Source organism: Paenibacillus sp. RRE4 (assembly GCF_031844205.1).
GTDB classification, from domain to species: Bacteria; Bacillota; Bacilli; order Paenibacillales; family Paenibacillaceae; genus Paenibacillus; species Paenibacillus xylanexedens_B.
Genome location: NZ_JAUZUT010000001.1, coordinates 3228713 through 3344055, shown reverse-complemented (window position 1 = coordinate 3344055; position 115343 = coordinate 3228713). Strand labels below are relative to the sequence as shown.

The window sequence follows — 115343 nt, the reverse complement described above, 5'->3', positions numbered from 1 at the left end:
GCTCCTGGGAATCGGGGTGACGTTAACCAGTGTGGATCGATAGTTGGATGATTGCTGTGTTAATCGTGATGACCCTATGCGGAGCAACGGGCGGGGCTGGGTTGAAATTTTACGCAACGAGTCGTAAACGACTACATGTGCTGATCGGACTTGGTTTTTATGGAACGGGTGCACTGCTTAACATTGTGTTACTCAAGTTTCTGCCTCTAACGGTAGTGTTGCCTGCGAACGCTTTAACCTACGTCTGGACCCTTATTATTGCAAGGTGGGTTTTTAAGGAGACGGTAGGGCCAATGCGGTGGATCGGCGTTGTCTGTATCGTGGGCGGACTATGCTTGCTTGTACTCTAGAACGGATTTTATATTTCTAATCTTTATCATTAAACATTGGATGTGAACGCATGAAATTTTTAGACTACATATTTTATGACCGTAGAATGACTTGGATTGCTTTTGTTTTGTTCGCCGGTTTTGCTCTTTTTTATGGTTTGATGAATGGTTCTTATATTCTATATATCAGTCAAAACGCAGAGATGCTGGGAAAATACACACCGTTTAATACAGCCATATTTCCCCTTAACCTGTTTAATTTTGATCCTTCGATGTATTACGGGGACAACAGCTCATCTGTTATTCATCCCTTAATTTCTTATTTGGCGGTAACGCTCGGAGCTATTTCCAAGCTGCTGGGGGGCAATTGGTTTTTTCTGATTTTACAATCCCTTGTGAATGCGGGCTCCGTTGCTCTGGTCTTTGTGTTTCTAAGCCAAAATGAAAAGAAATCCTCACATACACCTTTGTTGTTCGCGTTGCTGTTTGGGTTCAGCTCATATTTAATGTTTACGGCATTTATCCCGGACTCGTATCCGTATGTGCAGTTTGTTATTCTTCTGTCCGTTTTATACTTGCAGTATTCGCGTGTGCAGAAGGAGGTCCGTTATGTCCCGAATGCGCTACTTGCGACAATTAATTTTGGATTAACTTCAACCAATATTGTACCGTTTGCCGGAGCTGTCTTCTTTAATATGCAGGCATGGCGTAGTAAGGCAGGTTGGAAAAAATATATCGGCATCATGTCACTCGCCGTGCTGATGATTGTGGTGTTAACAGCCATTCAGTATGTTGCATTTGGCGGCCGAAGCTGGATAAGCAACTGGTTGTTAGGAATTCAAAATGGGGGCACGAGTTACGCGACACCGTTCCAGTGGGCGGCACATTTTAAAGCGTTAGTATTGCTGACCATCAATCCCATGTTATCCCCACAAGTGCACTTGCTTGATCCGGGTATGGTCGCATTTGTCACAGATCTTTCCCGCTCTAATCCGCTTTACGTTCAGATGACAGGTATATTTCTTTTGTTGCTTGCGCTGGCAGGGTTCATTCGTGGTGTACGCGAACGTAGTGTGTGGACGTTAATGCCGTACATTATATTTGCTATTCTGCTTCATCTCGTTGTAGGATTCGGGCTGGCTGTGTACCAATATGATATGTACCTGTATGCAGGACATTATTTGTTTGCTTTTTATCTGCTTGGTGGCATGTTTATCAGTAGCCTGCGCTCCGGTTTTGGTAAAAAAATACTGATTGGACTGCTCGTAGCATCCCTGTTCGTCACGGTGGGTAACAACATCTATCGTCATTTCGAAACCCTGTCGACGATTAAACAATCTTATGAACAGCTGGAACAGCAACGTTCTGCGCAGCGATGATTTCCCTTGAAAAAGAATCGAATGAGAAACTTGGCACAGCACTTGAGGATATCCTGCTTAGTACACAAAAAGGCTTCTTGAACTTACGTTCAAGAGGCCTTTTTTAGCGAAGCCCAGGTACTGCTAAATACATCAAATCAAGCAATGATTTTTGTCTTTTTCGCATTTTCAGCAGAACGTTTCGTCAAGCTGCTTAATGGGCGTTTTAACAAAAGAGCAACAATCAGACTAAGCGCAATGAACAGACATAACCACAGAATGTCTTTAATGGCTGTTGACCATAGAATACCGCCGACCGCTTCGCGTAGCAGACTGATAGCGTAAGTGAACGGCATGAATGGATTTAACGCCTGGAAAAAGGGCGAAGTCATGCTGATCGGGAAAGTACCGCCCGAACTGGAGAACTGAAACACCATGAAGATAATGGCAATGCCTTTGCCAGTATTGCCGAATACAGATAGGAGGGTATATGTGATCGTGACGAACACTGCACTCACCAGCATCGCGAATAAAATAAACCACCACTTATCTGCGACATACGTTCCCAGAATCCAAATGTCTCCTGCTGTAACACATATCGCTTGCAATGCACCCACAGTTAAGAAAGTAGCTAGACGGCCGAAATACAGTTCATATCCGCGGTATGTCCCTTCCGGGTTTTCTGCTTCCGCACGCAGCAGGGAAATTAACAATGTCGAACCTACCCATAGTGATAATACGGCATAGAACGGTGACATCGCTGAACCGTAATTCGGAATGGGATACAGGTGTCGCTCTTTAATCTGTACCGGACTAGCGAGGAATGCACTCTCCTCTTCGATATCCCCCCGCAGCAACTTGGCAAGCTCGGCAAACTGATTATTGCCTTCGACTTCTCTTAGTTTCTCTGCAGCCTTGCGGATTGCACTTTCCAGCTCGGGCAAATCCTCACGAACAAGAGCAGCTACGCGATGTACGCCTTGTTGCACATCGGGAAGCTGTTGCTGCACAAAGCTGGATGCCTTGCCAATTTGTTTCTCAGCCTGAGGTAGATCATTACGAACAAAATCGGCAGCTGCGTTTAATTTATTCTCCAGCTTTGGCAGATCGCGCTGAATAAGGGAGGACACTGCATTCAAAGCACGAATAAAGGATTCACTCTTGGTGTCAAGCGTTTGTGAGATCTCATGTACCTTAGCCTGAATGTTGGGGAGATCCCCCTGGATTTTTTCCAGCTCGGTCTGACCAAATTGAATACCTTCCTTCGCTGTAGCAAGAATGGCTGCAATGTCGGGAAGACGCTCTTTTGCTGCTTGCAGCGTATTTACTGACGTAGATAGAACCGGATTGAGCTGATCGGCAGCAGCCGTGAGTGCAGGAACAACCTGGCTGTCAAAGGTGCTTAGAAAACGATCTATCCCGGTGCTAATGTTGCTGCTCAGTTCATTTAAACGGGCAACAATATCTGCTGGAGGAACCGTATTTTCCCGCAAGGCTTTGCCGATGATTCCGGCCAGTTTTATTTGTTGCTGAAGCTGTCCGGATATCGTTTGCAATTGCTCTATCCTTGAAGCCAAGGGATGAGACGGCAGTATAGCATCAATTTTGCCAAACAGGCCGGACATACTGTCCACGATTTTTACCGCAGTGCCAAGACGAGATGTAAGACGGTCGATATCATCAGCGCTAGGCAACTTATTCCAATCGGTTCCTTTTAATTGCTCGAACACATCGGCAGATGCGTTTGTCATTTGCTGAACTAACAGCAGATTTTGCCGAAGGGTTGGCGTAATTGACTGGAAGGCTTCCTTAGTGGCACCTGCAAATTGACTCAATCCCTCAGCAAACTGCACTGCATTATCCGAAATTTCGGACACCTTATCAAGGTTCTGTTCAGCAGAAGATACGATATCAAGCGCTTTATTCGTCTTATCCAGAGCAGCTTGAATAACTCCGGAAACTTGTCCAAAATTGGCATCCACCTCTTGAATACGTGCGACAGCTTGCTGAATTTCAGGAATTCGATCCTGAAGGGCCACCACCTCTGAAGCAGCGGCTTTGATCTGAGGCCAATACTGCTGTACTTTCAGCACATATCCAGCAGCTTCGTTGATTTCAGGCAGTCGCTTTTCCAATTCCACAATTTTTTGTGCCTGCTTCACAATCTCCGGCATGGCTTCGTCAACTTCGAGCACTTTCTGACCTGCTGACTGGATTGTGGGAAGATTTTTCTCCAGCATAAAGATGCCACTTTCCATTTTGCGTAGCGTTGGCAACTGTGCATTAATCTCTACGCCAGCCTCCTTTAGCTTGGTAAGTACAGCTTCGCTGACGGCTTCGGTGAAATTTTCATTAATCTGCGTTGTAATGGCGGATACGCCCGAACCGGTTATTTTGGGGGCAATGGCATTAACCTTTTCATTGACAGTATATATGACCTCCGGCCGATCCAGTTTTCCATCGACTATGCCCGTGATCCGCGATGAAAAATCAGCAGGAATGAGCAGACTGGCGTAATACTCGCCGGTTTGAACACCGCGGCTAGCCTCGGCCTGATTCACAAATGTCCATCCCAGCTTGTGGTTTTGACTTAAACTATGCGTTAACTCATCGCCAATATTAATGGTAGTACCCGTAACCGTGGCACCCTTGTCTTCACTAGTGACGGCGATTTTGATGCCTTGTGTATTACTGTACGGATCCCAGACGGATTTGACATTCACCCAGTCGTATACTCCCGGCAGTAATATGATTGCAATGATTAGAAATATACCTGTGGGTACTTTGAAAATGTGTAGCCAGTCTGACTTGTAAATATGCCATATGTGACGCATGATGTCCTCCTTCAGAGTAATGAAGGGAGCTATAACATTGGAGGGGGAGGAATACCTTCCTTATGTTGTTTACTCCCTAAGCTATATGTATATCGGAAAAAAGGCAGATTTAATAAATGAGTGTGTGTATAAACTTTCCCCAATTGAAAGGAGACTGATTCGTTTTCTACATAGATTCAAGATAGGCATTTGAAAATAGTGACAGGTGGTGTTATTTGGATTAGAAACAGGTTGTAATTGTCTATGGATAAATATGCAGGTTTGTTGTATAATTATAAACGACGAATGACATGTGATGTGACATGGATGTTTTTTCGCCTAAATGCTGATTCTAATTAGACGAAGCAGAGGATTTGCACCTGCGATGGTGAGGTGTTGACAGAGGGTTGTCTTTCTGTCATAATTCATGAAGACAAACGGGCATAATGAGATAGAACTCTGTGAGGTTCCTCATATGCACGACATGAATAGCACCTTTAAATCAGTCCCGTGAGACTGGCAAGGTAACGTGAACGATTCATCGTTTATTTGCTGCGGCAGATATAATGATGCATCCCGAGAGTAAACTTTCTTCAGCGACGTCTGAAGTTCGGAGACTCCTTGCCAATAAACACGGCAAGGAGTCTTTTTTGTTCTCCTCGTCACGGGGCCATGGTTTCGAAGGAAAATCCTGAGGAGGCTGAACGCATGAGCACAGAGACACATGTCATTATGGATGAAACGGCGATCCGCCGCGCATTGACAAGGATTGCCCATGAAATATTGGAGAAGAACAAAGGCATCGACGATTGCGTGCTGGTTGGAATCCGCACCCGCGGAGTGTATCTGGCCGAACGAATCGCCGCCAAGATCGAAGAGATTGAAGGCGCCAAAGTTCCCTGGGGAGAACTTGATGTAACCCTGTATCGTGATGACCGACTGGAAGATAACCAGACGAATCGCAAGGAACTGTTGATTATGACACCTGAATCACTTTCCATTCATAACAAAAAAGTGATTTTGTTCGATGATGTGTTGTACACCGGACGCACAATACGAGCCGCGATGGATGCGCTGATGGACTGCGGAAGACCACAGAACATACAACTGGCGGTACTTGCAGACCGCGGACACCGGGAACTACCGATCAGACCTGATTTTATCGGCAAAAACGTGCCGACATCCAAATCAGAAGAGATCGAGGTTGCACTCATGGAGACGGACGGACAGGATGAGGTCAAAATCATACAGAACCGAGGGGAGCAGGCATGATGATTACACAGACAGCGTTGAGAGACCGGAGCTTGCTTGGATTAAAAGATACTAGCCGTGATGAGATCGAGTCGATTCTGAACCGCGCAGCCCACTGGGAAGCACAGAAGGAGAAACTCGTTCCGATTCTTGAGTCCCGCTTTGTAGCGAACATGTTCTTCGAGAATAGTACCCGCACCCGCTTCTCTTTTGAAATGGCAGAGAAACGTCTTGGCGCTCAGGTGCTGAACTTCACGGCAGCTGCATCCAGTGTGGAGAAGGGCGAGTCGATCTACGACACAGTTCGAACACTTGAATCCATGGGCATTGATGCAGGGGTCATTCGCTTAAAACCGGCAGGGGTCTTGCAGCAACTGGCTCAGAAGGTAAGTGTACCGCTAGTGAATGCGGGAGATGGCAATAACGAGCATCCGACGCAAGCGCTCCTTGATCTCTACACGATGAGGAAGGCATTTGGTGAACTGAAAGGTTTACGTGTCTCGATCATCGGAGATATCATGCATAGCCGGGTAGCACGCTCTAACTTGTGGGCACTGCAAAAGTTTGGTGCAGATGTACGTTTCTGCGCACCGCAAACGATGCAGGCGCCGGAGCTTGCACAGCACGCACCTTATGTAGGTCTTGAAGAAGCGCTGGATGCTGATGTAGTCATGATGCTCAGGGTTCAATTGGAACGTCATCAACATGGCCTGATCACTTCAGCTGAGGATTATCGCGAACACTACGGATTGACGGAAGAACGGGCGTCACGCCTGAAGCCAAGCACGATTATTATGCACCCTGCTCCTGTGAACCGTAACGTTGAAGTCGATGATGCGGTTGTCGAGAGTGAAGCATCACGGATTTTCCCACAGATGGCAAACGGAGTTCCGATCCGCATGGCGGTTATGGAACGTGCGATGAAGCTGTAACAGGGCCTAGCATAGAGTCATAGGCTGGCGAGACGATGTTCTTGCACACCAACGGAGAGAGTAGACGATAAAACATTCATCTAGCGGATCTACCCTGCTGGACAGAAACGAAGCGGAGGACAATTATGGTACAGGTGATAAAAAACGCAAACGTCTTGAATCAACAAGGGGAACTTGAACGGAAAACCATTCTTATAGAAGAAGGTAAAATTAAAACGATCGCTGGCCCGGAAGATGAAATCGTACGGAACGCCGAGAAGTCAGCGCAAGAGGTGACGGATGCATCAGGCAAGCTGGTGATCCCTGGATTAATCGATATGCACGTGCACTTGCGTGAGCCTGGATTCGAACACAAAGAGACGATCGAAACAGGAGCTCGTTCCGCTGCGCAAGGTGGTTTTACAACGATCGCCTGTATGCCTAACACAAGACCGGTAACGGATACGCCTGAGGTTGTGGAACTGGTACTGAATAAAGCGAAGGAAGCAGATCTGGTTAAAGTCTTGCCCTATGCGGCGATTACCAAAAACGAACTAGGCCGCGAATTGACTGACTTTGCCGCATTAAAGGCAGCGGGTGCGATTGGCTTCACGGATGACGGCGTTGGTGTACAGAACGCGCAAATGATGAAGGATGCGATGAGCCTTGCAGCAAGCATGGATATGCCCGTGATTGCACACTGTGAGGATGATTCTCTGGTAGTTGGCGGATATGTCACCGAAGGTGAATTCTCCAAGCGCCATGGCATCAAAGGTATTCCGAATGAATCTGAAGCGATTCACGTCGGACGTGATATCTTGCTCGCAGAAGCAACAGGTGTACACTATCATGTGTGCCATGTCAGTACAGAACAATCGGTTCGTCTGATTCGTCTGGCGAAATCGATCGGCATCAAGGTGACTGCTGAGGTATGCCCACACCACCTTGTTCTATCCGATGAAGATATTCCAGGCATGGATGCCAATTGGAAGATGAACCCGCCGCTACGCTCACCGCGTGATGTGCAGGCTTGTATCGAAGGTTTGCTGGATGGAACGCTCGACATGATTGTGACTGACCATGCACCGCATAGCGAAGAAGAGAAAGCCAAAGGCATGGAGCTCGCACCATTTGGCATTGTTGGATTCGAAACGGCCTTCCCGCTGCTGTACACCAAGTTTGTTAAAACGGGATTGTGGACGTTAGATTTCCTGGTCAAACGTATGACGGCCGATCCGGCTCGCGTATTCAGACTGGATACGGGCAAGCTGGAAGCAGGAGCACCTGCCGACCTGACGATGATTGATCTGAATCGGGAAAAAGCGGTTGACCCGGCAACGTTCGCAACAAAAGGTAGAAACACACCGTTCACAGGCTGGAAGCTGAAAGGCTGGCCGGTACAAACATGGGTGGATGGCAAAAGTGTATGGAATAACACGTTAGAGCAATAAAACAGCAACATGCTGACGTAATACATCGTTAAATATGCACATTAGTTCTCATAACATAAAATTTTCATTGAAATACCAGAGTAATCAGTAATTTCTTTTCTTTAAACAAACTCAAGGCAAAATGATGCCGAGAGCCCAACATACAAAACAAACATAGTTAAATGTACTTTTTTGAACTTTGAGCACGACCTTAGCTACGAAGTGGACAGAAAAGACCCGGAGAAGCGAAGCGCTCGCCTTTATCCCCGGATTACCCCATTTGAAAAATGGAACCAAAGTAATCCGGGGATAACAGCGATCGAAGGGTTTTCTGTCCACGGAGTCCCACGCTAACGTAACTCCACGTTCAACCCAAGAGCATTTAACTTTGATAAACACAGAGGGAGTGAAATGGGATGCAGGGACAGGCAAGATTATTGTTGGAAGACGGCACGCTGTTCACCGGAAAAGCATTTGGCGCGGAAGGTGAAACGACAGGAGAGGTCGTTTTTAATACGGGAATTACAGGCTATCAAGAGGTACTATCAGATCCTTCATACTGTGGCCAGATCGTAACGATGACGTATCCATTGATCGGTAACTACGGGATTACCCGGGATGACTTTGAGTCGATTCGTCCGTACGTACACGGTTTCGTAGTACGACGCCATGAGCCAACGCCGAGCAACTGGCGTGCAGAGTACAGCGTGGATAATCTGCTGAAAGAATACGGGATCGTAGGGATCAGCGAGATTGATACACGGATGTTGACTCGCCGGATTCGTCACCACGGTACAATGAAGGGAATTCTCACAACAGGATCGAAACCTGTCGAAGAACTGCTGGAGATGATGTCGGACACTACGATTGAGCAATTGCGTAATCAGGTGCCTATGACGTCTACAGAGCATGTGTACAACAGCCCGGGAACAGCAGAACGTATCGTTCTGGTCGACTACGGTGCGAAAACAGGGATTTTGCGTGAACTGAGCAAACGTAACTGTGACGTTGTTGTCGTACCGCACGACGTAACGGCTGACGAAATTCGAAGACTGAACCCGGATGGTATTCAGTTGTCCAACGGCCCTGGGGACCCGAAAGACGTTCCTCATGCCGTGAACATGATCAGCGAGTTGCTCGGTGAATATCCGATCTTCGGCATCTGCCTTGGTCACCAGTTGTTCGCCCTGGCAGCAGGCGCAGACACGGAAAAACTCAAGTTTGGACACCGCGGAGGCAATCACCCGGTTAAAGAACTGGAGAGCGGACGCTGCTTCATCACATCCCAAAACCACGGTTACACGGTAAACGAAGAGTCTGTGAAAAGCACTGATCTTGAAGTTACCCATATCAACAATAACGACAAGACCATCGAAGGTCTGAAACATAAAAAATATCCTGCCTTCTCCGTGCAGTATCACCCGGAAGCAGCGCCAGGACCTTATGATAACAGCTATTTGTTTGACCGTTTCATCGAGATGATTCGTGAGTACAAGATCACTAACCCGCAAAAGCCGCGTCAAGCCGTATTGGCAGCCGCAGTGAAAGGAGCGCAATAACATGCCAATTAACAAAGATCTCAAAAAAATCCTGGTGATTGGTTCCGGTCCAATCGTCATCGGTCAAGCGGCCGAGTTCGACTATGCCGGTACGCAAGCTTGCCAGGCTCTGAAAGAAGAAGGCGTGGAAGTTGTACTCATTAACAGCAACCCTGCAACAATCATGACGGATACCAATATGGCTGACAAAGTGTACATTGAGCCAATTACGCTTGATTTTGTAACCCAAATCATTCGTCAGGAACGTCCGGACGGTTTGTTGCCAACACTGGGCGGCCAAACAGGTCTGAACATGGCCGTAGAACTCGCACGAGCGGGAGTGCTTGAGCGTGAAAACGTGAAATTGCTCGGAACACAACTGACTTCCATCGAAAAAGCGGAAGACCGTGATCTGTTCCGTGATCTGATGCGTGAACTGGAACAGCCCGTACCAGAGAGTGTTATCGTTACAACGCTGGAAGAGTCCCTGCAATTCGCTGGTGAAATCGGTTATCCAATCATCGTTCGTCCGGCCTACACCCTTGGCGGAACAGGCGGCGGAATTTGTGCAAACGAAGAAGAGTTACGCGAAACCGTAGCAGCAGGACTTCGTTACAGTCCGATTGGTCAATGTCTGGTAGAGAAAAGCATCGCCGGCATGAAAGAAGTCGAGTACGAGGTTATGCGTGACAAGAACGATAACTGCATCGTAGTCTGCAACATGGAAAACTTTGACCCGGTAGGCGTTCATACAGGTGACAGTATCGTTGTGGCGCCAAGCCAAACGTTGTCTGACCGTGAATACCAAATGCTTCGTTCCGCTTCCCTGAAAATCATCCGTGCCCTGAACATCGAGGGAGGATGTAACGTACAGTTCGCACTTGATCCACATAGCTTCCAATATTATGTTATCGAGGTTAACCCGCGTGTAAGCCGTTCATCCGCACTAGCTTCCAAAGCTACAGGTTACCCGATTGCGAAAATGGCTGCCAAAATCGCGATGGGTTACACGCTGGATGAGATTGTTAACCCGGTTACAGGCCAAACCTACGCTTGTTTTGAGCCGACACTTGACTATATCGTAAGCAAAATTCCACGCTGGCCGTTCGACAAGTTTACATCCGCGAACCGCAAACTGGGTACACAGATGAAAGCAACAGGCGAAGTTATGGCGATTGGACGTACGTTCGAAGAGTCCATTCACAAAGCGGTTCGTTCCCTGGAGATTGGTGTACACCGTCTGTACCTGAAAGGTGCAGAAACACTGGATGAAACGACGCTGAACGAACGTCTGATGAAAGCGGACGATGAGCGTATGTTCCTGATCGCGGAAGCTTTCCGCAGAGGTTATACGTTGCAACAACTGCAGGATCTGACCAAGATCGACTGGTGGTTCCTGGATAAAATCGAAGGGCTCATTAAGTTCGAAGACCGCGTTCGCGCAGAATCCGAATTGACTTCCGAAACTCTCTATCAAGCGAAACGTTTTGGCTTTACGGACCGTGCTATCGCTGAGTTGCGTGCCGAAGGTCAGCCTGGAGGTACATTGACGACCGAAGCAGAAGTCAGAGCACGTCGTGAACAGGAGAACCTTCGTCCGGTTTACAAAATGGTAGATACCTGTGCGGCCGAATTCGAAGCAACAACGCCTTACTACTACTCGACGTATGAGACAGAAAATGAAGTATTGCCTTCGGACAAGAAAAAAGTGGTGGTGCTTGGTTCGGGTCCAATCCGCATCGGTCAAGGGATCGAGTTCGACTACTCGACAGTACATGCGGTATGGGCTTTGCAGAAAGCCGGATACGAGGCGGTTATTATCAATAACAACCCGGAGACGGTTTCCACAGACTTTAATACATCTGACCGCTTGTACTTCGAACCACTGTTCTTCGAGGATGTCATGAACGTTATCGAGCAAGAGCAACCGGTAGGGGTTATCGTGCAGTTTGGTGGTCAAACAGCGATCAACCTGGCAGCACCGCTACGCAATGCAGGAGTAACGATCCTCGGTACGGATCTGGAAAGCATCGATGAAGCAGAGGATCGCAAAAAGTTCGAGCGTCTGCTCTCCCGTCTGGAGATTGCACAGCCAAAAGGTAAAACAGTAACTTCTGTAGATGATGCTGTGGAAACAGCACAATCACTCGGATACCCTGTGCTTGTTCGTCCTTCGTATGTCCTGGGCGGTCGTGCGATGGAGATCGTATACTCCGATGCGGAACTGTTGACTTACATGGAGCAAGCGGTAAAAATCAATCCGGAGCATCCGGTTCTAATCGACCGTTACATGCTGGGTAAAGAGGTAGAAGTAGACGCCATCTGTGACGGTGAAACGGTATTGGTTCCGGGTATCATGGAGCATATCGAACGCGCAGGGGTACACTCCGGTGACTCCATCGCGGTATATCCGCCGCAGCATCTGTCTGCAGATCTGAAAGAGAAAATTGTAGAGATTACAATCAAAATTGCAAAAGAATTGAAAACAGTTGGTCTGGTAAACATCCAGTTTGTTATTCACGAGGGCCAGGTTTATGTTATCGAGGTTAACCCGCGTTCTTCCCGGACGGTTCCTTTCCTGAGTAAAGTAACCAACATTCCAATGGCGAACCTGGCAACACAAGCGATCTTGGGTGTGAAGCTGAAAGATCTGGGTTATGTCGATGGTCTGTGGCCTGAAACGGATCACGTGTCAGTAAAAGTGCCTGTGTTCTCCTTCGCGAAGCTGCGTCGTGTTGAGCCAACTCTGGGACCTGAGATGAAATCGACGGGTGAAGTTATGGGACGTGACCCGAACTATGCGAAAGCCCTGTTCAAAGGTCTGATCGGAGCAGGAATGAAAATTCCGGCTACGGGTGCAATCGTTGTTACTGTCGCAGACAAAGATAAAGACGAAGCAGTACCTCTGCTCGAAGGTTTCTACAGACTGGGTTATAAAATCATGGCAACTGGCGGAACGGCAGCTGCGCTTCAAGCGGCTAACATTCCGGTAACCGTTGTGAACAAATTGAGCGAAGGCTCACCTAACATTCTCGATATGATCCGTAGCGGTGAAGCGAACTTTGTGTTCAATACCCTGACTAAAGGTAAAACGCCACAACGTGACGGATTCCGTATCCGCCGTGAAGCGGTTGAGAACGGTGTGGTATGTATGACTTCGCTGGATACCATTCGTGCGCTATTGATCATGCTACAAACGATCAACTTCTCCTCGGAGGCTATGCCAGCCTTTGTATAATGAATAGTCACTTGATGAAGGACATCAGTCAGCCCGCGGGCTGGCGGGATGTCCTTTATATCGGGCAAAAACGGAAAAAAATGAGCATGCGGAAGGGGCGCTGGGATATGAATCACCCGAATTTCAATGAAATGGCTGGACGTCTGATGGTTGCACTCGATTACCCGGGAGCAAATGAGGCACAGAAACTGGTACAAGCTCTTGAGGGTATTCCCTGTTATCTCAAGGTCGGCATGCAGTTGTTCTATGCAGCGGGTCCGGGCTTTATTCGGGAGCTTAAAGCGAGAGGGTACTCCGTGTTTCTTGACGTGAAAATGCATGATATTCCGAACACCGTGCGTGGCGGAGCCGAAAGCATCACACGTCTTGGAGTGGACATGTTTAATGTACATGCGGCGGGTGGGGCCAGCATGATGCGTGCAGCACGTGAAGGTGCGGAAGCTGCCCTTGCTGCAGATCCTTCGCTGAGAAGACCTGAGATTATCGCTGTGACACAATTGACCAGCACCAGTCTGGAAACGATGAATAACGAGATCGGTATCCCTGGGAGTGTAGAGCAAGCGGTAGTTCGTTATGCCGGGCTGGCTCAGGAGGCCGGGCTGGATGGTGTGGTGGCTTCTCCGCTCGAAGTGCCAGCAATCCGGGCAGCGTGTGGCAGTGGATTTCGCACGGTAACCCCCGGCATTCGTCCAGCAGGCAGTGGTCTCGGTGACCAGACACGTGTCCTGACACCAGGTGAGGCCATTGGCAGAGGCAGTCATTACATCGTTGTGGGCAGACCCATTACCGGTGCACCAAACCCGCGTGAAGCGGCAGAGACCATTTTGAAGGAGATGTTGAACGTATGATCGAACTTAGCCAAATTCCAAACCATATTGCTTCTCAGTTGTTAAAAATCAAAGCGGTGGCACTGCGTCCGCAGCAACCATTCACCTGGACATCCGGCATCAAATCACCAATCTATTGTGATAATCGTTTGACGATGTCTTATCCTGAGATTCGTAACGATATTGCCGAAGCATTTGCCGCAATCATTCGTGATCAATATCCAGATGCTGAGGTGATTGCAGGTACAGCAACCGCGGGTATTCCACACGCTGCATGGGTAGCTCAGAAGCTGAATCTGCCGATGGCCTATATTCGAGATAAAGCGAAAGGTCATGGCAAGGAAAATCTGATTGAAGGTTTAATCAGCGAAGGGCAGAAAGTAGTCGTGATCGAGGATTTGATTTCGACCGGAGGAAGTTCGATTAAAGCGGCAGAAGCTGTACGCGTAGCAGGAGCGACACCACTCGCAGTTCTTGCCATTTTCAGCTATCAGCTGGATAAAGGCGTGAAAGCATTCGAGGAAGCTGGCATACCGCTACAAACGCTGTCCAATTATACAGCGCTGATGGATGTTGCGTTGGCTCAAGGAACCATTCAAGAGAGTGATTTTGCGCTGCTTCGATCATGGCGCGAAAATCCTTCTTCATTTATGGCGTGAAGATCCTTCTTCATTTGGTAAATAATATCATCCCATCTACAATAGACTGCTATGCAGCAAACGGTATCAAAATTGTAATGATTCCCGTAATGACAGCAAAACTATCGAATAATCAAGAGGCATCCCGTAACTTGGGGTGCTTTTTCGTTATGTTCATCAAAATATTAACTTTTTCACGCTGACGTTGTAAAAAGCTTGTAACTTTTAGTGGAGAGCAGTCGTTTATAATTCAGTGTAGCATGGAACAGATTTCTAGTTTTAGGGCGCATGAAGGAAATGCGCGGTATAACAAGAGAGGATGAGCGTGATTGCTGGCATGAAAAAGTTATTTTCAAGGAAAAGAACTGCCAAGAGCCAATCGGGTGATGAACGCGAGCAGGAACAACCTAAGCTGGGGGAAAGGGCTACATCGGAAGAACCTTCGTACATAACGGAGCACAGGTCTCTAAGCGCGGAAACGCTCACGTCAGATGAGGTGTCTGCTATGGAGGAGTCTGCAACGGCTATAGCCATAGAGGACAAACCGGAGAAGACCAAAGCGAAGCCAAGAAAGGAATTGTTGCCTCCGTATGATGGACCCGTGCTGGAGGTACGCAACGTTCATCGCAGCTTTCAGACAGGCAGTCGTATCATTCATGTGCTCAAAGGCATTGATATGGAAGTAAAGCCGCAGCAGCTTGTTATGCTGAAAGGACGGTCTGGCTCAGGTAAAACAACATTGCTGAACATGCTTGGCGGACTTGACCAGCCTTCCAGTGGAGAGATTCTATTCTCCGGACAGCCTCTTCAGGATTGGGGAGATCAACGGCGAACCGCTTTGCGGCGCAGAGAGATTGGGTTTATTTTTCAAGCGTATGCACTTATGCCGTTATTATCTGCTTGGGAAAATGTAGAGCTTTCGCTCCGTATGGCGGATGTACCGCGGTCGGAATGGAAGGACAGAGTAGGTCACTGTCTGGACTTGGTCGGACTGAGCAAACGGGTGAAGCACCGGCCTTTTGAAATGTCCGGGGGGGAGCAGCAACGGGTGGCCATCGCTAAAGCGATTGCACACAGGCCTCGGTTGCTGCTTGCGGATGAACCAACGGCGGAGCTGGATTCCAAAATGGGTGCACAGGTTATGGCTGTGTTCCGCAATATCATTGAAGTAGAACAAGTAACGATATGTATGACTACACACGATCCTACAATTTTGGAGGTTGCGGACCATGTTTATGAAATGGCGGACGGCAGATTTCTCACGTAAAGGTGCCGTTCCGAAGAGGGGGAAACGCACGGCGCTTATTGTACTTGGTGCAATACTCGCTGCAACGATGTCAGGCTGTTCATTGCTGCCATCTGAATCGGAGGAAGAGGTGCTTCCACCAATAACGCCGCCTACGATCTCCAAAAAACCGGAATATGAAGTCCGTACGGAGACGCTGGAGAAAAAGGTGAGCGGTAGTGGCAAAATGATGAGTCAGCGTGAAGAAAAAGTATATTTTACGCTGGATGGCATGCACATTCAGGAGTTGAATGTAAAAACGGGGGATAAAGTGAAGAAAGGACAGGTTCTTGCTGTCCTCGACGTAACCAGTGTGGAGAAGGAGATTCGCGGCAAGCGGCTTCAGATTCGCAAATCGGAAGTACAGATGAAGGAAACGCTACGTAAGAAGGATGAGATGGATCCCGTGGAGTTTGAAGAAGCAACCATTGCTTTTGAAGAACTTCGTCAGGAGCTTGCTGATCTGGAAGAAAAGCTGGGACAATCCACGCTGACGGCTCCATTCGGAGGTACCGTGATTGCGGTTCAAGTAGAGAAGGGCGCATCGGTCAAAGCGTATGATCCGGTTGCGACCATTGCGGATACGTCCAACCTGGTTGTGGCGGCTACATTTGCCAAGGAGGATCTGGAGAAATTTACTTCTGGCATGAAGGCTGAAGTTGACATTAACGGTGCTGGCAAAGTGGCTGGTAAGATCAAAGCAATGCCTACAGCCGATGCTTCCAGTAACAATAATGGAAATGGATCAGGCCAAGGCCAAGGAGGCACACCTCCAACGAAGGAAACGCTTGATCAATATGTTCTTGTTACCTTGGCAAAGATGCCGAAAAATGTAGAACGCGGTACGCCTTTAACGGTTTCGATCGTAACCCAGCGCACCGAGAACGCAATTGTCATTCCTGTATCTGCTCTGCGCTCCATCGGTTCAAGAACCTATGTACAGGTGATCGAGAATGATGGCAGCAAGCGTGAAGTGGACGTTGAGGTTGGACAGCAGACATCAACCGATGTCGAGATTCTGAAAGGTCTGACGGTTGGTCAGAAAGTTGTGGGACGCTAATGGGGCTGCCATTGCTTCGGCTGCTGTTCCGCAAAATGTGGAACACACGCTGGATGACTTTCAGCACATTAATCGGCTTGATTGTGGCGGTAGCGTTCACCGTCAGTATTCCAATGTATGCCGATGGTGCGTTGAAACGGGTTGTCGCGCAGACGCTGCAGGATAACAGTGAAGGTTTACCAGCAGGATCGCTGTTGATGAGTTACCAGGCACCCGGGGGTGCAAAGACTGATACCAGAGGACTGGATGAAGTGAATCGCTACATTCGCGAGGATGTTCCTCGCGACATTGGATTTCCATTTCATACGTATGTGAATTCGAGATCCATTCGCAGTACAGAGGTCAGTCCTGAAGATCCGACCAAAGTGGATGCAAGCCGTGTGCGGAGTATGACACTGGGGACGATGAGTGGACTGGATGATCAGGTGAATTACTCGGCGGGTGTCAAACCTGGGAATCAGGTCAAGGACGACATCATCGAAGCTGTGATGCTGGAAGAAGGGATGTACCGAAATGATCTTCATGTGGGAGATATTTTGGAATATCCGATCTACAGTGGTCTGAATATCACGTTGCGTGTGAAAATTACGGGTTCCTTCAAGGCCGACAATCCGAATAATCCTTATTGGGTTCAAGGCTTCGACGGCATGATGAATGGACTTTATGTGAATGAATCGGTTTTTAACGACGTATTGCTCAAAGAAAAGGGGATTCCACTACAGAATTCACGCTGGTACTATGCGTTTGATCTGAAAGATGTTCAAACGAGCCAGTTATCGGGCCTCAGCTCTGTGTTGGAACGGCTGGATATTGATCTCTATCAGCGGCTGAAAGATACCAAGGTTGATATTACCTTCGGTGATCTGCTCAAACAATTCCGTAGCCAGAGTCTGCAGCTGCAGACGATGTTGTTTACGCTGGCTGCACCGATGATTGCAATGGTCTTTTATTTTATCGCGATGAATGCCAGACAATCCTTGCAAAAGCAGGAAAGTGACATCGCTGTTCTTCGCAGCCGCGGAGCCTCGGCTCGGCAAATCTTTTCGCTCTATCTGCTTGAAGGCATTTTCCTGGGCGCGATTGCATTGGTGGTTGGGCCGCTACTCGGATGGTTCATGGCGAAGAGTATCGGCTCGGCAAGTGGATTCTTATCCTTTGTAGATCGGAAATCCATTCCGATTGGCGTCTCCAAAGAAGCGATTCTGCTTGGCGTGGCGGCGGTACTGGTTGCCATTATTGCATCACTGATTCCGGCAATTACGTATGCACGGGCAACGATTGTATCCGCTAAAAGGCGCCAGGCACGTACCGATCGTGCGCCGCTGTGGCAACGATGGTTCCTTGATGTGGGACTGCTCGGTCTGGCGGGATACGGATACTATCTGTTTTATGAACGTCAGATGCTGACGTTCCAGACGGGGATGACGACGGATCAGTTACAGGTGCAGCCGTTTCTGTTCTTTGTACCTGCGCTGGCGATCTTTGCGCTTGGACTGTTTTTCCTGCGTTTGTTCCCATGGATTTTGAAACTGATACAGTTGATCGGACGCAAGTTATTGCCAGTTCCAATGTATCTGACGTTGACACAGTTATCCCGTTCATCTTCATCCTATTATCCGCTCATGATTCTGTTAGTGCTGACGCTCGGCCTTGGAGTGTATAACTCGGCCGCAGCGCGAACCATTGATTTGAATTCAACAGAACGTACGCTTTACCGTTATGGCTCGGATGTTATTATGCAAACGGTATGGGAAGGAACCCCCGAGGTGAAACCGGGAGGTTCTGGACAGGGCGGCGGATCAGGCGGCGGGCAGCAAGGTGGAGGCAACGGAGGGGCCGGTGGTGGTGCTGGTGGAGGAAATGGCGGTGGTGGAGCTCCCGGAGGTGGCGGCGGCGGTTCATCGCAACCAACCAAAATCATATACTCCGAGCCCCCATTTGAGGTGTTCCGCCAATTAAACGGTGTGGAGCATGCTGCACGTGTACTGCAAACGAAAGGCAACATTATTGTCTCGGGTAAATCCGGCGGACAAGGGATGCTCGTCGGTATCGATAATGTAGACTTTGCCAAAGTAGCCTGGTTCCGTAACGATCTATTCCCTGCACATCCTTACAAATATCTTGATTTGCTTGGTAAATATGAAGGGGCTGTACTGATCTCTTCGAAATTTGCCGACAAGTTCAAGCTCAAAACGGGAGACATGGTCTCCATGGGGGTACAGGGTCAAGCGATAGAATTTGTTGTTTTTGGCATTATTCCATACTGGCCTTCGCAATACCCGGATCAGATGCCATTTTTCGTGGCTAATCTGGATTATATTTACGATCAGGTGCCACTAATCCCCTACGAAGTATGGTTAAAAATGAAACCGGATGCCAAGGTAGCTCCATTAATGGAGAAACTCGCTGCAGAAGGCATTGAGCTATCCTCTGTCCGCGATGTGCGAACCGAACTGGTCACCCAGGGCAAACATCCATCCAGGGGCGGGGTGTTTGGCATTCTGAGTTTGGGTTTCCTGGTATCGGTAATCATCTCGTTAATCGGATACGTGCTGTACTGGTTCTTTAACCTCTCGGGACGTGTGGTGCAGTTTGGTGTCCTGCGGGCAATGGGTCTATCCAGAGCACAGCTCAGCGGTATGTTATTGCTGGAGCAGGTATTCACGGCGGGGCTTTCAATCCTGCTGGGGATTAGCATTGGTCAGGTTTCAAGCAGGCTCTTCCTGCCATTCCTGCAAACGACGGATAACGTGTCTGCACAGGTTCCGCCATTCCGCATCGTCTTTGAACAGCAGGATATGCTTCAACTGTATGGCGTAACCGTAGTCATGCTGATCATCGGAGCATCGATGCTGCTCTGGCAGATTCGCAGGCTCAGAGTTCATCAGGCGGTCAAAATGGGAGAGGAGAGGTAAACGTGATCCAATGCGAAGGACTTGTCAAAATTTTTAAATCCAGCGATGTGGAAGTCGTTGCCCTTCAAGGTCTCAATCTGACCGTCAATCAAGGCGAAATGATGGCGATCATCGGCAACAGCGGTAGTGGTAAATCAACGCTGCTTAACATCCTTGGCGGCCTGGATCGCCCTACCGCTGGCACGGCGGTGGTTGGAGATTGGGATCTGCTTAAAATGACGGATGCTCAACTAGTGGAATACAAACGTCATACCGTCGGATTCATCTGGCAAAATAACGGTCGTAATTTGCTGCCTTATCTCACCGCACTGGAAAATGTGGAAACGCCCATGATTCTGGGTGGCAAACGTGATCGTAAATACGCCATGCAGCTACTGGAATGGGTCGGTCTGAAGGATCGTATGCATAACAAACTGCATCAGCTGTCGGGCGGGGAGCAGCAACGTGTAGCGATTGCGATCTCCTTGTCCAATCGGCCCAAGATTTTGCTGGCGGATGAACCTACAGGTTCCGTCGATTCCGAGACTTGTGATACGATCATGAACATTTTTCGCAAAATGAATAAGGAACTGGGTGTCACGATTGTCATCGTTACCCATGATTTGACGCTTGCTGGCAAGGTCGACCGAATCGTTGCGATTCGGGATGGTCTGACGAGCACTGAATTTGTGAAACGAAATCCGAATCTGGATGATGATCAGGGACTGTCTGAAGCAGGTGCTCCTGACGTTCATGAAGCTTTTGTCATTATTGATCGTGCCGGCCGCCTTCAGGTGCCGAAAGAGTATCTGGAAGCCTTGTCCATCGACAGTAGGGCTACCTTGGAATTCGACGGTGAACGAATTGTCATTACACCGCCAAGATAATTTAAGAGGGGGAAATGGGAGATGAAAAACAGGTTATGGGGAAAACGTGTGCTGGCCATCATGGCAACAGCAACGCTGGCATTGCCACTCATTGCAGGATGTACAGCTAGTGAGAATACAGATAATGAACAGCGCGTGCTGCGCGTAGCGACACTCTGGGGGGGACAGGATGACAGCTACTTCCGTCAGCAATTTACGGATGCTTTTGAGCTTACACACAAAAATGTGACGATTGAAATCGTGCCTGCGATTGAGCAGAGCATGTATGGCTTTGGAAATGCGGAAGAACAGCAGGAAGCGCCAGATACCATAGAGAGCTTGAAGAAAATTATGACGGGAGATAATCCGGTGGACGTGGTTGTAGCGGATACCTCTACGATCAAATCGTTAATTCAGGAGAACATGGTTAAACAGCTTGATCCATTGATTCAGGAAGACAAATTTGACACGAGCGATATCGTGCCAAGTGTGCTAGAAGGGATCAAGGATCTGGGGGATCAGAACATTTATGCGCTGACACCGACATTCTCTTCTTCTGCTTTGTTCTATAACAAAGGGTTGTTTGAAAAAGCGGGTGTTGAACCGCCAACGGATAACATGACATGGGACGATATATTTAATCTGGCCACTCGCCTTACGAAAGGCGAAGGTAAAGACCATGTCTTTGGAATGGCGTTCAGCACATATAACGGCGGCTCTCCGTATTACTCCATGCAGCAGTATTATAATTCGCTGCAGTTGAAAGTTTTTGACGACAAGGCAGAGAAAATGACCGTAGACTCTCCGCAGTGGGAGAAAGTGTGGAGTACTGTCAGCAAGCTGGCGATTGACAAAGTCATCCCGAAAGGTGACGAGCCGCAGGATCAGCAAACGGAAGGACGTTACAATCCGTTTCAAGGCGACTTGTTCATGAGTGGTAAAACAGCGATGGCGATCGGGGATTACAATTACATCAATCAATTAATCGAAGCGAATAAAAATGCAGATAAAATGAAAGATTTTACGAAAATAGAGTGGGATGTAGTTACCCCTCCGGTTCATCCGGAAGCTCCTGAAATCGGGGGTAACATCTACCTGAGCAGCTTGATGGCGATCAACAGTTCCGCTCAGAACCCGGATGATGCCTGGGAACTGATCAAGTATATGAATAGCGAGGATTGGGCAAAGATCAAGGCGCGCAGTAGCTATGAATTGGTATCCCGGAAAAGCTTTATTAAACCAAAAGACGGTCTGGACTACAATATTCAGGCGTTCTACACATTAAAGCCGGTACCGCCAACGAATACCAATCTTGATAAATTGTATCAGAAGATGCCTGGATTGTGGCAGGTAAGCGATAAAGGGATGGAATACTTTACTCAAGTGCTGGACAATAAAAAGACACCGAAGGAAGCGTTGGGTGAATGGGCAGCTAAAGGAAACGAGATGCTGGCGAAGTTGAAAAAAGACCCTAAAGCGACATTCCAATAAGTTATCTTTCCATGAAAGAAACACTTCAACACATTAGTCAATTCAGTCAACAACGGTAACATTCACTGACTTATTGTCTTTACCTTAAAATGGCCGCTGGAGATTTATGATCTCCCGCGGCTAATTTTACGAAATTGGGGTATTCTACAATTAACAGCAGTATATGAACCCTTTGGAAAGGACGAGCAGGATGAAATGGGTATATTTCAGCAAGCTGTATACAACGAAATTTCAAGCAGGCTGCCTGGCAAAAAGACTGGAGCAGGATGGCTGGATTTACGGACACAATGAGCCTGAAGAAGTTGAAGTGTATCGTTCACGTAAAGGTCGGTATGGTGTACGATTTATTCCCTGAGATTACCCCTTGACTTGTAATGGAGTAATAGTGTATATTAATTAAGTCGCTGTTTATTAATTTTAACGACGCGGGGTGGAGCAGCCCGGTAGCTCGTCGGGCTCATAACCCGAAGGCCGCAGGTTCAAATCCTGCCCCCGCAATATAGCTTTACTGGATGGTTTACAGCGATCATCTGCACTGTTATATATTATTTGTTCAGGGCCCTTAGCTCAGTTGGTTAGAGCGGTCGGCTCATAACCGATTGGTCACAGGTTCGAGTCCTGTAGGGCCCATATTTCAGAACCCTTGCGATGCAAGGGTTTTTTTCTGTTTTCATAGTGACGAAATTCATAGTTTATAGCGGATTAGTGTTGTGCGATACGTTGGATTGACGGAGTCCACTAGCTGCAATACTCTTCTAGTCATACAACTTTTTTTTGCCAAGGGTATGTATGTCCATGCCACATAACAATTCTCACATATACTATCGTATTCCCACACCTAGGAGGTAGATTTCATGAGTCAATTTATTGATGCAAGAACGTCGCAGAATGCGAGTTTGGCGAACTCTATTGCAATACCGATTCTTGTAATTAACACGCCACAACTATTTGGTCAAATCGGTCTTGTTGCAGAAAATATTGGTGCTAACCCGCGTGTTCAGATGAAAGGAACCGTTACGGTACAACTTCCTCTTGCACTTGTTGGGGTTACAATTACCATTGTTAGAGGTACGCTTTCAACTGACCCCGTTATATACTCTGCGACTTCAACATTTAGTTTGAGTGTGCTTGCACCGCAGGTCATCACATTCTCAGCAGATGATTTTAACCCACCAATCACCCCACAATTAACGTACACAGCATTTATTAGTTCTAACTTGCTTGGTACTGTTCGTGTTGGCCCTGAGAATTTTGACGGTGCTCTGTACTCTGACTAAATGGTTTGTTGGATGATAAAAATAAAGAAGTTAGATCAAGCTGTTTTTTTGATGTGAATTCTATGAATATTATTTTATTGACGTTGTGCCTGCTTCTCATGAAGCGGGTTTTTTTTGCTAAAGCAGGTTTGAATATCGCTCTTCATTCGGGGAAGAATGAACAGAGTATAGAAAGTAGAATCAGAAGGATATGATATAATAGTTTTTTTATAGAATCAGATGACTTGGTCCTAACAAATAGATAGAAAGCGAGTTTGATACAAGTGATGATGAAGAAAGAAGGCCGGTATGTCCGGTTTAGTGAAGCGCCAGTTTGGGATTGGCAGAGAGCTTATTATGAACAGATGGGACTGGAAGCGTGGGAGAATCACCAGGTACCACAATATATTACAAGCAATCCGTTTATTGCAACAGCCTATGCTGAAATGATATTTAGCTTTTTGCAGGATTTGGCGACCAAAGGTGAACAGCATGAGATGGTTACCATCGTTGAACTTGGTGCAGGAGCAGGCAGGCTGGCTCATCAGGTGCTCAACAAGCTGTGTGCGTTGAAGGAAATTGCGGGCATGGAGCTGCCGCCTTTTCGGTATGTGATGACAGACCTAGCTATGGAGAATGTGACGGCCTGGAAAGAGCATCCTTCGATGCAAACATACATAGAGCAGGGAGTACTGGATTTTGCTCGTTTTGATGCGGTGCGCGATACTGTACTGAATCTGGTTATGTCCGAAAAAACAATAAGGCAAGGGGATCTGCAACAACCGCTGCTTCTCATTGCCAATTACTTCTTCGATAGCATTCCGCAGGATTTGATCTACATCGGGGAGGGGCGAGTGTTTGAGTGTGATCTGCTTGTAGAACTTCCACAGCATGTAGCGGAGCAGAAACCTGACGAGATTCTGGAAAATATGACATTGAAATATAACTATCGTGCCGCACCCGAGTATATGGAAGAGACCTACCCATACGCCGAGCTGCTCTCGCTGTACCGTGCTGAGCTAGAAGATTCGCATATTCTGCTTCCCTCTACAGGACTAGGCTGTCTCGAACGATTAAGCAAGCTTTCCCGGTCGGGTTATGTGTTAATTACGGCGGATAAAGGGGATCATCGGCTGGATTATTGGAAATATGCAGAGCCGCCTGAATTTGCGTTTCATGGCAGTTTTTCGTTGTCGGCCAATTATCATGCAATCAAGGTTGTAATGGAACAGCAGGGTGCCTCAACGTTTTTTACGGCACATCATTATAAGGATCTGAACGTTGGCATGATTTTAATGCTGGAAGAGCCAAACCGTTACGTAAATACAAGGCTGGCTTATCATCGCTTTGTGGAACGATTTGGTCCAGACGATTTCTTTAGTTTAAAAGAATGGGCAGAACTTAAGGTAGAACAGATGGAGCTGAAACAGCTTCTGGCTTTTTGGCGATTGGGCGGGTATGATGCCGAGTTTCTGATGGTTGCGTTCCCTCGTTTCAAAGATCTTTTGGCGGATGCGAGCGATGAGGAGATGTTCGACCTTCAAGCAGGCATCAGACGGATGTGGTCCTCCTATTATGCCATGGAACACCGGGATCAGGTTGCACTCGTATCAGGTCAGTTATTGTTGGAGATGTTCATGTACGAAGAGGCCAAAATATTCCTGGAGGAATTACTGACTGCGGACACGGACGCGCTAATTGCTGAATCTGATGCACAACAGATAGCGGTATTGTATGACTTGGCTGTGTGTTGTTATGAGTTGGAACTGGAACAGGAAGCGCTTGTCTACGCTCGCCGTGTAATTCAAATAGATCCGGACCATGAGGAGGCTGCGGCACTTCTGGACGGTTTAGAATGAATTCCATTAAAATGAAACCCTTATCCATTTTTTTACGTATTACTAAAGGGAAGTAATTCCAAATTTAAGTAACGATTAGAGAGGGGAAGGAAGAGCAATGAAAAAAGGCCTATCCTTAGTGTTTTATCCTTTTTTATGGATTCTGGGGGCATTTAGTGTTCTTGGTGGAAATAGCACCAGTATGACCGATCTCGTATTACTTAAGAAAGATATAGAACGAGACTCTAGTTATGATGGACAAGCCATTTTTGATCAAATCGAAGGAATTAAAGGTTAGTTACATATGACGATGAATACATGAAGTTTAGTAAGCCGAGTCATACCTTAAGTGATGGGGGGGTGATCGGCTTTTGTTTTGATGTAGCTTTCAACACTAGCCCAGCAGGAAAGATCGTTATGGTTGGCAGTCAGGCTCTACGGAGGATTGGGCCATGAGACTTGGACATTCGCCCGGTCACTGGAGGAAAATACGCATATGTTATGGCATACCTTGAAATTCAAAGGAGGCCAATCAAATGAGTCATGTTGGATACGGTTGTGGCAATGTTGGTGGATTCGGCGGAGCGTGGACTTCGACTAGCGCAATCCTCGTTCTCTTCATTTTGCTCGTTATCATCACAAAATCTTTCTGGCTGTAATTAACGGTCAGGCGTGCGCGCATCAGCTCCACCAAGACTTTGGTGGGGCTTTGCTCTTGTTTTACAGCGAATAAGTCGTGAAGGAATTTGACAAGTGAAAACAATGTGCTTAAAATCACATAAGGAGACTACTAACAGAGATTGAAGGGATCGCAATGCCGTTTATACGATTTAAAGGATTTACGGGTTCTAAACTGGAGGAAGTTGTGCCTCAAATTACCGAACAAATGTCCTTAATTACTCATATTCCGCAGGAACGAATGAAAGCAGAACGCCATGATGTACAAGCTCTAACGCCATCCCCGGCGTCCATAGAGATTTTGATGTTTCAGCGTGATCAGGAGATACATGATCGAATTGCAGCGTCTATGCAGTCTATTCTAGAGAAGGCTGAACTTCCGGATGTGCATATTTTTTTCAATATATTATCCCCTAATTTGTATTACAAGAAAGGCAAACCGCTAACAGATTACCGATTGGATTAGACAGCGGGTGAGATGTGAGAAGTTCAGGATACATTTCGGAAAAAGAAAAACGAATAAGCTGCTTGAAGAGAAGCAGCCTGGTAACCTAAGACGAGCAGTTTTGACCATGCTCGTCTTTTTTTTATTTATGCAAAGGTCGTCTGGTATCCAGACTTATCGAAGTACTGGAGAGTTTATGAGTTAAGTGATGAACGGTCACGATCAGAGCGAGTGCAGCGAGTGAAAGGGCCACAGCCGCCCAAAGTACCTGCGCTCGCCCTAAATACAGGATCGCGATGATCGTCATGACGAGTCCAATACCAGCTACCGTATAATTTGAAAATGAGAGCAGGCTGCTCGCCTTAGCTATATCTTCGCCTCTCATCAGTCTTGACTGGAGTTTCTTCAGAACCAATGCTTCCCAGCAGTTGAATATAGCGAGAAGTGCAGCCCCCATAAACATAACTGCAATAAGTAATCTCAGGTAGGGAAGAGAGGACGCGATGCCGATGAGCAACAATGTTTTGGTCACAGGAATACCGATCAGGAGTCTCGAAAACATAAAGTGTTTCATCAACTTATGGAATGTGAATTTTGCTGCCGCATAAGCTATCAGGTAAACGCACAGGAGTAGCAGTGCATATCCAATCGATTCCGTTTGTCTGTAGATCAGGCAGGTCAAGGTTGTGATTGAGATCACTTGTATAAGCGTGAGCAGTGTTCTGGCAGCCCAGAATGGATAAAATGCGATGTTCATACCATTGTGTCCTTTCTGCAACGATACATCTATATATTTATTTTACGGTGCATGCTGCAGTAACACCACAAACAAAGTTATCATATTCCCGTCAGTGCAATACGAAAAACCAGCTACGCAGGAGGCAACTGGTCTTTTTACAAATTTATTGTTGTATTACGCCATAGCAAGAGTAAATGCAGCAAGCAACATAAACAGACTAGACATTCGCACCATAGTCATGTAAGATTTGCTGGGTTCCGTCTCACCTTGCACAATCCAGCCATAACGAAGATACCAGCCAAATTTGGGGAAGCATAGATTGATTATGCACAACACCATAAATATAAAAAAAAGAGTTTTCATCGTCGATCTTCCTTCCTCGTCGGGCCATTAACGGCCCCGCCTTTAAGGTGTGCGCCTGGAAAAAATGTAGACAATCGGCATACGGACGATGATGAATAAACTTTATCTGTATATTTTTGAGATTAGGCAGGTTATTGCGAATGGATAAAGATTGATATGATTAAGAACTATTACCCAAGAACTACATTGTTTGAATAACTGTGGTACAATAAAATAGATTGTTTAATATCAACACATACCATCTGGAGTTAAGGATGTGAGATGGGGGAGACACAGGCATGAGTTTATATAATCAACTTCCCATGCAATGGGAATTTATTATCTCGAAATTAAAATCCTCCGTTACGGTAGTTGACGCTACCTCGCCTGAGCTTCCGCTCATGTATGTTAACGAACATTTTACCTGGTTAACCGGCTATACGTACGAAGAGTCGATCGGACGGAATTGCCGATTTTTACAGGGGACAGATACAGATCCCGAAACCGTTTCACGCATTCGGGAAGCAATAAGTCGACAACAATCCATTAAGGTTGACATTTTAAACTATACAAAAAGCGGTCAGAAATTCTGGAATGAGCTGAATATCGATCCCATTTTTAATGAATCCGGTAAGTGTATTTATTTTGTCGGTATTCAATATGATATCTCTGAACGTAAATATGCAGAGCAGCAGCTGAAGACGGCAGCGTCTATGGCTGAGAAAACAAGCAGAGGCCAGCTGGAATTCATCGGCAAGTTGAATCATGAGCTTCGTACACCGTTAAACGGCATTATGGGCATGATCGAGCTTGCGGGAATGGGCGATGTTACCGAAGAGCAAAAAGAATACCTGGATCTGGCACGTCAATCCGGAGAGGCGCTCCTGAACATTGTAAATAATAGTCTGGATATGGCGAAGCTCGGCAGAGGCAAAATGGGAGTGGAGCATATTGAATTCCAGCCATTGAAGCTGATTCAGCAAATCGTGAAGACGCATGAGGTGGCAGCCAACAATAAACAAATTCGTTTCGTTTGCCATGCTGATTTGAATGTTCCTGATGTGCTCTGGGGCGATCCATTGAGGCTACGACAGGTGCTGGATAATTTGCTGAGCAATGCCATCAAGTTTACGGAGCAAGGAGAAGTGCAGCTTCTCGTGGATGTCAAGCAGCAATCGCATGAGATGACCATGTTGGCTTTCTCTGTACGGGACACAGGGATCGGCATTCCGGCTCATCAGATGGACCAACTGTTTGATGCCTTTACGCAATCTGATATTTCACATGCAAGAAGGTTCGGAGGCAGTGGACTTGGATTAACCATCTGCAAAGAACTATTGGAATTAATGAACGGTACTATTACTGTAGATAGTGCTGAAGGAAAAGGAACCGAGTTTCAAGTGACCGTGCCTTTTCTAAGTACACAGAGTATTTTTAACGCAGGATAAGATAGTGCAGAGAGCAGCCGGATGAATCCGGCTGTTTTTTATGTTGAATGATTATGTTGAATAGTTATGTGAAATGGATTGTTTTACGAACTGGCGTTCTGTTATAATGCTATGGATGTTAGTGTTACATGGGGGAGGCACATCATGAGTAAGAAACGCAGCAGAAGAAGCAAGAGAGGGAGCCGAGGATTCAAAAGCAAACTATTGACATTAGTAGGTGCCATCGTGATTGCTCTGTACGCCATGGCTGGAGGAGAGTGGCCGCTGGACATCCCGTCTCCGTTCAAAACAACCGATAAGAGTGTAGATCATACAATCACTTTTCCCGCTGAGCGGTATCCCGAAACAGCAAACCATATCCGAAAGGCGATTCAAGCGGGGCATTCCGATGTCTGTACGATTGACCGGAAAGGCGCTGAAGAGAACAGGGAACTGTCACTGAAAGGTGTGCCGGTCAAAAAAGGCAAGGATCGGGATGAGTGGCCTATGGCAATGTGTGCAGAAGGCGGTAAAAATGCGGATATCCAGTACATTACGCCAAAGGATAATCGCGGTGCAGGCTCATGGGTGGGCAATCAACTAAGTACATATCCGGATGGTACGCGCGTCAAATTTGTTGTGAAGTAATCCAATACATGTTGCAGCAATGGAAGGATTCAAAGTGTTTTTTGCCTAGGGGAGATATAAAAAGGCATCATAAGAAAAACCAGACGTTAGAGGCGTCTGGTTTTTAACTATAAGTTGACTGTAGTAGGACATAGAACATTAAAATTTCTCGTCTACAGTCTATCTTTATCTATTAGCGTGTGTCTAAGTTCTCTTGTAATGAGAGTAACTGGATTGAATATGCTTGCTGGAAAGTGTCTACACGAGTTGCATCGTACCCAGATGGTGAGAGCGAAGGGTTAACAGGCGAGTGACTTGTTCGACTTCATCAAACGGAATCCACACATTTCCCTGTACAGTTCGTAAGGAGAGAATAGAACTGTCTGCTGAGCGTTCTGGAAAACCGGTTACGGTCTGTCCGCTTGTATTCCGAACCATAATCTGTTGATTGCGCCGAATGGCAATTTCTACCTCTTTTTTCATAAGTCATTGCTCCTGATTTATAAGATGTTCATCCGTATGACTGTGTTTTCAATGGTTAATTTGTCTTCTTTATCTAGTCTATCAGAACTAGGTATAGATTTCCAGTAGAGAAATGATCAAGCTGTTCTAGGTGAATTGACTTAGCGGATGGAAATACGTTACTGATCATAAGCTACAGGGTTATATAAAGTATGAGGAAGAGGAGGGGAATGCATGACGAAGCTGTTTGTTGGGCTTGCTCGTTCGGAGCACGAAGCGATTATAATGTTAAATTCCTTAAAGAAGGAAGGCATCCAAGATCAATATATGGGGGCTGTGGCCAAAGAGCAATTGGATTTGGAGATGATCAGCGAGAAGACGGGGCTACCCAAACCGTTAAAAGGTGCCGGAACGGATGGCGCGTTTGGAGCGTTGAAAGGCATATTAGCCGGGTTAGGAAAACGAATGGATCAGACCGCATCGATCGGAAAAGCAGTACGAAGATTAGCTGGCAATGAGATCGGAAGTGAGACGGATGATCTGGTCTTAACGCTGACAGAAGCAGGCATTCCGCAAGAAGACGCACGTCAGTATGAGGACTGGCTACTGCAGGGTCACATTCTGGTTTTTGTAGAGTGTAATGAGGAGCAAATCGAGCTTGTGAAGCCTATTTTGCTTTTTTAGTTTAATTTAAGGCTGATTTTAGGTTCCTTTAATGTTGGGGAGGTATTCTTATCTCACACCTCCCTTAATATAGATGGTTTATCGGAAGTCCGGGACCGCAACTCGGACTTTCTAGGCACTGTGAGCTAGCGCTTGCAGTGCCTGTTTCATTTTTTTTAGGAAAAAGAGTTGCATTATTAATTTATTCATGGTAAGATATTTCTTGTCGCCAAGAAAATATTACATACGCCGGGGTGGCGGAATTGGCAGACGCACAGGACTTAAAATCCTGCGGTAGGTGACTACCGTACCGGTTCGATCCCGGTCCTCGGCATATTAAGAACAAGGGTTTCAGCTCGTTAGAGCTGGAACCCTTGTTTCTTTTTAGATGTTTTGCTAACGGTGTCTTTTTTAGAAATTCGAGGTCTCTAGTGTCCTCGAAATGAAGTACGCTTTCACTACGCGGTACTATTTTAACCTCTGCATTAAAGACTTGGAATATTTCTCTTGGATAAACAATAGCGGCATCGAGAGAGCCAGTGTGGATAACTTTTAAAGTTGCTATTGAGGAATCTGAAAGGAAATTTAAGGAATTATTTGTTTTTTGTTAGTTCAATAAAGTTCATAATTAGTTCTTAAGAATGTAGCTAGTAATTTGTCAACCATGTTCATATAGTTTATGCTCTTGCTTAAGTAGAAGGTATTTCAATTGTTAAAAAATTTATAGAGATTACACAAAGTTATATGTTTTTGATTATTTTGCATCTAGGGGAGGAGGCAAATATGGGATTACTATATTCTATTAGCTTTTTAGCAGGAAATTTTTTGGGGATTAGTCATATGGTTCATTTATTAATGGGAATCAATGATAGGAAGAATCGAGATAAGAAAATTGAATGGTTCGCGATTGTCTTATTAATATGGCTTCAGGTATCACCGGCGGTTGTTTTATTCTTCCTTTTCCAGTCTCAATATAATTGGATTCAACATGCACTGATAATAATTGTTTCATTTTCAGTTGGCTTTAAATGGACTGGTTCTTGGATTCAGACTACAAATGAGTTAGAAAAAGTGATTCTAGGGGAAAAGGAGATAAAATCAACTGAAAAAACAAGTGTAGAACAGTTTGAGAGAAATTACTTAGTCAGAATGGTAAAGTATCTTCAAAATATATATGAAAGAATGTTCCCTTATAAAGCGTGGCTCAAAAGATATATACATTTCCTTCCTGGAGAACAAGATGATAGGGCTGTGCAGATATTACAAGAACTAAGCCAAGAAATTGGTGTTTTAAATGTAATTCTTTGCGTGTATCCAAGTGATAATACAGGGGGATACGCCATATTAAAACCACGTTTTAGAAAAGGGGTTTCCTTTGTGCTTATCTCATCATTTGCGTCTGAAAATTTATCATATGATGAGCTTAGAGCATTAATAGCTCATGAGCTAATGCACATTCGTAATAAGGACTATCGTTCTAACGACATATTATTTTCTTTAGGAACAATCTATGTTTCTTTATTTGCTACCATACTCTACGCTTCGTTAATTGATCTAATTAGCAATCTGTTCCCATTCTTGGCAATAGTTTTACTAATTGTTCTCCCCCTGTTGCTGATAGTGTCTCTCATTATTCTCTTATATTTTCTTCATAGTAAACAGGGATATTGGTTTCAGATTGGAGAACTGCGTGCGGATAGAAAAAGTTGTATGTTATCAGGTGATATGCGAGAGGGAATGCTAAATCTATTAGAAAGGTTGAAATACGAAGAGGAGACTGAGAACTCAAACAAAATATGGTTTCAAAGATATTTTTCAAAATATAATAGTTGGCACTCCCACCCTAGCGTAGATTATCGAATAAAAATGATACAAAATTATAAACAATGGTCTTACAGAGATTATTTTATACATTTCTTACAAACAATTAAGTGGGCTATAACAGGTAAGGGATGGAGTGGTTCTTGAATTGCGAATAATATTCAAAAAGTACATGTGGGGGTTATGTAGCTAAGGATAGTAGGGGCGTTGTCAGTAGCAAAGATCGTTATAGATCATGATACCGACATGGTTTCTGCGTTCATATTCTAACATGGCTATATACAAATTTCCTGAACGGAGAAGTTAGAGTACGGCAAATATATCTTTGATTTGTATGATTAGAAGGGTTATGCTAGGGGTTTCCGAGGAGGACTAATTCAGGCTTTAAATCCGGCGGTAGGTGACTATCGTACCGGTTCGATCCCGGTCCTCGGCATCTTAAAGAAAAAATCACATGAGCCTTGTTAATCAAGAGCTTATGTGATTTTTTTCTGCACTTTTTGCTTCTAGAAATATGATTTCATCTCATGCAGGTTCTTTATAAGCCCGTAGCTCATAAACATAACCCCCACATAATACATATCAGAAAGTGGATTCGGCTGTCTTTTTATGAAGAGAGGTCACAATGGTGTATACTATCGATAGGCATATATTACCTTTCCCATCAACCAACACAACAATCTATGGACGGAGGACTCAAGTTTATGTTGAAACAGCTTAAGCCATACAAGGTATTACAGGAGCGTAGAATAGAAGAACTGAAATCCGATGCGTACCTGCTGGAACATCAAAAATCGGGTGCTCATATCGTACTGTTGTCCAATAGTGATGATAACAAGGTGTTCAACATCGGTTTTCGCACACCTCCTGAAGATGATACAGGGGTAGCTCATATTCTGGAACACTCCGTGCTATGTGGCTCGAAAAAGTTCCCGGCTAAAGATTCTTTTGTGGAGCTGCTCAAAGGTTCACTCAATACATTCCTCAATGCGATGACGTATCCTGATAAAACCGTCTACCCCGTTGCCAGTCGCAACGATCATGACTTCCATAACTTGATGGATGTGTATCTGGATGCGGTATTAAATACGAATATTTATGAGAATGAAAAAATATTTTTGCAGGAAGGTTGGAATTACAACCTGACTTCTGAAGATGACGAGCTGACATACAACGGCGTGGTGTATAACGAGATGAAGGGTGCCTTTTCTTCGCCGGAACGGCTGGTTCGACGCGAGGTGTTGAATTCTCTTTTCCCGGATACGACGTATTCCTGTGAGTCCGGGGGCTTCCCGGAGGCGATTCTGGATCTCACTTATGAAGGATTGCTTGATTTCCACAAACGATACTACCATCCGTCTAACAGTTACATCTATCTGTACGGGGATATGGATATGGAAGAGAAACTGCAATGGCTCGACGAACATTACCTGAGCAACTATGATCGGATCGAGATTGACTCCGAGATTAAACTGCAATCTGCTTTCCCGAAACGGGTGGATACGGTGAAGTCGTACGCTGCGGGAAGCACGGAATCCGAAGTAGACAACAGCTTTTTGACCTATAATGCGGTGATTGGCACAAGTCTGGATAAGGAACTGAACATTGCGTTTCAGATTTTGTTATATGCACTGCTGAATGCACCTGGAGCTGTGCTGAAGCAAGCCTTGCTGGATAAAGGCATCGCGAAGGATGTTTATGGATCTTATGATGATAGCTTGTATCAGCCCGTGTTCACGGTGGGACTCAAGAAAAGCAACTTGTCCAGCAAGGACGAATTTCTCGGCACGATCAAGGAAGTGCTGGAGCGCGTTGTAAAAGAAGGTTTTGACCCGAAAGCACTGCTTGCCGGCATCAATTCTTATGAGTTTAACCACCGGGAAGCGGACTTTGGCCGGATGCCGAAAGGACTGATCTACGGACTTTCCTCCCTCCAAAGCTGGCTGTACGATAAGGAATCGCCTTTCACGTATTTTGAGGCGAATGATGTATTTGCAGAACTTCGGTCCAAAATGAAAGACGGTTATTTCGAACAACTAGTTGAGAAGTATTTATTACAAAATACACATACATCATTTGTTGCGCTCACACCGGACAAAGGCTTGAACGCACGCAAGGAAGAGGCGCTAAAGGAGCGGTTGAAGTCGGTGCAGGCGGGACTTCGTCCAGAAGAGGTGCAGGATATGATTAAGCGCACCGAAGCGCTTGCCGAGTACCAGAATACCCCTTCCACCAAGGAACAGCAGCAGGTGATCCCGACGTTGTCCATTGAGGATATTGATACGAAGGCGTCTAAACTGTACCAAACGCTGAACAACGTGGATGGCACAACCATTTTGCATCATAACTTGTATACGAACGGTATTGGTTATCTGAGACTGTTGTTTGATATCAAGGAAGTACCGCGCCGCTTGTTGCCTTATGTGGGATTGCTTAAAAATGTACTTGGTTACGTGGACACACAAAACTACTTGTTTAACGAGTTATCGAATGAAATTCATATCCATTCCGGTGGCATCAACAGCGGGGTTGGTTCGTATGCGAATGCGCATCAGCTTCATGATTTCAGAGCAACGTATGAGTTCAATGCAAAGGTGCTTTATGACAAACTGGGATTTGCTTTTGATATGATCAAGGAGATCGTATTTACGTCCAGTTTTGACAACTCCAAGCGACTTTTCGAGATTATTTCGCAGGTGAAAGGTAATTTGCAGCGCAGTCTGATCAACAGTGGTCATTCCGCAGGAATTGCCAGATCGTCCTCTAAACATTCGGCCGTTGCTGATTTCCGGGAGACGGTTGGCGGGATTGCTTATTATCAATGGCTTGAGAATCTACAGGCAAACTTTGATGCCAAAAAAGAAGAGCTGTCCTCCAGCCTGCAAGAGCTGATGGGTTACATTTTCAGACCGGAGAACCTTCTTGTCAGCTACACGGCAGACGATAAAGGATACGAAGGTCTGGAAGAGCAGGTGTCTGCTCTAAAAGCCAAGCTGTTCACACATGAAGTGGCGAAGGAAGCTTTTACGTTTGCGCCTGCAACACATAACGAAGGTTTCCGTTCTCCATCCGAGGTTCAATATGTGGTGCAAACCGGGAATTATATCGACAAAGGGTACACTTATACAGGCTCACTGCGTGTATTACAAGGCATCTTGTCACTGGACTATCTGTGGAACAATATCCGTGCCAAAGGTGGCGCTTACGGATGTATGTCCGGGTTCAGACGGAATGGCGACAGTTTTCTGGCTTCCTACCGCGATCCGAATCTGGATAAAACCTACAAAGTATACGAGGAAATTCCGCAGTATCTGAACGATTTCCGTGCAGATGAACGGGAGATGACACGGTATATCATCGGTGCGATTCAGGATCTGGATACGCCAAGAACGCCTTACAGTGAAGGAGCATTCTCGCTGGAATGTTATCTGTCCAATGTGACGGAAGCTGATCTGCAACAAGAGCGCGATGAGGTGCTTGGCACAAAAGAGAGCGATATTATCGGGTTTGCCGAATTTGTTTCGGCCATTCTGGAGCAACAGCATCGGTGTGTGATTGGTAATGAACACAAGATTGAGGAGCAGAAGCAACAGTTTGATGAAACGTTGGATCTGATTAAACATTAAGGAGCGGTAACCCGGGGTGCGGCTGTGAAAAGAAGGCTTCAATAAACATCTGTAGAAAAAATATCTTTAGATAACAAGAAGAGACACTTGCTTGGGCTGGTAAGTAAAACAGCTTGGCAAGTGTCTTTTTTATTTTATTCGGGTCCCCGTTTAAGTTACCGCAAGCATGTTATAAATTTTAAGCGTGCGCAGATCTTCCTTGGAGATTTTCAGCTCGTTGTAAAGCTCTGGCGTTTCCGGCAACGGTATGCGGGAGAAAAGCATTTTCAGTGCTATAGGCATAAACGGCCTGAATGAAACACCAGCCATAAGTCCCCATTTTTTCTCCGATTCCTGGAAGGATGCCAAAATATTAATATACAAATTCTCCAGCGGCGTAGCCTGATTTTTCAAAATGAGTGTAGTCAGCGTATCATAATGCTCGGTATGACCCCAGTACATATTTTCACATTCCTGATAATTGTCAAAATCCTTCACATTCATATACATCACCGTACGGTAGCGGTTGGCATCCGACTGAGCCATCATGTCAATCACGCAACGAATGAGGCTGTTGTTCCTGCCGTCGTAGAAGTACGAATAGAAGCGGGTGGAGTTTTTGAAGAAGCTGGACTGGACCGTGTTCATCAGCGGAGACGCATGCCTCGGTTCTTGGTAGAGCAGCTGCTCGACCTGAATATTTAGCGCATCTGCAATCTGGTGTAGTGTGACGAGATCCAGCGTAATATCACCGCTCTCATATTTGGAAAGAGTACCTTTACTCTTGAAAATCTGGTCTGCCAGTTGTTGTACGGTGAGCCCGCGCCATTTGCGGAAGTTTCGTATTTTTTTGCCGACTTCCTGGTTGATGTTGTTCATTGGGGTGCTCCTTATCGAGTTGAATGATCAGAAGTGTTTCCTGAGAATAGACGAATAGGCTGAAAGTCTTTCTTAAAACCCAAGACCTATCAGAAATATATCATTTTTTCAGTAAAAAGCCTATTCTGAGGAAACATGAAAAGCAATTTGTTTCTTCTGAGTAGATTCTCTTGCATTTGATACAACTCTGGCGGCATGGAACAATAGGGTTAGAAGTAATGAACCGAAGAACGGATAGATTCAACATCCATAAATGATGAAACGAAAAGACAGAGGAGTTAACCCCATGAACAAGATGAACAAGGTGAACACATCCTATAATTTTGATGAGATCATTGACCGCACCGGAACCAACGCTATGAATACGGATGGTTTCCGCCAATATATTTTTAACGCAACGAGTGAGATGAAATTTCCGTTTAAGGATGAGGAGTTCATCCGCATGTGGATTGCTGATATGGAGTTCGCTACACCTCCCGAGATTTTGGATGCCGTGAAAGATCGTCTGGATCGCCGCATTATGGGGTATTCGCAAGTTTTTGACCCGGCTTACTACGAAGCGGTAGCGAGCTGGATGAAACGATATTACAACTGGTCCTTCCCGAAGGAACATCTAGAAACGTCCAATGGCATTATTCCTGCGCTGTATGAACTGGTGGAGTATATCTGCAAACCGGACGAAAAGGTACTGATTCTGACGCCGTCCTATGGATTTTTCAAATCGGCAGCAGATCATAACCAGCTTGAACTGGTGTGTTCGGACATGTTACATGAAGAAGGGCATTATACGATTGACTTTGACGATTTTGAAGCGAAAGCCAGAGACGAGAAAGTTCGGGTATGCATTTTCTGTAATCCGCATAATCCATCTGGACGCATCTGGAGCACGGAGGAACTGAAGCGGGTAGGCGAAATCTGTTTGAATAATGAGATATGGATCATATCGGATGAAATTCATTGTGATCTGCTGCGTACGGGAAAAACACATACCCCACTCGCCAAACTGTTCCCGGATACCGACCGGATTATAACTTGTATGTCTCCCAGCAAAACGTTCAACATGGCGGGTCTGATGTTCTCCAATGTCATTATTCCCAATAAAGCACTAAGGGAGATCTGGCAGACACGCCATTACGGCTTCAAAAATCCGCTAAGTATTGCGGCAACTCAAGCAGCTTATGAACATGGCGATGAATGGCTTAAACAGTTAAAGCTTTACCTGGATGATAACTTTGCGTACGTTGATGATTTTCTAAAAACAAATCTGCCGCAAGCCGTTTTTCACATTCCCGAGGCAACGTACTTGGCCTGGATTGATATTACGCCATATGCACCGAAAAATGTCAGCCTGCCTCTGTTCTTTGCAGAGCAAGCCGGCGTATTGCTGGAGGACGGGGGGATGTTTGTGGCAAACGGCGAAGGTTGCATTCGCTTGAATCTGGCCTGCCCTCGTTCTGTTCTGAAGGAAGGCTTAAGTAGAATTAGTCGGGTGCTGGTCGACCGGCAGGCGGAACAAAAACAGGTGAAACAGATGCCCGCACACGTATAACATCGGTAGGTTTTACGATGGATTGTCTGTATGAAGTGTAATGTTAAGCATCGGAGTATTGAATCTGCGATGTATCAAAATCATACCGGAATGCATCAAAGACACATTTAAGCTGATTTATACGGGACTACGGGGGTATAGATGAATATGAAAGGGACGAAGCGGAGCGTATTCTGTTTCGTTCCTTTTAGGTGTTTCGTTTATTAATCTGGACGGTTTCCTTTCCCTCCATCGTACACTTCTGGTCTGTCGACTGCGGTTATGTTAAAATGATGGATAGTCTATGAGTCGCTGGACATGTGACTCTTGCAGGGAAGAGCCCTTCCAAACGGGCTACACGGATATGTATTCATCAGGGGAAAGGAGCCTAAATATTATGTTTGGAAATGATTGGGACGAGGTGTTACAGCAAGAAACCGAAGCGGAGTATTTTAACAATATTCGTTATGCGCTCGCAGCGGAATACAAAACACAGACGGTCTACCCACCCAAGGAAGATTTGTTCTCAGCGTTGAAGCTAACCCCGTATCATCGGGTGAAAGCCGTTATAATTGGTCAAGATCCTTATCACGGGGCGGGCCAGGCGCATGGATTAAGTTTCTCGGTCAGACCGGGGGTGCGCGTACCGCCTTCACTGAAAAATATATATAAGGAACTTCAGGCCGATCTGGGTGTGCCTGTTCCAAAGCATGGTTCACTTATTCACTGGGCAGAGCAGGGTGTATTGTTGCTAAATGCGGTTCTGACGGTTCGGGAGAGTCAGCCTAATTCTCATCAGGCCTTGGGTTGGCAGACGTTCACGGATGCCGTCATTCGTGAGCTGAATGAGCGCAATGAGCCTATGGTGTACATGCTATGGGGAAGTCACGCTCAGAAGAAGGGTGCTTTTATTAACAGAGACAAACATCTGGTGCTGGAATCAACGCATCCTAGCCCTTTAGCTGCACATCGCGGCTTCCTTGGCAGCCGGCCTTTTTCCAAAGCTAATGAATTTCTCGTCTCCAAAGGTATTAAACCGATCGATTGGACAATACCTGAAAACTAGATATGTTGAACAAATCATTTACACAAGGAACGGAGAGGACAGAAAAAACCTGAAAAAGCGGAGCTAAAAGCTTTCTGAAAGAAAGCTAGCATCGGAAGCATACGCTTCGCCTTTATCACCGGATTTTCCCCTTTGGAAAAGGAAATCAAAAAATCTGGGGATAACCGCTACTCTCCAGGTTCTTCTGTCATTGGAGTGTCTGTGTAAATATCTTTGGTTCAACGGATATAGATAGATTGGAGGCGAGCACATTGCGACATTGGATTGGACGAAAAGTAGCAGTATACCGGGCAACAGGAATTCGCGAGCCTCTGAAGGGAACGCTGGTAGAGTGGGATGAAGAAACGGAATGTGTTCGAATCGGACCGAAACGGATCAAAGTATCGTTTGACAATATTGCAATGATCAAACCTCTTCCGGACGAAAGCCTGCCTCTGAAGAAAGCACGTTCCGAAGTGCACAAGATCGGATATGTGATGAAAAAGGCAGTACAGTTTGAAAATGCGATTTATTTCAAGTCACAGATTATGATCTGGCGGCGCGCCAAAATTGTGGCGTTATCCACCACGATTGTAAGACATGACGAGGATCAGGTGGAGCTTGAAGACGGCCGTCTGCTTCGCAAGGACAAGCACATGTTTGTGGTACGTTCGCGGCGTGGCATACGATAGCCTGGTTGAAAATTTAATATGGTTTTCATATTGCGATCATATGGAGTTAATGTTTCGACCTTATAGTAGGTAGTAACAACCCCTTCTAAATGATGTGTATGGATTTGGGAACCCGGCCGGCTGCAAACGGCCGGGTATTTTTTCTCTTTTTTTAAACTTCGTATAACGCTGTGCATGAGTTCTGTTAACGTGCTGTAACATAGCGCTGATACTTATATTGTATACTAAGGAGATAGATCTCAAAAAGGAGTGAAACCACTTGAAACGGATATGTGTTTTTGCAGGGTCTAACCCGGGGAATCATCCCGATTATATGAAGAACGCTACCCTTTTGGGGGAACAGATTGCGGGCAGCGGATATGCCTTGGTCTATGGCGGCTCTTGTATGGGTTTGATGGGGGCAGTTGCGGATGCGGCTCTTGCGGCAGGCGGAGAAGTGATTGGGGTTATGCCTACGGGGTTATTCCGGGGCGAGGTGGTTCACGGCGGGCTTACTCAACTGATTGAAGTGGGGACGATGCATGAACGGAAGGCAACCATGGCACAGTTATCCGATGGATTTATTGCACTTCCGGGCGGTATGGGCACGTTCGAAGAATTGTTCGAGGTACTGTGCTGGGCACAGATCGGCATTCATCGCAAACCTGTTGGCCTCTTGAATGTTAACGGTTATTATGAACCACTCATGAAAATGGTGGAGCACAGTGTGCATGAAGGCTTCTCCAACACCTCACATCTCAGTTTGTGGAGTCTTGAGTCTGATCCAGCCGAATTGCTTGCTCAGATGGCCGCCTACATCCCCAAGGAATTAACTCAGAAATGGTCTGAACTCAGCGGAAAGTAAAGGCTATAGAAATTGAAAGAAGTAACCTGCTGCTTCAAGAGAAAAACTTCCTCATCTGCCCAAGCAAATAACGCTTGCGGACATAGTCTATAGTGTACTTTGATGAAGAGGGGAGTGTCACTCATGAGCGATCTCAAAGGAGCAGGTTATGGCTACTGTGGAGGTTTCGGTGGTGGTGTATGGACATCAACAGGCGCAATCCTGGTGTTGTTTATCCTGCTGGTTATCATCTCCCGCACGTTCGTACTGTAATTCAGACCATTCTATAACAGGGTGCATGCTGACTCATGGCATCATTCGAGAAAATGGCCTTTCCAAAGAGACGCCGGCGGCTGCCGGCGTTTCAGGGGAACGGTTTTTTTGCTTGCGTTAAAAAAAAGACCTCCATCCCATAGCAATGAGATAGAGCCATCTACTTGGAAACTATACGACGATTTCCGTAGTATCGCTGGGCAGAAGTAGTGTTTTCCAGGCAATGTATAGTCCGATAGCGGAAGCAATCAGTGCAAGGATAGCCGCAACAAAGGCCAGTTGATCCAGTTTATTTTGTTTGGGTTCGATAACATTGGACTGATTACTTGTTCTGTCAGGTAAAGAGAGTCCTCGAACAGAAGCGCGCGGAATTGTTTGTCGTGATCCGGGAGGTCTTGACGTGCTGATTTTCGATCCGGGTTCTGATCTATTCTTCGCTAGATGTTGCGATGAGTACTTTTGGGCAGGGCAAGATCTGGAAGAGATTGAGTGCTTCCTTGTTCGTGATTTCAACGGTTTCAAAGGGCAACCTCCTTACAGCGGAGTGCAGTTGTCTACGACTGATATTATATTATGTTGGATTTTAGATTGAGTTCGCAAAAATGAGTGAACCCCCAGCCCTTTAAATGTTAGACCCGTGCTGAATGAACAAGCCAGTATACAATTAAACGCTCTCTTAATACGTGTATGACAAATGGTGTATATAGTGAAAATTCATAGAATCCACTTTGAACGCAGGAGGGTCTGAGTTGAACAACATTGAAATTATTGCCCACCGAGGTGCATCTGCGGCATGCCCGGAAAACACGATGATTGCGTTTGAGCGAGCGCTAGAGCTGGGTGCAACGGGAATCGAGACGGATGTGCAGATGTCAGCCGATGGCCGGTTGGTGTTAATTCATGATGAAACTTTACAACGAACGGCGAGAAGCCAATATTGGAATTAATAAGGATATGTAAGGCTATCGTATGTAAAGTTATGAAATGAGCGCCACACAGGAGTGATGAAGCTCTGGTGTGGCCTTTTTTATGCATATTCATGCGGGGAATATTCATATCTGCAAGAAAGTTGTCCTTTTTGTCCATTGCCAGACTGGAAGGATTCCCTTACAATGTTCTATGGGAATGAGAATCAATATCAATAGAAGCGGTATTTTTGGAGAGGTGATTGTTATGTACATAAGGGTAATATGCTTCACTCATAACACAGGTGGTCAAGTATGAACTTGAACAGTTCTTCCACGCAATCAAATGAGGAGTCACCTACAGCGAAAATCCACACACGTCCATGGGCAGCAACTCTCATTCTAACAGGCGGTATTCTTCTACTTGCTCTGGGCATGGCGTTGTCCATTTCATTTGGTGCTGCGGATATTCAGCTCGGCGTAGTCTGGCAGGCGGTATTTAACTTTAACCCTGACTTGACACCCCATCAGATCATATGGGAGATTCGGTTGCCGCGTATTCTGGGCGGAGCGATGGTTGGGGCTTGCTTCGCTGTTGCCGGTGCGATTATGCAAGGTATGACCCGGAATCCACTCGCCGATTCGGGACTGCTTGGCCTGAATGCGGGTGCCGGATTTGCACTGGCGATCTGTTTTGCCTTTTTCCCGGGTTTGCCGTACATGTACATTATTATGTATTCCTTCTTGGGAGCAGGACTTGGCGTGCTGCTTGTGTATGGTTTCGGTGCGGCATCCCGATCAGGTCTGACACCGCTTCGTCTTGTGCTAGCCGGGGCCGCAGTATCCGCTATGCTGTCTGCGCTGAGTGAGGGCATTGCGCTCTACTTCAGAATCGGACAAGACTTGGCGTTCTGGACTGCCGGAGGGGTAGCCGGAACGAAGTGGTCTCAGCTTGAAGTGATGTTTCCTTGGGTGCTCGCAGCACTCATAGTTGGCATGATCATCTCACGTTCAATTACGCTGCTCAGTCTTGGGGAGGACATCGCAGTTGGATTGGGACAGCGTACCGGCCTGATCAAGCTGGTCGGACTGATTGTAGTACTTATTCTGGCGGGTACGGCGGTATCTGTGGTGGGGGCGGTCGGATTTGTCGGTCTCATCATTCCCCATCTTACGCGGAAGCTGGTTGGAGTCGATTATCGCTGGATTATTCCTTGTTCTGCCGTGATGGGCAGCCTGTTGCTTGTATTTTCGGACCTGGCTGCACGTATGATTAACCCGCCTTACGAAACGCCGATTGGCGCATTGGTAGCCCTCATCGGGGTGCCGTTCTTCCTGTATCTGGCGCGGAAAGAAAGGAGGACGCTGTAAGATGGGTTCCTCAACTATGGTTGGCGCAGAGCGCAAAAAGAAAACGAAAGGTATCGTTGTTCTTGTTGTGCTCGGTCTCTTGATTATTACAGCTTTTATCATCAGTATGAATACCGGATTTACCAAGCTTTCACCGCTGGAGGTTTTACGGACACTGTTTGGCAGCGGCACACCGAAGCAGGAACTGATCCTGTTTGAATTCCGGCTGCCTCGCATAGTGATTGCTGTTCTGATTGGAGCGGGGCTGGCATTGTCGGGTTGTATCCTGCAAGGGATATCGCGCAACGCACTTGCTGATCCGGGAATTCTTGGTATTAATGCAGGAGCGGGTCTTATGGTCATGCTGTTTGTTTCTTTTTTCCCAACGACAACAGCCGCACCGATCTTTCTGCTCCCCATTCTTGCGCTGGTTGGGGCGAGCTTTGCAGCATTTCTGATCTATATCCTTTCCTACAAAAAAGGGGAGGGCATCTTGCCGACCCGTATGCTACTAACGGGAATTGGAGTTGCAGCCGGTATCAGTTCAGCTATGATCGTGTTAACGCTGCGGCTTAGTCCGGAGAAATACCAATTTGTAGCCACCTGGCTTGCGGGCAGCATTTGGGGCTCCAACTGGAAATTTGTTATTGCACTGCTACCTTTTATTCTTGTGCTTGTACCTCTGGTGCTGGCGAAGGCTCGTGTGTTGAATGTATTAAACCTGGGGGATCAGACAGCAAGCGGGCTTGGTGCTCCCGTAGAGCGTGAGCGAATGATTTTGCTTGCTGCGGCAGCCATTCTCGCAGGAGCCTGTGTATCTGTAAGTGGCGGTATCGGTTTTGTTGGTCTGATCGGGCCTCATCTGGCGCGCCGTCTGGTTGGGCCAAAACATCAATTTTTGCTACCTGCATCTGCACTGGTCGGGTCATTGCTCGTTCTGGTCGCGGATACGCTGGGACGTGTCATTTTGCAACCTTCAGAGATTCCAGCCGGGATTCTGGTTGCAATTCTGGGTGCACCATACTTCCTGTATCTTTTAAGCAGGACGAAATAGAAGGTAATCATCATATTGACGGAGGATTGCCGTAAGGGGGAACTAGGTTCATGCTTCGTCGTTTTTTTGCCTATTACAGGCCGTACAAAAAACTGTTCATTCTGGATTTTACCTGTGCAATTCTGGTCGCGTTGCTGGAGCTGGCTTTTCCGCTAGCTGTGAACCGGGTTGTGGACGATCTGCTACCAGGTGGACGGTGGGACTGGATTTTATGGGCGTGTCTAGGACTGTTGGGCATTTACTTGCTGAATTCATTCCTGAATTACGTTGTAACGTATTGGGGACACAAGCTAGGGATTAATATCGAGACGGATATGCGTAAAAGTCTGTTCAATCATGTGCAGAAGTTGTCCTTCCGATATTTTGACAATACGAAGACAGGACATCTGGTATCCCGTATGACAAATGATCTGATGGATATCGGTGAGATTGCCCACCACGGTCCCGAGGACGTATTTATCGCGGTGATGACACTTGTAGGTGCATTCAGCATCATGATGAGTATTAACGGTAATCTGGCCATTCTGACGTTTATCATTGTGCCACTTATTATCTATCTTTCTTTGTATTTCGGGAACAAAATGTCCAAGGCCTTCAGCCGAATGTTCGGGGATATTGCCGATTTTAACGCGCGTGTAGAAAACAATATTACGGGTATTCGCGTGGTTCAGGCTTTTGCCAATGAAGAGTATGAAAAAGCGCAATTCGCGGTAAACAACGGTCGTTTCCGTCAAACCAAGCTGGTCGCGTACAAAATTATGGCCTGGAACTCATCAATTAGTTATGTACTGATGAAGCTGGTATCGTTGTTTGTACTCGTATGCGGAACGTGGTTTGTGATTAACGGCAGTATGACCTATGGTGAGTTTATTGCCTTTATCATGTTATCGAATGTGTTCCTGACGCCGATCCAGAAGATTAATTCGGTTATCGAGACTTATCCTAAAGGCATTGCAGGTTTCAAACGTTATACGGACCTGCTCGATATGGAGCCAGAGGTCAAAGACCATGCTAATGCCGTTGCGGTATCCCATTTGCGCGGAGATATCCGTTACGAGCAAGTAACTTTTGGTTATTCGGATCAAGAGCCTGTACTTCAAGGTATTGATCTAAGTGTTCGTGCCGGTGAAACGGTCGCTCTGGTCGGTCCGTCGGGTGCGGGGAAAACAACACTTTGCAGTTTACTGCCACGATTCTATGATGTGCTGGAAGGGCGCATCACGATTGATGGTCAGGATATTCAGCACATGACACTGGATTCCTTACGCAGCCAGATCGGGATCGTGCAGCAGGATGTATTCCTCTTCGATGGTACGATTCGGGAAAATATTGCGTACGGCAAACTGGATGCCTCAGAAGAGGAAATCTGGATGGCGGCTCGTCGGGCCCAGATGGAATCCTTGATTCTGTCCATGCCGGAAGGGCTGGATACACTGATTGGTGAACGCGGCGTGAAGCTGTCCGGGGGACAGAAGCAACGGTTATCCATTGCTCGCATGTTCCTGAAGAATCCACCGATTCTCATTCTGGATGAAGCGACATCTGCGCTCGACACGGAAACGGAAGCAGCGATTCAGCAATCCCTCGCGGAGCTGTCCGAAGGACGTACGACACTGGTCATTGCCCACAGGCTGGCGACGATCAAAAACGCAGACCGCATCGTGGTCGTGGCCGAGCAAGGCATCACGGAACAGGGACGTCATGAGGAACTGCTGGCTTCGGGCGGCATCTACAGTCGACTGCACTATGCGCAGTTTGGTGCATAGTTCACGGAGCGAATTTAAGAATGTTTTCGTTAGTAATAAGTAATTACAGCAACAATTCAATTATCATACAAAAGGCTCGAGACGAAGTAATAACTTCAGTTTCGAGTTTTTTTTGTATATGTACATATTGATATTAAGGAGAAAAGTAGTATTATCATTTTGTCAGGAAATTGAATAAAAATACATTAATTAGATCAAAGAGAAATGCGAAGAACAAAGTGATATGGCGTAGCATCATCCTCTAGCATAGAAGTCAATGATGTTGCAGTGCCTAGTAGCGCTTTCAGTGCTCCTCTTACAGATCATGCATCTATTACTAGAAGTGGTGATAATATCGTTACAATAATAGCTGACGAAAATTTGTGAAGAAAGTGAGGGAAACATATGAAAAAGAAATTATTTGCGTTTGGTCTTATCCTTTTAATCATGTCTATATGTTCAACGAGTATTTTTGCAGCAGGAGAGGCACCTCGGGCGACTATCTACGTAAACGAAGAGAAGCTGGATTTTGATGCGATTGTTGCATACTCAGGAGTATCTATGGTTCCTTTTCGTGAAATATTCGAGAAATATGATATGAAGGTAAGTTGGGACAATATCAACAAAACAGTGACGGCAAGCAGTCAAGACGGTGCTACAGTTATAAAATTAAGCGAGAATAAAAAGACAGCATTTGTGAATGGGAAATCATTTGCCTTATCACAAACACCTTTTCTTGGAGGCAACACATTATATGTGAACCTCAGATTTATCAGTGAATCCATAGGTGCAACGGTGAATTTTGATAAACCATCACTTTCAATTCACATCGTTCTTCCTGAAACTTCGATAGAATAGTGAATCTACCCTGGTATGTATACCGGGGTATTTTTTTGTTATTAAAGGACCGAGAGGCCAGTAAAATGATACGAACAGTAAAAATAGGAGCATTAAACACAAAAAGAAACCTCCTTTGGGTAATGATAGGTATAGATTGGACTGAAATGTATAATATGTTTACGAGAAGCAGTGAAGTTTTATTGACAAACAGTCTATCTACTAGGAGGCAATTGACATGTCAGATCTGACTAAAATACTACTTACCTGTCTCGGTTTTATTTTAATTTTATCGTTGTTATTGCTGGGAATTCGTAAACTGATGGGGCATGACAAAGGTTACCCCCCTCGAAACTTGGTTGGCTGGTTTATTGGATTTTTTATCATCGGCGCCGTACCTCTTACGTTTGCATTGTATACCTACATCACCGATGAACGTTTGGATGCCAACATCGGGTTAGGGCTTGCCATGCTGTTTGCTTGGGCATACTGTGCGTTGCTGTTATGTGGTGTGGTGGGCGTGTGGGGAAGGTATTGGTGGCGTGGGAAAAGGAAGTGATGAATAGATTATTATTTCAAGTGTTAATCAACTTAAATGTGCAATGATTTATTGTTGGGAAGATAACAAGATGATGCATATATCATATGGGACTATATCAAAATTAGTTTTTTACATCTGAGATGGATGTAATTGTAACTCGTCTAATAACCGATCCTTTACCAGAAATTATCTGTGTAAAGGATATTTTTATTTTGAAACCATTGTCTAAAATAACTCGATTTTTATATATAGCACATATCATATGAATAATTATTATATGTGTTGCATTAAATTGTTGGAGTTATAAAAAACCAATCATAATTGGACAATTATACATATATAAGATTTTATATATCAAATCAGGATTTTGTTCGACAAAAAAAGACAATTAAATACAAAATAAGCCTATTTATTATTGCAGATGAATAAACGATAATGATAAAGCTATTTGACAACTAATAGATGAAAAGGAGCGAGGATGATCAGTGTGAAGAGAACATATCGCATTACAGAAAGTAAACGATAATACTATAGTAAGGGTGAACATTCTAAATAATGAAAATTAAAGTAGCAGTTAAATTATTAATATCTCTAAGTCTACTTTCTACTTTGGGTGTTACAAGTTTAGTTCAAGCAGAGAGCAAAAAAGTCGAAAAGCCAGTTAATCAGATAGCTATTGGGCAGAGACATTTTTTGGTATTAGGTAGAGACGGAACCATCTGGTCAGCAGGAGAGAATAGTGGTCAATTGGGACGAGAGTCTGATGCAGAATTCGATGACCTGAAAGCTATTCCTTCAGCAACAGATATGGTTGGCATCTCTGCAGGGACAAACAGTAGTTATGGGATTACAAAGCAAGGTAAAGTATTGAGCTGGCAGAAAACTAATTCCGGTTTGGAGTCTGGTTTTTCTTCATTGAATAATGTAAAAACGGTAGCAGAAGGGAAGAACTTTTATGCCGTTCTGACCGAGGAAGGAACCGTCTGGACTTGGGGCATAAATTCTGTAGGACAATTAGGCTTGGGAGAGCGTCTAAAAAAACGTGATATACCAACATTAGTACCCAATCTGGAGAAAGTTACAGAAATAGCTGCTGGCTATATGACAACATATGCACTTCAAGAGGATGGTACATTATGGGGTTGGGGAGCATTACAAAATGGAAATACTAACCTCAGTTTTGATCCTGTCCAAATTGAATTTCCAACAAAGATTAAGCATGTCTATTCTACTTTCTTTCGCAATTATAACAGTAGCTTTATAAATACCATTGCTGTAATTGATGTGAACAATAATGTATGGATGTGGGGAGATAATTTTTTCGGGCAACTAGGAGATGGAACTCATGAGAATAGAATCGTTCCCAAAATTATTGCTGGCTTGGGTCCAGTTAAACAAATGGCCTTAGGTAAAACACATGTGCTTGCTCTTAAAATGGATGGGACCGTTTGGGCTTGGGGGAGAAATATTTACGGACAGTTAGGAGACGGAACTAAGGAAGAACGCTTGTTCCCTACCCAAGTGCCTGGTTTGCTGGACATAGATTCTGTAGCAGCAGGGGATGGAAACATCAGTGGTGCGGTTAGTAAAACTTCTCAAATCTATATCTGGGGACAGGATTTAAGATACCCATCGGAGTATAATGACGGAAAAGCATTAACCTCTCCTCAGCTTATAACGATTAACGATCAACCCAAAGAAGAAATCATGATGTTAGATAAGCCTGAAAATCTTAAACTTAAAGTCGTAAACTCTTCTTCTGTTCAATTGTCATGGGATCAACCCAAAGCACAGAATGAGCTTGAAGATGGATACAACATCTACCAGAACAACGTGATAATCGGTAGTACCAAAGAAAAAAACTTTATTATCAACAATCTCGACGCAACGAAAGAATACAACTTTTATATCAAAGCAAAAGCCACGTCAGGTCAAGAGTCCGAAGCAAGTAATACGGTGAAAAAAAGAGGGATTGGAAAATATACTTACGTCTATAATTCTTCAGGCCAGCTTACGAGCATTATCTATGAATCCGGCAAGAGAATAAGTTATGAATACGACAAAAATGGGAATTTGAAAAAAACAACGGTGGTCAATCCATAGACGATCAGCACATTGTAGCTACTACTTATTGAACGGAGAGAAACTTAGTTGAAACATTCTAAAATGAAGAAGTTTATGAATATTATTCTTATCTTTTCAGTCCTGCTAGGTCTTTTTGGCAACTGGATACCGGCGACTACATACGCGGAGGAAGAACAGAGTCAGACTACGGATCTGGTTCAAGTGATGATCAGCGAATTCGGTACAACGGAAGGTTTTATTCAAGGTTACCTGGATCAGGGATATAACTTGAATCAAATCCTCTCAGCCTTTTTCAAAATGAGAGATAGTCAAATGGGATTTGAAGAAGCACTGAATACCCTTTATCCGAAAGAAATCAATGAATCTCAAAGCGTAACCAGTGATGTCTATGCAGAAGGTTCTCTTAACAACGAATTGTCGATTGTGAGTGTTGAGGCTGACCAGTCCAGTATCATGCAACGATATGATACGTTTGCTGTAACCGAAGAGGTTTATGGAGGCACCGATCCTGCTCAACCGCAGACAGAAGATGAGGAGGCCGACAAAGAGAAATCCGAAGCGGTCGAACAGCCTGTAACAGATTCAGAGAGTAGTGCTCCTGAAACAAGCCAGCCTGCCGGGGAGGAACCAACTCAAGAGAAGGGCCAACAGTCAGAATCAACGACAGCCCCGGATTCCGTTACGGGGAATCAAGAGAATAACACTGCACCAGCAGATGAAGCGAGCCATAGTACAGCTTCAGATGTTATCCAGCCTTTGGCTGCGTCAACCAGTGTGCCTGATCCGGGTAAACATATTTCCGAGAAAGCGCCGGTGTTCAACAAGAATTCATTTAACGAGGCGCCCTATTCCGTAGGTGAAAATGGAGAAGCCATCTCTAATTTAAGTGGTTCCTTAATCCTGGAGCATGTGGATGCAACGCTGCCAGGACGTGGTGGTATGGGATTCTCCTTACAACGGCAGTATAACTCGTCCGAAGCGCAGTTCTATGATAAGGAAGTAGGCTTTAACACATACGAGTATCCTGTCTACAAATATTTTGTGACGTATAGTGCCATTCGCAAAAAGAAAATCCCGAAATACCATGTGAAATATAGCGAAAACATGTGGTATCAGATGGACAACGACGGCGATGGTGTGATCGATCTCGAAACCGAAATTCAGGAAAGAAAAACGAAACTTCTAGGTACGTATGCTACCGAGGCGGAGGCCAAACAAGCAGCCAAGCAACCCATTGTATACCCCGTACCCGCGGAGTCGCGTACAGAGCAAACAACCCGATATTCAACAAATGTCAACAGTTTTGCTTCAAGTGTGAGTTACAACAATGGTGTTTTTAGCGGAACACTCAATAAACAGGGGAGCCCTTCTGTGGTTTCAGGAGAGTATAAACCTGCTCGAACGATTACGGCCCCTACTCAAACCTGCGTAAATTCCATTCCTGGTAAATATGATGCCAAAGGAAACTGGGTACAAACCGGGTCAGAGAGCCCTTGTCCGCAAACCAAGACAGCTACGGTTCAAGGCCAGACCATTACGCTGACGCGGTCATCTGTAACCAATACGAAAGCTTGTCCATCACCGAATAAATCGGTAGCCAATTTTGTATGTACCAAGTCATGGGAAGCGAAATATGACGGTTCTGTATCCATACCATCGTCAGACACACGCAATTACTCCCAACTTTATTCGGGTACAGTTATCAAGCCCGCGAGCACATCAGGCAGAAGGTTCGATTCTTGGGTGCTTCTGGGTGGCGGAGGCAAGCAACGCAAAGCCTACAATGTGAATGAGCTCCCGTGGGTAGAAACCGAGATTACGGAGGGAGCGGCAGAATCAACTACGCAGGCTACAGATGGTACAGACTACTGGTCCGATGCGAGCAGTATCAAGACCGAGATTAATAATCATGCCAATGTACAGTTCCAGAACGGAATCAATGATGGCTACAACTATTATATTGCTTCCCAGCCTAATGCCGAGATTCGGGCATATCAAGTGGGCAATAACACAGATGTCACCTACTATAACAAAACAATTCCTGCCGCTGCGGACAAACGAGCACCACTGGGTAAGGGGTGGTCATGGAAACTGCCTTACACCGAAACGGAGAATAACAAAACGTTTATGGTGCTGGCCGATGGCGGTCGCTACGAAATTGCAGGTAATACGCTAAAAGGGTACGACTGGGAAGGCATCACAGTTAGTCCGGATACGACGGTTAGTGTAAATGGAGAAACGTCTTCACTGGTGATGACTTCTGCGGATGGATTAATCAAGCAATATTTCTCTGCGGGTGGGCGTCTGCTTCAGATCTCCGACGGACAAAAAAATACGGTTCAATTTTTCTATGAAAACAATTCGGTGTATAACAGCAAACTGTTAACCCAAGTGAAGGATGCTATAGGCAATACGATTCGTATCAGTTATACATCGTCAGCTGTAACGATTGTGCAGGGGAACCGTACAGTCACATATAATAAACAGACAAAAAACGGTATGGAACTGCTTGATTCGGTCATTGATCCGCTAGGACGAAAAACGACGTATTCTTATAAACTGGCGGATGCCAAGTTTAACTTGCCTGGCTTTAGCCCGGAACGTGCGGCACTCAACCCGTATGCGCTTCTGACATCAGTTCAGCATAATACGGGTGCCAAAACGTTCTATGATTATGAAAACGGGCCGGTTAAGCGTTATCTTGGTGAAGAGTCCTTCAATGATGCCTACCGTGTCTTGTCTCGTAAAGATCAGATTACGTATGAAAATGGATCAACAGAAGATTTCAACCGTCAGACGTATAGCTATACGTCCGATTTGGGAGCTACATTCTCACAGGATACAACGTTTGCTGTCTCGGTAAGTAATGGATTAACTAATACGCAATACAACTACCGTAAAGATTTTATTACCAATGACACACCAGCCCAGTTTTATCTGGATCGGACCCTGGTTAGTGCAGAGGGAAAAACCCAGACAACAACCAATACCTACGGTAAAACGGTCAAAGGACGTAGTTATGCTGCATCAACACCGACGGTAACGACGGTAACCGATAACCAGGCCAAAGATGTCTTAACGACCACCGTACAGGTGGATGATTACGGCAATATTACGTCGGTAACGGATGCAACGGGACGCACCACGACCAGTACGTATGATGACACTAGACACTGGTTAACGAGTGTCACCGACATGGTGGATGCGACCAACAAGAAATATACAGTTCTTTCACGGGATAACCTCGGTAACATTAAGCAAATTGTGAATCGTAAAGATAGTGCCGGCGGTGAACTGTTGACACAGGCAGATTACACCTATGATGCCTATGGTAACCTGTTAACCCAGCGCATTTCGGACGGCAAACAAGAACGAAATGCGACACTTGAATATGATGGTCGTTATCAAAATGCGTTTCCAACGCGTCTGAGCATGATGGTGACCGATGTGGATGGTCAAACAACGCCGGTCAGCACATCGTCTGAATATGACATGACCACCGGTGACTTGATCTCTTCTACAGATGCAGAGCAGCGTACAACCAAGTATCGCATGGATGCTATAGGGCGTACCATTGAGGTAACGCAAACGGATGGAACAAAGCTCCGTGCGGATTACGATGATATCAACAATACGATCAAAGTGACGGACGAGTCAGGGCAGCAACGGTTACAGAAATGGAGTTCACTGGGTCAGGCGATTGAGAATGGTTACTTCTCAGGAAACGGCTATGTAGTCTCACAACGTAAAGGATATGATCCGTATAGCCGGGCTGCCTGGACAGACGATGCCCTGGGCAACCGTACTCGTAATACGTACGATAACTGGAACCGTGTGGTGATGACCACCGGAGCTGACGGTACATCCATATCCATGAAATACGATGATGTAGCTCGTACAGCAACAAGTACGGATGCTGAAGGCTATATGCAGATTGCGACCTATGATAAGTGGGGCAAAGGCATCAAAACGGAAGAGAAAACGCAGCTGGATCAGGTCCTCCGAGTATTGGAGAAAAACAAATACGATAACATCAGCGGTCAAACGCTGGAGCAAACCGATGGTAATGGCAATGTGACTGCATTCAGTTATGATGTCATGGGCCAGCTCCGCGAAGTGACCAGCGCCAATGGAGAACAGACACAATATAGCTACGACTTGGCAGCTAATCTAACTAAGACAATTGATCCGGCAGGTAACGTGAAAGAAAATACGTATGATCAGCTGAATCGTCGCCTTCAGACAAAAGACAAGTCAGGTAATATCACGAAAAGCTACTATACACCTGGCGGTAACTTGACGAAATATGTGGATCGCAATGGAAATACATTCACATATGAGTATGATCTGCGTGGTAACTTGCTCCGTAAAGTGAGCTCGGACGAAACGATCAGCTATACTGTTGATGCCTTAGGGAAACGTACGAGCATGACAGATCGCACGGGTACGACGGGGTATCAATATGACCCAGCAACCGAGCAATTGACAAAAATGACCTATCCGGATGGACTTACTGCAGAGTTCACCTATGATCTGAACGGCAACCAGACCGAGATGAAAGGACCATTTGGCAACACGGTTTACTACACGTATGACGCGATGGACCGAATGACATCGGTAGGAACAGCGAAGAACGCGCCAGACGCGCAGTACACGCATTATCTGAATGGTCTCTTTAAATCGTCCCAATCACTAAATGGAGTAAATGATCGCAAAACGTATAACGGTCTGGATCTGGTGGGACTTGAGCAAGTGCGAGATCAAGCTACACTTGGTGTGTACAACTACAGTTATGATAACAACAAAAACATAACGAAGCGTGTACAGCAAGGCGTACAGGACGACTTTACGTATGACCAACTCGATCGGATGGTCACGTCAAGTGGCAATAACGAGCAGTACACCTATGATAAACAAGGCAACCGCCTGACCATGCAGTCGGATAAGGAAGTCAACGCTGTAAATAGCGAGTATCAGTATGATGACCGTAATCGTCTGACTCAAGTGACCACAGGTACGGCAAAAGTGGGATACCAGTACAACGGTGATAACCTGCTTGTCGAGCGTACAGAGAATGGTGTCACTACGCGTTACTATTATGATGATGGCGCTCAGATTATTGCCGAAGCTGAAGTGCGCAACGGCACGCCAGAACTCAAAGCGAACTATATTCGCGGTGCCAAGCTGGAAGCGATTATCTATGCAGATGGTAGCAAAGCGTATGTTCAGAGCAATGGGCACGGAGATATTACCGAGCTGCGGGATGTCAATGGCGTATTACTGAACAAGTATCAGTATGACGTGTGGGGTAATCTGGAGTCGAAAGAGGAGAAGGTCCATAATCCGTTCTTGTACTCCGGAGAACTATGGGATGATACGACGCAGTTGCAATATTTGCGAGCAAGGTGGTACGATCCAAATACGGGCAGGTTTATTAATGAAGATACGTTTGATGGTGAGCTGGATGACCCGCTAAGTTTGAATTTGTATGCGTATGTGAAAAATAATCCGTTAAGATATGTTGATCCAAGTGGTCATATGGCAGAGCCTTCCTACGCTACAGAGCTGAGATATCTGCTGAAGGAAGCTAGAATCAATATTTCACTATTTAACCTGCATAAAAATACCATTCGAGATCGTTATGACTTCGATTCATACCTTAGCAGAAATCGATTTAATTACTTGTATGACATGGCATTGGGTAAAAGTTCTTATTCTAAATCTGCGGGTAATATTAGCTGGGCAACTGAACAGTTAGTAAATGAATTGATTAAAGGGAAAGCAGCGGAATATGCTGCGACACTTGCAATGGGTTTTGTTACGAGTAATGTTCCTAAAGGTAGTGGAAAAACTGCAGGTAAAACGAAAGCTCCTGCATCAGGTTGTAATTGCTTTGTTGCTGGGACTAAGGTTCAAACAGATGAAGGAGAGAAGAATATTGAAGACATTCAGGTCGGAGATAAGGTTCTTTCCAAGAATGAAGAGACTGGTGAGGTAGCTTATAAAGGGGTTACGGCTACTTTTAACCATGAAACGAATGAGATTTACAAAATCTATGTAGGCGACCAAGTGATTGAATCGACCTTTAATCATCCGTTCTATGTGAAAGGTAAAGGATGGACGTTTGTCAAAGATCTCAAGGTTGGAGAATTGCTTGTTCAGAGCGATGGGAATACACTCAAGATAGACAGCATCGAACTGGTCCAAAAGTACGTCACGGTTTACAATATGACGGTTTATGATTTCCATACGTACTTTGTTAGTGACCTTGCGATTTGGGTGCATAATACGAATTGTACTTGGGTACCGGGTTTTAAACCTTTAGGTAAAGGTTCAACTGGCAGAACTACTCCTGCGAGTGATACCGAGTTAAAAGCAATGCAAAAGGCCATGTCTGATCCTACGAAAGGTACAGTACTTAAAATGCCTTCGTTAATGCAGGATAGGAGATGGAATCATGCGGATGGTTGGGTTAAGATGAGTAGGAAAATTAATGGAGTAGAAATTCATTGGGTGTATAATGTTAAAACTAGGCAGTATGATGATTTCAAATTTAAGGATAGGTAATTCCTAGAGAGGTACTATATGAAAATAAAATGTATATCAAATAAAAGTGATTCATTATCCACTAAGGCAGGTTACCCAATAAATTATCAATGTGAGTCATTAATTATTGGGGAAACATTTAATGTGTATTCGATCGGCCATTGGGATAATTACATGTTTTACTTATTGAAAGTTGATCATCCGGACTCCGATTTAAATCTTGACCCAGTATGGTTTCCGTATGAATGGTTCGAAGTCATTGATCAAAAAATTCCAAATTCTTGGTACTTCAATTTTATAGGTGAACCCAATAACGAACAAATTTCAACGATCCTTGGTTATAAAGAAATCGCGTTTGATTTCGACCATCATGTCGGATTAATGGAGAGAGAAAAGTACCACTTAGATTTATTTTACAAAATGAAAGCTGAAATTGATAACTAACGCTAAAACCTTGGGGATTAACACCCTCAAGGTTTTTCTCTCCCCGTTTAGTGCCAAGTAAATCTGCATGGCTAAGGGTTGCTAAGCTTATTCATTCGTGATGGCGTGATGACCAACCCGAACAGCCTTTACTACATGAGGGCGCGCTAGTAAAACCCGGAAATCCGCCGTTTCGTGAACCGTGGTGTAGTAACGAAAACGATCAGCGCGGCGCAATCGCTGAACCGTTATGCATACGTATTTCGTACGTTGATCCTTTCGGCCTCAGCCGCGACGGCGATACGTCGTACCTGGTGCAAGGCGGCAGCTTCCTGCTCGACATCATTACAATATTTTTGAGATTGACTTAATGTTTTCGAAATTAAGGTTATTAATTTCGATCAAAATGTGATAATAGAGTGGGCTAAGTCCCATTATGTAGAATCTGCAGCATTAAGTTATTGCCTAAAGTGTACCTCTTAGAATAGACATTGGAATCTGGTTTATCCGATGAAATTCTAGGGGGCATATGTTTTACTAGAAGTTAAGAGTTAGACGTGAATCTTTACGCAAATTTAAAGGAGCTTATAAACTAGATGATCAATCGGTATTCTTTAGTTGATGATGAGAGTGGTTTGACCATTGGAATATCCTTAGATCTGGTTGGGTTGACTGGCAACCTTATTGAAACCGTCGGTGATGAGAACTTTCATAAAATAATGTTAATTCATTTTCGATATAACGTTGAGTTTGTAGCGTATTGTAAGGAGAAAAAATTTAGTATTAACAATATAGAGATTACTATTCTTGATCACGAAGAGAATTCAATAGGATCATATTATTTTGTACTTAGAGAACCTCTTTCATATAATCGATTTACAGAATTTAATGAAGTTTTAACACAGTTTGAACTGGTTGGGGATTTGTCCCAAATGGCAACAGAAGAGAGTATGCTCATTTGGAATATGCGAAGAAAACCTCTAGCTAAAACGAACGAATGGGTAGGACTATCTCTAGAACAACGAATCGGATGGCTAGAAGTCGCCCGATTATATCGAGGAACCCAGCTTCATTCTCAGGAGCGGCAGAATGGCATATATCAAATGGATGCGACTAACATCGAGGACTCCTCTTCTTTTTTTGTGCCTTAGGTGAGGCTATTAACGGTCCAGGGGGATATTATGGATTTAACTTGGATAGTTTAGCGGACTCCCTTTGTGGTGGATTTGGAGCTATAGCACCATTCGTGCTTGTTCTTCAGAATGTAAATCATGAATGGTGTTCAAATGATTCTTATTTTCAACAGTTAAAAGAAGTGCTAGCGGATGGAAATGTAACGTTAGTCTATAGTTGATCTAATTCAGAATCTTGGGGGTAAAGGAAATACTTTTGCATTTTCAAAAGTGGGCAGTTTCCTGAGGAGGCATAACGAATGCAGATCAGAACGATGTTACCTAAAGATAAATTTAATATCAAATCTGTAAAGAAGCTTGCCAAACGGAGTAATGATGAACTGAGAGATATTTTACCTGAACTTATGGAGTGGTTACAGGATGGGAATTGGCCGATTTCGAAGCCCGTGGAGGACTTGCTTTAAGATTCGGAGATGAATTTATTCCTCATATTCAATATGTATTTCAAACAAGAGACTGTACTTGGGAGTATTTTATGCTGACTGGGATAATCCCTCGATTACCTTTAGAATGTCTGCGTATGTTAAAACCTGATTTAGAAAGAATCATAGAATGTCCCACGGATAGCGAGATAATTGAGGAACTGGATGACGTTATCGTACCTATGCTGAACCAGTTATAGTCGTGGGAAAGGTGCGTTTACCTGAAAATTGCGATTTGGTTAAGGAGTTAACTACATATTCTCAATTTATTTATTTAATTCTAAAGGCCCTCAGACCTTTACTGCATTCAAACAGTAGAGTTTGAGGGCTTTTTTTCATGTAGGCCAACTACAACCCGTTTCTTAATCCGCAATATTCCCCGCCATTTTCAGACGACGCGCGATCTCCTTGAAGTCCTCGTGTGAGATGCCTGGCGCAAACTCTTCTTCCACCGCCGGAGCTTCGGGGATCGGAAAACCCTGAGGAATGCCCTGAATGACTTCCAGAGGTTGTCCATCTTCGGGATGCGTGCCTTTCCAGATCTGGTCGATAGCATTGAAGTCTTTGTCGCTGTAAGTGTACAGCTTGGTGTGTACGCCTTTTTCTTCGTATTTACGAGCCTCGTTGAAGGCTTTGTTATCCAGAGAAGGGATCGGAATCAGTTTGGTTACATTGACACCTGTCGCGATTTCAATCGCTTTGGCATATGCCACCACGTGCACACCTCCACGCACGAGCAGGAAACCGACAACTTCGCGAGCCGCGGGATGATCGGTCATTTCGTATACTTTCATCTTGTGTGTACGGGCCCCACATTCGAGGAAGAAATTATGCAACAAATCCTCTACCAGATTGCCGCTGTTGAAGACATTGGCGCCTGTCCAAGGATTGCCCATCGAATCAAAAGGCATTGCGCCTTGTGCACCTGCCAGAAAATGATACGATAGCCTTGCATCCTTGACGGAACCCAGCGGTGTCTGATCAGGTTCTTTATATTCGGTTGATCCTCGGAGACAATGGTTAATTCCATGGGATACCAACTCAACATGTCCTAATTCTTCGGCCGTAATGCTCATGACGAGGTCGTAGAATGGTTTCAGTTTTTCTTTGGAGCGAAAATTAAAGGATTGGTAGAGGTAGTTGTTCAGTGTGGACATTTCTCCAAATTTACCACCAAGCAATTCCTGTATAGCTGCTGCTGCATTGGGATCAGGCTTTTCGACGTTGGGAATTTCAATCAAAATTTCATCCAGACGTTTGAACATACAGATATAACCTCCTCGAATATGGGGTGAAAATAGACTCGGGCGGACGTTGGATTCAGCTTGGTCAGTCAAAGCCCATTACACGGGATATGGATGTTTTAAACAGATTCACTATGAAATGGGTCTAAAGGGTCATGCACGTATCTGTCACGAATGCTTGAAGAACGTGTTGAATGGTTCACCGTTTGGTATTTCCATTTTCACAATTATTATGTACAATCAGACAAGTTGTTCAGAGTGTTGCGCTGATCTTTGGTCATGGATTCGAAGTAGAAAGGAAGGAATACATATGAGATTTAGATGGATACATATCGTATGTTCAATAGTGAGTTTAATGATGTTAACTTACATAAACAGTGCACATGTGGCGGCAAGCGGTGTAGGGAATGATGTTAAGGTGGATGAACAGACAAGGCAAATACTTATGGAGAAGTATGGTTTAGAGCCTACAGAAGAGTCCCAGGCAGAGCAACATTTTCTTTCCGGGGATTGGGGGATGAGCTTCAGTAATACTTCCGAGGTAGATCCATTGGTTAAACTGATGCCAGTTGTTCCATTTTGGCTGTTGCCAGCGGTCTGGATTTTGCGAATCTGGGTGTAAAATGTAATCCGAACGGGCACGATATCAGCAAACACATTCTCCCAAGGAGTGAAATGCATGAGAGTGCTTATGATAACGATATTAACGCTTGTTCTAGGTTTCGCAGGCATCTCAACGACCATTTCGGCAGCAAGCAGCAACATTCCGGATTATGCGAAATGGGGCATCATCGCCGTGAAGGAAACCCAAACGAAGTACAATGTCGACATTCTGGATTACAAACATATCGGCCGTTCGTCGCTTAGCGCGAATCAGTCCAGAGAGCAGTTCAAGCTGTGGGTTCGAGCCAAAGACGGCAAGCAATTTGCGGTTTATGTTAATGTGGATTTTAATCCGAATACGCAACAGTTAAAAACAGTGCAATTTTCTGAATCCGATCGTCACTAATATTCGATCTTCCCCTGAAGAACCAGACTTCCGTTGTGCGGAGTATGTCTGGTTTTTTTATTTTTTAAAATTCCTTTTTTTGTTATTGAATAAAGAACTTATGTTCGCATATAATAGTGAATACAAACAGATGTTCTTATTGGAGGAATGATCATGCTAGGGAAGTATGTTGGCCAGATGGTGGAGCTTGTGTACATGGATCGTGTGGGACAGATTACGCAACGGCAGATCCGAATCAACAGCATGCGAGGCGGAGTAATTCGGGCATCTGATGGCATGGAAGGGGTACCCCGGACTTTTCTGGAGCAAAATATTCTGGCATGGCGCCCTGTAACGGATCGGAATCGGAAGGGAGAACTGAAGTATGCTGAACGACTTTGAACGTAAAATACTTCGTATTATGGTCAACTATGCAGGTCAGCAGCGGCGAATTCCACGTATGGATGAACTGGAAACCAAGACAGGGCGCAACCCGGCGCACATTCGAGAGTCACTGCTAGCGCTTGAACAGAAAGGATATATCTCCTGGCCTCAACCATCTACACTGGAAAGTATACAGATTTTGCAGGCCTGGGAGCAGGAACCCAAGCCCGTACGGAAAACTCAACCTGCTGGCAATGCAGTAAAATATTTTACGGATTACTGATTCCGTTGAGGGCGAATAGTATGCCCAGGTGTAGCAGACTTCTGCAGAAGTTACAGCAAAAACGCCAATCCATAAGGATTGGCGTTATATCGTGAATACATTTATCAGAAATTCGGAAGCTGGTCAAGGTTGTTAGTCGGGTCGCCGTCGGCATCGCCGCGAATATACATTTCTCCGTCTTTGCCTTTGAATACATTCACACCAGCGATTGCCCCGGATTTTACTTCGTTCAGCGCTTGCTGATAATCCAGAATACGGCCTGTCGATGTCTGGAAGGCGGTCAAGTCACCGTCACCATTCTTTTGTACTGCTGTGAATGTTTCGCGTGTTGTCTGATCCATCATGTCACACTCTCCTTCTATGACCAAATGGGAATAGGTTTACCCTGTTAGCCTGTCCAAACTCGCGAGAAGTATGCATTCTTTGCAACATTCCACATTCCGAGAATAGCTGTGTAATGTATGTAGCGCCTGTGTTGTTGAGTTGTGCTGGCCTACAAGCTTTTTCTCATACGGACATGCAGGATATCGGCATCGTAAAAGGGTTCCTCCGAAACCACTTCATAACCGAGTTTATCGTAAAATTTTTGCGCCTGACACTGGGCATCCAGGAGCGAATAGGTTAATCCAAGCTCACGAGCAAGCTCCTCCATCGCTAACAAGAGCACACGTCCATACCCGAACGAACGGTAGGACTCCAGAACAGCAATGCGCTGCATTTTGGCCGTATCTTTGCTGTAATAGATCAGACGACCTGTTGCGACAGCCTGCCCATCAGTATGAAGCAATACATGATGCACATCAGGACTGATAACATCGTATTGATCTATTTCAAGTTCTTCGGGCACTTGTTGCTCAATGACAAAAACCTGACGGCGAATCTCAAGAGCTTGCTTCAATTCTTCTTCTGTCGTGACATAACTTATCTCTGCTGCCAAATTCGATTCCTTCTTTCTGCTCCATGCGCACAAGTTCAGACTGCATTATACAAAAAAATGCTTTTCCTGTATAGTTAGGTTTGGTACATATTGGGGCTTTGAAGGAGGGGGAGAGTTATGGGAATGGCGGCTATTATGACTATTACGTTGCTTATGTCGGCGGGCATGATCGCTTTGTTATACTATGTGACCAAGAAGGCATACTCACGCAAATGGGATGAAGAAGAGTGAGTATATACTCCTGATGGGTAAGGTTAAGGACATGGTTGATTGGATTTTGAACTGACTTAAATATATCAATACAAGCGGATAAATGTTTCTGGACAAGGCTCTTGATCTGACTCTGCTATTTAAGGCAAAAACTCATTTTTTCCCTGAGGGGAGTATACCTCTTGATTTACGGATTTGGAGTAGACGTCCATCCAGACAGGCAACGATTCATTTTGTTCATTCGGTTGTTGCAATTGCTGAAATTGTACCGTATGCTCGTCCCGTTCCAGCCTGCAACCGGTTAAGGTACAGGCGAGAAGGAGCAAAACAGCAACATGAGTAGCAGTGAGCTTCCAGTATTTATTAAGTTGTTTATTGTTATGGCGTGGATTAAGCGATTGGCCAGTATTTTTATTCATCATCATTATACATTCTCCTCATGCAGAATATCGTAATCTTTCCATTATTGTGCTCCAATATGGATGATTTAAAACCAATTTAATGATTGACAATGAACGCGTTTACTTGGTATGATACTGTTACCTCATTCGAGTTTGATTTAGATATGAGGTGGCAAAATGAGTCATTAATTGTAACTGTATATAATCTAGTTAATGAAGGGCGATAGCTCAGCGGGAGAGCATTATCTTGACAGGGTAAGGGTCGTGGGTTCGATCCCCACTCGTCCTATAGCACGAAAACCTTGTGTAGCAAGGTTTTTTTCTTTTTTAAGACACTTGTAATTGAGCGAAGAATACCCGATTGGGGACGGATTGGGGACGAACACTTTTTTTATCATTTTCGTGATTCTGAAGGATTGAACTTATTTAGTTTTCCAGCTATTCTAGTCTTTACTTTTTTAGTTACATGGACATAAGTGTCGGAAGTTGTGGAGAGTCTAGCGTGCCCTAATCTTCTTTGTATAACGATTAGGATCGAGTCGAAATTAGCTTCTTCTTCATCTTCAAGTAGTAAGGTGCCAGAACTGTGTCTTAATCCATGAAACTTAATATACCGAATCCCATGTCTTTTGCAAAATCTTTTCCACCATCTTGAAGGATGTTGGAAATAATAAGGCTTTCCAGTTCCGTTATGAAATACATATTTCCTATCACCACCGAGCCATTTATCTTCTAAAAAATCTTTCTCTTCTTGCCACTCTTTTTCATAAAGGCTTAACTCCTCCATGTACCAGTCAGGCATGTCTACATCTCTATACGAAGCCTTGGATTTCGGTTCTTTTTCGACAGGCTCACCTTTCACTGTGAATGGAATATTGTTTTCTACTCTAATTACGTTATTTTTGAAGAAAACTTCCGGCCACTCTAATCCAATTAATTCCCCTCTTCGGAATCCTCCCATCATCGACCCCAAGACTAGCAACCGCCATTTTCTCGTTTCTTTATATAAGGCATCGACTACCTCTTGAGCTTCCACTTCGTCATAGTACTGAGGGTTGTCCCTTTGTTTTATTAATTTTTCTTTTGTATTTTTAGCAACTGGTTTTTTAACGCCTTCCATGGGGTTTTCCTTAATCATTTTCCATTCCACTGCACGCGAAAATATATTTTTGAGAACTCGATGGAAGATGGCTAAAGTACTGGCATCGAGCGGCTCAAGTAGTTTAGCTTTTTGTTTTTCGCTGAGTGGTCTTTTACTATTAGGAGGTTTTCTCATTCCAGGCTTCTCCATCTCATGGAAAAATGAAATTATCTTTAATGTTGAAATCTGGTCAATTCGATCATTGCCAAAGGCGGGAATCAATCTAGATTCGATGATGTTATCATAAACATTTAGGGTTGTTATGGAAAGGTTATTTGGGTCATTAGCATACTTCTCGTGCCAGACTTTAATAAAGTCACTAAACCTCGTTTTTTCAGGAGCAATATAAGCCCCGGCCTCCACTTCGATTTTAAATTTAGCTAATTCATTGTCAAGGTAGTCGCTTAATCGTTTTGTCGTTTTTAATAGAGCCTCATCTTCGATTGTGATAGTTTTTCGAGGGCGATTCCGCGTGTTGTCTGCTCTCAGCCCTAAATCAACCGTAAGCCTCCATGTATTTCTCCCTCTTTTTTCTATACTTCCCTTTGCCACCTTTTTCTCCTCCGTTTAGAACATATGTTCTTTTTTTGTGTATGGTAAACAGCCTTGCGGCTGGAAAGCGCAAAGTTACATTTTCAGGTTGTGTAATTGTTTTGGAACTCCGCACCGTAAGAGATAAGCTTCTTCGCTTTCTCCCAGTTCTTGCTCTGTTGAGTGAGTAAGGAGCTTCACAGCAAAAATATTGGCTTGTCTTTCGTATTTCCCTGTGTTGAAAAATGTGTGTTCATCAATCCAAAATTGACTTAAACCTGAATGGAGACGATCATGTCCAAGTTCATGTGCGCATACTACCCGTTGCCATTCCTCAGATAGACCATTATCAATAACAATAAATCTCCTTCGTAATCTTCTGTAGTAAAATCCCCTGGTGCCTTTATCAAATTCTGCATGTCTAATAATTATGTTAAGTCCTTTCGCTATAACGAAAGGATCGTTTGTTTTGAATCTGCGAACAAGCTTGTGAATGATGTCATCCAAAGAGTTCACCTACTCTTCTTCTTTAGGAGCGGCCTTTTTCTTACGTCCATAGGTTTTCTTATTTAACTCTTTCGCTTCCCAAAGCAGCCCGGTGAGAATGTCCATAGCTCTCTGACGATTTTCCTCTGTAATTGGAACCCCATCAAATAAAACTGGTTGATCTTCTTCAAGAATTTTTTTTATGTCGGCCAGGTCTTTAGGCGTCGCCCACTCAGGAACTTGATCATGTTGATCATGTTCTTGCTCTAGAAAATAATCAGTCGGTTTATTGAAGAAACTTGCAATTGCTTGAAGTGAGTCGACTTGAGGATGTTTTGTTTGTCTAGAAAGAATTTTAGTAAGACCTGTATAGGAGACACCAGTTTCTTTAGAGAGTCTATATTTAGTAATTCCTTGTTCACTCATTAACTCTAAGATTTTATCCGCTAAATCCACTTGAATGCCTCCTAATGTTATATCTCTTAATAGTTATAACTCTATAAAGTTATAATAAAACATAAAAGGGAGATAAGTCAAGCGAGATGAAGCAAATGAAAGAGAATAGGGGTTTTGTTAACTCTTTTGAGTTATAATGTTGGTTGAATATAACACCATAGAGTTATAACATGTTTTCAGGAGGTGAGAGTAGTGGGAGAAACAATTGAAGTGAACATTCAACGACTGATAGAGGCGAAAGGGTGGACCATTTACCGCCTATCTAAGGAAAGTGGGGTGACGGTATCGGCACTATACAACATTGGAAAGAAAAAACAAGGTCCATACACAGAAACCTTAGTTAAACTATCCAACGCTCTTAATTGTACATTGGATGATTTAGTAAAAAAATAATATATATACTCGCTCAGTATAACACAACTTTGAAGAAAGGAAACACAGTATGGATAGAACATGGAATGCTTTTGATAGTGCTATCAGAACTATTGTGTCTGAACAAGTAACCGAATTCGAAAATCGGCTTCGAGCTGAGTTTGCTGGCTTAATTGATAAGACATTGGATGTGTCAGAAGCAGCAACTCACATAGGTGTTTCTGAGAAACTGATTTATCGCATGTGTCAGGAAGGTAGCATTCCTCATGAACGTTATGGAGTAACCGGCTCTAAGAGACCAGCGATTAAACTCAGGCTTTCTGACTTAGAAGCTTGGAGAGCTGAGCAACGTGCCGCGAATTACAAGAAAGGAAGTTGAGAGGAGGTATAACATGAACAAACCAATTGATGAATTAGCCCCATTTATTCAAGCTGATGTAGTTGATCAAGCAACAGTGTTGTTGGAAGGTCAACCAGTCTTACAGAATGCCGGGGAAGAGCTTATCTTAAGCGAAATTAGCACCGAGGAATTGGTTCATGAGCTTTCTAGAAGACCAGGTGTAACAAAAATATCCGTAGGGCTATATCAACCCTACGAACTTAAAAGGAAATATCATAGAGAACGTTTAACAGACGAAGATGTTTATGTACAAGCAAAAACAGTCTTGGTCATGCAAGACAGTAATGTAGATCAGACGAAAAGTTACGCTCAAAAATTCTGGCAGGAACGTTCTGAGATTGTAACAAGGTGTTGTTCAAAATGTGCAAGTGGGTCGCTTAAATCAATGGATGACAAGGAACAGAAAATACTTGATGTGTTTATAGAACTATCGTGCAAAACTCCAACTACTGATGATTTAGAAACAATTAGAGAGGTATCTTCGTGGGATATCCCATTGGATATAATTATTGAGTTAATTCGAAAGTGTTTCACTGACTACAGTCCTAAACATCCAGAAGATAGGATAAGAACTTTTAGATACTGTATCGCTTTTATTTCGGCCCATCTTTCAAAAGACTAAAGGCGACGATCTGATCAGTGTACACAACTAATTGTTCATACTCAATGGAGTTACAACCCGAAAATGGCGAAATAACTGCTCTGTTCAAAGTGATGAAGTTGTATTGTAAAATCTCATCGGAGTGCTGTTCCTCCAAGTAAGAAGAGTGTTCTGAAACCGCTACTTCCATTAGGTAATTTAAATCTTCCGAATTGTATTTTTTAGTAGGTTTTAAAACACCTTCAATCTTTCCGAAGGTTGTAATGATGCTTACAATGCAATCTCCTTGGTTGAATAGCGAAGAAGCTTTACTCAATGCCTCAACTTTAAAATCCAAATATTCTTTAATAGGGTGGATAGACAAAAAAACACTCTCCTTTACAAAGTATGTTACTTGTTAAACATTCGACATTTAAATTAATAAGCCTTTAGAAAGGGGAATGATTTTGTTAATCGAGATAAATAAAATCAAAGTCAGTGACCGAATCCGTAAAGACTTCAGTGGTATTGAGGAACTGGCAAAGGACATCGAACAAAACGGACTTATCAATCCCATCCTTGTAACACCAGATTATCAATTAATAGCTGGAGAACGCCGATTGCGTGCTCATCAGTATCTGGAGCGTAAGAAAGTGCCGGTACGCGTTATGGAAATTGAAGATTATGAACACCAGCTCCGATTAGAAATTTCCGAAAATGAACATCGAAAGGAATTCACGTTCTCGGAGCGAGTCGAATGGGCAAAACGCCTTGAAGAAGTCGAGCGTATCAAGGCAAAAGAACGAATGGCTGGAGGCAAGGAAAATCTTCCTGAACAACCTGCTGGACAGGTTCGTGACATAGTAGCTGATCAAGCAGGCTTTGGATCGGGCAGAACTTACGACAAGGCCAAGTACATCATGGAAAATGCAACGCCGGAGATTATTCAGCAACTTGACGCAGGGATAATTTCCACACATAAAGCTTTTACAGAGACAAAAGAACGGCTTGAAGCGGCTGAGAAGCGTGCCGAGCAAGCTGAACAAGAGAAATTAGATATTGAACGGCGATATAAGGATGCAATTCCAGCAGACCAACTGGATGAGGCAATAACGGCGGCTGTTGAGCGCAGGGACGAAGAAACAGGGGTATTGCTAGAACAAAAAGAGCAAGAGGCAGCGAGGCAACTTAAAGAGCGTGACCAATACTGGAAGGACAAACTTGAAGTTGGGGTAGAAGCGGAACGTCTTAAGGCGGAGGAACTCAAAGCCGGCTATCAACGAACGAAAGAAGAGTTGGAGACATTGAAACTTCAGCAGCCTGATAACTTCGATGATCAGCATGCGGCAGCTCAGATGAAGAAGCTTCGTTTTGAGGCTGATAGTAATACGATTCAAATCAGTATTCACGTAAAACAGTTCCTTCAAAAAGTAGGTATTTCATCATTCATGTTGGGCGCGGTATCGAATGCAAGTAGTTCCGAGAAGAAACGGCTTTCAGAAGGTCTTGATATGCTCCAGTCCTTCATTGACCAGATCCGACCAGCAATTAATTCTAGAAAGGTGGTAGACACACATGACATTGATTAATCCAAGCCAGCCTGATTTCTTGTCGGTAGTAGAAAGACAGATGCAGCTGACTGAGGCTCAGGGACAGGCCATTCGCGGTCTGGTAGATGGCATCAGACAAATGCAAATGGATGTAACTGAAAAGGTAGAGGAAGTACAGATGATGGTTCAGGAGGTACGTGACAGCGTCACGCTCACGGATAATGAATGTTATCAACTTCAATCTTCGGTTCGCATTAAATCAAATGCGTTAGCAAAGGATCGATACAAAGAAACTGACGAGAAATTTAAAGATGTGGTCGGACGTTACCGCCGTATGATCTGGAGCAAGTTGAAGGAACGGTTCGAAGTAGCGAAGTACAGCCATGTACGTCGCATTGATTTTGAGGATTCGGTTGAGTTCATCAAGGAGTTTCGTCCGGAAGACTACATCTGATAGGAGTTGAAACCGATGGGATACAAATTTATGACTCTGGATGACTTGGCTTACAAGTGGTCGCACAAACCTTTACAACATGCAATTATCAAACGAAACATTGCTAAAAAGAAATGATGATACAAGCTCAGAAGTTATTGCAAACCAGAGTACTGAGAAGACAAATCAGGGATTTGTGTGATGACGCAATCGATGCTCTCTCAATGGAACTTAATATTAAAATTATAAAAAAGAAAATCAAAGAGCTTTGTAATGATCTTGAGAAATTGGAACGGTCAATTGATAAGAATGCAGAATATGAAGGTCTTATCTGGAAGGAGCCATGCGGCTACAAGGTTGAAGGGACAGTGATTGGTTTGTGTAAGCACTGTGATCGCGAGGTGTTCTCAGGCCAGAAATATCCTGATCCAAAAGAAGAAGGACTCTTTTGTAACTACTATTGCAGAAGAGTCTACCGCAACAACAGTATCAAATGAGTCCTTGAGTTAATCGTGCTACCAACACGATCAATTAATAAACAATTCAACGGAAGTATAACACGGAATCTAAAAATTGAAAATAGGGGCGAGTTACATGAATTTGAACAATATGGTAAATGAAGCTATGCAATCAATTAAAGAAGAAGGCATTGTTGAGCAAATTGTGCGAAAAAAAATCGAGAAAACTCTGGAGTCTATTGTGGATGATGCATTCAGTAGCTACAGCGAATTTGGTAAGAGTCTTAAAGAGGCGGTTAAAGCAAATCTCAATGTAGATATTAGCCGCCTTGATTTACCTTCGTACAACACATTAGTTCTTCAAGTCATCAAAGAAAAGTTGGATGTTATTACACACACTCAGGGTGTAGAAAAACTTAAACACCAGATGGACGAGTTGCTTGCTGACGTCAAACCTGAGTATAAGCTATCTGAACTGATCGAAAAGTGGAAAGAAAGTGAAAGTGAATACGAAGAGCGTGATGGTGAAGAGTTCAGTTTGCACATTGGTGACAGTAGTTACTCAAGCACATGGGTACACCTTGACCCTGAACCGGATACAGAAAAATACCAATGTAGGTACGCCATACTTATTAGGGATGATGCTACGGTATCTTGTTTGAAGATTGATGATAAAGAAATCAATGCGAAAAAAATTATGTACGGTCTTGTTGGACCTGGAAAAGATTTGTTCAAAATTTATGCTCACGGTTCCAAATTGTTGATTGATAAGGATCAAGTGGATCTGTACTACGGTAACGATTATTAAAAATCAATTTAGGAGTGACTGCATTGTCTCTACAAAAACAATATACGCTAGGCGAACTATACAGTTTAGCAGAACAGTGCAGTCACGATTACCCGGCTACACTGGCACGGAAGATTGAGTATTTGACAGAGGTACAAGTTTTATTGGGCCGGAGAGCTGCGGAGGCGGTGAGGGACTATAAACGTCTCTATGCTGAACGCAAGCGAGTTTATGCCGAAGCGTACCTGGCTGCCGGAAAAGATAAAGCGCAACGTGCTGAACTGGCTATCATCAAACTTCGCATTCAGGAGGCTGACGCTGAAGCAGACAAGGTTCGCTGGCACAATGCAGTGGAAAGTAATGACCAAGTTATAAACTCATTAAAATACAGCCTGAAAGTTCTGCTGGCTGAGTACGACAATCCTGCCAGCAGTAAGAGGTAGGGCTGATAATGCGAGGTTAATCATGGCTGAAATAAAATGGATCAAACTCAGTGCGGACATGTTTAGCGATAGGAAGATTGAACTTATCGAAGATATGCCAGAAGCTGACACGATTATTGTTATATGGATCAAACTACTGACAATGACAGGGCAAGCGAATATGGGAGGTTACATCATGTTGACCGAAAACATCCCGTATACAGAAGAAATGTTGTTGTCTGCTATTAAACGTCCTTTACCTGTAATAAAAATGGCCTTATCTATATTTGAAAGATTCGGAATGTTAGAAGTTTCTGAAAGCGGGGCTTACTTCCTTCCAAATTGGGAAAAGCATCAAAACGTAGATGGAATGGACAAGGTTCGTGCGCAAACAAACAAGCGAGTGCAATCCTTTAGAGAAAGACAGAAGCTTCTTGAACCCGGAAAACGAAAATCGGAGCAGAAAAGTAACGTTACAAGAAACGCTACAGGTAACGTTACAGTAACGCCTCGTAACGGAACAGATATAGAACTAGATTTAGAACAAGAAAAAGATAGTAGTTGTTGTCTATCGCCCGAGGCTGATAACAATTCAAAAGATGAGGGGATACCGTCTTCCCGGCAAGGTTCCGTTCCTGCCACTCCTGAAACAGATACCGACTCTGGACAGGTTGAAATATCATCGGATGAATTGGATTATCGCAATGCGATTGCCAATAAGTATCTTCAACGACGAGGCAAGGGGCTTGAAATATCAGTTGCCGATGATTTGGCTATTTCTGAAATGCATGCTGCCGGTATACCGTTGTCAACTGTCCTGGATGGGATAGACAAATCCTTTGATAACTTTAAACCAAAGTACACACGGCATGAGATCGGTAGCATTCGATACTGCGTCAAAGTAATCGAAGCCCTGCATGACTCTCGGACTTTGCGGATGGAACAAGTTGGCGAAGAAGAACAAAAACCAGTTGAAGCGGATGTTTCGCAGACCGATACGCAGTATACAGAAGGCGATCTACAGAAAATGTTGGCTGAATTAAGAGCGAAACAAGGAGGATGAGTGTATGGGTAGCTTTGAAGAAGAATTAAAGGCGCTAGTTCCTCCTGATTTTGCCGAAAGGCGACAAGCGGCTATCCAGCAGATTGAAAACCACCCTGAGATACAGCGGCTCAGACAGGTGTACCCTGATCGTTCGGGCGACCTTACAAGTCCAAGAAGATACAGAGATGTATCAGAGCATCTTGCTCAATGTGATTCATGTGAGACGTGTCCTGGTTTAAAAGACTGCCAGAACGTCCAGAAAGGGCACAGGAGCGTTGAAGAACCTAACCCTAACAAACCGGACGAGTTGGTATTCAGGCTCAGGAAATGCAATTTGTTAAAGTCCTACGAGAGACAGCAGGGGATTGGTCAGAAGATCAAAAGCCACTATATACCGGCTCATATTCTGGACGCGACCTTTGACGACATCGAACCTGATCCGCAACGCTTGGCTGCCATTACAGCTGCGGTGAAGTTCTGTAGCACATTCGTTCCAGGGCAAACGACAGAAGGGTTATATCTTTACGGCCCGATGGGTGTGGGTAAAAGCCGGATCGCTGGAGCAATTGCTCAAGAACTAGCCAAATGTGACATAGATGTTCTTATGGTTTATGTGCCAGATTTCCTACTTGAAGTTAAGGATGCTATTGGTTCCAAGACAGAAACAGTTGAGAGCAAGCTTGATTCTCTAAGGACAGCATCTGTACTGATACTTGATGACATTGGAGCCGAGACCTTGACCATTTGGACAAGGGATGAAGTGATTGGGCCTATACTTCAGCGGCGTATGGAGCGGCTGCCGATCATCTATACTTCCAATTTGACTATAAACGAATTAAGACATCACTTGGCTAACGTAAAGGATGCCAAGGAGATGGACAGAAAGCAACATGAGAAGAAGGCGGAGCGGATTATTGAACGGATAGAACCATTTGTAAAAACAATATCGGTAGGCGGAAGAAATAGACGGAGGGGATAGTTGAATGTGTAAAACATGTGGTGGTAAAACAGTGAAATATCAATTTGTTGGTGCAATGATGATGACGGCTCCTTGTCCTGCTTGTAATCCAAATGCGAAGAAGAAACCACAGGAGGAGAATCGTCCATATGAAAATAGTCGTTGATAGCGAACTGCTGGCTGAAGCCTTGGAAGATGCAAGTAAAGCCATTGCAAGCAAGAACATTATGCCGATTCTGGACTGTTTCTTGATTGAAGCTGGAGTGGATGGAGTCAAGGTCACTGGTACAGACACAAGAACAACGATACAGTCTTACATCTTCAGTGAACAGGTTCAGGTTGAGGTTCCTGGTCAAATCGCCCTCCCTAAAATCTCCCTTGAGGTAATTAAAAAACTCAGTGGTGATGTCAGCATAGAGAAGAAGGGAAATAACGTGATTATCATATCGCGTAAGAAGGAAATTGACATGGGTGTTATTGATCCAGAAGAGTTTCCAAGAGTGCCTGACATTGATGACAGCGAGTTATTTGAAACAACAGGTAAAGAGCTTAAACGGCTGTTCCGAAAAGCAACGTATGCTGCCGATCCAACAGGCAAGAATGCGGCAATCCTCGCTGGAGCACATGTATACATCAAGGATGGAGCCTTTGGAATTGAAGCAACTGATCGGCACAGACTTGCAAAAACGGAGCAGTACACTGAAGTGGGTAACTTGGGTGGAGCTGTCATTGAAGCCAAGGCATTAGGCGAGTTGCAAAAGATCGTATTGGATAAAGACAATCTGGAATTTGGATTTTCAAAATCATCCACAGGAGAAGTGATACACGTATTTGCGAGAACAGACCGATTCACTTTTTACTCCAGAGTATTGGAGGGGGCGTTCCCGGATGTTGGCCGGATGTCAATCGTGCCAGATGGCGTTACGGAAGTAGGCGTCGGAAAAAGAGAATTATTGAGCTGCCTCGATCTCATTTACACACTCGCCAAGGAAGACAAGCATAACCAGATCATTATCAGCATCACAGAAGATGAAGTGAGCATTCGCGGCAAAGGAAGAGAATCTGGGAAGGCAAATGAGAGTTTAGTTCCATTGTCATTTAAAGGTGAAAATTTCGCTGTTGCTCTTAATTCCAAATATTTCATAGATGCTATTAAAGCATTAGATGGGGAGAAGGTAACACTTATTTTTCCTGGTAAGTTGAAGCCAATTTATATCCTGGATGAAAGTGACGAGAGATCACTCCACATGGTACTCCCTTATAGGACGGAAGAAGTCTAATGAGTAAGTATAACGCAAAAAAAGTGATCGTTACTGAAGACGGAACGTTATTTACGGAATGGATTATTGAAAAGTATAACCTTGATGTAACCGGAATAAGCTTCGACAGCATAAAAGAGGGAGAATATTATCAGTTGCTTCTCCAGCAGCGGAAGTACGGAGAAATAAAAGACTTTGAATGTCATCCTAAGTTTGTATTACAGGAAAAGCCGAAGATCACCTATATCGCTGACTTTTTAGTAACGGAGTTGGACGACAGTCAGCGGGTGGTAGATATAAAAGGAGTGGAGACCTCCACATTCCGAGTCAAACTGAAATTGTTCCAAGCTAAATATCCGACTTTACCAATAGATATACTTGTTAAAAAGCGCGGGGAATTCATTCCTCTTGCACAATACAAGAAGGAAAAATCAGCGCGTAAACGAGCGGTGAATGCACTTAAAAAACGTGTAGATGAAGGGAGAAAGCAAAATGAAAATCAAACATACCGTAATCAAAAACGAGGACATTAATAAGCATCTTAACCAACAGGAGAAAGAAGACTTACTGCGCTTGTTTCATAAAATTCAGTATGGTCGAGTTTCGGAGGGGAAAGTTGGGTTTAACATGTACCTGGTCGTAAATACAGACGAAACTTACGCTGAAGACGTTGTACGCATCTTACAAGAAAACGGTCATTGGGAACCAACATACGATCCAAATCAAGTCGAGTTTAGGCAAGAGGGAGATACGATGGAGCTTCCAGAAACTGAGGTGGAGGCATGAATGGACAAAGCCCTGAACCCAAGGGCAAAGGAAACATTTCCTTACCTCATCTAAGGAACATTCTACTTGAACTTAATAGTCAATTGGGAGGTGTGCTCTGTGACTGAAGCTGAGAAAGATGAATTCTCCACAGCTTTATCTGAACGGTATGCGCAGGTTAAACATTTAAGTTCTTCTAACAGAGAATTGATAAACACTTGGGATACAGTGATTAGTGAGTTGCCTCTCGATATAAAATCAAAGTTTGAAGAAAAACAGAGTCAACTTTCGGCTTTGTATGGAGGTTTGGATATGAGTACTGTAGATTTGAACAATTTCGATGAACAACCTGTCGAAGTGCAACAAGCTATTGCTTTTTATGTTGGATACACAGTTAACGGGGTACAGGCTACTGCTCAGGAAAGACAAGCTCATTACGCTGTTTTGGAACAAGTCGGATTACTTGAACCCCTAAATCCGTAGTGGATTCGTAGTAAATTAGGTTCAAAATATAAGCATAAGCACAGGAAATGCGAAGGGAAAGGCGGATGAGTAATGGCCCATCAGACATTCTGGAAACCGGAGAAGAAAGTAAAAGAAAAGAAAGTGAGCAGCTTCGGGCGGAGCAAGAAAGACAAAAAGCCTGTACCGGAATGGAAGAAGGACATTTTAGCCCATCACCAATCCAGGCCAGGTTCGAAGGAGCGCGGCGATTTCCCGAAAGAAGTCATAGCTCAGCTTATTGAAGAATCAAACGGGATTTGTGAATGCTGCAAGATAGCAGAAGCAACGACAACTCACCATGTCTATCCGCGAGGCAGGAAGGGACGCGGAGTTAAGACAAACGGACTTCGGCTCTGCTGGCCCTGTCATGATCGGATACAAACGAATGAAGAACTGCTCCAGTTTTGGATTTCGGCCTTCCGTGATAAATACGGAGATCACTTCTGGTTTGATGAACAAGATTGGGAGGAATACAACCGAAAGCAAGAGGCGCGGCAGAAAGTTGAACAGGAGAAACGTAACCGCGAGGAATTGTTTAAGCCGGTTAAAGAGGTTATCTCGTCAGCGGCAGGCCGTTCGTTGAAGGCCAAAGAAGTTCGTTTGATAGAGATGATGGATGCAAATCAGATTGCAGTATTCGAAGCGCTGATCAACGATATTGTACGTGTAGAGGAAAAGCATCAAGTGCCGTTTGGGTACGGTCATTTCGATGATTAAAATTAATGAAATTCATATAACAACGATTGGAAGTGATTTATATGAAAGGGGATGAAATAAACAGAGACCCATTTTTCTCGGATATACCATGGGAAATAATCACGGATGAGCAAGGTAATGTGATTGGGGAAGTGTACATGTTGCTCTCATTCCCTCAATCGGAGAAACCAAAATGTAAACCGAAAAAAGCAAGGAAATAATTTGGGATAACAGAGGAAGGGAGACAAGATACACATGATCACAGCAAAGAGCTATTTCAGCGGCGCGGGCGGCATGGACCTCGGCATGATGGAAGCTGGAATACAAGTGGTAGAGTCGTTTGAAATCGACAGGACAGCCTGCGACACGCTGCGCCTGAACTTCGGGCACGCAGTCAACGAATCGGACATTACCAAAATAACTGTCTTGGACCAACAGGATGCGGATGTATACATCGGGACATTCCCTTGCACCAAATACAGCACCATTGCAGATATACACGGTACCCGGACGGGTGATGATCTGTTTCTCCACTTCTTCCGGCATGTTGCACTGGCACAACCGGAAATGTACATCGTGGAGAACGTACCGGGCATGAAGAAATTTCAGGTCGTAATGGAGTGCTTGACCCGGTTGCCAAACTATTACGTCCGGGTTGAGTGCCCGGTGAATGCGAATATGTGGCTGCCACAGGAGCGTAAACGACTGATTGTGATCGGCAGCAAGCGACCAATAAACGACTTGCCATACCCCGAATCAAGCCCGGTAAGCATGCGGGACATCATTGACGTAGGCAGCGAGGTATACGCTCCAGATTACGTTCAAAAGCGTCTGAACGGTGAATACAGGGATTTACCTATCGTCACAGACTTGGAAGGTAGGGCGCCAACGTGCGTGGCTCATTACGCAAAGGATAGATCAACGCGTCTGGTCAATGATGGACAGTCTATCAGGCCATACTCAGTTCGAGAGTATGCCCGGCTGCAAGGCTTCCCGGATTGGTTTCAGTTCGCCGGGACGGACAATGACGCTTATCGCCAGATCGGAAACGCGGTGGCTGTTCCAATGGGTAGATGGGCCGGAGAAGCGGTTAAACGCTATTTCGGTGTTGCATGAGGGATACCAAAGAGGAAGGGGAAGAGACATGAATACACGTTGGGATATTTACGAATGTGAGTGTGGTCTTGGTTACGCGATCCGGCAGGAAGTAAACAACGAAATCGAAGAACCTGCTTGCCCATATTGTGGTGGAACGAATGCAAGACTGATCCAGTTAAAGGACGGTGAACGCATTGAGTCAACTGGAACTAATAGATAAATCGGTCGTTTCCAAACCACCTACGGACTGGATCGGAGCAGATGGCAAAGTGTTGGCAATGCAGAAACATCCAAATTTTGCAGTCGGTGAGCTGGTCGCATATAAGATAGTCCCATCCATATATGATTCAACCAAAGTATTGGTGTACGACTGCATCAGCAAGGATCGGGGGAAAAAGAAAAACCCATTTCACTACGGGAATATTCATCATACCTTAACTGGCGGATTGTACGATGCCATCGAACGTGAATATCAGTTAGGAAACCCTGGTTGGTGGATGATTAACAAGCCATTAAAAGACCCATACAGTCAATGGCGCCCGTGGATCTGGAAGAATGACGAGGTAAAGAAAGAATTCATGGAATGGCATGCTGATCATTTCTACGGCTGGACAAAGGAAAAGTGGAAAGATAAAGGTCACACGTGGAAAAGAGAAGATAGGCAGATCGAGCAGGCAGCGGAACCTGTACCGGTTATCGAGAAAGAGGCAATAGAGCAATTAACACTATTTTGAGAGGAAGGGGCATAGCCTCTTCCCACCACATACCACATATCTGGGCTAGGCCCACCAAAGGAGAGATAACACAATGCCCGTAAATGACATTGTATACGTTGTGAAAAATGAGTCTACAGGAGACATCGAAATGGCCACCACCAACGATTTTGAAGCATGGTGTTACTACCGAGATGTACCAACGGTATCGCTCAGTGTGTTCATCAAGAAAAACATGGTTGGATACATGCCACCGTCAAACAAATAAGCTGTGAGGCCATACGGCCTCTTACCAAGGAGGGATATACAGATGGTACAAGTGAGAATAACGAAGCGGTTGGAACACTTTTATCATCTGGTAGGCCGTCCTGACATCCAAGTGTTTGCTTATGCAGAGTGCGCTGATGGCAATGTCTACTACCAGCATACGGACGGATGGGGAGAGTTGGAGTGGCAGCCTGTGCGTGAGTTTTACGGGGATTTCGAACGGATACGAGATTAGGAGGTACTCGCAGATGCTTAAACTGTGCCCAAGTTGCGGAGATGAATATCAAGATAGTTACGGATTTGATGAATGTGAAGGTTGTAGGGAGATAGATTATGAGGACGAAGGGGAGGAAGAACAGTCATGAGTAAGCAGGAAGAAATCAAACAAGCGTTGGCTGGGTTCTTGAAGCAAGAAGACAACCATTTGTTAATCAATGCGCCTGAGTATATATCATATCTACTGGAACAAGTCGAACAAAGCGAGAGCGAAGCGCAGTCATTGCGTCGTTCCCTCACAAGTGAAGCGGTCAAGAACGCAAGCCATAATGTCGATAACATGCGGCTCCGCAAGGAGCTTGAAGAGAAAGAAAATCACATAAAAGAAATTAAGACAGAAAAGGCCATTTTAGAGGGTGAGTTGTCTCAGGCAAATGCATACAAACACTTTGAAGCAGAACGGACAAAAGAAGCGGTTCAGCTTCATAAGGAGCTTGAAGCTGAACGAAAGCAAGCTGCAGCGGTTCGGAAAGCTATGCAAGACGTTCTGTACTATCTCCAACGCGACTCCTATATACCAGCACAGGACATTTTAGAACAGTATTTGGCGATGTCGGTGGGTCAGGAAGGAGAGGGGAACCATGAGTGACATCCATAATTGCGAAGGAACAGAAAAAACCAGAACGGTGATCAGATACAGTAATCCTGAAGATAGCTGGCTGATGATTACAGCCGATGGCGGAGAACATCAAATCATTCATTGCCCATATTGCGGAATTGAACTTGAGAATTAATATTCAGGGGTTGAGGCTCCGGCCTCTCCCTACTAAGGAGGATATAACACATGACATTCTTTGAATGGATGGACGGAAATCCTGGAACAGCGCTGCTGATGTGGTTGATTATGTTCCTTGCCATATCAAGTTTCAGCTTCAAACGAAAATAGGTTAGGGAGGATATATAGATGACACAAACAGCGTTGACCCGGGAGCAAGTCGAGAATGCTGAACCTGGAATCGATCTGAACGTGATGGTGGCTGAACATATTTTCGGATGGCGGCGCATAGCAGGCCCTACGCATGACTATGACGGCGCGGTTGAGCATGGAGAGGTGTTGATACCTCCGAACATGAGTGAAGCTCATGCTTACGCTATGATGCCGCCAAGAGGTAGTGTGCCTATAGGGTATTTTGTTAATCGAAACTGGTCAACAGACATGAATGATGCGTGGGAAGTTTTCGCCTCAAGTGGTCACCGTTCAGCTATTGAGACTAATCACAGCGGCGGATATATATGCAACATAAAGGGAGCGGATATATATGAATTAAACGCTCCAGAAGCAATATGTAAGGCCGCTCTATTGGCTGTACTGGACATATAGGAGGGATAGACGTGCATTGGTGGGACAAACAAGAAAACGAGATTAGCCAGTTTTTAAACTGCAAGGTTGGCGGATACGGTCAAAAAGAGATTCAGGAGAACTATGACGATGGCTTCTGCATGAGAGAAGAGGACGGCAGAGAATTGACACTGGACGAAGCGAAAGAATGGTACAAGGGCCGTCAGGCCACCGAAACGAACGAATAAACCCAGTGAAACGGGGGCCGGATAAGGTCTGGTCTCCCCAAATAGGAGGATATACAAGATGGATATAAAAGCACCGCGTGCATGGTACAAACCGTTGAGTGTTATGATTCAGCCGGAGAGTGTGGAAAGCATCAACTTTGAAACGAAGGTTATCGGTGTGTACATGGTTATGGATGGCAAAGGGTTCCACCGTCTCCGGCTGAGTGACTTTGAATTGATGTGGCCTGTTGGGATTCCAGATATGAACGGAAAAGCAATGTATCAAAAAGACATCATGAAGGTTCCTGATCTTTACGAGACACCAGAGAATACCCAAATGACTTACCACAATGCAGTTATCGACTTTAGCTCTTATACATTCTGGATCGGCAATGACCCATTATACGAAGATGCAGATTACATCTCAGCAGAGTGCGAAATCATCGGAAATGTCTACGAAAACCCGGGGTTGGCTCCCAAGGAAGGAGCGGATACAGAATGATAGAGTGGCACAAATGGGATAAGGAAAATTTTCCTGATCTTCTGGAGGAGGTAAAGTATGAATAACGATGATGTAGTTGTAGTGGTAAACAGAGAAGATGTCGAAGACACGAATAAAATCATTCAACTAAACTTTTTCTCTGATGTGGATGAAGTAGATATCCGCAAAACCAAATGGTTACTCGGAAAATATGTAGACATGGTGGACATCATAAAAAACTATGAATTTTCGCTTCAGCAGATGGAAAACGGGATGTCAGCATACGAGTTGTTGTCTGCGGAGGGATCGGTTGCGAAGCGTGAATCAGGACATGAACTGACAGCGGATGTAACAGCAAATTCGGTCATCATGAAGGACAAGCGGCACGCTAACTACAAACTTTACGTAGCAATATCCAACAATGTCCGATTTGCAATAAATAATCTAAGAGACCCACATGAAGGAGTAGCAGCTAGATTGCTATTTTTGGAAGGTAAGAAATACTTGAAAGCGCAGGAGTATATGGAGAAAGGATATCGAAAGGATGTGCCAGGTATAGCGGCGACTACATTTGCAGATAAGAGGCGCAGAGCTATTGCTAATATTGCGAATAGTCTTAAATTCAACCGCACGTTAGACTTTGTAAAAATTGATTACGGTCGCGGAAGGAACAAAGAAGGAGAGATTGGATTAAGAATGCTCACGTCATAGTTAAGCAGTAAAAAGGCTCTGTCAGCTAAATATTGACAGAGCCTTTTTATCATTCACGCTCAATAATGTATATCACCAATATAAGTGTCATGCATGTACCAGTTTCCTGTTCCGGTGAAACGAACTTCAATGTGTCCGGAATAATTACCAATTACCTTTATGTAGCTATAATTTGCATCAGCAATGAGGTCCCATGCCTTGCTATCGATTTTGTACGATTTCTTTTGAGTAATTTCTCCTACCCAACCTAAACCACCAGATGCATTTGCACTAATAGGATTTTGTACAGATTTTATATCATTGGTTTTGTCGTCATAAGAATATGATGCTGACACGGAAATATCATAAAGCTTAACTCCTAAAGCTGCATTGACCCTGAAGTAACCGGAAGCGGTTTTGTTTTGTACCACTTGTGCTTCAATTTTATCTGAGGGTTGTACAAAGTTTGAACCACCAGCCTCGATAGTAAAACCATTACCAAGATCAATGATTTGATGCGGATTGGCATCGGAAACATTTAGAGTTTTCAGAGCCTCGTTTACTTCAGCAACAGTTGGGATTTGGTCAGTGGTATAGACTCTTTTCATTTTCTTATTGATAGGAGCATTGTTCAATTCTTGTACCGAAACAATAGGTGCGCTAGCAGTAGTGTCAACTTGAGGCGCCGCGATCGCACTACCAGCCATGATAGTGGACATTAACACGGCTGTAGTTAAGAGTTTTGCTGCTTTACTAATCTTTTTAAAGGTTTTCAATTTCATCTCTCCCTAAATTTACTTTTTATTCCTTTTAAAAGATAACAAAATATGGTATAATAAGTCAATGGATTACTGTAAAGGAGATGTTAAATATATCAAAAAATGTATTTAATCTTTTTAAAATTATAATTTTTATTGTTATTTTATTATTCGTTCTACATTATTCTATTCGTTATCAAATATATTTATCTAGTGAGTTTCCAAACAGTATCTTTATAAGGCTAGTGAATCCGATGTTACCAATTTGTGCTCTTGGATTTTTGGTCGGATTTTATCCAGCATTCTTCCCATTATCAAAAAAAAATACGCGATTCCCTACAAATAAAGTACTGCTGAGTTTAAGCGCCATAACATTAGCGTTCTCCATAATATTCATTTTGACAGGAATTTACTCAAATTTTTACTTTTTCAGTATAATAATTGGTGTCATTTCATATTTCCTATGGGGAAATCTCGGATATACTTTATCAAAAAGAATCTATATTGGAAAATAATATTTGAGATGCAGTATCTAGATCCAAATAACTCGGAGTTACAAATATCTTCTACGATAATTATCTTTATGAACCCAAAATTCGCAGTGAATGCGAAACAAAAGCATGTTATCTTAAATCCATATAATAACGTAAATAAAAGGTCGCTCTTAGGAGCGGCCTTTTTGTATTGGAGGAAGAGTATGGAAGGTCATTTTTACAGCAGAAACGAACCGGCTATCCCGAGGATTTCTGACAAGCAACCCGAGAAATGTCGGGGGTGCTGTTTGGGAACATGGACAGGGGTTGTCCAGTTGTGTATTGTGCCGCGTTGCTGGAAGAAGTATGAGGATTCAAAGAAGGTGATTGAGTGAAGAAGGTTCAGCCTATCCGCGATGAGCGGGTGATTGACGGCATGAAAGAGTACTTCTGGATTCAAAGTATACGGAATTACTTATTTTTCTGCATTGGAATTTATAGTGGGTTACGGGTATCGGACTTATGTCGGCTACGGGTGATCGATGTGAAAGGAACACACGTCAACCTCGTTGAACAGAAAAACAAACATGCCAAGAAATTCATTATCCATCCAAGTATACGTCAGGATTTGGACAGGTATATTGCCAACATGAAGGATACGGATTTCCTATTTCCAAGTAGACAAATTAAAACTGTCAGCCGCATGCGGAACCAACCGATAGATCGGACAACAGCATACCGATTCTTGAACAAAGCAGCCAAGGAGTTTGGTCTAAAAGAGATTGGTTGCCATACGCTACGGAAGACATGGGCATACCGCCTATACATGGACGATCCAGAGAACCTAGCGTTACTAATGGAAATGTTCGGTCACAGTGATCCGAGAGAGACTTTAGACTATATTGGGCTGACTCAAGACATGATGGACAGAGCAATTCTGAGATTAAGATAAAATGAGTGAAACATAATTAGTCATTTATTGCACTCATCTGATTGAGATAGAGACATTAGATGAAGCAATCCATTTTTTTATGCCCAAAATGAGTGAAACAGAATTACCTTTATGTTTCAGTCAAATTACATTATTTAGTGGATATTAAACAATAACGAAGCCTCCGATTCTCGTGCAGGCTTATTTTCAATCGTAACGTTTGACCAATACTGACCTTAAATAGGAATTCCAACTCAATTACTTGAAAGTGGTGATAATTTTGTGAGCAGGAAACAGAATCCGAATCGGAAGAAAGCGTTCAAAATATGGAAAGATAGCGGTTCGTTAATGAAACCGAAAGAGATAGCGGAAAAGTTAGGTGTTACACCTGAATCCGTCCGTAAGTGGAAGTCATTGGATCAATGGGAAGACAAAATAAATAACAGACCAGGAGCTCCCCGAGGGAATCAAAACGCTAAAGGTAACCGGGGTGGGAAAGGTGGCCCTCCAGGTAACTCAAAGGCAGTAACGCATGGTTTGTTCCGTAAATTTGAGCCGCAAGATCCCGAGTATCTTGAAATACTTGATATGGCACAACAGATGGACCCTGTGGATATTATTTGGTACGACATTACAAAGGGATTCCAGAGGATTGTTTGGGCGCAACGCATTTTCTTTGTTAAAGACAAGGATGACATAACAAAAGAATTAAAGCGCGAGAGACCTGGTGAATATGGTGACGAACAAGAATGGGAAATTCAATTCGCAGGGGATAAGTACGCAAATTACATCAAATCTGAAGCAATAGTTATGAGGGAGATCAGAGGGGCTATAAAACAGTTCATGGCAATATCTCATGAGGATGACGAACGCAGATTGAAGTTGGATCAGATGCAGGCCAAAGTTGATAAAACCCGCCTGGAGATCGAGAAACTGAAAAATGGTGATGGAGATACTGAAGACGATCTGATTGAAGACTGGATAAAGGCGGTGGAGTCAGGTGAGTAAAGAGTCTCCACAAACGAAACGCCGCTTTGCTGCATTCAAAAAACGAATTCCTGAGTACCGGAAGAACCCGGTTCTTTTTTGCGTGGAGCTGTTGAAATTTACGCCGGACGAATGGCAAGCTGAAGTGTTGATGGACATTGCTGGGAACCCGCGAGTGTCTGTACGATCTGGTCAAGGTGTAGGAAAGACGGGGCTTGAGGCGGCGGTGGCACTTTGGTTTCTCTCGTGCTTCCCTTTTCCAAAGGTCATATGTACAGCTCCGACACGTCAACAGCTTCACGATGTATTATGGGCTGAGATAAGCAAATGGCAAGAGAAAAGCCCTTTACTAAAACGGATACTCAAGTGGACCAAAACGAAGATTTACATGCGAAATTATGAGGAACGATGGTTTGCTACAGCCAGGACAGCTACCAAACCAGAGAACATGCAGGGCTTTCACGAGGACTACATGTTGTTTATTGTGGACGAAGCATCAGGTGTTGAAGATCGTATTATGGAAGCAATACTGGGTACGCTCTCAGGAGAATTTAATAAGTTACTCATGTGCGGTAACCCAACCCGAACCAGCGGAGTATTCTATGATTCTCACAACCGAGATCGTGCTGATTACAATACACATAAAGTATCCTGTTTGAACAGTCCTCGGACAAGCAAAGAGAATATAGCTATGCTTGAAAGAAAGTACGGAAAAGGATCTGATGTTTGGCGTGTCCGGGTTGAAGGTGAGTTCCCGCGAGGGGAATCTGAAACATTTATTGCGCTGGAAGTAGCTGAATTCGCAGCAAAAGAAGTCAGGTTGTCTCCGGTTGGTGAGATCTTAACCATTGGCTGTGACGTTGCTCGTTTTGGAGATGATGAAACATCCATATATGCAGGCTTAGGGCCAGTAACAGTTGGGCAGCATCATCATTTCAAAAAAGATACGATGGTTACTGCTGGCTGGGTGTTGAACTTGATAAGGGAATTGCTTCCGCAGTATCCAGGAGTGGTCCATACGAGAATCAGAATAGATGATACCGGCGTGGGTGGTGGAGTGACGGATAGGCTGAATGAGGTCATTGCTGAAGAGGGGCTTCCTTATGAAGTCATCCCGATAAACAACGGTTCATCTTCATTGGATGATCATTACGGAAATTTAGGTGCAGAAATGTGGGCTTCCATTAAAGGACAATTGGAACAGAATATGAGCAATTATATGAACGGCGACCCTGCTGTATTACAACTACCTGATGATGATGTATTGACATCTCAGTTGACCACAAGAAAATGGTCTATGACCAGTAAGGGAAAGATACTCCTTGAAAGTAAGAAGGACATGAAAAAACGAGGATTAAAATCACCGGACAGAGCAGACGCATATGTACTCACTTTTGGTGAATATATGTTGGGAGCACCTCAAGCTATAATGCTTCCGACAATAGGAGGTATAGCAGTGAAAAGGTGAATAAGGATGTTCCGTATATGCCCGATTCCATACTTTTCATGACTAAAAGATGTCATTAATTAATCTTAATATTTCTACCGAGCTATTTGTTTAATGCTATTATTATTTAATGATGAGGTTTAAGAAGGGGTGAATTATGAGAATAAAATCAGTTGTTTTTAAAAGGAGCAAAAAAGGACTTGAAGAGCAATTAAAAGAAAGTATTGATATTATCAATGGAAGCATTCAACTAATTCAGATGGAAGGTAGAAAGGCATTTCTAAAGGTTATTGCTGTACAACTGAGACTTATGTTGTGCGATGAAATTCCTTTAATTAAATCAGCTATAAGTGATGATTTAAAACTTCCTGTATTAAGCGACGACTTTAAAATTTTAGAAGGTATAAAGATAATTAATGTTCACAACATGTTCTCTGATAGTTCAAAAATTCCAATGGACAAGTGGTTAGAACAAAAAATTTGTAAAGTAACTATCCGTATTCCATTTCCTAAAAATATCTTCTGTTCTAAATGTAATCAGCATCATTCTGTTAAGAAAGAGCATTACAATATGAGCGTTTCATCAACTGCACAGACAATGTTATATTTTCAATGTAAGAGGTGTCGTGAATCATGTGAGATCAATATAAGTAACTATGATAATAATGAAACAGTTCGAATACCAATTGTTACTTCAACATCAATTATGAGTCTTATTCGTTCTCAAGCAAATAAGAATGGTGGGGCTCATGTTGACAGAGAAGTTAATTTATATGATTTGGGTAATTTTGATTTAGATAGTTATCTGATACCTATAGCAAGAAGTGTTATACAATCTATAGAATCTATAAAATCTTTATAATTCGTAAAAGCATTTATGTAGATAAGGCGAGAACGAGATGCGTAAATTCACTACATCTTATGACGGATCGTCTCTCGCTTTTTATATTTATTGCAGGAAATTAGTCCCAATTGTCGAAAGGTGTAATAGTAAATTTCACACGCTTGGGGGCAGAGTTATGGCTAGAAGGAAAAGTAAGGCGAAACAGGAAGAAGAGTTGTTCCAAGGCTTAGCTGGTATGGCAATGTTGGGAGGTGTTTTTGGAACCTATTCTTTAACAAAATCTTGGCAAGCTTCACTTGTCGTTGGATTTCTTGGTGTTGTTGGGATTATTGTTTTAATGATCATCATTCAACAAAACCGCGCTGAACGACTTAAGAGATCAGGGATTGCCGAGATAGATAAAATGGATGGAGTACAGTTTGAACATTATCTTGGACATCTGTTTCGTTCACAAGGGTTTAAGGCAGAGGTTACGAAAGCTGCAGGTGATTATGGTGCCGATCTGGTTATCTCAAAAGATGGGAAGAGGATCGTTGTTCAAGCTAAACGTTATAAAAAGAATGTTGGATTAAAAGCTATTCAAGAGGTTCAGGGAGCCAAGGCACATTACAGAGCAAATGGAGCATGGGTTGTTACAAATAGTAATTATACAGAACAAGCATATCGACTTGCTAAATCAAACGGGGTAAGGTTGATCGCTAGAGACGAATTGGTTGAGATGTTGCTTGTTATGAAAGAGAAATTATCTGCTTCAAAGAAAAAGGCGAATGTAAAGACGAGTGCCTAAGAAAAATAACGAGGAAATGCGAGTGGATCATCTTCAACTGTTCCCGAGAGTACTTTGAGAACAAAAAACTTTATTATACATACCACAGCCAAAGTCGATCTTTCACTGGATCGGCTTTTTTATTGGAAGAATTGAAGTGATTAGCAGACGACGGAAGAAAATACGTGTTCATCCTAGTAAGCAGCCGGAGAAATGCAAAGGTCGTGTACGGGGAAGATGGGATGGAGTAAAGCAGTTTTGTAGTAGACCTGTTTGTACTAAGAAATAATTTATTGTCGTATATTGTATCATTTTGGAAATCCAGTTATTATTGTTCGGGGGTGCTCAGAAATATGAACAATAAAAGCAAAGTTCAGAATCCACTTACAATAATTGCAATTTTCGCGGGAATTGCTGAAATAGCAGGAACTGGAGTGTTGCTAGGCTTGCCTTTAGAGATACAAAGTACATTTATATGGTTTGTTATGTTATTCCCAGTTGGATTGGTAACAGCATTCTTTTTGGTTTTGTTATTCAAGCACAACGTCCTTTATGCTCCGAGTGATTTTGTTGACGAGAACAATTTTATGAATCTACTTCAAAATAAAAAGGTTCAACATGAGCTTATAGAAGTTGTGGATTTGCTAGAACAGGTAAAAGAAAGTAACACAGCAAATGATCATCTCAAACAAACTCTTAATGAGGCTATGCTTAAACTTGAAAATGCAAAACAAAACAATGAAATGAGCTCTAATAAGATAATCAATTCCGAAAAATTTATAAAAAATTATTATTATGATTTAGCTACGGAAGAAGCAATAGTCGATATTCTTCAAAAAAGAATAAACGGTATTTCCTTGTCTGAACTATCATTGGAATTAAATATAGGACTAAATGTTACCAAAGGTCATGTCAGTCGTTTGATCGATAAAGGGCGAGTTATGAAGGAAGACGGAAAATACATTTTAACATAGCATCCATTGTGGTGCTTTTTCTTTTGCTCTCATCTGATAGAATGTGAGACATTCTAAGCTTGTTTATATGAGAACGTATGTTTACGGAGATCAGTCAATTGAAGAGCGGAGAACAGCGACTGAGTGAGCGTACGCATACATATGATAGTCACCGAAACGGTGAAACCAACTCAACACAAATATCTCTCTTGACCACCGTCTTTTATTATCTGATACTGGAAGATATTGCGGCAGAAATAGATTGGGAGTGATTTGATGAAGAAGAAGTATATTGCATTGATTTTTTTAGTGATTTTTGGAGCTTGGTTATTCTCATGGTGGGCTATAAGTACTTGGATTAACGCAAGTTACCGAGGGACGTTTGGAGACATGTTTGGAGCTGTCAATTCGTTATTCTCGGGGCTTGCTTTTGCAGGGCTTATCTATACCATCTCGGTTCAAAGAGAAGAGCTAAAGGAGACGAGAAACTCTACAGTTATGCAAACCGTTGAGCTAGAACTTCAGAGAAAAGCTATTGAGATGCAAACTGATGAATTAAGGTTACAGAGATTGGAAAGCGAGAAATCTGCTAATCAATTGGAGGGTCAAAAGAAGTTGTTAAATCTTCAGATGGCTATGAGTGTAGTTAATGAGCTGATCAATACGAAGAGAAATAGGAAACAAGATATATACTATGATTCGCAAAAAGGGGCTGACGCAATTAAATATATGACAAACGTGAATTATATATTCTGGAAAGACAGTAGGGCGGTGAAATTATATCTTGAACTATTTTATTTCATTCTTAAATTTATAGAAGATTATGATCTTGACGATAAACAAAAGAAAATACTTAGGGATTTGTTAATTGTGGAGACTACTGATGATGAGGTTAAACTTTTTTACATAGAGGCAGGTTCAGACGAAAATAAACTAAAATTGCTCAAGGTAAGTGGTTTTGATTCACAAAAAATTTAAGAGCGATAAGCCAATCTAGCTACTTAAAATATGGTGGATAGCTTAAAGAACAACTTGATGAAATTTTACAAGATCAACGAATAAAAATTGGGCACCCATAGTAGTGCCTTTTCTTTTGGAGGAAAAACTATCCTGATGTCGAATTATGAAAGACTGGGGGGAGCGCTTTGAAAATTAGTGATGTTATAGATTATTCATTAGAATCTATAACCGGCAGGATCAAGAATGCACCAAGTCAAAAAATAGCTGAACTTGCAAGTAACAATGTCCTAAGAAGTACGTTTGCGATCACAAGTACATTTGCCATTTTAACTGAGGAGTTAAAGAAAGAATTAATATACTTAATTCAGGAAATTTCTCAGACTGAAGTTAGAAAAAAAGATATATCTACTCTTCGGGTTAAACTCAATGAGTTTATTCTGTCTGAATTTAAGGAGCATGAGAGACATTTGACAAGTTTGAACATCTTCACTAAATTCGCAAGTCCGGAGATCATCAAATTTATAAATAAAGAAATTGATGACACTAAGTCATCAGTGGAACTGAAGCTGTTGATTCTCGAACGGAAGCTCAGTGAACGACAGCGGCAAATTTATTGGGATTTAACTAAAATAGCACTTTCCGCAATAATAGGCGGTGTAATAGGAGCATATATCAAAAGTGCAATCGGATCCTAGGCGAAGGGTAACTTTCATTATGTCGAAGGGAGGTGGTAAGATGGAAAACGATAATTGGCCACAAAAGATAAAAGTTATTATGGATAGCGGTAAAGAGTACGAGACAATTATGGATTTAAAAAAGTTTCTAAGTTTTATCGAACCGAATAAGGGGAGCTTTTGTTTGTTTGGAACTAGAGTTTACATAGATCCAGCACATATCTCATCATTTGAGCTCCCAGAAGACGAAACAAAATAGAATTAAGAAAGAGCATCCTTCGGGGTGCTTTTTCTTTTGCTCTCATATGACAAGATATGAGCCTGTTTAAGCTTCTCAGCATGAGAACGTCCGTTTGCAGGGGGCACCCATTGGGAGAGCGGAGAACAGGCGCTTAGTGAGCGTACGAACGTATTTGAGCCAAACCACAGGTGAAACCAACTCAACTCAAATACGAGCCTTGACCAGCCTCATTTATTGTCTGATACTGGAAGATGTTCTATCAGAAATAGATGAGGAGTGGAAATATGAAAAAGAGCGGATCAATATTTTGGATTGCTGCTTTTGGAGTGTTAGTATGTTGGATTTTTACGTGGATTTTCATACCAATGATTTACAAAGAATCCGAATTTGGTGCAGGGACGTTTGGAGACATGTTCGGGGGAGTCAATGCGTTGTTCTCTGGTCTTGCTTTCGTTGGGTTGATCTACACGATATTATTACAAAAGCAAGATCTCGCACTGCAGACTAAAGCTATTAAAGATCAGACTACAGAAACAACTCGTACTGCTAATGAACTTGAGCGTCAAAGAAAACTGTTATATTTTCAACTTGTTGTTGCACACGTAAATGAATTGATTGCTATCAAGAATAAAAAAATAGCTCATCTAATCATTGAAATAAATTATAAAGGTTCGATAACTGTTTATAGAGGAATTACAGGTATAACAGAATTAGTTAGAAAGAATCAATCCTCAGATAAAAAATATTATCCGAACTTAAAGCAATGGATGGATTCTTTTTTTTACATTCTTCAGTACATTATTGATTCTGAATTGGAGGACACCTTTAAGAACTCAATTGTTGAGTTAGTCTTTATTGAGGTTTCTGAGTCAGAAGTTCATGTTTTATATGGTATGAATAGAGACGACAAGCATCGTATCGAGCTTTTGGATAGATTTCGTTTACGACAAAAAATGTAATGATGTAGGGGTGCTTATATAGCATCCTTTTTCATTTTAATAACTATGAGGTGAGACATGAACATCAGAATCGTGCCAATCGATCAGATTAATGCAGTAGCCTATAACCCTCGCCTTGACCTGCAACAAGGTGATCCCGAGTATGAAAAGCTTCGCCTTAGCATAGAGGAGTTCGGTTATGTGGAGTCAATCGCCTGGAATGAACGTACTGGGCATATGGTCGACGGTTATCAGCGCTACAAGAAATTAGACTGTGACCAGTAAAGAGGAAATATAATTTTAAAGTAAGAAGAACATGAAAAAAGGGGGTTAGAGTCATTTGACATATAAGATATATGTTCTCACCTTTGGATAATATTTGCTGGGAGAACCTCAGTCTGTTAGTGTGCCACTAAAAGATAAAATATTAGTTTTAATCTCTGCGTATTAACTGGGTAGGCTCTGATGTAGAAGTCCCAATAATTAAAATAAAATTGTCACTTCTTTCCTACTTTCTTTTCTGATAATATCGGAAATATAAAAAAATGGATGGTGAGTACTTTGGATAATGCACAGTTGTTGTTCAAACAAATTGTTGATGGTGGTTATAACGGAATAAAAAATATGATCGGAACTACAGAAGAGAATCTCTTTTTGGATTTCAAAAGAAAAGCAAATCCTCTTGTGGATGGATTAAAAAGAGAAGATAAGACCACATATGCTAAGGCACTATCTGGCTTTTCTAATGCCAGTGGTGGAGTTATTGTGTGGGGAATAGACGCAAGAAAAGAAGGGAATACGGGGCCAGATGTAGCCAGTGAAGAAAAGCCAATAGCTGGGCTTAAAAGGTTCTTAACTGACCTAAATAGTCTTATTAGCGATGCTTTGGATCCAGTTAATACAGGAGTCATTAATAGAGAGATATACTTAAACGACGATTCAGAGTGTGACAAAGGATTTATAGTGTCCTACGTCCCTGCAAGCGATCTCCCTCCTCATAGGGCAATGTGTACAGAAAATATTTATTACACTAGAGCGGGAGATAATTTTATAATGATGGAACATTTTATGCTGGAAGACGCATTCGGAAAAAGGCGCAAACCTCATTTAGAGATCTTCACTAAACTAGTTAGGCACCCAATTAGCATAATGAATAATAATCAAAAGTTCCATGTTCTTATTGGAATAAAAAATGTTGGGAAATATATGGCTAATTATCCCTCATTAAGAGTGAAAGTCCTAAACGGATGTAACTATTCTAAGGAAGATCGTTTCAATAGTTATACAGTGATCAATTTAAAAAGAGTTATACAAACCAACCAAAAGACTGAAGAAACAGGACTCTTTTTCACTGGAGGTAACGATGATTGCATCCATCCAAATACTTATCTAGAGATAACAAGGCTAGACCCGGTTCCTAGGTGGACAGAAAGAGAATCATTAATAAAATTAGGGATGAACAATGAAAGATTGATTTTTGAATACAGTTTGTTCGCAGAAGGATTTTCAGAAAAAATAGGTACTGTTAAATTTACTCCAGATCAGATAAGGGAATTGCTAGAAATTTGAGATCCATTACTACCCAATGCTCCTTTTAAAATTATCTGTAGGATAGAGAGCTAGAAAATGAAACGAAAAAATGTAAAACTATATATGATCTGGGTGATTCATTCTCTAGTCTTAGTCGTTCCTGATTGATCGCCTTTTTTATTTGAGAAATACCAGTTTTCTAGTATTTAATCTTAATAAAGTATCAGGGGAAATCGTACTTAATATCGAATAATGATTTTTAAAATCTATCTTGAGGTGATAGAAGTGATCATAACATCTAGCAATATAAATTATGTAAAAATAGAACCTTACGAATTATGTCCATGCGACTCTGGCAATAAATTTAAATTTTGCTGTTTTGAAAAGGCAAGAAACCACAAACAAAAAAGTAAAATTGATTCAACTTACACTGATGCAAGAATTAATCATATTATAAAGCAATTCTGGGAAACTACTGACTTTAAAACTTGTCTAGGTTTTATAAAAGAGGAATGCGAGGGTGATATAAAAAGTGCTCACTCAATTCAAAACAATAGAATATTGAATAGAATTTCAAAGAATGGACATGTATTTAAAATAGAAACAAAGGGAACTAGAGATGGTTCACAATCCACCCTCGAAAAGATTAGTAAGAATAAAGCCAGTACCTTTTTTGGTTTTTGCGACAAACATGACACCGAACTTTTTCGAGATATCGAGGTGAAAGGATACATAGGCAGTCCTATCCAAGACTTTCTTTTTGCGTTCAGAGCTCATTCAATTGAACATCATAAAAAGATTAGACAGTTACAAACAACTAAAAATCTTTTTAAAGAGATACCTAGCGCTATGGTGAACCCCGATTCAGTTTATCCTTATAGAGTTGCACAGCTTGATGTGAGAGATCATCAGTTGGATTATAGTTATTTCAGAGAACACTTCTTAATGGGGGAATACAACGTTGTAAAAACTATCAGATATACTTTAAATTACGAAGTGCGTTTTTCCGCCAGTTCTTCTTTTACTGTAAAGCATGACTTAAATGGTAAAACTCTTAACGATATTCACGGTCTCGGAATTGAAAAAATGCCATCAATCTTTCTTAATGTTTTTCCTGCTGAGGGTAAAACTCATATACTTATTTCGTATCTATTGGCAGATGAAGCAATTTATAAAGAATACTTTGAGCAGATAAGGATCCTTCCCGAGAAGGAATTATTAAACTATCTGAACTTTCTGATTATTGAGTATACAGAAAATGTATTTTTTGATCCTGATTTTATTGGAGAAATGTCGCAAAAACAAAAAGATTCTTTGTTAAGAAGCTTTGAAAGCTCGATTTACTTATTGGAAAAGTTGTTCTTGATTGAAGAGGAAAACTACTTTGAGTTTAATTTATTTGATAATAAAATGATTATAAATCCGTAGTAACCTAGTACAAAACTAATGATATTATAAATCCATAGAAGTATGAAGAAAAAGAGGGTAAGGAAAATTTTCCTACCTTCTTTTTTATATGTCTGGAGGTGAAACATTGAAATGGTATCATAAAGCTATTTATTCATTTGCGAATTCAGTTCTTCCGGCCGCCGTAAAGCGTCAGATGATGGGTATTGGTAGAATGACCACGCCAAGATCATCAAACGGATGGGATATTTTCAATTGGCTACCGAAAAAATATCAGAGTGCACACAATATTGATCTAACAAAGCTTCAAAATCACACAGCGGAAGAATTGCTTGAGATTCTTATTTCTGTTCATCCAGACATATCTCATGCACTATACAACTTCTTGCGTATGGGAGATACGGCACTTTCGTTTACAGCCAAGAAGCAGAGTGGCAGTGACGACAAAAGCGGACAGAAGGCTTTGGACTCCATCAAAAATATGCTAGACTCTCCGCTTCCTTCACCGGGTTATCTACACGGAAGATCATTGGATAAACTAGACACAATCCAGCGTATGATGATCATGGTTCGCGGAGCTTGTGCAGGAGAAGTTGTTTTGAATGAACGGTGTAATGATGTGATTGATATTATTCCGGTTGATCCAGCGACGATTTGGTTTCGGAGGGAGAATGGAACAGATAGGTTGGTTCCTTGGCAGTATGTGAAGAACCCACGTCCTCGATCCGGCGAGGAATGGTTCGGTCAGTATAAGAAGATCGATACACCGACCTTCATTTATGAGGAATTTGATCCGATGGTGGATGATCCGTATGGAAGAACCCCTATCCTCCCGGTACTTCAGGCAGTTTTTTTCCATCTGCAAGTGTTACAGGATTTAAAGGCGGTAGTACACAACCAAGGATATCCGAGACTTGATATATCGGTGGTTGAGGAAATACTACTGAAAAACATGCCTAATCAGTACAAAAACAACCCAACTGGTCAACAGCAGTGGTTAACTGAACGTATGACTGAAATAATGGGGCATTTCAACTCTTTGAATCCAGACGATGCCATGATCCATTGGGATAGTGTAAAAGTGGAGTACCTGAAGGGTGGCAACTCAGGCCCGATGATTGATATCAAGAAATTGATTGATATCATCGACACTCAGATGGCAACTGGATTGAAAACGTTGCTTACCTTGCTTTCAAGGCATCAAGGTTCCACGGAAACATATAGTTCTGTGGATACACAAATATATATCAAGTCTGTAGAGTCCGCCCGGAACGTAACCAAGCGTTTCTGGAAGCGGGCTTTTTCTATGGCTGCTAGAGTACGTGGTGTTCAAACAATTGTGGAAGCAGATTACGCTCCAATTGATTTGCGTTCTGAAATGGAGCGTGAACGAGATTTAAGGGCTAAGCTGAACAACTATGTGCTTGCAGAAAAGGAACGTTACATCACATCTAAGGAAGCTGCTACAGAGGCTAGATGGATCATGGGTCTTGATCCTAACATTCCGCGTGAGTTAATTACAGAACTGGAGAATAAGCGCTCTACTACTCAAACACAGCCTTCTGTCACTCCACAGAATGAGTGAGTTGGCAAGTTTACTATATCAAGGAGGTGAAGAAGTAAGTGGCAAAGCCAAGTCCCGAACAACTGGCAAGAATAAATCAATTAGCTCGCGTTCCTCTTACCGAGGATGAAACTTATGTATTCCCCGCTAAACTTGTGGGAGACCAGATCATTCCACGTCGATTCTATCGGTTAACACCTAATTTCCTTCGAAAGATGGCCGTTCAAGCCAGAGAGGGTGTTTCATTGTTGTTGGATCATTCCTGGTCAAATTTAGGAATTATGACTATACCACTAGGTAGAACATTCGACAGTCGGCTGCAAATGGATGGGGATGAATTGGCCTTATATGCAGATCATTACATGAAGCTGGGGCAAGAAGTCGGAGATATCAAGATAGATCAGATAGCGGAAGGAATTGACGCTGGAACGATCTTTGATACTTCAATTGGTTTCACGGTAAGTAGCCAGACATGTTCCATTTGTGGACAAGAATATTTCGGTGGAAGTTGTCCTCATATTCGTGGAAGAGAGTACGATTCTAAACTTTGTACGGTTGACATTAACGATGGCGAACTAATGGAAAATTCCCTTGTCTTTGACGGTGCTTATCCAGGTGCTGGAGTAGTGGGTATGAGTAGCATTGCTGAAACGCAATCATCTGTAAAATGGGAGGCTTTATCTGAAGATGTGAAGTCACTACCGAGTGGCGGACGCGTCTTTTATTCTTTTAGCGGAAAATCAGGTCTTGACGGATTTGTGATCAGGCAAGAAAAAAACAATGAGGCTGAAACACAAGCCAAAGGAGATGACACTGTGAACGAAGAACAAAAAGCTGCTTTGGCAGCAGCACAAACTCAAGCTAATGCATTGGCGGCAGCGAATGGCGTACTCGGACAAGTTCGGGCAGTATTGGGTGTTGAAAGTGATACTGATATCCCGGCAAAGATTACAGCGTTGAGTGCTCAGGCTGTAGATGGCGCAGCATACAAAGTCAAGGTAACTGAACAAGCATGTGGAGCTGGTGTCCGTGCGTTGGGTGATGCCTTTAATGTTGAGGCAATGAAGACGGCTTTGTCACATCTGCCGGTATCTGAAATTGAAAAGATAGGCGCCAGTTATGAAGCGCAAGCACAGGCTGCATTGGGTGGCGGTGGTCGCCATACTCAAACAGGAGATATTAATCTTCCAGAAGGCGCAGTGGATGGAAAGCAACCGGCAAACGCACAGGCCAATGCAGGCCAAAAAACAACCGAACAACTTCAGGCCGATGCTAAAGAGGCTGCGATTGCCGCGCTGAAAAACACCGGCAGAGGTAATCTGCTGAAGGAGGATAAGTAATATGATCCAATCTCAATACAATGGTGCCCCTGGTCCTGGTACGGTCTACACTCAAGAATTCATCGAAGTTCTTGCCTCAACAGACCTTCAGGCCAAACTCCCTGGAGGCATTTTGCTCAAGAAGGGACAGGGCGTTCTGAAAAAGGGGACTGTTATCGGCAAGATCACCGCAGCCGGAGCAGACAAGGACAAGGCAGTGGCATATAAAGCGTCTGCAAACGATGGTTCTGAAGTAGCCTTGTGCATTCTTGACAATGATTGCGATACAACTCTCTCTGACATCGGCGCATCTGCGTGGATTGCCGGAATATTTACTGAGTCAAAACTGACAGGCATTGATACAGCGGCTAAAACAGCGCTGAAGCTTTGCTACTTTGTATAAGGGGGAACAACATAAATGGCAAACGTACTCGACCCGTACTTCCTTACGGAAGTCGTTCAGAACATTCGGACAGATATTAACAGTTTTCGAGGTGCTCAAATCCTGACAAATGGTGTGGATTTCAAACCAGAACTCGGGCTGACCATTAAATATGACGTTACCTACGATGATACCGGCATGACTCCACCTACTGGACTCAATGATCCTTCACCGATCCATTCCGCTCCTGTTGTGAAACAAATGGAGTTCACCAATCAGGAATGGCGTGAAAAAGCGATCATTGATCGAGAAAAAATCGCTACCCTTCGCAAGCCTGGAAACAGTCTTGAGCAAACTTGGGGCGAAGAATATATGATTGAAAAAATGGTGAATCTCAACCAACGTCTTGAAACTCGATTCGAGTGGATGCGTTGGCAATCACTTACAGGCAGCCTTGTTGTTCCAGCAACTGCGAATAAACCTTCTCGGACAATCGACTACGGCGTTCCGGCAAATAACAAGCCTACAGCTGATGTCCTTTGGAACAATATCGCAACTGCTGATCCTTTGAAAAATCTTGATGAATGGCTTCTTAGATTCCGGGGGAGTGGAGCAAGAGGAGTTAAAGTTGTAGCTAATAAAAAAGTGGACAGTTACTTGAAGCAAAACGAAAAAATCCGCGATCTGATCAAATTCACCTACGGCAAAGATATTGTAACGGATGGTTCGCTTTCAGAAATCGTCAGTCAAAACCTGAATGGTCTTCAATACGAAGTGTATGATGGTGGATACATTGACGATACAGGAACGTTCTACCCGTTTATCCCTGACAACGCTGTAATCATCATTGGTCAAGGCATGACAGGTTCTATCATGGACCTAGTGACGAGCCCGAACAACTACGAAGACATCTTTACTGGTCACACCGGAAAATTCGCACTCGCTAAACTGATTCAAGGCGACCCTGACCAATGGCAAGTAATTAACGGGGCAACTGTGCTGCCACGTTTGAAATACGTAAACTGGCACATTTTTGCTACAGTGGCGTGAGGGAGGGATAACCTATGACTACTGTGAAAATTTTGGTTGATGCTGTTGGTGAATACAACGCAGGGGACATCGTAAAAGATGCCCCTGATGGACTTGTTGAGATTGCTAAAAAGCAAGTTCGCAATGCAGCAACTGGTGAGTTACTGGCAGAGATCGTTGAAGTCGATTCAATTTCTACGCACACCCCATCGGAACGAGAATTAATGCTTCAGGAAGAGTTGGACGAATCAAAGAAGCGCGAGGCTGAACTTTTGGCGCAGATTGATGAACTGCAATCTGACATCCAAAATAGTGATTCGGATGATGAACTGAAAGAATTGAAATCTGTTGCGAAGGAAATGAAAATCCCTGGCTATACAAAAATGGGTATTGATGAGCTGAAAGAGGCGATTGCCGCAACTGGCGGTGACGCTGGTGGTGAATAAGATACTTACGACAGAAACATATCACGAAGAAATAAGAGGGCGTCTAGGAGTCGGTGAGGATGTTGTATCCAACACTGACATAGATGCTCTTTCTGTTTTACCGATAGGAGAAGCGCGGATTATTACGGCTGTTCCAAATTATGATGAATTGACTGGCGTGGATGAAATCTATGTATATGCGGCAGCCGTTTGTATGGTTGCCGCCATACTAGCTCCATCCATGGCGGCAAAGATCAAAAAGACGATGAAAGACTTCGATTTTTCTTTCGAAAATCAGGCAGTTAACTGGGAGTCGCGAGCATCACAATTGGTTGATGAAGCCAATGAGTTCATTGGATTAATTTCCACCTCCCAAGAAACTCCGGACGCTCCGTTATTGATGTTGTCTGGTCCCACAAGGGAGAAGGAAAGGCGGCATTTCTAATGTTTAAAGATTTCGCACACAGACATTCTCCCTGTACAGTGAATGGGGAACCGGATAAAGTCATTCTTTCCAGAGAAACAAAGGCTACTACGATCCTTGGTAAAGAGTATGTCTATAACGGTCTTTTTTCACCCAAGTCAACGGTGGCACCGGGGGACATTATTCAAAATGATATAACGTTTTTGGTTCAGACCTTACGACTCACCGCAACGAAAGATAAATACTGTTCTTTAATCAAAACAAATGCAGCAATTCAGGTTCAAAGGTACACACATGAGTATGACGATTACGACAATCCGAAGGGTAAACCTGTGTTTGTTTCTATCACATCAGATGTCGTTGGTTTTGCACAACATGTTTCAGCGCAACTCAAGCAGGAAGACCCCGGACTATTGCCTACAACAACACTGGTCCTTCTCTTACAAACCAACGTCGATGTTAAGGAACCGAGTGATCCGGAACTGACGCAACCTGATCGCATCATAATCGCTGGAAAGAAGTATCAAGTGGATGTATTGGATAGAATCAAGTATCCAAACCTATTGTTCATCCAATTATGTGAGGACCGACGATGATTGCGGGATATGATGCTGAACGTGCAGCGAAGGACTTGGAAAATAAGCTAGCTGTTGAAATCACAGGCCTGACGAAAATCATTATGCTTACTGCTAAGACAGGTATCAGGTATTATCCGGCTGTCAGAGAAAGCCTGGCAATGCACATGACTGTGCTGGCGAACCAGATGATATCAGGCGACATTACCACAGACTATTGGCAGGCATGGCTTGAGCAGTTCGGTAAAGGGTCACTTATGGCTGGTCCAAGCCAGAACCCGGGTTTAATAAGCTATATGAACAGTGAAGCATGGAACAAACTGAGGTCAAAGGGAAGCCGGGTAGTCGTAGGCCGGGGCAGAGGAAAGTACAGAGCTATTGACGGAACAGTAAAACAATCTAAAGGTGCATATGCAGGCGTAGATTTGGAGGAGTTGGCAGAACGAGGGGATCTTGATCCTTCGTTCAAAGCCACTCCTCCTACTTATTTTATGCGTATTGCTCTTGAATCCAATCGTGATCGTATTTTACAGGGGATTAGTCGTGTCCTTACTGAGTTTCCATATCATCGCTATTTTAGGGAGGTGAAGGATTGAGTTTACGATTGTTGGATGCTATTCAGCATGCGCTGAAAGGCGACACGGGATTAATGGAAATGTTGTCTCTCGAATCCTCTTCACCTTCCGACGAAGTAGTGATGCGGTTTACAAAGGGTATGGAACCTGAAATCACGATAAGCAATGAAACGGTTCCTCATATTTGCCAATATGTCATGCCGGGCCGATTTTCTCCCAATCATTTAGTTTTCGAGGGTAAATTCTGCTTGGATTTTTATGCAGGAACAGGTTATGCGGCGAAAGAGATTTTTGAAAGAGCATTCCGTGTACTTCACGATAAACGGATTACGATGCCGGGCTGGGCCACATACCTTTGCGTGCTAACGTATGATGCTGATTTTGCAACAGGAATACAAGGCGTAAAAGGATATAAAGCCATATTTGATGTGGACTATCTCCGAGTGAATTGAGGTGAGAGTATGTCTGAAAAACAAACGGAAGTAACAGATATCAAACCGGAAGCTAAGGAAGAATTTCCTGAGCTGGAAAAGTTGGTTCGAGAAAAGATTCGTCTTGCTCAAAAACTCGGATTGATGGATGGCAGAACACCGGTTGAAGGATATGAAGGCACGAAGGAATACAAGCGGATTGAAGAGATTGATGCAAGGCTCTGGGAGCTTGTCTAATCAACTCTATACCTGAGGAGGATAAAATACATGAGACCATTAGTTTTTGATGGCGTAGGCACAATTGTAGCCCGTAATTTGGATGGATCAATTAAATATGTCGAGGACAAGGTGACCAAAGTCACCCTACAACTGCAATTTGACTGGCAGGCAGTTATGGGCGGTGACAGCGGATATGCATTCCACTATACCGCAGGGGATCTGCAAGACAAAGTAAGTATTGAAGTACCTCGATACTCAGCAGCTATTGCTGATATGTCTCAGGGAGGAAAAACAGAGAAAAAAGCTATCACTTTTGATGAGACAGAAACAGCTTTTCTCAAAGCGGGCGGTTACAAACTCGCCTTTGGAGATAACTTAGTCGAGGGCAGTGACGAAGTATATCTGAAAGATCCTGATACAGATGCACTAACAGCGCTTACCCGAGTAGCATCCACACCTACAGACCAACAGTATACGATTACAGCAGAAGGTTTAATCGAATCAACAGCTGCAAATAACGGGAAAGAACTGCTTGTTACTTATGTTTGGGATGAACAAGGGACAGAAACATCTTTTAGTGGAACTCGTCGTCCAACCGCATTCAAATTTACACATCGCTTTAAATTAATTGATGATAAAACAAACAAAGAAATCCAATGTCAACTCACAATCTTCAAGGCTTTGGGAGGCGGCACACTTGACGTTTCTCAGGAACGTAAAAAACCAAATACCTCTACCGTGGATTTGCAAGTCATGGAGCCGGATCGCACACCGGATAATCCGAATGGTTATGCAATGACAATCAAGTTCGGAATCTAAACCAACATTTGAAACCCTACCGGTAATCGGTGGGGTTCTTTTTTTGGTAAAAACCATATTTCAATTCAAAGGAGAATGAACATGAGTGAAGTTGAACAAGTAGTTGAAGGACAAGAAGATAAAACATTGGATCAGACTTTGAATATCGGAAGCTCGGTGAGGTTGGCTGAGGGAATCAATAAAACAATCAAAATTGGGACGATCAAATTAATCCGGGAAGTGCGGCAGCATGCAAAGAATCTCCAAGGCATGAGGTTCAGCTATGTCATTGGACGTGATGTGATTGAAGCGATGCAAGTAGGGGAACAAGCTATTCCTGATATCGATTGTCCGGCTATCGAACAGGCGTACCGAGAAGCTTTCAATATGATTTTTGTTGAGGGTTTAACGGATGAAGAGTATGAGCAAGTGGACATGGAGGGCATCCAGGCTTTGGATAACGTTTTGGATCGATTTCTATAAGGAGTCTTTTCCGCCAGATCCCGAATCAGATGAGTATGAGGACGAAGATTCAGAGGATGGAGAAAACGAAAATCCGGGCACGGACTGGATGGGACTGTGGGCGCTCTGCATCAGTAACGGAATATCTGATACAGAGTGGCCTAATATGACCATTCCTAAAATCAGAGCACTGATGAAAGAAAAGCAACGTTCTCGTGAGTTCGAGATTGCTATCCACGGCGGAAAAATTGAGAACAAGAAACCGAAGAAGGCGAAATTTTTATCTGATCTTGGTTTCTTTCAGCCAAGATAGAAAGGGGGAAATATGGCAGAGGGTACGAATAGAGATGTCGTTGCTGCACGGATAAAATTAGAGACTGGAACAGTTCTACAATCATTTAAAAACATTGACACGGGTGCTAAAGGTAATGCTGATGCGTTCAAGGCGCTGAATGCCGAGTTATCTACGGCTGAGAAGTCATACAAGAATATATCATCAGCAATGGATAAGATGGCCTTAACTGCGGATCAACGCCGCCAAAAGATACTGGCAGAAGTTGAAGCTCAACATAAGCAGAAACTCGCTCAAACGGCCTTACTTGGCGCGAAGGCTCAACAGTTGGAACAAACTAATCGCTTGATTGATGCTAAGATGCAGGCACAACAAGCATTGATTCAAACGGCGTAATCAGCAGATTGAGCAATCTGAACGTGAACATCAACAAAAGATGCAGATTCTCCAAAATCGATCTGTTAAATCCGGGCAGGAGGCTGCAAGGGCAACGGGGGCTGGTACGGATGATCGTACCAGAGAGCGCGTACTCCAAGAGGAACAAAAAATCCGTATGGCTATCACTGACCGACAACGGAAAGAAGAAGCGCTCAGGGAAAAGGTACTGCAAGAAGAACAACGAATCAGACAAGCCTTATCTCAAACTGAACAGCAAACTAAACGGATGGGGTCCACAATGGACGCTGTCTCTAAAAGCTGGATCGGTAGATTAGGAGACATGGCTACTCATGCAGTCGTATTCCATACTATGTATAAGGCGATGCACGAGGTCACCCAGGCAATGAAAGAAGGTCTGGTAGACATTGAATCCAACATGGCTGGTTACGTGCAGACCAACGAACACTATTTTGTTCATTTCGAGGATGGAACGAACAAGATGGTTATGGATACTCAGAAATTAAACCGTGAAACTAAAGCTTTCATTCAAACGGCGCACGAACTTGGATCAAACATTTTGGATGTAACAGAATCAGCTCGGCTCTGGGGTCGGATGTACAAGGATGTCAACGTTGTCCAAGAACTGGTTCGCCAATCAACTAAGTTATCCACGGTGGATATGGTTGAACTTGAAGATGCAACCAAGTCCATGGAGTCAGTAATGTCCCAATACGGGGTTCACATTACAAATGCAAATGAAGCTATGGTCATCGGTAACCGTGTTCTGGATTCTTGGTCCAAGGTTGCTCATGATACGATGGCACCGGCTCGTGATCTTGGAGCGGCATTTCAGCGTACTGGTAAAATTGCAGCAGAAACGGGTGTATCCTTCGATGTGATGAATGGGCTTATTTCCTCCGGTGTGCGTAACACTGCATTGTCCGGGGAAAACCTCGGTAACATGTGGAAAACAGTTCTAGGTACAATTAGGACAGATAAAGCAGTGGATGAGATTGAACGTCTTGGTGTTAAAACCAAAGAGGTAGTAGACGGGGTTGAACAGTGGAGGAAGGCAGAAGATATTCTGTTGGATCTCTCCATCCAGGTAACAGACAAGAACTATGACCTTACTCAGTCTTATGCAGATATCTCCAGAGGGGTTTACCAGTATGCAAAACTTGCCGCATCGCTTAACGTGGGGGATATCTTATTGGGAACTGCTGCTTCTGTTGGTTCAACTGGTTCCACGATGCAATATTTAACTGTTCAAATGGACACAATTCAGCGTAAAGCCGCCCAGACACGGACATCTTTGCTTGAAATATTCAACACAGCTGGGGAAGATGGATTGCGTCAAATGATTAAGGACGTTTTGGATGGTATTGACCAACTATTAATTGGATTAACGAAAATACCAACAGGCGTTTATGCTGCAACAGCAGGATTAACCGGGCTACTCTTGGCATACAAAGCATTGCGTGGTCCGATCATGTCTGTAGTAGCTGCAATTGAAGTGTTGAATGCGGTGAAAGCCAAGGAAACAGCCACGAATGTGGGTGCAACAGCGGCATCAGCAGCCAATAGTGCGGCTAATACAGTTAACATCGTATCTAGTGAAGGGGTAATCGTATCAACGGTTCAGCAAACGGCTGCCAGAGAGGCACAGACAGTAGCAACAGGAGCCGCTACCGTTGCCACAAGTGCACTCAGCAAGGCTCAGGCCGTTTCGACAGTCACAATGGCAGCGGCTACCGCAGGATTGTCTCTGTTAGTAGGGGCAATTGCATTATTTGCATTCAAAAGCGGTGAGGCTGAAAAAGCAGAACGAGAAAGAATACAGAGTTTGAAAGATAGCGATTCTGCTGGTCAACAAATGATTAGTCAATATCAGCGCCAGATTGATTTACTCCCTAAAATGGTGAAAGCACATAGCTCTCTTAAACAGATGATAGATAGCGGTACGATGTCTTCAAGTAAACAAGAGCAAGCTACACGACAACTTGACGAAGTACACAAAGCTCTTGTGATGACGATCGGAGAAGAGGGCGTTGCTCAACTTGAAGCAGCTGGGTACACCGAAGAGGCAACTCAAAAGCAGATCGACATTTTGAAAGGAAAAACAAGTGAGCAAATAGATTTGCGTAAAAAAAACTTGGAAGACCAAAAGAAGTCTTTTGAAGCTCAAATGGTCGCAAATGAACAGGCTATAGCGGAAACCCAAAAGAAAATAGATGGCGTGAAAAATAGCATCAATACTATCGGCCCAAGTTTCAATAGAAATCGACTATTAGAAGAATTAGAATCCCAAATGAATTCACTTGTCTCAAAACAAATGGAATTGAATTCATCTTCAAATGAGACCACTTCACAATTAAGTGAAATGTCATTAGAGACAATTGAAGCAACTAAAGCAAATGATGCGTTGGCGGGAATCAATGGAAAAGTATCTGATACCATAGATGAATTGAAAGAAAAATTAATAGAACAAACAAAAATATTACGAGAGTCTGTACAGGCGAGCATTTCTTCGGTTTCTGAACTGAATCAAGTGGCAGACACACTTTCCAAAGGACAATCTTTAAGCGCATCTTCCGTGGCAGAGTTAATAATGAAATATCCAGAACTAGCTTCCCAGATCCGGAAGACAACAGATGGATGGATATTTGAGGGTCAAATTATCGAGAAATTAAGACAAGCTAAAATCAAGAAAGCTATTGATGATCTGAAGGCTGAACGAGATGCGACCAGATCCGTTGCGTTGGAAAGTATGAGAAGAATTACGCTGTATGGATCGGAATTCTCGGCTATTACGAGTTTCGCAGAAGCTAAACAAAAACTTGCAGAGATTGAAAGTGGAATAGCTTCAGAAGAGAAGAAAGCCGCAGAACTTGGTAAAAACAACTTAATGACACAAGGTATGGCTAATTTACTTCAGCAGAAATCAAACGAAGTCACTCAGGAGAAACGAGATAAATTAGACCAGTTAAATAAAATTGTGAGTGAGTATGCGGGTCAACTACAATTAAGTAATGAACAGATCGAAGCCATGACCAAACTCCTAAATGATGACACACTAGGCGTAGAAGACAACAATAAAGCACGTAAAGAAACAGTTGAGATCATGACTGACCTCCAGAAAGCCATTGAAGGGTATAACAAGTCTCTTGAAAAGTTAGATTCTCAACAAAAACGTGTTGCAAAGTCTTCAAAGGAGTACTTGGACATTCTCGCTCAAAAGCGTACAGCCTTATTGGAGGAACAGAAGCTATATGAGCAAGGCTATAATGATCCTTCGCAACTCGTTTCTTCTCAATCAGAGATTACAACCGGTGGAGGGCCTTCATCCAGTATCACTTCCATGTTGACTAACGCTATCAACTTAGCGAATTCTGGTGTTATGAAATATAAACAAATCCCCGGAAACTTTAATGGTTCGTTTGATGAGTTTAAACAACGGGCCTATTCGGACTGTTCGCAGTTTGTTCAGGAGATGTTCGAAACAATTGGCGTTCAACTTCCTCGTACTGCCGCAGAACAGGCTAAATCTGGACTTGCTGTAACTAAAAACAACTTGCAGGCTGGAGACCTGGTATTTTTCAACACGACCGGGAAAGACAATTCTCACGTAGGTATCTACATGGGCGATAGCAAATTTATTCAAATGGGTAACTCTGGTCTGAAGGTTCAGGATTTAAATAGCGATTTTTGGGCGCCAAAGTATAACGGAGCCGCTCGTGTTCCCGGTATGTCCATTGATAATGCTTATCCGGGAACAACGAACATGTCTCAAGCGAATAATAGCGTGAAGTATGCAGGAAAGTACGCATCCGAGGTAAATGCGGCAGCAAGTAAATTCAATATTGATCCGTTTCTAATTGCTGCCGTAATGGAGCGAGAGTCTTCATCCGGAGCCACGGGCATTAAGAATGTTATGCAGGTTAATGGCATGAACGGAGCCACTCCAGAACAAAGCATTAATGCCGGCGCAAAAATACTGGCTGAACTTCTTAAAAAATCAGGCGGAGATGTGAAGATGGCCCTTGGTGGATATAACATGGGGTCAGGGATTATTGACTGGTTTATGAAGTCGGGCGGGTATAACAAGGCAGATATGCAAGCATATTCAGACAAATATAAAAAAGTCTACAACAGTAAAGTGTATGGTGATGTGGGTTACGTAGATAAAGTAATGGCAACATATGCTCCTCAAAAGGTAACTCCACCAACGCAGAAGCAGTTAACTGATTCTAAAAACACTGCTGAAAAAGAATTGCTCCGCATTAGTGATGAATTGTACAACATCGATGTATCGGAATTGGAAAGTAAGCTCGGCATCAAGGATATGAAAATCTCGGATAAAGAGTTGGCGCTAAAACAATCTGAGGCTCGTCAGAAGAATATGAAAAAAGATACTAAAGAGTATAAAACCGAGTACGAGTTGCAACTGAAATTGAAAACAGAAATCCAGGCACTCATGCAGGAACAACGGCAGATGATTGAACAGTCTGGATTGAAATCGGATGAGTTAATTAATAAGAGACGGAGCCTGACTGAAAAAATTGGCGATGTGCAGGCCGAAAAAGAAGACATGAAGGATCAGTTCGCCAGTGACCAGTTCGATACAGCAAAAGAGAACATGGAAGCACGAGTTGAGCGCATGAGGCAGCAAGGTCGTTCCGAAATGGAAATGACCAAGACGCAACTTCAATTTTTCCAAGGACAGCTGAAAAATACCGCATTAACAGAAGAACAACGGGTTGAATCTGCTAAACAAGTGTACGATCTGACGAACAAGGTTACAGATCTAAAATTCAAGAATTCTACGAATTGGATCGATAAGCAAACGGACCAAATGGAACGTCAGGGTAAGTCCGAGGTTGAGATTTATCAAATGCAGGCAGAGGCATACAACCGTATGCGGAATGATACAACGCTAAAGGCAGAACAACGAACAGAAGCTGAAAAATTGTATCAAGATGCTTCCAAAAAGTTGCTTGCTTCTCGTTATGAGTTTTCAGAAAAGTGGATGACCAAGGAAGCAATGAAGATGGAAATGGCTGGCGGTCAGAAAGTAGATATCATGAAGTGGGAACTTCAAGAATATCTCAAGATGCAGGCCGACAAGACCCTATCGGCAGAACAATTGTGGGACCTTGAACAGAAAATCTATAAGCAACGCAACGACTTGGACAAGGAATACTATTCTGCAGCTGAGAAGCGGATCAACCATTTGAAAGCCATCGGAGAGATGACCACCGAACAAGAGCTTACTGAGTATATGAAGCTTCAGGCATCGTATCTGGTAGGCAGTGAATTACGGATGGATGCGGACGAGAAAGTATACGACCTGAAGAAGAAACTCATGGATGAGATGACTAAGGCCGTATCTGAATCCGTTACAAAACAGAAGAAGCTTCTGGACAAAGCGCGGGATGAGGAGATCAAACGAATCCAAGCAGAGAAGGATGCTTTCACCTCGGCTCAAGAAGCAAAGATCAAGGCTATCGATGAACTCATCCAAGCCATGGAGAGAAACAATGATCAGGATGACTACGAGAGACAACGTGCCGAAAAGGTAGCTCGTCTTGAATTACTTAAATCTGCTGTAGGCCCTGAGGGCATCGCTGAACGTAAACAGGTTCAGAAGGATATTGAAGACTTAGATCGGGAACATGGGCGGAAACTTGCTAGGCAGGCTCTTGAAGATCAAAAAACAGCCTTGCAAGAAGAGAAAACGAATCGTGAAAAAGATTTTGACGATAAGATTCAGAGTGCAAAAACTCATTACGATGATCTATCAGCGGCATTCGATGAGTTCTCTTCCAACACCGAGATCTCAGCGGAGAACCTGAAAAACATCCAAATTTTGAAGGAAAGCGAGAAGAATGAAACGATACTCGGAATGCTGGATGCATTTATTTTGGAGTATCAGTCTCGCCTGGATAGGATCGCATCGGCAGGCGCTGTAGTTGGGGGTATTGATGTCTCAGGAGGGGGATTGGCACCGGGGACGGCATCGAAAGACCCTTACTATCAAAAAGACATTGATCTGTACACGTATAACGCTAACAAAGATGCATGGGATCTCGCTAAAGCCCGTGGTGACGCTGCGACAATGAAGCTACTCCAAGAACAAAACGATGCCATTCGTAAGAAATATGGAATCGATAAAGATACAGGCAAACTCCAACACTTTAGTGAAGGGGGAGTTGTGAAAGGACCTCGGGGGGCTGCGGTTCCAGTAATTGCGCATGGGGGAGAGATATTCTTGAATGACCGGCAACAGGACTCGCTATTCAAACTCCTTAATCTTCGTATGCATAATCTTTCATTCTCAATGCCTGAATTTTCTGTTCCTGATGCGTCATACGGAGTAAATTCGGAGCGAAGCGGTAACCATATCGAAATAAATTCAGGAGATACTTATATTGCGGACGAATCAACAGCAAGAGTCTTTTGGACCGAACGCGATAATCTGGTACGTAGGATTCAGGCAAGGGGAGGTAAAGGCTGATGATTGACGCTACAGTTGACGGTAAGTCCTTTCGATCAATCGGACTTGGTTTGAAGAAACATAACATTCCAGTATTGCCCCCAACGAAAGATTACAGCGTTGAGATTGCAGGCCGTGACGGAGAAATTGATTTCGGAAGTACCTACGGACCGAGAGTAATAAATCTGGAATGTGTCATTATGGCTGATGATGCAACACTTGATTATCATAGGAGAGTCGCCCAAGTGGCGGCTCTTTTTAATGCTAAAAGAGGGAATATTGTTTTAACGTTTGAGGATTTACCAGGAAGAAGATACATCGGGAGATACGCTGGAACAATGGATATCGAAAAGATAATTTTTGATGGGGAACTGACAATCCCTTTCAAAATGGGGCAGAATCCATTTCCAGTAAGTGAAGAACACTTGAAAGAAACTGTAATTACTACTTCCCCTCAAACCGTTTCTATTACTTCCTCAGGAGATGAAAAAGCAAGTCCAATTATTGTACTAACTAATCAAGGAACAAGCGTTATACGTAAGTTTAGAATCGCAAATGAATATCAAATCGATTAGGAGGGTTAACATTGGCTGAAATCTTATTGTCAAAATCAAATCATTGGAAAAAATTATCTATCAACGCAGCCTTACGAGGAATCAGTTTCACCGCTCCTCCAAAAGTGTATATTGCGCTTTACACCTCTAATCCTACAGATGCTGATACAGGGCAGGAAGTAACTGGAGGAGGGTACGCAAGACGCGAAGTTATATTTGGAGAACCTTTGGTTGCTGAACGGAGGGCAGGGACACAAAATACGGTTGATGTAGTATTCCCTATCGCTACAGCGGAGTGGGGGTTAATCACACACATAGGTATAAGAGATGCGATTACAGGCGGTAACTTGTGGTACCACGGAGCGATTAAAACGCCAAGGCCAGCATTAACCAATGATTTAATCAGGTATTTGGCTGGTCAGTTGAAAATTGATGAGGCATAGGTGATCATATGAAAAAAATGTATCCAGCAGTGGTCAACTCACCGAAAACAGAGTTGCCAGAAGCGATTACATCCACACAAACTGACATTACAGTAGCTAATGTAGCTGTGCTACTGACAGGCGAGGGTATTGCCACAATCGGCAATGGCGATACAGCCGAAACAATTACTTATACATCGGTGGATGGGAATGTCCTGAAAGGATGTATTCGAGGTTATCAGGGTGTTGCCCGATCCTGGACAGCGGGAACGAGAGTCGCCAGAAACTTTGCCGCGGCGGATTGGGATGCTGCCCGAGATAACATAACGGAGCTGGCTGACCGATTGGGAACTCCTGAACGTGTATCCATAACACTCCAACCAGGAGTACATGTCGTCAATGCTAATCAGGATGCGGCGTTTAAACTTGCTGGCTTGCAGGGCAAGACATTGCTTAACTATCAAAGTCAGATCGGTATCTATGGGGTACTTAACCCATATGTGATCAGGTATGGGACTAATCTACTGCCACCATTTTATGAGTGGGTAAGTAGCAGTAACAATCGCATTGATGCTCCATATGATGCGACCATAACAGCCGCAAGCACAACGCAAGAGTACATGCAATATGATCTTGTGCCTGTAAGTGGACAGGTATACACGATCACGGGCGCTAACATACGAGTAGTTGATTTAACCAATATTGTTATCTTGGCTTTTACAGGCAACGCTCTGTCTACACAAACATTTACTGTGCCGCCAACTTGTAAAATCGTACGGATTGTAGTCAGCAACGCTACGCAAGCAACAGTAGGTACAGGTGATATCGTTACCTCTCCAGGTACTTATAGAGCTATCAATCCGATGCTCAACATTGGCTCTACCGCCAAGCCATTCAAACCGCGTGAGGACTCCATGCTTGCTCTCCAAACAGAGTTACACGCCAATCCAGACACTGGAGCAAACCCTGATAGTGTATTTGAGCGAGACGGTCAGTATTTTAAACTGGCGAAGTGGCACAAGGTTTTATTGGACGGATCATTAAACTGGATATACGTAGGGAATAACTCAGGTGCTAAAACAGTAGGAGTTAATGCTTTGGCTGATTCAGGCGCCGACATCTATCGCAAAACGGTTATGACCAAGTACAATGGCTCGCTTATAAAGTCAGGTGAGATAAGCGATTTACCTGCTGGTGATGCTGGTTACATTTATGGCAACTCTTTTAGATTATCCATTAAATCTGCTGATAGTGGGTGGGGAGACTCATACACACCTACAGCAGACGAGATTAAGGCGTATTTCATGGGGTGGGTTATGTCCCAGCATGAAAGTTGGTCTACCGAACCATCAAGATACAATGGAACTGGAACAAAAGGGTGGTTTAGAAGGTATACAGGAACGGGCTCGCCTGTTAATACCTCTCAATTGGGCATAATTGATGGTTCTTCGGGCACAACGACACTTCCAACAACCCCAGCGCCAAATTGGACGCCATACCAACTCCTATACCAGCTTGCTACGCCAGTCGTGGAGCCGATCACGTCTGAGGGACAGTTGACGTTTGTTGAGGGGGATAATCAGATTGAAGTAGGTACGGGGATTGTGCTACGCGAAAGCGTCAAACCTACTTTACTCACCCCTGACAACAATTATTATATTAATAGTCAGGCAGCCGCGACTAAACTTGCGTACAAGGTAAGTAAATTCATGAACATATACGCAAATAGCCGACAAGTATATGATTGGTCAATCTCTACCAATGCTGATAGTTGGGGAGCACAGCGCCTATACAAAGACTCTAAAAACTTCAACTCAATCCTGTCCTACAGCGTCACATACCTGATGTTAGACAAGTATCCAGCGGTGGACATTACCGGGACGTATGCGGAGAATGAAAAGGCTCTGCTACTGGATACTGTCAAAACGCTGCAAGAGAACACGACACGGATATCCGTTTTGGAGTCGAAAAAGGCCGAAAAGGATGCTCCTGCATGGATAACTCCAACACTTTTAAATGGGGCATCGCAGTATGTGGACTATCAAAAAGTTGGATATATCAAAGATGGTTTTGGAATTGTTCATCTAAGGGGATTGATTGCAACCGCTCCAGCTAATTCCCGAATTTTCATACTCCCTGCTAAATATCGTCCGGCATATCAACTCATATTTAGGGTAGCTGGTGCAGGGGAGTCATACGAAATTAGGATTACTGCTGATGGTAGTGTCTTTACTACGAACACTGGAAATTATATAAGTTTGGACGGAATCACTTTCCAAGCCGAACAATAAAGGAGGTTTACCATGAAAGCCGTACCTAAAGTAAATACAGACGGACTCTATCTGGAGGACGAATTAGTGGACGATGCCTTTAGTGGTGTCGTCCCTTTTTATGCCGAGCCGGAGCCTGTGGTATTTGATCCCGATCAGGCACAGCAGCCCGAAGCGCCGGAGGACGAGGAAGAAGCGGAACAAGAGATTGCCGGGTATCTGATCGGCGTGCCTGTTCCGGCCGGCCTGTTTCATCCACGATTTGACTTGGTAGCATGGGAAGCGTACAAGGATACTGTGCTGGTTGAACCGCAGGAAACTTTTCCTGACCTTTGGATTGAAGGACTGAGCCAGGAAGAGATTGACGAGCTGACAAAGCCACATCCGGATGAACCTACAGAAATGGATAAGATAGGGGAACAGCTTGTTCAACGTGAACTGGAGGCTCTTGAACTGAAGCGTCAGAATGAGATTCTTGGTGAACAGATTGTCATGAGGGAATTAGAGTCAGTTGATTTAAAGGCGCAGAATGAAGCTTTGGGAGCGCAGATCGTTGGCATTGAGTTGCGTTTGTTGAATATCGAACAAGCGAAGGGAGACGAGGCGAATGTTTAAATCTGATTATGAAAGACTCCAATACTATTATGAAAAGAAATGGGCAAAGGAACCTCAACTTAGACAGTACGTATCTTTTGGAGTTATCACTCCAGATGAATTTGAGCAGATTACAGCCCAGAAATATGAGACTTAATCTAATCGGGGGTGTTCGTCTTGTTCGGTGGAGAATTTAACGAAATTGAGTTTAACACAGGTGGCGGGATAAACATTATCGACTTGTCGACTCATTTATCTGGTGGAGCGCAGATGTACACAAAACGTGATGGTGAAGAATATGAGTTGGAATATTCAATGGTAATGTCTCTGTCCTCTGAAATGTCAGGAGAGGCGCGAGTAGAAGCGGATTTTGTACGTGAATATGTTCTTGAAGCTTTGCCGATGTCTGGGGAAGCTCGGCTTCAAGCAGACTTTATACGTGAGATACGTTTCAGTTCTCAAATGTCCGGCGAGGCGAGATTATTCGCTGAAGCTACGCGCTACCATGTGGATTATATAGAATTCGAAGACGTGTTTAACCCGGGTGATCAGATCATTATTGACACTGATAAATTCAAAATTACTCGTAACGGACAGAATGTATCGCATTTGTACGACGGAGATTTCTTTTATTTGAATCTAGGAGAAAACAACTTGACCTGGACTGATATTGAAACAGGCAGGACAGTCCTTATGAGAGTTACACATAGAGATAAATTCCTGTATTAATTGAGGTGAGATATGCCTAATCCAACAATGAAAGTATTTGATAAAAACCTGCGGCGTGTGGGTACGCTGATAGACAGTACAGACATCCAACGCCGACGAAGAATTAACAGCGACTACGAGTTAACATTCATGGTCCCAATGACTTCGGCTGATTATCGAGAAAAAATAGCAATCAAAGGCCACGTTCAAGATGAGCGTGGCCAATTTTATGTTATCCAGTCCCGGAGTAGATCCCGTGAAGGCCGGAAACTTACGGCTTCTATTTATTGCAATCATGTAATGTTCAAACTGAATGAATTCAAGTTTCCTTATGCCTCCTACATTGACGAAGCTTATGGAGTGCACATAAATGAGCTTACACAATTAATAACAACCGCTACAGGCGGAAGATTCTCGTTCGTTATACATGACACCTTTGATTTGCATGATGTGAAGGACTTCGGACGTGGAACCTGTCTGGAAGCCCTGAACAAGATCATTGATATGTATGAGTGCGAGGTCGAACCGGATAACTTCGTAATTAACCTTAGAAAACGGATTGGTTCAGATCATGGTCTACAGTACCGGCTCAAAAAGAATATCGTCTCCAGTTCCTTCAAGGATAAAGGAGAATCACTCGTTACCCGAATGTATGCTCAGATGAAAGATGGACGTTCATTTATTGGAATGGATGCTTCACTGTTAACAGATCTGGAGCGTAGTTTACTTTCTAGCGTGCCCGGAGCCATCGTAAACGGAAAACTGGCAGTCAATTATCTCATATCTCCATTTGCGGAGTATTGGGCAAGTGATTCAGTTCCATTTTACGATGGAGAAATTATTGAGCAGGATATTGAAGAGGCAGAGGACTTGCTGAAGGCTACACGAAAGGCTCTGCTTGAACAAGAGGTTGTATCTCTGGAGGCAACCATATCCACGGCAGACCTGTTTAAGATCGACAATACGGAACCTAGACCCCATTTAGGCGACGATGTTATGTGCATTGACCCGGATATGGGAATGAACCGGCTGAAAGCACGTATCACGGAATTAACTGAGTATCCGTACAACCTGGACAAGCACGCTGAACCAACGATCTCCAATCTTAACTTGAGAGATTATGATGATATTATCAGTGACCTGGAGCGTAACAAGAACATTACCAGTAATATATTTTCAAACGGGAAGATCCGGACGGATGTTTTTGAATCATTTGCGAAGCAGGCTGTTATTGACATCAACAACAGTAAAACAGAACTGATCTATCCATCGGAAGGTGGAATTCTGGCGCAGGAGAAGACGAATCCCTTGGAACAAGTCAGGTTGACATCAAAGGGGATCGGAATTTCTACAGATGGGTGGAATACCATAAGAGCCGCTATTACAGCGAGAGGTGTTTTAGCCGAACAAGTCATAGGCCAACTTGGTAACTTTGTATCCATGTTGATAGGTAACGGGGAAGACATTGTTCAGATTAATACGAATGGTATTTCTGCAGGAGCTTCTTCATTTAATACGGCTCCACTCAGGGTGAATATGAAAGGTGATGTAATAGCCAATAGCCTAACGGCTAACTATGCCAACATCCTATACTCCAATTTCAAAGATGGGGCCATCGTTGGGTCCTCCATAAACGTAGGTAACGGAATGTTTACCGTCACCTCAGGAGGTATTATGTCGGCTGTAGGTGCGAACTTCTCAGGCTCTATAACTGCATCTACTGTCACGGGTACAAATATTAATGGCGGAACGATTACTGGTTCATTAATACGTACAGCAGTTAGCGGAAGACGTGTAGAAATTGATTCAGTTGGATTTAGGACATTCGATTCTGACAACAGAAACCGAATAAGAATTAATACATCTTCTGACAATGACATAGCAGCCATTTCTTTTTTTGGATCTGGAGGAGGATTTGCGGGTGAAATAAATTCCTATCAAAACTCAGGTCAATTAACTATCTTCAGTAACGATTTGTGGCTTGGATCAAACAACACAGGTAATCCTATTCGCTTGCAAGGGGCTG

Annotated in this window: 122 protein-coding genes, 4 tRNA genes and 1 pseudogene (2 of these 127 running past the window's edge); 113 read left to right on the top strand and 14 right to left on the bottom strand. The window is 43.7% G+C overall.

The features are described 5' to 3' along the window. The 3 genes in view from Q9R46_RS15095 to Q9R46_RS15085 are tightly spaced (at most 50 nt apart) and all read left to right on the top strand, a layout consistent with a single transcriptional unit that may run on beyond the window. Positions 1-43, top strand: partial view of an EamA family transporter gene (locus Q9R46_RS15095; RefSeq protein ID WP_090923793.1) — the final stretch only. Its footprint begins 248 nt before the window's first position; 43 of the gene's 291 nt are visible here — the last part of the coding sequence; the start codon falls outside the window, past its left edge; it ends in the stop codon at positions 41-43. Then, positions 30-350: an EamA family transporter gene (locus tag Q9R46_RS15090; RefSeq protein ID WP_311280602.1), complete on the top strand. Its 321-nt coding sequence runs from the start codon at positions 30-32 to the stop codon at positions 348-350. Before Q9R46_RS15095 ends, Q9R46_RS15090 begins: the two co-directional genes overlap by 14 nt. Before the next feature lie 50 nt (positions 351-400). Next, positions 401-1708: a DUF6080 domain-containing protein gene (locus tag Q9R46_RS15085; RefSeq protein WP_311280601.1), complete on the top strand. Its 1308-nt coding sequence runs from the start codon at positions 401-403 to the stop codon at positions 1706-1708. A 137-nt stretch (positions 1709-1845) separates the two neighbouring features. On the opposite strand, the gene Q9R46_RS15080 is transcribed toward Q9R46_RS15085, so the two are convergent. Beyond that, complete coding sequence (locus tag Q9R46_RS15080; protein ID WP_311280600.1) at positions 1846-4521, bottom strand: YhgE/Pip family protein; 2676 nt, start codon at positions 4519-4521, stop codon at positions 1846-1848. 687 nt (positions 4522-5208) lie between these two features. Here Q9R46_RS15080 and pyrR point away from each other — a divergent pair. From pyrR to Q9R46_RS14980, 20 genes are all read left to right on the top strand, one after another. Continuing rightward, the gene (gene pyrR, locus Q9R46_RS15075) at positions 5209-5772 is read left to right on the top strand and encodes a bifunctional pyr operon transcriptional regulator/uracil phosphoribosyltransferase PyrR (RefSeq protein ID WP_311280599.1); all 564 of its coding nucleotides are present in this window, start codon (positions 5209-5211) and stop codon (positions 5770-5772) included. Beyond that, on the top strand, positions 5772-6683 hold the full coding sequence (locus Q9R46_RS15070; protein WP_397386384.1) for an aspartate carbamoyltransferase catalytic subunit: 912 nt from the start codon (positions 5772-5774) through the stop codon (positions 6681-6683). The genes pyrR and Q9R46_RS15070 overlap by 1 nt, the downstream gene beginning before the upstream one ends. A 125-nt stretch (positions 6684-6808) precedes the next feature. Beyond that, entirely contained in the window at positions 6809-8113 is a 1305-nt protein-coding gene (locus tag Q9R46_RS15065; protein ID WP_311280597.1) for a dihydroorotase, read from the top strand. 395 nt (positions 8114-8508) lie between these two features. Continuing rightward, positions 8509-9651 (top strand): glutamine-hydrolyzing carbamoyl-phosphate synthase small subunit, encoded by a 1143-nt coding sequence (gene carA / locus Q9R46_RS15060; RefSeq protein ID WP_311280596.1) that lies wholly within the window; start codon positions 8509-8511, stop codon positions 9649-9651. 1 nt (position 9652) lies between these two features. Next, on the top strand, positions 9653-12868 hold the full coding sequence (carB, locus tag Q9R46_RS15055) for a carbamoyl-phosphate synthase large subunit (RefSeq protein WP_311280595.1): 3216 nt from the start codon (positions 9653-9655) through the stop codon (positions 12866-12868). Positions 12869-12975: 107 nt separating this feature from the next. Beyond that, positions 12976-13716 carry an orotidine-5'-phosphate decarboxylase gene (gene pyrF, locus Q9R46_RS15050; RefSeq protein ID WP_311280594.1) on the top strand — a complete coding sequence of 247 codons (741 nt, stop codon included), beginning with the start codon at positions 12976-12978 and terminating at the stop codon, positions 13714-13716. Next, positions 13713-14354, top strand: a complete 642-nt coding sequence (gene pyrE, locus Q9R46_RS15045; RefSeq protein WP_145332003.1) for an orotate phosphoribosyltransferase — start codon at positions 13713-13715, stop codon at positions 14352-14354. Before pyrF ends, pyrE begins: the two co-directional genes overlap by 4 nt. A gap of 298 nt (positions 14355-14652) precedes the next feature. Then, positions 14653-15600 (top strand): ABC transporter ATP-binding protein, encoded by a 948-nt coding sequence (locus Q9R46_RS15040; protein WP_311280593.1) that lies wholly within the window; start codon positions 14653-14655, stop codon positions 15598-15600. Next, the gene (locus tag Q9R46_RS15035; RefSeq protein WP_145332001.1) at positions 15563-16678 is read left to right on the top strand and encodes an efflux RND transporter periplasmic adaptor subunit; all 1116 of its coding nucleotides are present in this window, start codon (positions 15563-15565) and stop codon (positions 16676-16678) included. Before Q9R46_RS15040 ends, Q9R46_RS15035 begins: the two co-directional genes overlap by 38 nt. After that, complete coding sequence (locus tag Q9R46_RS15030; RefSeq protein ID WP_311280592.1) at positions 16678-19593, top strand: ABC transporter permease; 2916 nt, start codon at positions 16678-16680, stop codon at positions 19591-19593. The genes Q9R46_RS15035 and Q9R46_RS15030 overlap by 1 nt, the downstream gene beginning before the upstream one ends. A gap of 2 nt (positions 19594-19595) precedes the next feature. Next, a complete protein-coding gene (locus Q9R46_RS15025; RefSeq protein WP_090923725.1) occupies positions 19596-20459 on the top strand; it encodes an ABC transporter ATP-binding protein in 864 nt (287 codons plus the stop codon). Positions 20460-20480: 21 nt separating this feature from the next. Next, on the top strand, positions 20481-21929 hold the full coding sequence (locus Q9R46_RS15020) for an ABC transporter substrate-binding protein (protein ID WP_311280591.1): 1449 nt from the start codon (positions 20481-20483) through the stop codon (positions 21927-21929). A gap of 190 nt (positions 21930-22119) precedes the next feature. Beyond that, positions 22120-22284: a hypothetical protein gene (locus Q9R46_RS15015; RefSeq protein ID WP_186331731.1), complete on the top strand. Its 165-nt coding sequence runs from the start codon at positions 22120-22122 to the stop codon at positions 22282-22284. Between the two features lie 69 nt (positions 22285-22353). Beyond that, positions 22354-22427 (top strand) — tRNA-Met (locus Q9R46_RS15010). A gap of 58 nt (positions 22428-22485) precedes the next feature. Further along, a tRNA-Ile gene (locus Q9R46_RS15005) sits at positions 22486-22559 on the top strand. Positions 22560-22783: 224 nt separating this feature from the next. Beyond that, a complete protein-coding gene (locus Q9R46_RS15000; protein WP_221788985.1) occupies positions 22784-23206 on the top strand; it encodes a hypothetical protein in 423 nt (140 codons plus the stop codon). 266 nt (positions 23207-23472) lie between these two features. Continuing rightward, positions 23473-25044: an SAM-dependent methyltransferase gene (locus Q9R46_RS14995; RefSeq protein ID WP_311281036.1), complete on the top strand. Its 1572-nt coding sequence runs from the start codon at positions 23473-23475 to the stop codon at positions 25042-25044. A 97-nt stretch (positions 25045-25141) separates the two neighbouring features. After that, positions 25142-25321: a hypothetical protein gene (locus Q9R46_RS14990; protein WP_311280590.1), complete on the top strand. Its 180-nt coding sequence runs from the start codon at positions 25142-25144 to the stop codon at positions 25319-25321. A 238-nt stretch (positions 25322-25559) separates the two neighbouring features. Beyond that, on the top strand, positions 25560-25682 hold the full coding sequence (locus Q9R46_RS14985; RefSeq protein WP_090923721.1) for a sporulation protein YjcZ: 123 nt from the start codon (positions 25560-25562) through the stop codon (positions 25680-25682). A 155-nt stretch (positions 25683-25837) separates the two neighbouring features. Next, a complete protein-coding gene (locus Q9R46_RS14980; RefSeq protein ID WP_145413864.1) occupies positions 25838-26167 on the top strand; it encodes a DUF1904 family protein in 330 nt (109 codons plus the stop codon). Positions 26168-26288: 121 nt separating this feature from the next. On the opposite strand, the gene Q9R46_RS14975 is transcribed toward Q9R46_RS14980, so the two are convergent. Both Q9R46_RS14975 and Q9R46_RS14970 read right to left on the bottom strand, forming a co-directional pair. Continuing rightward, positions 26289-26903, bottom strand: coding sequence for a hypothetical protein (locus tag Q9R46_RS14975; RefSeq protein ID WP_311280589.1), 615 nt, complete (start codon positions 26901-26903; stop codon positions 26289-26291). 156 nt (positions 26904-27059) lie between these two features. Then, a complete protein-coding gene (locus tag Q9R46_RS14970) occupies positions 27060-27248 on the bottom strand; it encodes a DUF6199 family natural product biosynthesis protein (protein WP_311280588.1) in 189 nt (62 codons plus the stop codon). A gap of 278 nt (positions 27249-27526) precedes the next feature. On the opposite strand from Q9R46_RS14970, the gene Q9R46_RS14965 reads away from it, so the two are divergent. Together Q9R46_RS14965 and Q9R46_RS14960 are read left to right on the top strand one after the other, a co-directional pair. After that, positions 27527-28675: a sensor histidine kinase gene (locus Q9R46_RS14965; RefSeq protein ID WP_311280587.1), complete on the top strand. Its 1149-nt coding sequence runs from the start codon at positions 27527-27529 to the stop codon at positions 28673-28675. Between the two features lie 144 nt (positions 28676-28819). Continuing rightward, the gene (locus Q9R46_RS14960; protein WP_311280586.1) at positions 28820-29302 is read left to right on the top strand and encodes a NucA/NucB deoxyribonuclease domain-containing protein; all 483 of its coding nucleotides are present in this window, start codon (positions 28820-28822) and stop codon (positions 29300-29302) included. A gap of 237 nt (positions 29303-29539) precedes the next feature. Here Q9R46_RS14960 and Q9R46_RS14955 read toward each other — a convergent pair whose 3' ends face one another. Next, complete coding sequence (locus tag Q9R46_RS14955; protein WP_145331980.1) at positions 29540-29764, bottom strand: hypothetical protein; 225 nt, start codon at positions 29762-29764, stop codon at positions 29540-29542. A gap of 213 nt (positions 29765-29977) precedes the next feature. On the opposite strand from Q9R46_RS14955, the gene Q9R46_RS14950 reads away from it, so the two are divergent. The 4 genes from Q9R46_RS14950 to Q9R46_RS14935 all read left to right on the top strand — a co-directional run bounded on the left by Q9R46_RS14950 (position 29978) and on the right by Q9R46_RS14935 (position 35853). Further along, on the top strand, positions 29978-30427 hold the full coding sequence (locus tag Q9R46_RS14950; protein WP_311280585.1) for a general stress protein: 450 nt from the start codon (positions 29978-29980) through the stop codon (positions 30425-30427). Between the two features lie 227 nt (positions 30428-30654). Then, a tRNA-Leu gene (locus Q9R46_RS14945) sits at positions 30655-30740 on the top strand. Between the two features lie 449 nt (positions 30741-31189). Continuing rightward, positions 31190-32374: a M48 family metalloprotease gene (locus Q9R46_RS14940; RefSeq protein WP_311280584.1), complete on the top strand. Its 1185-nt coding sequence runs from the start codon at positions 31190-31192 to the stop codon at positions 32372-32374. A 557-nt stretch (positions 32375-32931) separates the two neighbouring features. Then, positions 32932-35853 carry an insulinase family protein gene (locus Q9R46_RS14935; protein WP_311280583.1) on the top strand — a complete coding sequence of 974 codons (2922 nt, stop codon included), beginning with the start codon at positions 32932-32934 and terminating at the stop codon, positions 35851-35853. Between the two features lie 150 nt (positions 35854-36003). Here Q9R46_RS14935 and Q9R46_RS14930 read toward each other — a convergent pair whose 3' ends face one another. Beyond that, entirely contained in the window at positions 36004-36711 is a 708-nt protein-coding gene (locus Q9R46_RS14930) for a helix-turn-helix domain-containing protein (protein WP_311280582.1), read from the bottom strand. Positions 36712-36997: 286 nt separating this feature from the next. Here Q9R46_RS14930 and Q9R46_RS14925 point away from each other — a divergent pair, with 286 nt between their 5' ends. The 18 genes and pseudogenes from Q9R46_RS14925 to Q9R46_RS28585 all read left to right on the top strand — a co-directional run bounded on the left by Q9R46_RS14925 (position 36998) and on the right by Q9R46_RS28585 (position 58373). Next, positions 36998-38260: a MalY/PatB family protein gene (locus Q9R46_RS14925; RefSeq protein ID WP_311280581.1), complete on the top strand. Its 1263-nt coding sequence runs from the start codon at positions 36998-37000 to the stop codon at positions 38258-38260. A 343-nt stretch (positions 38261-38603) separates the two neighbouring features. Beyond that, a complete protein-coding gene (ung, locus tag Q9R46_RS14920; RefSeq protein ID WP_260984663.1) occupies positions 38604-39305 on the top strand; it encodes a uracil-DNA glycosylase in 702 nt (233 codons plus the stop codon). Positions 39306-39556: 251 nt separating this feature from the next. After that, complete coding sequence (locus tag Q9R46_RS14915) at positions 39557-39976, top strand: hypothetical protein (protein ID WP_090923709.1); 420 nt, start codon at positions 39557-39559, stop codon at positions 39974-39976. Between the two features lie 259 nt (positions 39977-40235). Then, positions 40236-40820, top strand: a complete 585-nt coding sequence (locus Q9R46_RS14910) for an LOG family protein (protein WP_311280580.1) — start codon at positions 40236-40238, stop codon at positions 40818-40820. A 123-nt stretch (positions 40821-40943) separates the two neighbouring features. Then, entirely contained in the window at positions 40944-41072 is a 129-nt protein-coding gene (locus tag Q9R46_RS14905) for a hypothetical protein (RefSeq protein ID WP_260510917.1), read from the top strand. Between the two features lie 749 nt (positions 41073-41821). Continuing rightward, positions 41822-42007 (top strand): annotated as a pseudogene (locus tag Q9R46_RS14900) (glycerophosphodiester phosphodiesterase family protein); the annotation flags it as partial. A gap of 285 nt (positions 42008-42292) precedes the next feature. Beyond that, positions 42293-43348 carry a FecCD family ABC transporter permease gene (locus tag Q9R46_RS14895; RefSeq protein WP_145331974.1) on the top strand — a complete coding sequence of 352 codons (1056 nt, stop codon included), beginning with the start codon at positions 42293-42295 and terminating at the stop codon, positions 43346-43348. Between the two features lies 1 nt (position 43349). Further along, positions 43350-44381, top strand: coding sequence for a FecCD family ABC transporter permease (locus Q9R46_RS14890; protein WP_311280579.1), 1032 nt, complete (start codon positions 43350-43352; stop codon positions 44379-44381). Positions 44382-44431: 50 nt separating this feature from the next. Beyond that, entirely contained in the window at positions 44432-46147 is a 1716-nt protein-coding gene (locus Q9R46_RS14885) for an ABC transporter ATP-binding protein (protein WP_145413870.1), read from the top strand. Between the two features lie 384 nt (positions 46148-46531). Then, on the top strand, positions 46532-46984 hold the full coding sequence (locus Q9R46_RS14880) for a copper amine oxidase N-terminal domain-containing protein (protein WP_311280578.1): 453 nt from the start codon (positions 46532-46534) through the stop codon (positions 46982-46984). A 217-nt stretch (positions 46985-47201) separates the two neighbouring features. After that, a complete protein-coding gene (locus tag Q9R46_RS14875; RefSeq protein ID WP_311280577.1) occupies positions 47202-47522 on the top strand; it encodes a hypothetical protein in 321 nt (106 codons plus the stop codon). Positions 47523-48059: 537 nt separating this feature from the next. Beyond that, complete coding sequence (locus tag Q9R46_RS14870; RefSeq protein WP_311280576.1) at positions 48060-49607, top strand: RCC1 domain-containing protein; 1548 nt, start codon at positions 48060-48062, stop codon at positions 49605-49607. A gap of 48 nt (positions 49608-49655) precedes the next feature. After that, positions 49656-56156, top strand: coding sequence for a polymorphic toxin-type HINT domain-containing protein (locus Q9R46_RS14865; protein WP_311280575.1), 6501 nt, complete (start codon positions 49656-49658; stop codon positions 56154-56156). A gap of 18 nt (positions 56157-56174) precedes the next feature. Beyond that, positions 56175-56579 carry a hypothetical protein gene (locus Q9R46_RS14860; protein WP_311280574.1) on the top strand — a complete coding sequence of 135 codons (405 nt, stop codon included), beginning with the start codon at positions 56175-56177 and terminating at the stop codon, positions 56577-56579. Between the two features lie 575 nt (positions 56580-57154). Then, a complete protein-coding gene (locus Q9R46_RS14855) occupies positions 57155-57709 on the top strand; it encodes a hypothetical protein (protein WP_311280573.1) in 555 nt (184 codons plus the stop codon). A 41-nt stretch (positions 57710-57750) separates the two neighbouring features. Further along, positions 57751-57912, top strand: coding sequence for a hypothetical protein (locus Q9R46_RS28590; RefSeq protein WP_397386354.1), 162 nt, complete (start codon positions 57751-57753; stop codon positions 57910-57912). A 78-nt stretch (positions 57913-57990) separates the two neighbouring features. Then, positions 57991-58155 carry a DUF5071 domain-containing protein gene (locus tag Q9R46_RS14850; RefSeq protein ID WP_311280572.1) on the top strand — a complete coding sequence of 55 codons (165 nt, stop codon included), beginning with the start codon at positions 57991-57993 and terminating at the stop codon, positions 58153-58155. After that, positions 58101-58373 carry a DUF5071 domain-containing protein gene (locus tag Q9R46_RS28585; RefSeq protein WP_397386353.1) on the top strand — a complete coding sequence of 91 codons (273 nt, stop codon included), beginning with the start codon at positions 58101-58103 and terminating at the stop codon, positions 58371-58373. Before Q9R46_RS14850 ends, Q9R46_RS28585 begins: the two co-directional genes overlap by 55 nt. Positions 58374-58535: 162 nt before the next feature. On the opposite strand, the gene Q9R46_RS14845 is transcribed toward Q9R46_RS28585, so the two are convergent. Continuing rightward, a complete protein-coding gene (locus Q9R46_RS14845) occupies positions 58536-59438 on the bottom strand; it encodes a manganese catalase family protein (RefSeq protein WP_123062476.1) in 903 nt (300 codons plus the stop codon). A 289-nt stretch (positions 59439-59727) separates the two neighbouring features. Here Q9R46_RS14845 and Q9R46_RS14840 point away from each other — a divergent pair, with 289 nt between their 5' ends. From Q9R46_RS14840 to Q9R46_RS14825, 4 genes are all read left to right on the top strand, one after another. Continuing rightward, positions 59728-60039, top strand: coding sequence for a hypothetical protein (locus tag Q9R46_RS14840; RefSeq protein ID WP_090923693.1), 312 nt, complete (start codon positions 59728-59730; stop codon positions 60037-60039). Positions 60040-60096: 57 nt separating this feature from the next. Beyond that, positions 60097-60426, top strand: a complete 330-nt coding sequence (locus Q9R46_RS14835) for a DUF3889 domain-containing protein (RefSeq protein WP_090923692.1) — start codon at positions 60097-60099, stop codon at positions 60424-60426. 153 nt (positions 60427-60579) lie between these two features. Beyond that, entirely contained in the window at positions 60580-60807 is a 228-nt protein-coding gene (locus Q9R46_RS14830) for a hypothetical protein (protein WP_311280571.1), read from the top strand. Continuing rightward, positions 60791-61072: a LexA family transcriptional regulator gene (locus Q9R46_RS14825; protein WP_145331955.1), complete on the top strand. Its 282-nt coding sequence runs from the start codon at positions 60791-60793 to the stop codon at positions 61070-61072. Before Q9R46_RS14830 ends, Q9R46_RS14825 begins: the two co-directional genes overlap by 17 nt. A 104-nt stretch (positions 61073-61176) precedes the next feature. On the opposite strand, the gene Q9R46_RS14820 is transcribed toward Q9R46_RS14825, so the two are convergent. The 3 genes from Q9R46_RS14820 to Q9R46_RS14810 form a co-directional block, all read right to left on the bottom strand. Next, on the bottom strand, positions 61177-61413 hold the full coding sequence (locus Q9R46_RS14820) for a DUF3892 domain-containing protein (protein ID WP_123062846.1): 237 nt from the start codon (positions 61411-61413) through the stop codon (positions 61177-61179). 152 nt (positions 61414-61565) lie between these two features. Further along, positions 61566-62009: a GNAT family N-acetyltransferase gene (locus Q9R46_RS14815; RefSeq protein WP_145331954.1), complete on the bottom strand. Its 444-nt coding sequence runs from the start codon at positions 62007-62009 to the stop codon at positions 61566-61568. A 350-nt stretch (positions 62010-62359) separates the two neighbouring features. Beyond that, complete coding sequence (locus Q9R46_RS14810) at positions 62360-62644, bottom strand: hypothetical protein (protein ID WP_311280570.1); 285 nt, start codon at positions 62642-62644, stop codon at positions 62360-62362. Positions 62645-62837: 193 nt separating this feature from the next. Between Q9R46_RS14810 and Q9R46_RS14805 the strand changes: the two genes are divergently transcribed. Continuing rightward, positions 62838-62909, top strand: a tRNA-Val gene (locus Q9R46_RS14805). A gap of 105 nt (positions 62910-63014) precedes the next feature. On the opposite strand, the gene Q9R46_RS14800 is transcribed toward Q9R46_RS14805, so the two are convergent. From Q9R46_RS14800 to Q9R46_RS14790, 3 genes are all read right to left on the bottom strand, one after another. Beyond that, complete coding sequence (locus Q9R46_RS14800; RefSeq protein WP_311280569.1) at positions 63015-64313, bottom strand: site-specific integrase; 1299 nt, start codon at positions 64311-64313, stop codon at positions 63015-63017. Positions 64314-64388: 75 nt separating this feature from the next. Then, a complete protein-coding gene (locus Q9R46_RS14795; RefSeq protein WP_311281035.1) occupies positions 64389-64799 on the bottom strand; it encodes an ImmA/IrrE family metallo-endopeptidase in 411 nt (136 codons plus the stop codon). Positions 64800-64808: 9 nt separating this feature from the next. Then, positions 64809-65234: a helix-turn-helix domain-containing protein gene (locus Q9R46_RS14790; protein ID WP_311280568.1), complete on the bottom strand. Its 426-nt coding sequence runs from the start codon at positions 65232-65234 to the stop codon at positions 64809-64811. A 192-nt stretch (positions 65235-65426) separates the two neighbouring features. Here Q9R46_RS14790 and Q9R46_RS14785 point away from each other — a divergent pair, with 192 nt between their 5' ends. From Q9R46_RS14785 to Q9R46_RS14775, 3 genes are read left to right on the top strand one after another with little or no spacing between them, the layout of a single operon-like run. Beyond that, positions 65427-65627, top strand: a complete 201-nt coding sequence (locus Q9R46_RS14785; RefSeq protein WP_311280567.1) for a helix-turn-helix domain-containing protein — start codon at positions 65427-65429, stop codon at positions 65625-65627. 49 nt (positions 65628-65676) lie between these two features. Beyond that, positions 65677-65985, top strand: coding sequence for a helix-turn-helix domain-containing protein (locus Q9R46_RS14780; protein ID WP_311280566.1), 309 nt, complete (start codon positions 65677-65679; stop codon positions 65983-65985). 13 nt (positions 65986-65998) lie between these two features. After that, complete coding sequence (locus Q9R46_RS14775) at positions 65999-66628, top strand: hypothetical protein (protein WP_311280565.1); 630 nt, start codon at positions 65999-66001, stop codon at positions 66626-66628. Here Q9R46_RS14775 and Q9R46_RS14770 read toward each other — a convergent pair. Beyond that, complete coding sequence (locus Q9R46_RS14770) at positions 66600-66971, bottom strand: hypothetical protein (RefSeq protein WP_311280564.1); 372 nt, start codon at positions 66969-66971, stop codon at positions 66600-66602. The genes Q9R46_RS14775 and Q9R46_RS14770 overlap by 29 nt on opposite strands. Positions 66972-67047: 76 nt before the next feature. Between Q9R46_RS14770 and Q9R46_RS14765 the strand changes: the two genes are divergently transcribed. The 22 genes from Q9R46_RS14765 to Q9R46_RS14660 all read left to right on the top strand — a co-directional run bounded on the left by Q9R46_RS14765 (position 67048) and on the right by Q9R46_RS14660 (position 80515). Further along, positions 67048-68175 carry a ParB N-terminal domain-containing protein gene (locus Q9R46_RS14765; protein ID WP_311280563.1) on the top strand — a complete coding sequence of 376 codons (1128 nt, stop codon included), beginning with the start codon at positions 67048-67050 and terminating at the stop codon, positions 68173-68175. Continuing rightward, entirely contained in the window at positions 68162-68590 is a 429-nt protein-coding gene (locus Q9R46_RS14760; RefSeq protein WP_311280562.1) for an ORF6C domain-containing protein, read from the top strand. Before Q9R46_RS14765 ends, Q9R46_RS14760 begins: the two co-directional genes overlap by 14 nt. Before the next feature lie 573 nt (positions 68591-69163). Continuing rightward, the gene (locus tag Q9R46_RS14755) at positions 69164-69835 is read left to right on the top strand and encodes a hypothetical protein (protein WP_311280561.1); all 672 of its coding nucleotides are present in this window, start codon (positions 69164-69166) and stop codon (positions 69833-69835) included. A gap of 14 nt (positions 69836-69849) precedes the next feature. Then, positions 69850-70257: a hypothetical protein gene (locus tag Q9R46_RS14750; RefSeq protein ID WP_311280560.1), complete on the top strand. Its 408-nt coding sequence runs from the start codon at positions 69850-69852 to the stop codon at positions 70255-70257. 22 nt (positions 70258-70279) lie between these two features. Then, positions 70280-71299: a phage replisome organizer N-terminal domain-containing protein gene (locus tag Q9R46_RS14745; RefSeq protein WP_311280559.1), complete on the top strand. Its 1020-nt coding sequence runs from the start codon at positions 70280-70282 to the stop codon at positions 71297-71299. A gap of 4 nt (positions 71300-71303) precedes the next feature. Continuing rightward, positions 71304-72260, top strand: a complete 957-nt coding sequence (locus Q9R46_RS14740; protein WP_311280558.1) for an ATP-binding protein — start codon at positions 71304-71306, stop codon at positions 72258-72260. 128 nt (positions 72261-72388) lie between these two features. Continuing rightward, positions 72389-73519 carry a DNA polymerase III subunit beta gene (gene dnaN, locus Q9R46_RS14735; RefSeq protein WP_311280557.1) on the top strand — a complete coding sequence of 377 codons (1131 nt, stop codon included), beginning with the start codon at positions 72389-72391 and terminating at the stop codon, positions 73517-73519. Beyond that, the gene (locus Q9R46_RS14730; protein WP_311280556.1) at positions 73519-74031 is read left to right on the top strand and encodes a DUF1064 domain-containing protein; all 513 of its coding nucleotides are present in this window, start codon (positions 73519-73521) and stop codon (positions 74029-74031) included. Before dnaN ends, Q9R46_RS14730 begins: the two co-directional genes overlap by 1 nt. Further along, positions 73991-74284, top strand: coding sequence for a hypothetical protein (locus Q9R46_RS14725; protein WP_311280555.1), 294 nt, complete (start codon positions 73991-73993; stop codon positions 74282-74284). Before Q9R46_RS14730 ends, Q9R46_RS14725 begins: the two co-directional genes overlap by 41 nt. Positions 74285-74383: 99 nt before the next feature. Continuing rightward, positions 74384-74746: a hypothetical protein gene (locus Q9R46_RS14720; protein ID WP_311280554.1), complete on the top strand. Its 363-nt coding sequence runs from the start codon at positions 74384-74386 to the stop codon at positions 74744-74746. Between the two features lie 72 nt (positions 74747-74818). Continuing rightward, positions 74819-75484: an HNH endonuclease gene (locus Q9R46_RS14715; RefSeq protein ID WP_311280553.1), complete on the top strand. Its 666-nt coding sequence runs from the start codon at positions 74819-74821 to the stop codon at positions 75482-75484. Positions 75485-75718: 234 nt separating this feature from the next. After that, positions 75719-76579 (top strand): DNA cytosine methyltransferase, encoded by an 861-nt coding sequence (locus Q9R46_RS14710; RefSeq protein ID WP_311280552.1) that lies wholly within the window; start codon positions 75719-75721, stop codon positions 76577-76579. Between the two features lie 28 nt (positions 76580-76607). After that, positions 76608-76781, top strand: coding sequence for a hypothetical protein (locus tag Q9R46_RS14705; protein ID WP_311280551.1), 174 nt, complete (start codon positions 76608-76610; stop codon positions 76779-76781). Then, positions 76756-77295: a hypothetical protein gene (locus tag Q9R46_RS14700; protein WP_311280550.1), complete on the top strand. Its 540-nt coding sequence runs from the start codon at positions 76756-76758 to the stop codon at positions 77293-77295. Before Q9R46_RS14705 ends, Q9R46_RS14700 begins: the two co-directional genes overlap by 26 nt. A gap of 73 nt (positions 77296-77368) precedes the next feature. Next, positions 77369-77542, top strand: a complete 174-nt coding sequence (locus Q9R46_RS14695) for a hypothetical protein (protein ID WP_311280549.1) — start codon at positions 77369-77371, stop codon at positions 77540-77542. Positions 77543-77584: 42 nt separating this feature from the next. Beyond that, complete coding sequence (locus Q9R46_RS14690) at positions 77585-77776, top strand: hypothetical protein (protein WP_311280548.1); 192 nt, start codon at positions 77585-77587, stop codon at positions 77774-77776. A 126-nt stretch (positions 77777-77902) separates the two neighbouring features. Continuing rightward, positions 77903-78406 carry a hypothetical protein gene (locus Q9R46_RS14685; protein WP_311280547.1) on the top strand — a complete coding sequence of 168 codons (504 nt, stop codon included), beginning with the start codon at positions 77903-77905 and terminating at the stop codon, positions 78404-78406. After that, complete coding sequence (locus Q9R46_RS14680) at positions 78399-78551, top strand: hypothetical protein (protein ID WP_311280546.1); 153 nt, start codon at positions 78399-78401, stop codon at positions 78549-78551. The genes Q9R46_RS14685 and Q9R46_RS14680 overlap by 8 nt, the downstream gene beginning before the upstream one ends. 170 nt (positions 78552-78721) lie before the next feature. Further along, complete coding sequence (locus tag Q9R46_RS14675; protein WP_311280545.1) at positions 78722-79138, top strand: BC1872 family protein; 417 nt, start codon at positions 78722-78724, stop codon at positions 79136-79138. Positions 79139-79149: 11 nt separating this feature from the next. After that, on the top strand, positions 79150-79344 hold the full coding sequence (locus Q9R46_RS14670; protein ID WP_311280544.1) for a hypothetical protein: 195 nt from the start codon (positions 79150-79152) through the stop codon (positions 79342-79344). 58 nt (positions 79345-79402) lie between these two features. Then, positions 79403-79825: a YopX family protein gene (locus Q9R46_RS14665; protein WP_311280543.1), complete on the top strand. Its 423-nt coding sequence runs from the start codon at positions 79403-79405 to the stop codon at positions 79823-79825. A 57-nt stretch (positions 79826-79882) separates the two neighbouring features. Beyond that, positions 79883-80515: a hypothetical protein gene (locus Q9R46_RS14660; protein ID WP_311280542.1), complete on the top strand. Its 633-nt coding sequence runs from the start codon at positions 79883-79885 to the stop codon at positions 80513-80515. A gap of 59 nt (positions 80516-80574) precedes the next feature. Here the strand turns inward: Q9R46_RS14660 and Q9R46_RS14655 are convergent, their stop codons facing one another. Further along, complete coding sequence (locus Q9R46_RS14655) at positions 80575-81270, bottom strand: hypothetical protein (protein WP_311280541.1); 696 nt, start codon at positions 81268-81270, stop codon at positions 80575-80577. An 846-nt stretch (positions 81271-82116) separates the two neighbouring features. Here Q9R46_RS14655 and Q9R46_RS14650 point away from each other — a divergent pair. The 36 genes from Q9R46_RS14650 to Q9R46_RS14475 form a co-directional block, all read left to right on the top strand. After that, a complete protein-coding gene (locus Q9R46_RS14650) occupies positions 82117-82677 on the top strand; it encodes a tyrosine-type recombinase/integrase (RefSeq protein WP_311280540.1) in 561 nt (186 codons plus the stop codon). A 261-nt stretch (positions 82678-82938) separates the two neighbouring features. Continuing rightward, on the top strand, positions 82939-83664 hold the full coding sequence (gene terS / locus Q9R46_RS14645) for a phage terminase small subunit (protein WP_311280539.1): 726 nt from the start codon (positions 82939-82941) through the stop codon (positions 83662-83664). Beyond that, positions 83657-85111 carry a DEAD/DEAH box helicase family protein gene (locus Q9R46_RS14640; protein ID WP_397386352.1) on the top strand — a complete coding sequence of 485 codons (1455 nt, stop codon included), beginning with the start codon at positions 83657-83659 and terminating at the stop codon, positions 85109-85111. Before terS ends, Q9R46_RS14640 begins: the two co-directional genes overlap by 8 nt. A 136-nt stretch (positions 85112-85247) precedes the next feature. Then, positions 85248-85952, top strand: coding sequence for a hypothetical protein (locus Q9R46_RS14635; RefSeq protein WP_311280538.1), 705 nt, complete (start codon positions 85248-85250; stop codon positions 85950-85952). Positions 85953-86109: 157 nt separating this feature from the next. Beyond that, positions 86110-86721 (top strand): restriction endonuclease, encoded by a 612-nt coding sequence (locus Q9R46_RS14630; RefSeq protein ID WP_311280537.1) that lies wholly within the window; start codon positions 86110-86112, stop codon positions 86719-86721. Positions 86722-87053: 332 nt separating this feature from the next. Continuing rightward, on the top strand, positions 87054-87674 hold the full coding sequence (locus Q9R46_RS14625) for a hypothetical protein (protein ID WP_311280536.1): 621 nt from the start codon (positions 87054-87056) through the stop codon (positions 87672-87674). 255 nt (positions 87675-87929) lie between these two features. After that, entirely contained in the window at positions 87930-88631 is a 702-nt protein-coding gene (locus tag Q9R46_RS14620; protein ID WP_311280535.1) for a hypothetical protein, read from the top strand. A 167-nt stretch (positions 88632-88798) separates the two neighbouring features. Continuing rightward, positions 88799-89308: a hypothetical protein gene (locus tag Q9R46_RS14615; RefSeq protein ID WP_311280534.1), complete on the top strand. Its 510-nt coding sequence runs from the start codon at positions 88799-88801 to the stop codon at positions 89306-89308. A gap of 40 nt (positions 89309-89348) precedes the next feature. Next, entirely contained in the window at positions 89349-89546 is a 198-nt protein-coding gene (locus Q9R46_RS14610) for a hypothetical protein (protein WP_311280533.1), read from the top strand. A 266-nt stretch (positions 89547-89812) separates the two neighbouring features. Continuing rightward, a complete protein-coding gene (locus Q9R46_RS14605) occupies positions 89813-90487 on the top strand; it encodes a hypothetical protein (RefSeq protein WP_311280532.1) in 675 nt (224 codons plus the stop codon). 57 nt (positions 90488-90544) lie between these two features. Next, a complete protein-coding gene (locus Q9R46_RS14600; RefSeq protein WP_311280531.1) occupies positions 90545-90751 on the top strand; it encodes a ParB N-terminal domain-containing protein in 207 nt (68 codons plus the stop codon). A 276-nt stretch (positions 90752-91027) separates the two neighbouring features. Further along, on the top strand, positions 91028-92035 hold the full coding sequence (locus Q9R46_RS14595) for an AlbA family DNA-binding domain-containing protein (RefSeq protein ID WP_311280530.1): 1008 nt from the start codon (positions 91028-91030) through the stop codon (positions 92033-92035). A 246-nt stretch (positions 92036-92281) separates the two neighbouring features. Further along, the gene (locus tag Q9R46_RS14590) at positions 92282-93424 is read left to right on the top strand and encodes a hypothetical protein (RefSeq protein WP_311280529.1); all 1143 of its coding nucleotides are present in this window, start codon (positions 92282-92284) and stop codon (positions 93422-93424) included. 106 nt (positions 93425-93530) lie between these two features. Further along, the gene (locus Q9R46_RS14585) at positions 93531-94988 is read left to right on the top strand and encodes a hypothetical protein (RefSeq protein ID WP_311280528.1); all 1458 of its coding nucleotides are present in this window, start codon (positions 93531-93533) and stop codon (positions 94986-94988) included. 38 nt (positions 94989-95026) lie between these two features. Beyond that, positions 95027-96307: a hypothetical protein gene (locus tag Q9R46_RS14580; protein WP_311280527.1), complete on the top strand. Its 1281-nt coding sequence runs from the start codon at positions 95027-95029 to the stop codon at positions 96305-96307. A gap of 1 nt (position 96308) precedes the next feature. Continuing rightward, a complete protein-coding gene (locus Q9R46_RS14575) occupies positions 96309-96689 on the top strand; it encodes a head decoration protein (RefSeq protein WP_311280526.1) in 381 nt (126 codons plus the stop codon). A 15-nt stretch (positions 96690-96704) separates the two neighbouring features. Next, positions 96705-97718, top strand: a complete 1014-nt coding sequence (locus Q9R46_RS14570; RefSeq protein WP_311280525.1) for a major capsid protein — start codon at positions 96705-96707, stop codon at positions 97716-97718. 14 nt (positions 97719-97732) lie between these two features. Continuing rightward, positions 97733-98143 (top strand): hypothetical protein, encoded by a 411-nt coding sequence (locus Q9R46_RS14565; RefSeq protein ID WP_311280524.1) that lies wholly within the window; start codon positions 97733-97735, stop codon positions 98141-98143. Then, entirely contained in the window at positions 98109-98567 is a 459-nt protein-coding gene (locus Q9R46_RS14560) for a hypothetical protein (RefSeq protein ID WP_311280523.1), read from the top strand. The genes Q9R46_RS14565 and Q9R46_RS14560 overlap by 35 nt, the downstream gene beginning before the upstream one ends. Then, positions 98567-99142, top strand: coding sequence for a hypothetical protein (locus Q9R46_RS14555; protein WP_311280522.1), 576 nt, complete (start codon positions 98567-98569; stop codon positions 99140-99142). Before Q9R46_RS14560 ends, Q9R46_RS14555 begins: the two co-directional genes overlap by 1 nt. After that, positions 99139-99717 (top strand): hypothetical protein, encoded by a 579-nt coding sequence (locus Q9R46_RS14550; RefSeq protein WP_311280521.1) that lies wholly within the window; start codon positions 99139-99141, stop codon positions 99715-99717. Before Q9R46_RS14555 ends, Q9R46_RS14550 begins: the two co-directional genes overlap by 4 nt. Further along, entirely contained in the window at positions 99714-100148 is a 435-nt protein-coding gene (locus Q9R46_RS14545; protein ID WP_311280520.1) for a hypothetical protein, read from the top strand. Before Q9R46_RS14550 ends, Q9R46_RS14545 begins: the two co-directional genes overlap by 4 nt. 9 nt (positions 100149-100157) lie before the next feature. Next, positions 100158-100364: a hypothetical protein gene (locus Q9R46_RS14540; RefSeq protein WP_311280519.1), complete on the top strand. Its 207-nt coding sequence runs from the start codon at positions 100158-100160 to the stop codon at positions 100362-100364. 30 nt (positions 100365-100394) lie between these two features. After that, positions 100395-101165, top strand: a complete 771-nt coding sequence (locus tag Q9R46_RS14535) for a hypothetical protein (RefSeq protein WP_311280518.1) — start codon at positions 100395-100397, stop codon at positions 101163-101165. Positions 101166-101246: 81 nt separating this feature from the next. After that, a complete protein-coding gene (locus Q9R46_RS14530) occupies positions 101247-101627 on the top strand; it encodes a hypothetical protein (protein WP_311280517.1) in 381 nt (126 codons plus the stop codon). Then, positions 101566-101919, top strand: coding sequence for a hypothetical protein (locus tag Q9R46_RS14525; RefSeq protein ID WP_311280516.1), 354 nt, complete (start codon positions 101566-101568; stop codon positions 101917-101919). The genes Q9R46_RS14530 and Q9R46_RS14525 overlap by 62 nt, the downstream gene beginning before the upstream one ends. Before the next feature lie 12 nt (positions 101920-101931). Then, on the top strand, positions 101932-102294 hold the full coding sequence (locus Q9R46_RS14520; RefSeq protein WP_311280515.1) for a hypothetical protein: 363 nt from the start codon (positions 101932-101934) through the stop codon (positions 102292-102294). Positions 102295-102317: 23 nt separating this feature from the next. Further along, positions 102318-102611, top strand: a complete 294-nt coding sequence (locus tag Q9R46_RS14515) for a hypothetical protein (protein WP_311280514.1) — start codon at positions 102318-102320, stop codon at positions 102609-102611. A gap of 164 nt (positions 102612-102775) precedes the next feature. Beyond that, entirely contained in the window at positions 102776-108790 is a 6015-nt protein-coding gene (locus Q9R46_RS14510) for an NlpC/P60 family protein (protein ID WP_311280513.1), read from the top strand. Continuing rightward, positions 108790-109344 (top strand): phage tail domain-containing protein, encoded by a 555-nt coding sequence (locus Q9R46_RS14505; protein WP_311280512.1) that lies wholly within the window; start codon positions 108790-108792, stop codon positions 109342-109344. The genes Q9R46_RS14510 and Q9R46_RS14505 overlap by 1 nt, the downstream gene beginning before the upstream one ends. Positions 109345-109355: 11 nt before the next feature. Continuing rightward, the gene (locus Q9R46_RS14500; protein ID WP_311280511.1) at positions 109356-109766 is read left to right on the top strand and encodes a phage tail fiber protein; all 411 of its coding nucleotides are present in this window, start codon (positions 109356-109358) and stop codon (positions 109764-109766) included. A gap of 8 nt (positions 109767-109774) precedes the next feature. After that, positions 109775-112036 (top strand): hypothetical protein, encoded by a 2262-nt coding sequence (locus Q9R46_RS14495; protein WP_311280510.1) that lies wholly within the window; start codon positions 109775-109777, stop codon positions 112034-112036. A 12-nt stretch (positions 112037-112048) separates the two neighbouring features. After that, complete coding sequence (locus Q9R46_RS14490) at positions 112049-112630, top strand: hypothetical protein (protein WP_311280509.1); 582 nt, start codon at positions 112049-112051, stop codon at positions 112628-112630. Then, positions 112623-112766 carry an XkdX family protein gene (locus tag Q9R46_RS14485; RefSeq protein WP_311280508.1) on the top strand — a complete coding sequence of 48 codons (144 nt, stop codon included), beginning with the start codon at positions 112623-112625 and terminating at the stop codon, positions 112764-112766. The genes Q9R46_RS14490 and Q9R46_RS14485 overlap by 8 nt, the downstream gene beginning before the upstream one ends. 20 nt (positions 112767-112786) lie before the next feature. Continuing rightward, positions 112787-113338, top strand: a complete 552-nt coding sequence (locus Q9R46_RS14480) for a phage distal tail protein (protein WP_311280507.1) — start codon at positions 112787-112789, stop codon at positions 113336-113338. Between the two features lie 12 nt (positions 113339-113350). Then, positions 113351-115343 carry the 5' portion of a phage tail spike protein gene (locus Q9R46_RS14475; RefSeq protein ID WP_311280506.1) on the top strand. 230 nt of this gene lie beyond the right edge of the window, so the window shows 1993 of its 2223 coding nt (coding positions 1-1993); its start codon is at positions 113351-113353; the stop codon falls past the right edge of the window.

Coding starts and splice junctions, on each gene's coding strand:
- Q9R46_RS14675 (WP_311280545.1), top strand. CDS start 78,722: ATGACACAAACAGCGTTGACCCGGGAGCAAGTCGAGAATGCTGAACCT.
- Q9R46_RS14835 (WP_090923692.1), top strand. CDS start 60,097: ATGAGAGTGCTTATGATAACGATATTAACGCTTGTTCTAGGTTTCGCA.
- Q9R46_RS14930 (WP_311280582.1), bottom strand. CDS start 36,711: ATGAACAACATCAACCAGGAAGTCGGCAAAAAAATACGAAACTTCCGC.
- Q9R46_RS14775 (WP_311280565.1), top strand. CDS start 65,999: ATGAACAAACCAATTGATGAATTAGCCCCATTTATTCAAGCTGATGTA.
- Q9R46_RS14575 (WP_311280526.1), top strand. CDS start 96,309: ATGATCCAATCTCAATACAATGGTGCCCCTGGTCCTGGTACGGTCTAC.
- Q9R46_RS14905 (WP_260510917.1), top strand. CDS start 40,944: ATGAGCGATCTCAAAGGAGCAGGTTATGGCTACTGTGGAGGTTTCGGT.
- Q9R46_RS14730 (WP_311280556.1), top strand. CDS start 73,519: ATGAGTAAGTATAACGCAAAAAAAGTGATCGTTACTGAAGACGGAACG.
- Q9R46_RS14725 (WP_311280555.1), top strand. CDS start 73,991: ATGAAAATCAAACATACCGTAATCAAAAACGAGGACATTAATAAGCAT.
- carB (WP_311280595.1), top strand. CDS start 9,653: ATGCCAATTAACAAAGATCTCAAAAAAATCCTGGTGATTGGTTCCGGT.
- Q9R46_RS14705 (WP_311280551.1), top strand. CDS start 76,608: ATGAATACACGTTGGGATATTTACGAATGTGAGTGTGGTCTTGGTTAC.
- Q9R46_RS14505 (WP_311280512.1), top strand. CDS start 108,790: ATGATTGACGCTACAGTTGACGGTAAGTCCTTTCGATCAATCGGACTT.
- Q9R46_RS14685 (WP_311280547.1), top strand. CDS start 77,903: ATGAGTAAGCAGGAAGAAATCAAACAAGCGTTGGCTGGGTTCTTGAAG.
- Q9R46_RS14760 (WP_311280562.1), top strand. CDS start 68,162: ATGACATTGATTAATCCAAGCCAGCCTGATTTCTTGTCGGTAGTAGAA.
- Q9R46_RS14555 (WP_311280522.1), top strand. CDS start 98,567: ATGTTTAAAGATTTCGCACACAGACATTCTCCCTGTACAGTGAATGGG.
- Q9R46_RS15030 (WP_311280592.1), top strand. CDS start 16,678: ATGGGGCTGCCATTGCTTCGGCTGCTGTTCCGCAAAATGTGGAACACA.
- Q9R46_RS14540 (WP_311280519.1), top strand. CDS start 100,158: ATGTCTGAAAAACAAACGGAAGTAACAGATATCAAACCGGAAGCTAAG.
- Q9R46_RS14570 (WP_311280525.1), top strand. CDS start 96,705: ATGGCAAACGTACTCGACCCGTACTTCCTTACGGAAGTCGTTCAGAAC.
- Q9R46_RS14980 (WP_145413864.1), top strand. CDS start 25,838: ATGCCGTTTATACGATTTAAAGGATTTACGGGTTCTAAACTGGAGGAA.
- Q9R46_RS14880 (WP_311280578.1), top strand. CDS start 46,532: ATGAAAAAGAAATTATTTGCGTTTGGTCTTATCCTTTTAATCATGTCT.
- Q9R46_RS14975 (WP_311280589.1), bottom strand. CDS start 26,903: ATGAACATCGCATTTTATCCATTCTGGGCTGCCAGAACACTGCTCACG.
- Q9R46_RS14965 (WP_311280587.1), top strand. CDS start 27,527: ATGAGTTTATATAATCAACTTCCCATGCAATGGGAATTTATTATCTCG.
- Q9R46_RS14495 (WP_311280510.1), top strand. CDS start 109,775: ATGAAAAAAATGTATCCAGCAGTGGTCAACTCACCGAAAACAGAGTTG.
- Q9R46_RS14525 (WP_311280516.1), top strand. CDS start 101,566: ATGAGCAAGTGGACATGGAGGGCATCCAGGCTTTGGATAACGTTTTGG.
- carA (WP_311280596.1), top strand. CDS start 8,509: ATGCAGGGACAGGCAAGATTATTGTTGGAAGACGGCACGCTGTTCACC.
- Q9R46_RS14755 (WP_311280561.1), top strand. CDS start 69,164: ATGAATTTGAACAATATGGTAAATGAAGCTATGCAATCAATTAAAGAA.
- Q9R46_RS14810 (WP_311280570.1), bottom strand. CDS start 62,644: ATGATGATGAATAAAAATACTGGCCAATCGCTTAATCCACGCCATAAC.
- Q9R46_RS14690 (WP_311280548.1), top strand. CDS start 77,585: ATGGTACAAGTGAGAATAACGAAGCGGTTGGAACACTTTTATCATCTG.
- Q9R46_RS14925 (WP_311280581.1), top strand. CDS start 36,998: ATGAACAAGATGAACAAGGTGAACACATCCTATAATTTTGATGAGATC.
- Q9R46_RS14600 (WP_311280531.1), top strand. CDS start 90,545: ATGAACATCAGAATCGTGCCAATCGATCAGATTAATGCAGTAGCCTAT.
- Q9R46_RS14510 (WP_311280513.1), top strand. CDS start 102,776: ATGGTTATGGATACTCAGAAATTAAACCGTGAAACTAAAGCTTTCATT.
- Q9R46_RS14695 (WP_311280549.1), top strand. CDS start 77,369: ATGCCCGTAAATGACATTGTATACGTTGTGAAAAATGAGTCTACAGGA.
- Q9R46_RS14485 (WP_311280508.1), top strand. CDS start 112,623: ATGTTTAAATCTGATTATGAAAGACTCCAATACTATTATGAAAAGAAA.
- Q9R46_RS14565 (WP_311280524.1), top strand. CDS start 97,733: ATGACTACTGTGAAAATTTTGGTTGATGCTGTTGGTGAATACAACGCA.
- Q9R46_RS14625 (WP_311280536.1), top strand. CDS start 87,054: ATGAACAATAAAAGCAAAGTTCAGAATCCACTTACAATAATTGCAATT.
- Q9R46_RS14715 (WP_311280553.1), top strand. CDS start 74,819: ATGGCCCATCAGACATTCTGGAAACCGGAGAAGAAAGTAAAAGAAAAG.
- Q9R46_RS14660 (WP_311280542.1), top strand. CDS start 79,883: ATGAATAACGATGATGTAGTTGTAGTGGTAAACAGAGAAGATGTCGAA.
- dnaN (WP_311280557.1), top strand. CDS start 72,389: ATGAAAATAGTCGTTGATAGCGAACTGCTGGCTGAAGCCTTGGAAGAT.
- pyrE (WP_145332003.1), top strand. CDS start 13,713: ATGATCGAACTTAGCCAAATTCCAAACCATATTGCTTCTCAGTTGTTA.
- Q9R46_RS14830 (WP_311280571.1), top strand. CDS start 60,580: ATGCTAGGGAAGTATGTTGGCCAGATGGTGGAGCTTGTGTACATGGAT.
- Q9R46_RS14990 (WP_311280590.1), top strand. CDS start 25,142: ATGAAAAAAGGCCTATCCTTAGTGTTTTATCCTTTTTTATGGATTCTG.
- Q9R46_RS15000 (WP_221788985.1), top strand. CDS start 22,784: ATGAGTCAATTTATTGATGCAAGAACGTCGCAGAATGCGAGTTTGGCG.
- pyrF (WP_311280594.1), top strand. CDS start 12,976: ATGAATCACCCGAATTTCAATGAAATGGCTGGACGTCTGATGGTTGCA.
- Q9R46_RS14665 (WP_311280543.1), top strand. CDS start 79,403: ATGGATATAAAAGCACCGCGTGCATGGTACAAACCGTTGAGTGTTATG.
- Q9R46_RS14970 (WP_311280588.1), bottom strand. CDS start 27,248: ATGAAAACTCTTTTTTTTATATTTATGGTGTTGTGCATAATCAATCTA.
- Q9R46_RS14870 (WP_311280576.1), top strand. CDS start 48,060: ATGAAAATTAAAGTAGCAGTTAAATTATTAATATCTCTAAGTCTACTT.
- Q9R46_RS14845 (WP_123062476.1), bottom strand. CDS start 59,438: ATGTTCAAACGTCTGGATGAAATTTTGATTGAAATTCCCAACGTCGAA.
- Q9R46_RS14875 (WP_311280577.1), top strand. CDS start 47,202: ATGTCAGATCTGACTAAAATACTACTTACCTGTCTCGGTTTTATTTTA.
- Q9R46_RS14840 (WP_090923693.1), top strand. CDS start 59,728: ATGAGATTTAGATGGATACATATCGTATGTTCAATAGTGAGTTTAATG.
- Q9R46_RS14995 (WP_311281036.1), top strand. CDS start 23,473: ATGATGAAGAAAGAAGGCCGGTATGTCCGGTTTAGTGAAGCGCCAGTT.
- Q9R46_RS14955 (WP_145331980.1), bottom strand. CDS start 29,764: ATGAAAAAAGAGGTAGAAATTGCCATTCGGCGCAATCAACAGATTATG.
- Q9R46_RS14630 (WP_311280537.1), top strand. CDS start 86,110: ATGGCTAGAAGGAAAAGTAAGGCGAAACAGGAAGAAGAGTTGTTCCAA.
- Q9R46_RS14985 (WP_090923721.1), top strand. CDS start 25,560: ATGAGTCATGTTGGATACGGTTGTGGCAATGTTGGTGGATTCGGCGGA.
- Q9R46_RS14890 (WP_311280579.1), top strand. CDS start 43,350: ATGGGTTCCTCAACTATGGTTGGCGCAGAGCGCAAAAAGAAAACGAAA.
- Q9R46_RS14960 (WP_311280586.1), top strand. CDS start 28,820: ATGAGTAAGAAACGCAGCAGAAGAAGCAAGAGAGGGAGCCGAGGATTC.
- Q9R46_RS14825 (WP_145331955.1), top strand. CDS start 60,791: ATGCTGAACGACTTTGAACGTAAAATACTTCGTATTATGGTCAACTAT.
- Q9R46_RS14610 (WP_311280533.1), top strand. CDS start 89,349: ATGGAAAACGATAATTGGCCACAAAAGATAAAAGTTATTATGGATAGC.
- Q9R46_RS14620 (WP_311280535.1), top strand. CDS start 87,930: ATGAAGAAGAAGTATATTGCATTGATTTTTTTAGTGATTTTTGGAGCT.
- Q9R46_RS14950 (WP_311280585.1), top strand. CDS start 29,978: ATGACGAAGCTGTTTGTTGGGCTTGCTCGTTCGGAGCACGAAGCGATT.
- Q9R46_RS15065 (WP_311280597.1), top strand. CDS start 6,809: ATGGTACAGGTGATAAAAAACGCAAACGTCTTGAATCAACAAGGGGAA.
- Q9R46_RS14710 (WP_311280552.1), top strand. CDS start 75,719: ATGATCACAGCAAAGAGCTATTTCAGCGGCGCGGGCGGCATGGACCTC.
- Q9R46_RS14535 (WP_311280518.1), top strand. CDS start 100,395: ATGAGACCATTAGTTTTTGATGGCGTAGGCACAATTGTAGCCCGTAAT.
- Q9R46_RS14605 (WP_311280532.1), top strand. CDS start 89,813: ATGAAAAAGAGCGGATCAATATTTTGGATTGCTGCTTTTGGAGTGTTA.
- Q9R46_RS14740 (WP_311280558.1), top strand. CDS start 71,304: ATGGGTAGCTTTGAAGAAGAATTAAAGGCGCTAGTTCCTCCTGATTTT.
- Q9R46_RS14530 (WP_311280517.1), top strand. CDS start 101,247: ATGAGTGAAGTTGAACAAGTAGTTGAAGGACAAGAAGATAAAACATTG.
- Q9R46_RS14520 (WP_311280515.1), top strand. CDS start 101,932: ATGGCAGAGGGTACGAATAGAGATGTCGTTGCTGCACGGATAAAATTA.
- Q9R46_RS14860 (WP_311280574.1), top strand. CDS start 56,175: ATGAAAATAAAATGTATATCAAATAAAAGTGATTCATTATCCACTAAG.
- pyrR (WP_311280599.1), top strand. CDS start 5,209: ATGAGCACAGAGACACATGTCATTATGGATGAAACGGCGATCCGCCGC.
- Q9R46_RS14850 (WP_311280572.1), top strand. CDS start 57,991: ATGCAGATCAGAACGATGTTACCTAAAGATAAATTTAATATCAAATCT.
- Q9R46_RS15015 (WP_186331731.1), top strand. CDS start 22,120: ATGAAATGGGTATATTTCAGCAAGCTGTATACAACGAAATTTCAAGCA.
- Q9R46_RS14940 (WP_311280584.1), top strand. CDS start 31,190: ATGGGATTACTATATTCTATTAGCTTTTTAGCAGGAAATTTTTTGGGG.
- Q9R46_RS14745 (WP_311280559.1), top strand. CDS start 70,280: ATGGCTGAAATAAAATGGATCAAACTCAGTGCGGACATGTTTAGCGAT.
- Q9R46_RS15035 (WP_145332001.1), top strand. CDS start 15,563: ATGTTTATGAAATGGCGGACGGCAGATTTCTCACGTAAAGGTGCCGTT.
- Q9R46_RS14765 (WP_311280563.1), top strand. CDS start 67,048: ATGATTTTGTTAATCGAGATAAATAAAATCAAAGTCAGTGACCGAATC.
- Q9R46_RS14895 (WP_145331974.1), top strand. CDS start 42,293: ATGAACTTGAACAGTTCTTCCACGCAATCAAATGAGGAGTCACCTACA.
- ung (WP_260984663.1), top strand. CDS start 38,604: ATGTATTCATCAGGGGAAAGGAGCCTAAATATTATGTTTGGAAATGAT.
- Q9R46_RS14680 (WP_311280546.1), top strand. CDS start 78,399: ATGAGTGACATCCATAATTGCGAAGGAACAGAAAAAACCAGAACGGTG.
- Q9R46_RS14820 (WP_123062846.1), bottom strand. CDS start 61,413: ATGGATCAGACAACACGCGAAACATTCACAGCAGTACAAAAGAATGGT.
- Q9R46_RS14550 (WP_311280521.1), top strand. CDS start 99,139: ATGATTGCGGGATATGATGCTGAACGTGCAGCGAAGGACTTGGAAAAT.
- Q9R46_RS15085 (WP_311280601.1), top strand. CDS start 401: ATGAAATTTTTAGACTACATATTTTATGACCGTAGAATGACTTGGATT.
- Q9R46_RS15070 (WP_397386384.1), top strand. CDS start 5,772: ATGATTACACAGACAGCGTTGAGAGACCGGAGCTTGCTTGGATTAAAA.
- Q9R46_RS15020 (WP_311280591.1), top strand. CDS start 20,481: ATGAAAAACAGGTTATGGGGAAAACGTGTGCTGGCCATCATGGCAACA.
- Q9R46_RS14780 (WP_311280566.1), top strand. CDS start 65,677: ATGGATAGAACATGGAATGCTTTTGATAGTGCTATCAGAACTATTGTG.
- Q9R46_RS14855 (WP_311280573.1), top strand. CDS start 57,155: ATGATCAATCGGTATTCTTTAGTTGATGATGAGAGTGGTTTGACCATT.
- Q9R46_RS14635 (WP_311280538.1), top strand. CDS start 85,248: ATGAGAATAAAATCAGTTGTTTTTAAAAGGAGCAAAAAAGGACTTGAA.
- Q9R46_RS14935 (WP_311280583.1), top strand. CDS start 32,932: ATGTTGAAACAGCTTAAGCCATACAAGGTATTACAGGAGCGTAGAATA.
- Q9R46_RS14885 (WP_145413870.1), top strand. CDS start 44,432: ATGCTTCGTCGTTTTTTTGCCTATTACAGGCCGTACAAAAAACTGTTC.
- Q9R46_RS14490 (WP_311280509.1), top strand. CDS start 112,049: ATGAAAGCCGTACCTAAAGTAAATACAGACGGACTCTATCTGGAGGAC.
- Q9R46_RS15080 (WP_311280600.1), bottom strand. CDS start 4,521: ATGCGTCACATATGGCATATTTACAAGTCAGACTGGCTACACATTTTC.
- Q9R46_RS15040 (WP_311280593.1), top strand. CDS start 14,653: ATGAGCGTGATTGCTGGCATGAAAAAGTTATTTTCAAGGAAAAGAACT.